General features: G+C 57.6%; 102 protein-coding genes, 1 tRNA gene, 2 pseudogenes and 1 riboswitch (2 of these 106 cut by a window edge). Of the genes and pseudogenes, 39 read left to right on the top strand and 66 right to left on the bottom strand.

What is annotated here, in order from left to right; all coding sequences use genetic code 11:
• Both katG and ACR3E7_RS13420 read right to left on the bottom strand, forming a co-directional pair.
• A protein-coding gene (gene katG, locus ACR3E7_RS13415) for a catalase/peroxidase HPI (protein ID WP_480506090.1) crosses the window boundary here: on the bottom strand, positions 1 to 1,744 show its 5' portion. Its footprint begins 458 nt before the window's first position; the window shows 1,744 of its 2,202 coding nt (coding positions 1–1,744); the start codon lies at positions 1,742 to 1,744; the stop codon falls past the left edge of the window.
• Between the two features lie 237 nt (positions 1,745 to 1,981).
• A complete protein-coding gene (locus tag ACR3E7_RS13420; RefSeq protein WP_480506088.1) occupies positions 1,982 to 2,827 on the bottom strand; it encodes an SDR family oxidoreductase in 846 nt (281 codons plus the stop codon).
• 90 nt (positions 2,828 to 2,917) lie between these two features.
• On the opposite strand from ACR3E7_RS13420, the gene ACR3E7_RS13425 reads away from it, so the two are divergent.
• The gene (locus ACR3E7_RS13425) at positions 2,918 to 3,550 is read left to right on the top strand and encodes a class I SAM-dependent DNA methyltransferase (RefSeq protein ID WP_480506086.1); all 633 of its coding nucleotides are present in this window, start codon (positions 2,918 to 2,920) and stop codon (positions 3,548 to 3,550) included.
• Here the strand turns inward: ACR3E7_RS13425 and ACR3E7_RS13430 are convergent.
• From ACR3E7_RS13430 to ACR3E7_RS13440, 3 genes are read right to left on the bottom strand one after another with little or no spacing between them, the layout of a single operon-like run.
• Complete coding sequence (locus ACR3E7_RS13430; protein ID WP_480506084.1) at positions 3,547 to 4,326, bottom strand: carnitinyl-CoA dehydratase; 780 nt, start codon at positions 4,324 to 4,326, stop codon at positions 3,547 to 3,549. The genes ACR3E7_RS13425 and ACR3E7_RS13430 overlap by 4 nt on opposite strands.
• Positions 4,323 to 6,335, bottom strand: a complete 2,013-nt coding sequence (locus ACR3E7_RS13435; RefSeq protein WP_480506082.1) for an acetate--CoA ligase family protein — start codon at positions 6,333 to 6,335, stop codon at positions 4,323 to 4,325. Before ACR3E7_RS13435 ends, ACR3E7_RS13430 begins: the two co-directional genes overlap by 4 nt.
• A complete protein-coding gene (locus tag ACR3E7_RS13440) occupies positions 6,332 to 7,492 on the bottom strand; it encodes an acyl-CoA dehydrogenase family protein (protein ID WP_480506080.1) in 1,161 nt (386 codons plus the stop codon). The genes ACR3E7_RS13435 and ACR3E7_RS13440 overlap by 4 nt, the downstream gene beginning before the upstream one ends.
• 77 nt (positions 7,493 to 7,569) lie before the next feature.
• On the opposite strand from ACR3E7_RS13440, the gene ACR3E7_RS13445 reads away from it, so the two are divergent.
• A complete protein-coding gene (locus tag ACR3E7_RS13445; RefSeq protein ID WP_480506078.1) occupies positions 7,570 to 8,511 on the top strand; it encodes a GlxA family transcriptional regulator in 942 nt (313 codons plus the stop codon).
• Here ACR3E7_RS13445 and ACR3E7_RS13450 read toward each other — a convergent pair.
• Both ACR3E7_RS13450 and ACR3E7_RS13455 read right to left on the bottom strand, forming a co-directional pair.
• Complete coding sequence (locus tag ACR3E7_RS13450) at positions 8,508 to 9,497, bottom strand: sterol desaturase family protein (protein ID WP_480506076.1); 990 nt, start codon at positions 9,495 to 9,497, stop codon at positions 8,508 to 8,510. The genes ACR3E7_RS13445 and ACR3E7_RS13450 overlap by 4 nt on opposite strands.
• Before the next feature lie 11 nt (positions 9,498 to 9,508).
• Positions 9,509 to 10,264, bottom strand: a complete 756-nt coding sequence (locus ACR3E7_RS13455; protein WP_480506074.1) for a class II aldolase and adducin N-terminal domain-containing protein — start codon at positions 10,262 to 10,264, stop codon at positions 9,509 to 9,511.
• Between the two features lie 109 nt (positions 10,265 to 10,373).
• Between ACR3E7_RS13455 and ACR3E7_RS13460 the strand changes: the two genes are divergently transcribed.
• The 4 genes from ACR3E7_RS13460 to ACR3E7_RS13475 all read left to right on the top strand — a co-directional run bounded on the left by ACR3E7_RS13460 (position 10,374) and on the right by ACR3E7_RS13475 (position 15,069).
• Positions 10,374 to 11,249 carry a LysR family transcriptional regulator gene (locus ACR3E7_RS13460; protein ID WP_480506072.1) on the top strand — a complete coding sequence of 292 codons (876 nt, stop codon included), beginning with the start codon at positions 10,374 to 10,376 and terminating at the stop codon, positions 11,247 to 11,249.
• Positions 11,250 to 11,388: 139 nt separating this feature from the next.
• Positions 11,389 to 13,191 (top strand): adenine deaminase, encoded by a 1,803-nt coding sequence (gene ade, locus ACR3E7_RS13465; RefSeq protein WP_480506070.1) that lies wholly within the window; start codon positions 11,389 to 11,391, stop codon positions 13,189 to 13,191.
• Entirely contained in the window at positions 13,188 to 14,651 is a 1,464-nt protein-coding gene (locus ACR3E7_RS13470; protein WP_480506068.1) for an AMP nucleosidase, read from the top strand. The genes ade and ACR3E7_RS13470 overlap by 4 nt, the downstream gene beginning before the upstream one ends.
• 130 nt (positions 14,652 to 14,781) lie before the next feature.
• The gene (locus ACR3E7_RS13475; RefSeq protein ID WP_039533371.1) at positions 14,782 to 15,069 is read left to right on the top strand and encodes an HU family DNA-binding protein; all 288 of its coding nucleotides are present in this window, start codon (positions 14,782 to 14,784) and stop codon (positions 15,067 to 15,069) included.
• A 60-nt stretch (positions 15,070 to 15,129) separates the two neighbouring features.
• On the opposite strand, the gene ACR3E7_RS13480 is transcribed toward ACR3E7_RS13475, so the two are convergent.
• Positions 15,130 to 15,363 (bottom strand): hypothetical protein, encoded by a 234-nt coding sequence (locus tag ACR3E7_RS13480; protein WP_170355542.1) that lies wholly within the window; start codon positions 15,361 to 15,363, stop codon positions 15,130 to 15,132.
• Positions 15,364 to 15,557: 194 nt separating this feature from the next.
• Here ACR3E7_RS13480 and ACR3E7_RS13485 point away from each other — a divergent pair, with 194 nt between their 5' ends.
• On the top strand, positions 15,558 to 16,445 hold the full coding sequence (locus ACR3E7_RS13485; RefSeq protein WP_170790278.1) for a DMT family transporter: 888 nt from the start codon (positions 15,558 to 15,560) through the stop codon (positions 16,443 to 16,445).
• Here ACR3E7_RS13485 and ACR3E7_RS13490 read toward each other — a convergent pair.
• Positions 16,421 to 16,942 (bottom strand): glutathione peroxidase, encoded by a 522-nt coding sequence (locus ACR3E7_RS13490; protein ID WP_170790277.1) that lies wholly within the window; start codon positions 16,940 to 16,942, stop codon positions 16,421 to 16,423. The two genes, ACR3E7_RS13485 and ACR3E7_RS13490, sit on opposite strands and share 25 nt — an antisense overlap.
• 140 nt (positions 16,943 to 17,082) lie before the next feature.
• Here ACR3E7_RS13490 and msrB point away from each other — a divergent pair, with 140 nt between their 5' ends.
• Both msrB and msrA (ACR3E7_RS13500) read left to right on the top strand, forming a co-directional pair.
• Positions 17,083 to 17,532: a peptide-methionine (R)-S-oxide reductase MsrB gene (msrB, locus tag ACR3E7_RS13495; RefSeq protein ID WP_170786053.1), complete on the top strand. Its 450-nt coding sequence runs from the start codon at positions 17,083 to 17,085 to the stop codon at positions 17,530 to 17,532.
• Positions 17,529 to 18,038: a peptide-methionine (S)-S-oxide reductase MsrA gene (gene msrA, locus ACR3E7_RS13500; protein ID WP_480506066.1), complete on the top strand. Its 510-nt coding sequence runs from the start codon at positions 17,529 to 17,531 to the stop codon at positions 18,036 to 18,038. The genes msrB and msrA (ACR3E7_RS13500) overlap by 4 nt, the downstream gene beginning before the upstream one ends.
• A 4-nt stretch (positions 18,039 to 18,042) precedes the next feature.
• Here the strand turns inward: msrA (ACR3E7_RS13500) and ACR3E7_RS13505 are convergent, their stop codons facing one another.
• From ACR3E7_RS13505 to ACR3E7_RS13535, 7 genes are all read right to left on the bottom strand, one after another.
• Positions 18,043 to 20,046 carry a hydantoinase/oxoprolinase family protein gene (locus ACR3E7_RS13505; RefSeq protein ID WP_480506064.1) on the bottom strand — a complete coding sequence of 668 codons (2,004 nt, stop codon included), beginning with the start codon at positions 20,044 to 20,046 and terminating at the stop codon, positions 18,043 to 18,045.
• Positions 20,047 to 20,117: 71 nt separating this feature from the next.
• Complete coding sequence (gene queG, locus ACR3E7_RS13510) at positions 20,118 to 21,155, bottom strand: tRNA epoxyqueuosine(34) reductase QueG (RefSeq protein ID WP_480506062.1); 1,038 nt, start codon at positions 21,153 to 21,155, stop codon at positions 20,118 to 20,120.
• Positions 21,156 to 21,226: 71 nt separating this feature from the next.
• Positions 21,227 to 21,892: an FtsZ-binding protein FzlA gene (fzlA, locus tag ACR3E7_RS13515; protein WP_480506060.1), complete on the bottom strand. Its 666-nt coding sequence runs from the start codon at positions 21,890 to 21,892 to the stop codon at positions 21,227 to 21,229.
• Between the two features lie 58 nt (positions 21,893 to 21,950).
• Complete coding sequence (gene mtgA / locus ACR3E7_RS13520) at positions 21,951 to 22,685, bottom strand: monofunctional biosynthetic peptidoglycan transglycosylase (RefSeq protein WP_170790274.1); 735 nt, start codon at positions 22,683 to 22,685, stop codon at positions 21,951 to 21,953.
• 116 nt (positions 22,686 to 22,801) lie between these two features.
• Positions 22,802 to 27,334 carry a glutamate synthase large subunit gene (gltB, locus tag ACR3E7_RS13525; protein WP_480506057.1) on the bottom strand — a complete coding sequence of 1,511 codons (4,533 nt, stop codon included), beginning with the start codon at positions 27,332 to 27,334 and terminating at the stop codon, positions 22,802 to 22,804.
• On the bottom strand, positions 27,331 to 27,765 hold the full coding sequence (locus ACR3E7_RS13530; protein WP_170771505.1) for a GFA family protein: 435 nt from the start codon (positions 27,763 to 27,765) through the stop codon (positions 27,331 to 27,333). Before ACR3E7_RS13530 ends, gltB begins: the two co-directional genes overlap by 4 nt.
• Before the next feature lie 23 nt (positions 27,766 to 27,788).
• Entirely contained in the window at positions 27,789 to 29,222 is a 1,434-nt protein-coding gene (locus ACR3E7_RS13535) for an NAD(P)-dependent oxidoreductase (protein ID WP_480506055.1), read from the bottom strand.
• Between the two features lie 230 nt (positions 29,223 to 29,452).
• On the opposite strand from ACR3E7_RS13535, the gene ACR3E7_RS13540 reads away from it, so the two are divergent.
• Entirely contained in the window at positions 29,453 to 30,256 is an 804-nt protein-coding gene (locus ACR3E7_RS13540) for an undecaprenyl-diphosphate phosphatase (RefSeq protein ID WP_480506053.1), read from the top strand.
• Here the strand turns inward: ACR3E7_RS13540 and ACR3E7_RS13545 are convergent, their stop codons facing one another.
• Positions 30,257 to 31,240 (bottom strand): complex I NDUFA9 subunit family protein, encoded by a 984-nt coding sequence (locus ACR3E7_RS13545; protein ID WP_480506051.1) that lies wholly within the window; start codon positions 31,238 to 31,240, stop codon positions 30,257 to 30,259. It abuts the gene before it with no gap.
• 199 nt (positions 31,241 to 31,439) lie between these two features.
• Between ACR3E7_RS13545 and ACR3E7_RS13550 the strand changes: the two genes are divergently transcribed.
• Positions 31,440 to 31,526: transfer RNA gene (locus ACR3E7_RS13550), tRNA-Leu, on the top strand.
• A 63-nt stretch (positions 31,527 to 31,589) separates the two neighbouring features.
• Positions 31,590 to 32,780, top strand: coding sequence for a DUF6538 domain-containing protein (locus ACR3E7_RS13555; protein ID WP_480506049.1), 1,191 nt, complete (start codon positions 31,590 to 31,592; stop codon positions 32,778 to 32,780).
• A 755-nt stretch (positions 32,781 to 33,535) separates the two neighbouring features.
• On the opposite strand, the gene ACR3E7_RS13560 is transcribed toward ACR3E7_RS13555, so the two are convergent.
• Both ACR3E7_RS13560 and ACR3E7_RS13565 read right to left on the bottom strand, forming a co-directional pair.
• The gene (locus ACR3E7_RS13560; RefSeq protein ID WP_480719410.1) at positions 33,536 to 34,819 is read right to left on the bottom strand and encodes a hypothetical protein; all 1,284 of its coding nucleotides are present in this window, start codon (positions 34,817 to 34,819) and stop codon (positions 33,536 to 33,538) included.
• 42 nt (positions 34,820 to 34,861) lie between these two features.
• Positions 34,862 to 35,224: a DEAD/DEAH box helicase family protein gene (locus ACR3E7_RS13565; RefSeq protein WP_480506152.1), complete on the bottom strand. Its 363-nt coding sequence runs from the start codon at positions 35,222 to 35,224 to the stop codon at positions 34,862 to 34,864.
• A 312-nt stretch (positions 35,225 to 35,536) separates the two neighbouring features.
• On the opposite strand from ACR3E7_RS13565, the gene ACR3E7_RS13570 reads away from it, so the two are divergent.
• The gene (locus ACR3E7_RS13570; protein WP_480506150.1) at positions 35,537 to 36,535 is read left to right on the top strand and encodes an Lnb N-terminal periplasmic domain-containing protein; all 999 of its coding nucleotides are present in this window, start codon (positions 35,537 to 35,539) and stop codon (positions 36,533 to 36,535) included.
• Between the two features lie 179 nt (positions 36,536 to 36,714).
• Positions 36,715 to 37,884 (top strand): alpha/beta hydrolase, encoded by a 1,170-nt coding sequence (locus ACR3E7_RS13575; RefSeq protein WP_480537342.1) that lies wholly within the window; start codon positions 36,715 to 36,717, stop codon positions 37,882 to 37,884.
• Between the two features lie 82 nt (positions 37,885 to 37,966).
• Here the strand turns inward: ACR3E7_RS13575 and ACR3E7_RS13580 are convergent, their stop codons facing one another.
• A complete protein-coding gene (locus ACR3E7_RS13580) occupies positions 37,967 to 38,926 on the bottom strand; it encodes an AraC family transcriptional regulator (RefSeq protein ID WP_480506146.1) in 960 nt (319 codons plus the stop codon).
• 190 nt (positions 38,927 to 39,116) lie between these two features.
• Between ACR3E7_RS13580 and ACR3E7_RS13585 the strand changes: the two genes are divergently transcribed.
• The 4 genes from ACR3E7_RS13585 (at position 39,117) to ACR3E7_RS13600 (ending at position 46,288) form a co-directional block, all read left to right on the top strand.
• The gene (locus ACR3E7_RS13585) at positions 39,117 to 39,935 is read left to right on the top strand and encodes a hypothetical protein (RefSeq protein ID WP_480506144.1); all 819 of its coding nucleotides are present in this window, start codon (positions 39,117 to 39,119) and stop codon (positions 39,933 to 39,935) included.
• Positions 39,936 to 40,263: 328 nt separating this feature from the next.
• Positions 40,264 to 41,385 (top strand): efflux RND transporter periplasmic adaptor subunit, encoded by a 1,122-nt coding sequence (locus tag ACR3E7_RS13590; protein WP_480506142.1) that lies wholly within the window; start codon positions 40,264 to 40,266, stop codon positions 41,383 to 41,385.
• 15 nt (positions 41,386 to 41,400) lie between these two features.
• Entirely contained in the window at positions 41,401 to 44,523 is a 3,123-nt protein-coding gene (locus tag ACR3E7_RS13595; RefSeq protein WP_480506140.1) for an efflux RND transporter permease subunit, read from the top strand.
• A gap of 76 nt (positions 44,524 to 44,599) precedes the next feature.
• Positions 44,600 to 46,288: an aspartate:alanine exchanger family transporter gene (locus ACR3E7_RS13600; RefSeq protein ID WP_480506138.1), complete on the top strand. Its 1,689-nt coding sequence runs from the start codon at positions 44,600 to 44,602 to the stop codon at positions 46,286 to 46,288.
• 12 nt (positions 46,289 to 46,300) lie between these two features.
• On the opposite strand, the gene ACR3E7_RS13605 is transcribed toward ACR3E7_RS13600, so the two are convergent.
• The 4 genes and pseudogenes from ACR3E7_RS13605 to ACR3E7_RS13620 form a co-directional block, all read right to left on the bottom strand.
• Complete coding sequence (locus ACR3E7_RS13605) at positions 46,301 to 46,819, bottom strand: ion channel (protein ID WP_480719412.1); 519 nt, start codon at positions 46,817 to 46,819, stop codon at positions 46,301 to 46,303.
• A gap of 34 nt (positions 46,820 to 46,853) precedes the next feature.
• Positions 46,854 to 47,977, bottom strand: a pseudogene (locus ACR3E7_RS13610) (IS3 family transposase).
• A gap of 1,269 nt (positions 47,978 to 49,246) precedes the next feature.
• The gene (locus tag ACR3E7_RS13615; RefSeq protein WP_480505477.1) at positions 49,247 to 50,227 is read right to left on the bottom strand and encodes a hypothetical protein; all 981 of its coding nucleotides are present in this window, start codon (positions 50,225 to 50,227) and stop codon (positions 49,247 to 49,249) included.
• A gap of 114 nt (positions 50,228 to 50,341) precedes the next feature.
• Positions 50,342 to 50,443, bottom strand: a pseudogene (locus tag ACR3E7_RS13620) (carbon monoxide dehydrogenase); the annotation flags it as partial.
• A gap of 82 nt (positions 50,444 to 50,525) precedes the next feature.
• On the opposite strand from ACR3E7_RS13620, the gene ACR3E7_RS13625 reads away from it, so the two are divergent.
• Positions 50,526 to 52,142 (top strand): DUF4139 domain-containing protein, encoded by a 1,617-nt coding sequence (locus ACR3E7_RS13625; protein WP_480537333.1) that lies wholly within the window; start codon positions 50,526 to 50,528, stop codon positions 52,140 to 52,142.
• Between the two features lie 64 nt (positions 52,143 to 52,206).
• On the opposite strand, the gene ACR3E7_RS13630 is transcribed toward ACR3E7_RS13625, so the two are convergent.
• On the bottom strand, positions 52,207 to 52,857 hold the full coding sequence (locus tag ACR3E7_RS13630) for a carbonic anhydrase (protein ID WP_170771492.1): 651 nt from the start codon (positions 52,855 to 52,857) through the stop codon (positions 52,207 to 52,209).
• A gap of 144 nt (positions 52,858 to 53,001) precedes the next feature.
• On the opposite strand from ACR3E7_RS13630, the gene ACR3E7_RS13635 reads away from it, so the two are divergent.
• The 3 genes from ACR3E7_RS13635 to ACR3E7_RS13645 all read left to right on the top strand — a co-directional run bounded on the left by ACR3E7_RS13635 (position 53,002) and on the right by ACR3E7_RS13645 (position 55,571).
• Positions 53,002 to 53,391 carry a hypothetical protein gene (locus ACR3E7_RS13635; protein ID WP_170771590.1) on the top strand — a complete coding sequence of 130 codons (390 nt, stop codon included), beginning with the start codon at positions 53,002 to 53,004 and terminating at the stop codon, positions 53,389 to 53,391.
• A gap of 63 nt (positions 53,392 to 53,454) precedes the next feature.
• Positions 53,455 to 54,837: a leucyl aminopeptidase family protein gene (locus tag ACR3E7_RS13640; RefSeq protein WP_480505473.1), complete on the top strand. Its 1,383-nt coding sequence runs from the start codon at positions 53,455 to 53,457 to the stop codon at positions 54,835 to 54,837.
• Complete coding sequence (locus ACR3E7_RS13645) at positions 54,834 to 55,571, top strand: C40 family peptidase (protein ID WP_480505471.1); 738 nt, start codon at positions 54,834 to 54,836, stop codon at positions 55,569 to 55,571. Before ACR3E7_RS13640 ends, ACR3E7_RS13645 begins: the two co-directional genes overlap by 4 nt.
• On the opposite strand, the gene ACR3E7_RS13650 is transcribed toward ACR3E7_RS13645, so the two are convergent.
• From ACR3E7_RS13650 to ACR3E7_RS13695, 10 genes are all read right to left on the bottom strand, one after another.
• Positions 55,568 to 55,918, bottom strand: a complete 351-nt coding sequence (locus ACR3E7_RS13650; protein ID WP_170771486.1) for a DUF2794 domain-containing protein — start codon at positions 55,916 to 55,918, stop codon at positions 55,568 to 55,570. The genes ACR3E7_RS13645 and ACR3E7_RS13650 overlap by 4 nt on opposite strands.
• A gap of 72 nt (positions 55,919 to 55,990) precedes the next feature.
• The gene (locus ACR3E7_RS13655) at positions 55,991 to 57,658 is read right to left on the bottom strand and encodes an ABC transporter permease (RefSeq protein WP_480505469.1); all 1,668 of its coding nucleotides are present in this window, start codon (positions 57,656 to 57,658) and stop codon (positions 55,991 to 55,993) included.
• A gap of 119 nt (positions 57,659 to 57,777) precedes the next feature.
• A complete protein-coding gene (locus ACR3E7_RS13660; protein WP_480505467.1) occupies positions 57,778 to 58,995 on the bottom strand; it encodes a phenylacetate--CoA ligase family protein in 1,218 nt (405 codons plus the stop codon).
• Positions 58,996 to 59,014: 19 nt separating this feature from the next.
• On the bottom strand, positions 59,015 to 59,848 hold the full coding sequence (locus ACR3E7_RS13665; RefSeq protein WP_170771463.1) for an ABC transporter ATP-binding protein: 834 nt from the start codon (positions 59,846 to 59,848) through the stop codon (positions 59,015 to 59,017).
• A gap of 74 nt (positions 59,849 to 59,922) precedes the next feature.
• Positions 59,923 to 61,203 (bottom strand): ABC transporter substrate-binding protein, encoded by a 1,281-nt coding sequence (locus ACR3E7_RS13670; RefSeq protein WP_170771461.1) that lies wholly within the window; start codon positions 61,201 to 61,203, stop codon positions 59,923 to 59,925.
• Positions 61,204 to 61,277: 74 nt separating this feature from the next.
• Positions 61,278 to 62,354, bottom strand: coding sequence for a branched-chain amino acid ABC transporter permease (locus ACR3E7_RS13675; RefSeq protein WP_170771459.1), 1,077 nt, complete (start codon positions 62,352 to 62,354; stop codon positions 61,278 to 61,280).
• Positions 62,355 to 62,357: 3 nt separating this feature from the next.
• A complete protein-coding gene (locus tag ACR3E7_RS13680; RefSeq protein WP_170771457.1) occupies positions 62,358 to 62,615 on the bottom strand; it encodes a hypothetical protein in 258 nt (85 codons plus the stop codon).
• Positions 62,616 to 62,617: 2 nt separating this feature from the next.
• Complete coding sequence (locus ACR3E7_RS13685; RefSeq protein ID WP_170771455.1) at positions 62,618 to 63,604, bottom strand: branched-chain amino acid ABC transporter permease; 987 nt, start codon at positions 63,602 to 63,604, stop codon at positions 62,618 to 62,620.
• Between the two features lie 29 nt (positions 63,605 to 63,633).
• A complete protein-coding gene (locus ACR3E7_RS13690) occupies positions 63,634 to 64,452 on the bottom strand; it encodes an ABC transporter ATP-binding protein (protein WP_170771453.1) in 819 nt (272 codons plus the stop codon).
• A 79-nt stretch (positions 64,453 to 64,531) separates the two neighbouring features.
• Positions 64,532 to 66,505, bottom strand: a complete 1,974-nt coding sequence (locus ACR3E7_RS13695; RefSeq protein WP_480505464.1) for an AMP-binding protein — start codon at positions 66,503 to 66,505, stop codon at positions 64,532 to 64,534.
• A 324-nt stretch (positions 66,506 to 66,829) separates the two neighbouring features.
• Here ACR3E7_RS13695 and ACR3E7_RS13700 point away from each other — a divergent pair, with 324 nt between their 5' ends.
• Complete coding sequence (locus tag ACR3E7_RS13700) at positions 66,830 to 67,240, top strand: ester cyclase (RefSeq protein ID WP_480505462.1); 411 nt, start codon at positions 66,830 to 66,832, stop codon at positions 67,238 to 67,240.
• A 94-nt stretch (positions 67,241 to 67,334) separates the two neighbouring features.
• Here ACR3E7_RS13700 and mutT read toward each other — a convergent pair whose 3' ends face one another.
• Genes mutT through ACR3E7_RS13715 form a run of 3 tightly spaced genes read right to left on the bottom strand, consistent with a single transcriptional unit; the run spans position 67,335 to position 69,811 of the window.
• The gene (mutT, locus tag ACR3E7_RS13705) at positions 67,335 to 67,733 is read right to left on the bottom strand and encodes an 8-oxo-dGTP diphosphatase MutT (protein WP_170755464.1); all 399 of its coding nucleotides are present in this window, start codon (positions 67,731 to 67,733) and stop codon (positions 67,335 to 67,337) included.
• Complete coding sequence (argJ, locus tag ACR3E7_RS13710) at positions 67,730 to 68,956, bottom strand: bifunctional glutamate N-acetyltransferase/amino-acid acetyltransferase ArgJ (protein ID WP_480505460.1); 1,227 nt, start codon at positions 68,954 to 68,956, stop codon at positions 67,730 to 67,732. Before argJ ends, mutT begins: the two co-directional genes overlap by 4 nt.
• A 6-nt stretch (positions 68,957 to 68,962) precedes the next feature.
• The gene (locus ACR3E7_RS13715; RefSeq protein WP_480505458.1) at positions 68,963 to 69,811 is read right to left on the bottom strand and encodes a peptidylprolyl isomerase; all 849 of its coding nucleotides are present in this window, start codon (positions 69,809 to 69,811) and stop codon (positions 68,963 to 68,965) included.
• A 176-nt stretch (positions 69,812 to 69,987) separates the two neighbouring features.
• Between ACR3E7_RS13715 and secA the strand changes: the two genes are divergently transcribed.
• From secA to ACR3E7_RS13730, 3 genes are all read left to right on the top strand, one after another.
• Positions 69,988 to 72,705, top strand: coding sequence for a preprotein translocase subunit SecA (gene secA / locus ACR3E7_RS13720; RefSeq protein WP_480505456.1), 2,718 nt, complete (start codon positions 69,988 to 69,990; stop codon positions 72,703 to 72,705).
• A 100-nt stretch (positions 72,706 to 72,805) separates the two neighbouring features.
• Positions 72,806 to 73,729 (top strand): hypothetical protein, encoded by a 924-nt coding sequence (locus ACR3E7_RS13725; RefSeq protein WP_480505454.1) that lies wholly within the window; start codon positions 72,806 to 72,808, stop codon positions 73,727 to 73,729.
• Between the two features lie 25 nt (positions 73,730 to 73,754).
• A complete protein-coding gene (locus ACR3E7_RS13730; RefSeq protein ID WP_480505452.1) occupies positions 73,755 to 75,305 on the top strand; it encodes a substrate-binding domain-containing protein in 1,551 nt (516 codons plus the stop codon).
• A gap of 70 nt (positions 75,306 to 75,375) precedes the next feature.
• On the opposite strand, the gene radC is transcribed toward ACR3E7_RS13730, so the two are convergent.
• The 13 genes from radC to dnaK all read right to left on the bottom strand — a co-directional run bounded on the left by radC (position 75,376) and on the right by dnaK (position 86,978).
• Entirely contained in the window at positions 75,376 to 76,131 is a 756-nt protein-coding gene (gene radC / locus ACR3E7_RS13735; RefSeq protein ID WP_480505450.1) for a RadC family protein, read from the bottom strand.
• A gap of 35 nt (positions 76,132 to 76,166) precedes the next feature.
• A complete protein-coding gene (locus ACR3E7_RS13740; protein ID WP_480505448.1) occupies positions 76,167 to 76,901 on the bottom strand; it encodes an ABC transporter permease in 735 nt (244 codons plus the stop codon).
• A complete protein-coding gene (locus tag ACR3E7_RS13745; protein ID WP_480505446.1) occupies positions 76,898 to 77,623 on the bottom strand; it encodes an ABC transporter ATP-binding protein in 726 nt (241 codons plus the stop codon). Before ACR3E7_RS13745 ends, ACR3E7_RS13740 begins: the two co-directional genes overlap by 4 nt.
• A complete protein-coding gene (tenA, locus tag ACR3E7_RS13750; RefSeq protein ID WP_480505444.1) occupies positions 77,620 to 78,294 on the bottom strand; it encodes a thiaminase II in 675 nt (224 codons plus the stop codon). Before tenA ends, ACR3E7_RS13745 begins: the two co-directional genes overlap by 4 nt.
• Entirely contained in the window at positions 78,291 to 79,226 is a 936-nt protein-coding gene (locus ACR3E7_RS13755; protein WP_480505442.1) for an ABC transporter substrate-binding protein, read from the bottom strand. Before ACR3E7_RS13755 ends, tenA begins: the two co-directional genes overlap by 4 nt.
• 20 nt (positions 79,227 to 79,246) lie before the next feature.
• Positions 79,247 to 80,212 (bottom strand): ThiF family adenylyltransferase, encoded by a 966-nt coding sequence (locus ACR3E7_RS13760; RefSeq protein WP_480505440.1) that lies wholly within the window; start codon positions 80,210 to 80,212, stop codon positions 79,247 to 79,249.
• Positions 80,209 to 80,805: a thiamine phosphate synthase gene (locus tag ACR3E7_RS13765; RefSeq protein ID WP_170786115.1), complete on the bottom strand. Its 597-nt coding sequence runs from the start codon at positions 80,803 to 80,805 to the stop codon at positions 80,209 to 80,211. The genes ACR3E7_RS13760 and ACR3E7_RS13765 overlap by 4 nt, the downstream gene beginning before the upstream one ends.
• Positions 80,802 to 81,566, bottom strand: coding sequence for a thiazole synthase (locus ACR3E7_RS13770; protein WP_480505438.1), 765 nt, complete (start codon positions 81,564 to 81,566; stop codon positions 80,802 to 80,804). The genes ACR3E7_RS13765 and ACR3E7_RS13770 overlap by 4 nt, the downstream gene beginning before the upstream one ends.
• A gap of 2 nt (positions 81,567 to 81,568) precedes the next feature.
• Entirely contained in the window at positions 81,569 to 81,763 is a 195-nt protein-coding gene (gene thiS, locus ACR3E7_RS13775; protein ID WP_480505437.1) for a sulfur carrier protein ThiS, read from the bottom strand.
• Positions 81,747 to 82,724 (bottom strand): glycine oxidase ThiO, encoded by a 978-nt coding sequence (gene thiO, locus ACR3E7_RS13780; protein WP_480505435.1) that lies wholly within the window; start codon positions 82,722 to 82,724, stop codon positions 81,747 to 81,749. The genes thiS and thiO overlap by 17 nt, the downstream gene beginning before the upstream one ends.
• The gene (gene thiD, locus ACR3E7_RS13785) at positions 82,721 to 83,524 is read right to left on the bottom strand and encodes a bifunctional hydroxymethylpyrimidine kinase/phosphomethylpyrimidine kinase (protein WP_480505433.1); all 804 of its coding nucleotides are present in this window, start codon (positions 83,522 to 83,524) and stop codon (positions 82,721 to 82,723) included. Before thiD ends, thiO begins: the two co-directional genes overlap by 4 nt.
• A 45-nt stretch (positions 83,525 to 83,569) precedes the next feature.
• A riboswitch (TPP riboswitch) is annotated at positions 83,570 to 83,676 on the bottom strand.
• Between the two features lie 171 nt (positions 83,677 to 83,847).
• On the bottom strand, positions 83,848 to 84,996 hold the full coding sequence (dnaJ, locus tag ACR3E7_RS13790) for a molecular chaperone DnaJ (RefSeq protein WP_170771415.1): 1,149 nt from the start codon (positions 84,994 to 84,996) through the stop codon (positions 83,848 to 83,850).
• Positions 84,997 to 85,070: 74 nt separating this feature from the next.
• Positions 85,071 to 86,978: a molecular chaperone DnaK gene (gene dnaK / locus ACR3E7_RS13795; RefSeq protein WP_170790228.1), complete on the bottom strand. Its 1,908-nt coding sequence runs from the start codon at positions 86,976 to 86,978 to the stop codon at positions 85,071 to 85,073.
• A gap of 213 nt (positions 86,979 to 87,191) precedes the next feature.
• On the opposite strand from dnaK, the gene ACR3E7_RS13800 reads away from it, so the two are divergent.
• A complete protein-coding gene (locus ACR3E7_RS13800) occupies positions 87,192 to 87,794 on the top strand; it encodes an alpha-ketoglutarate-dependent dioxygenase AlkB family protein (protein ID WP_170771411.1) in 603 nt (200 codons plus the stop codon).
• Here the strand turns inward: ACR3E7_RS13800 and ACR3E7_RS13805 are convergent.
• Positions 87,791 to 88,618 (bottom strand): ABC transporter permease, encoded by an 828-nt coding sequence (locus ACR3E7_RS13805; protein ID WP_480505430.1) that lies wholly within the window; start codon positions 88,616 to 88,618, stop codon positions 87,791 to 87,793. The genes ACR3E7_RS13800 and ACR3E7_RS13805 overlap by 4 nt on opposite strands.
• 122 nt (positions 88,619 to 88,740) lie before the next feature.
• On the opposite strand from ACR3E7_RS13805, the gene cysQ reads away from it, so the two are divergent.
• The 7 genes from cysQ to ACR3E7_RS13840 all read left to right on the top strand — a co-directional run bounded on the left by cysQ (position 88,741) and on the right by ACR3E7_RS13840 (position 96,716).
• Entirely contained in the window at positions 88,741 to 89,538 is a 798-nt protein-coding gene (gene cysQ / locus ACR3E7_RS13810) for a 3'(2'),5'-bisphosphate nucleotidase CysQ (RefSeq protein ID WP_170790226.1), read from the top strand.
• The gene (locus tag ACR3E7_RS13815) at positions 89,538 to 90,338 is read left to right on the top strand and encodes a 3-deoxy-manno-octulosonate cytidylyltransferase (RefSeq protein WP_480505428.1); all 801 of its coding nucleotides are present in this window, start codon (positions 89,538 to 89,540) and stop codon (positions 90,336 to 90,338) included. Before cysQ ends, ACR3E7_RS13815 begins: the two co-directional genes overlap by 1 nt.
• A gap of 56 nt (positions 90,339 to 90,394) precedes the next feature.
• A complete protein-coding gene (galE, locus tag ACR3E7_RS13820; protein WP_480505426.1) occupies positions 90,395 to 91,378 on the top strand; it encodes a UDP-glucose 4-epimerase GalE in 984 nt (327 codons plus the stop codon).
• 7 nt (positions 91,379 to 91,385) lie between these two features.
• Entirely contained in the window at positions 91,386 to 92,450 is a 1,065-nt protein-coding gene (locus ACR3E7_RS13825) for a glycosyltransferase family 2 protein (RefSeq protein WP_480505424.1), read from the top strand.
• Positions 92,451 to 92,586: 136 nt separating this feature from the next.
• Positions 92,587 to 93,573, top strand: coding sequence for a glycosyltransferase family 2 protein (locus ACR3E7_RS13830; RefSeq protein WP_170786542.1), 987 nt, complete (start codon positions 92,587 to 92,589; stop codon positions 93,571 to 93,573).
• Positions 93,570 to 95,267, top strand: a complete 1,698-nt coding sequence (locus ACR3E7_RS13835) for a DUF5927 domain-containing protein (RefSeq protein WP_480505422.1) — start codon at positions 93,570 to 93,572, stop codon at positions 95,265 to 95,267. The genes ACR3E7_RS13830 and ACR3E7_RS13835 overlap by 4 nt, the downstream gene beginning before the upstream one ends.
• 6 nt (positions 95,268 to 95,273) lie before the next feature.
• On the top strand, positions 95,274 to 96,716 hold the full coding sequence (locus tag ACR3E7_RS13840) for a nodulation protein NodH (RefSeq protein ID WP_480505420.1): 1,443 nt from the start codon (positions 95,274 to 95,276) through the stop codon (positions 96,714 to 96,716).
• On the opposite strand, the gene ACR3E7_RS13845 is transcribed toward ACR3E7_RS13840, so the two are convergent.
• The 8 genes from ACR3E7_RS13845 to hslO form a co-directional block, all read right to left on the bottom strand.
• Entirely contained in the window at positions 96,700 to 97,218 is a 519-nt protein-coding gene (locus ACR3E7_RS13845; RefSeq protein WP_170771395.1) for a L,D-transpeptidase family protein, read from the bottom strand. The genes ACR3E7_RS13840 and ACR3E7_RS13845 overlap by 17 nt on opposite strands.
• A 60-nt stretch (positions 97,219 to 97,278) precedes the next feature.
• Entirely contained in the window at positions 97,279 to 98,064 is a 786-nt protein-coding gene (locus tag ACR3E7_RS13850) for an ion transporter (RefSeq protein WP_480505418.1), read from the bottom strand.
• A gap of 18 nt (positions 98,065 to 98,082) precedes the next feature.
• Complete coding sequence (locus ACR3E7_RS13855; RefSeq protein WP_480505417.1) at positions 98,083 to 99,306, bottom strand: class I SAM-dependent RNA methyltransferase; 1,224 nt, start codon at positions 99,304 to 99,306, stop codon at positions 98,083 to 98,085.
• 47 nt (positions 99,307 to 99,353) lie between these two features.
• Positions 99,354 to 101,186, bottom strand: a complete 1,833-nt coding sequence (locus tag ACR3E7_RS13860) for an ABC transporter ATP-binding protein (RefSeq protein WP_480505415.1) — start codon at positions 101,184 to 101,186, stop codon at positions 99,354 to 99,356.
• Positions 101,183 to 103,021, bottom strand: coding sequence for an ABC transporter ATP-binding protein (locus ACR3E7_RS13865; protein ID WP_480505413.1), 1,839 nt, complete (start codon positions 103,019 to 103,021; stop codon positions 101,183 to 101,185). Before ACR3E7_RS13865 ends, ACR3E7_RS13860 begins: the two co-directional genes overlap by 4 nt.
• A gap of 192 nt (positions 103,022 to 103,213) precedes the next feature.
• On the bottom strand, positions 103,214 to 104,368 hold the full coding sequence (locus ACR3E7_RS13870; protein WP_480505412.1) for a CCA tRNA nucleotidyltransferase: 1,155 nt from the start codon (positions 104,366 to 104,368) through the stop codon (positions 103,214 to 103,216).
• On the bottom strand, positions 104,365 to 104,970 hold the full coding sequence (locus ACR3E7_RS13875) for a CoA pyrophosphatase (RefSeq protein WP_170790297.1): 606 nt from the start codon (positions 104,968 to 104,970) through the stop codon (positions 104,365 to 104,367). The genes ACR3E7_RS13870 and ACR3E7_RS13875 overlap by 4 nt, the downstream gene beginning before the upstream one ends.
• On the bottom strand, positions 104,954 to 105,931 hold the full coding sequence (hslO, locus tag ACR3E7_RS13880) for an Hsp33 family molecular chaperone HslO (protein ID WP_170786151.1): 978 nt from the start codon (positions 105,929 to 105,931) through the stop codon (positions 104,954 to 104,956). Before hslO ends, ACR3E7_RS13875 begins: the two co-directional genes overlap by 17 nt.
• A 76-nt stretch (positions 105,932 to 106,007) precedes the next feature.
• Between hslO and ACR3E7_RS13885 the strand changes: the two genes are divergently transcribed.
• Positions 106,008 to 106,451 (top strand): NUDIX hydrolase, encoded by a 444-nt coding sequence (locus tag ACR3E7_RS13885; protein WP_480505410.1) that lies wholly within the window; start codon positions 106,008 to 106,010, stop codon positions 106,449 to 106,451.
• Here the strand turns inward: ACR3E7_RS13885 and ACR3E7_RS13890 are convergent.
• Positions 106,448 to 107,719, bottom strand: a complete 1,272-nt coding sequence (locus tag ACR3E7_RS13890; RefSeq protein ID WP_480505408.1) for a PP2C family protein-serine/threonine phosphatase — start codon at positions 107,717 to 107,719, stop codon at positions 106,448 to 106,450. The genes ACR3E7_RS13885 and ACR3E7_RS13890 overlap by 4 nt on opposite strands.
• Positions 107,720 to 107,870: 151 nt before the next feature.
• Between ACR3E7_RS13890 and ACR3E7_RS13895 the strand changes: the two genes are divergently transcribed.
• Positions 107,871 to 108,203, top strand: a complete 333-nt coding sequence (locus tag ACR3E7_RS13895; protein ID WP_480505406.1) for an Hpt domain-containing protein — start codon at positions 107,871 to 107,873, stop codon at positions 108,201 to 108,203.
• Here ACR3E7_RS13895 and ACR3E7_RS13900 read toward each other — a convergent pair.
• From ACR3E7_RS13900 to ACR3E7_RS13910, 3 genes are all read right to left on the bottom strand, one after another.
• Positions 108,198 to 109,076, bottom strand: a complete 879-nt coding sequence (locus tag ACR3E7_RS13900) for a glycosyltransferase family 2 protein (protein WP_480505404.1) — start codon at positions 109,074 to 109,076, stop codon at positions 108,198 to 108,200. The genes ACR3E7_RS13895 and ACR3E7_RS13900 overlap by 6 nt on opposite strands.
• A gap of 81 nt (positions 109,077 to 109,157) precedes the next feature.
• Positions 109,158 to 110,384 carry a threonine ammonia-lyase IlvA gene (ilvA, locus tag ACR3E7_RS13905; RefSeq protein ID WP_480505402.1) on the bottom strand — a complete coding sequence of 409 codons (1,227 nt, stop codon included), beginning with the start codon at positions 110,382 to 110,384 and terminating at the stop codon, positions 109,158 to 109,160.
• 59 nt (positions 110,385 to 110,443) lie between these two features.
• On the bottom strand, positions 110,444 to 111,136 hold the full coding sequence (locus tag ACR3E7_RS13910) for a hypothetical protein (RefSeq protein WP_480505400.1): 693 nt from the start codon (positions 111,134 to 111,136) through the stop codon (positions 110,444 to 110,446).
• Between the two features lie 205 nt (positions 111,137 to 111,341).
• Here ACR3E7_RS13910 and ACR3E7_RS13915 point away from each other — a divergent pair, with 205 nt between their 5' ends.
• The 3 genes from ACR3E7_RS13915 (at position 111,342) to msrA (ACR3E7_RS13925) (ending at position 113,755) form a co-directional block, all read left to right on the top strand.
• Positions 111,342 to 112,568, top strand: a complete 1,227-nt coding sequence (locus ACR3E7_RS13915; RefSeq protein ID WP_170786164.1) for an argininosuccinate synthase — start codon at positions 111,342 to 111,344, stop codon at positions 112,566 to 112,568.
• A 144-nt stretch (positions 112,569 to 112,712) separates the two neighbouring features.
• Positions 112,713 to 112,994 carry an SCP2 sterol-binding domain-containing protein gene (locus ACR3E7_RS13920; RefSeq protein ID WP_170786166.1) on the top strand — a complete coding sequence of 94 codons (282 nt, stop codon included), beginning with the start codon at positions 112,713 to 112,715 and terminating at the stop codon, positions 112,992 to 112,994.
• Positions 112,995 to 113,083: 89 nt separating this feature from the next.
• Positions 113,084 to 113,755, top strand: a complete 672-nt coding sequence (msrA, locus tag ACR3E7_RS13925; protein WP_170786168.1) for a peptide-methionine (S)-S-oxide reductase MsrA — start codon at positions 113,084 to 113,086, stop codon at positions 113,753 to 113,755.
• Here the strand turns inward: msrA (ACR3E7_RS13925) and ACR3E7_RS13930 are convergent.
• Entirely contained in the window at positions 113,752 to 114,621 is an 870-nt protein-coding gene (locus ACR3E7_RS13930) for a ribokinase (RefSeq protein WP_480505398.1), read from the bottom strand. The two genes, msrA (ACR3E7_RS13925) and ACR3E7_RS13930, sit on opposite strands and share 4 nt — an antisense overlap.
• Positions 114,618 to 115,343, bottom strand: partial view of an NADP-dependent malic enzyme gene (locus ACR3E7_RS13935; protein ID WP_170786172.1) — the 3' end only. Its footprint extends 1,539 nt past the window's final position; only the last 726 of its 2,265 coding nucleotides appear in the window; the start codon falls outside the window, past its right edge; it ends in the stop codon at positions 114,618 to 114,620. The genes ACR3E7_RS13930 and ACR3E7_RS13935 overlap by 4 nt, the downstream gene beginning before the upstream one ends.

Genomic DNA, 115,343 nt, shown 5'->3' on the forward strand with positions numbered 1-115,343 from the left:
CCATCACCGCAAAGCTATCGACATCCGTCTGGTCCTGCGACGCATCAGTGCGGCCCGGAGTAAACGGAACCTCGACATCCTGACCGCCAGCCTTGGCCGCCTGTTCGATACCTACGGCGCCGGCCAGAACGATCACATCCGCCAGCGAGACCTTTTTGCCGCCCGACTGCGCATCGTTGAACGCGGCCTGAACACCCTCGAGCGCGGACAGCGCCTTGGACAATTTCATCGGCTCGTTCACATCCCAGTCTTTCTGCGGCGCAAGACGGATACGGGCACCATTGGCACCGCCACGCTTGTCCGACCCGCGGAAGGTCGAAGCCGAGGCCCAAGCGGTCGAAACCAGTTCCGACACCGACAGACCGGTTGCCGCGATCTTGGCTTTCAGGTCCGCCACATCCGCATCATCCACCAGATCATGATCTATGGCGGGGACGTTGTCCTGCCAGATCAGCTCCTCGGTCGGAGCTTCTTCACCGATATAGGCCGCGCGGGGGCCCATGTCGCGGTGGGTCAGCTTGAACCAGGCGCGGGCGAACGCATCTGCGAATTCTTCGGGGTTCTCATGGAAGCGCTTCGAGATCGGGCCATAGATCGGGTCCATGCGCATCGCCATGTCGGCGGTGGTCATCATGGTCTTGACCTTTTTCGACGGATCATGCGCCGCCGGGGCCATGTCTTCTTCTTTCACGCCGACCGGCTCCCAGATCCACGCGCCAGAGGGGCTTTTGGTCAGGTTCCAGTCATAGCCAAATAGAAGATCGAAATAGCCGTTGTCCCATTGGATCGGGTTCGCGGTCCACGCGCCTTCGATTCCCGAGGTTGTGGTGTCGTCACCTTTGCCCGAGCCAAACTTGTTGATCCAGCCAAAGCCCATTTCCTCGATCGCAGCAGCTTCGGGTTCGGGGCCAACCAGATCGGGATCGCCCGCGCCATGCGCTTTGCCAAAGGTATGACCACCCGCAACCAGAGCCACGGTTTCCTCGTCATTCATCGCCATCCGACCAAAGGTGTCGCGGATGTCACGGCCCGAGGCCAGCACGTTCGGCTCACCATCGGGGCCTTCTGGGTTCACATAGATCAGGCCCATCTGCACAGCGGCCAGCGGGTTTTCCAGATCGCGTTCACCGGAATAGCGGCTGTTCGGGTTGTCGGTGGGGGCCAGCCATTCGGTCTCAGTGCCCCAATAGATGTCTTCCTCGGGGGCCCAAATGTCTTCGCGGCCACCGGCAAAGCCAAAGGTCTTGCCGCCCATGGATTCGATGGCGCAGTTGCCCGCAAGGATCATCAGGTCAGCCCATGAAATCTGGTTGCCGTATTTCTGCTTGATCGGCCACAGAAGACGGCGCGCCTTATCGAGATTGCCGTTATCCGGCCAGCTGTTCAGCGGGGCAAACCGCTGGTTCCCGGTCGAAGCACCACCCCGGCCATCCGCCGTCCGGTATGTCCCGGCGCTGTGCCACGCCATACGAATGAACAATCCGCCGTAATGACCATAATCCGCTGGCCACCAGTCCTGCGAATCCGTCATCAGCGCATACAGGTCTTCTTTCAGCGCCTTCATGTCCAGTTTCTTGAACTCTTCAGCGTAGTTGAAATCGGCATCCATCGGGTTCGAGGCCGGTCCGTGCTGATGCAGGATCGACAGGTTCAGCTGGTTCGGCCACCAGTCCCGGTTAGACCGGGTTCCTGCGCCGTGCATGACAGGGCATCCGCCTGCTTTGGGGTTATCACTTCCGTCCATGTCGATCTCCATTCCTGGCAAAATTCCGGCGCAGGTGCGCCGCTAAAAACTCGGTCGATCAAGAGCACATATAGATGACACTTTTATCCATCCTAAAAGCATGACGAAAAATCGCGCAGTCGTGATGGGCAGTAGCGACTCGGTAGGTCTTGTCTAGAACCGTTCTAGCAAAGACAATCCATGCGAATAAGTTTTGTTTATGGATGATTATGATAACTAAAAGCTATCACAATTCAATCATTCCGCGCGCATCAGAGACGTCAGCCCGACCCGGTAGTCTGGATAAAGCAGCTTTACCCCCAACTCATCCTTGATCCGGTCGTTTCTGACCCGCTTGTTCTCGTTGTAAAAACTGCGGGCCATCGGGGTTAGGTCGGCCTTGTCAAAAGGAACGGCGGGGGGCAGAGGCAATCCCTGCAACTCAGCCGCATAGGCAATGACATCCTGTGGTGGAACCGGTTCATCATCGCAGACATTATATATGGCGCCGGGATTTGGCGCGGCCATCGACGCCGCCAGTACCTGCGCGATATCGGCCACGTGAATGCGCGAAAAGACCTGACCCGGCTTTATGATCCGCCGCATCCCAACGCGTTTCAGCTTGGAGAACGGACCGCGACCGGGGCCATAGATCCCCGCCAGCCGGAAAATATGCGTGGGCAGACCCGGAATGGTCAGCCATTGCTGTTCCGCCTGCACCCGCCATCTGCCCCTTTGGGCCGTGGGTGTTGCAGGGGTAGTCTCATCTACCCAATCACCCTGATGATCGCCGTAAACGGCTGTGGTCGACAAGTACCCGACCCATTCGAACTGCGCGGCGCGCTCGGTGATTTCGTCCTTCAAGGCCGCCAGAACCGGGTCACCTTCGGCATTGGGCGCCGTCGAGATCAGCAAATGCGTCACCCCGTCCAAATCAACCTGCTGTCCAGGCCAAACAACCGGCTCTGCCCCCGAAGCCCGCAGGGTTATTGATTGCGCGGGGTCACGGGTGGTTCCGATGATGCGCCAGCCCGCGGGTGCCAAAAGCCGCGACAATTCCTGCGCGGAATAGCCATGGCCGAATGAATAAAGAGTACCAGTCATGCCGCCATTGATGATCCCCAAATCAGCCGGATGCAAGCGCGGGCGACGGGATACTTGATTCGAATCCCACAATGGGCCTTTCTTTTAGGCATGAGCGATAAAACCCCTGATCTGCATGCGGCCTATGCGCTGGAAACGCCGGACGACAACCGGCGGCTTTATGCGGAATGGGCCGGGGATTATGACACAGGCTTTGCCACGCGTGAGGATTATCAGCTCCACATCCACACGGCGCGCGCCTTTGTAGGGGCGGGAGGACAGGGCCCGGTGCTGGATGTGGGCGCGGGGACCGGTCTGTGCGGTGATGTCCTGGTCGGGCTGGGCGTCGGTCCCATCGACGCCACCGATATCAGCGCCCAGATGCTGGATCAGGCCATGCGCAAAGACATCTACCGCGATGCAATCGAGGCCGACCTGAACGAGGGCATCCCTGTGCCGCGCGAAAGCTACTCGGGCATCGTGTCATCGGGCACCTTCACCCACGGCCACCTCGGCCCCGAGGCGCTGTTGCCCTTGCTGCGCGTCGCGCGCCACGGTGCGCAATTCGCCCTGTCGATCAACGCCCAACATTATGAGGCACTTGGCTTTGCCGAGGCGCTTCACAAGCTGGCTCAGGGTCAGATCAGAAACCTGTCTCTGCCCGAAGTACGTATCTATGGCGACCTCGCCATTGGTCCCAACAAGGACGACACGGCGCTCATCGCCTTGTTCGAGCGGATTTAGCGCCCTTTCCAGACCGGGTCGCGTTTCTCGGCAAAGGCGCGGGCGCCTTCCAGATTGTCCTCGGACCCATACAGAACATCCACGGTCGGCAATTGCCGCCGTGTGATCCGGTTCATAATGTCCTGAAACTTTGAATCCTCGGCCTCGCGCACAATCTCTTTGATCGCGGCATAGACCAGAGGCGGCCCGCTGGCCAGCAAACGCGCCAGTTCCCATGCGCGGTCCATCAGCTGATCGCCGGGCACGATCTCGTTGACGAGGCCCCAGGTCTTGGCCTCATCCGGAGTGAACCAGCGTCCGGTCAGCAGCAGTTCCATCGCGATATGATAGGGGATGCGTTTGGGCAGTTTGACACTGGCCGCATCCGCAACGGTGCCGGATCGGATTTCGGGCAGGGCAAAGCTGGCGTGATCTGCGGAGATGATCATGTCGGCGCTCAGCGCCAGTTCCAGCCCGCCACCACAGGCGATACCGTTCACGGCGGCAATCACCGGCTTGTTCATATCGCGCAGCTCTTGCAACCCGCCGAAGCCGCCCACCCCATAATCGCCATCCACCGCGTCGCCATCCGCCGCAGCCTTCAGATCCCAGCCGGGGCAAAAGAACTTGTCGCCGCCACCGGTGATGATTGCCACGCGCAGGTCCGGGTCATCGCGGAAATCCCGAAACACCTCGCCCATAACGCGGCTGGTGGCCAGATCAATCGCATTGGCTTTGGGACGGTCCAGAGTGACCTGCAATATCGCGCCGTCGCGCTGGGTTTTGACCGGGTTCATGTGCGTGCCTTTCGGATCAGTGCATCCACCGCCACGGCCCCTTTAGGCCCGCAGATAAGCGGATTGATTTCAACTTCGCTGACATGGGTTGCGTTGGCAATGACATAAGCCTGCACGGCCTCGACCGTATCCAGGATCGCGCCTATATCTGCGGCGGGCTTGCCGCGATAGCCAGCCAGCAACGGCGCACAGGCCAGCTCACCCAGCGCCTTTTCGACCACGTTCCGAGGCGACGGTATTAGCAGAGACACCGAGTCCCGCAGGATTTCCGTCAACACCCCGCCCGCACCCAATGTCAGAACATAGCCATGGGCCGGATCGCAAGTGACACCGATTAGCAACTCGGCAACGCCTTCGGGCGCCATTTCCTCGATCAGAACTTCATGGGTGCCGATATGGGCCGCGACGGCCGGCAGATCTCCCGCGCTTACCCCTAACTGAACCGCCCCGTGGTCCGACTTATGGGCCAGTCCAACGCCCTTGACGGCGAAAGGACCGGTCAGGTCACCCGCGCTGGCGGCATCGGCCTGAATCACCAACCTTTTCGGAGTGGACACACCGAAGGCTGCAAGCTGGTCCTTGGCCTCCGCCTCGGTCAGCGTAACGTTTGGATTGGCAGTACTGGGAAGGACCACCGGATCAGAGTCCTGACCTGCGGGTCGCGCCGCTGCTTCGACAGCCGACAGTGCCTCATGCAGCCCGGCGAAGGGAATAACGCCGCCATCCATCAGGCGCTGCGCGACGTCCTCGGGCATCAACTCGGGCAGAGTTGCGGTCACTGCAAAGGGCCGCCCGGTTTTTGCCACACAATTCAGCGCGGCCTGCGTCGCACAGGTCCAATCGGTTTGATCAGTGTGCGGATAGTCCACAATGGCCATAGTCAGAGCCTGTTCTGGCCCCATCATCGCCGACCAGGCACGCGTCATCGCCTGCGTGTCGCGCCAGATATAGGTGTGGTAGTCCAGCGGGTTCGCCAGCGCCACCATCGGCCCCAATGCCGCGCGCAGATCGGTGCGTTGCGTATCCGTCAACGGCGGAAAGTGCAGATCACGCCCCTCGGCCATATCCGCGGCCAGACTGGCCTCGCCCCCCGAGCAGCTGATCGTACCCAGCCCGTTGCTGTCCAGACGCCCAGCAACATGCAACAGCTTGAGGCATTCCAGAAAGCTGGGGATGTCATCCAAGCGGGCAATCCCCAACCGATCCAGAAACGCCTGAGCACCCGCGTCCTGCCCCGCCAGCGAGGCCGTATGCGAAATCGTTGCCGCCTGGGCATGGACCGACCGGCCCATCTTCAGCGCAACAATCGGGACACCGCGCTGACGAGCCTTTTTAGCCAGCGCCTCCCATTTGCGCAGATCGCCAAACCCTTCGATATGCACGCCGATGGCCGTAATGCGGTCGTCATCCAACAACGCCGAGGCAATCTGGGCCTGATGCGTCTGCGCCTGATTTCCACAGGTCAGCATGAAGGCCAACGGTAAAGCGCGGCGCTGCATGGTCATGTTGATGGCAATGTTCGAGCTTTGCGTCAGGATCGCAACCCCGCGATCCACAGGCCGCATGCCGTGCTGATCAGGCCAGACAGCCACTCGATGCAGGCCATTGACGAAACCGTAACAATTCGGCCCAAAAATCGGCATGTCCCCTGCGGCGGCGATCAACTGATCCTGAAGGCCCGCGCCTGAATGGTCTTCAGCCTGTGCCTCGGTATAGCCCGAAGCGAAACAGACCGCACCGCCCGTCCCCATCGCAGACAGAATCCTGACAGCCTCAATTGTGGCGTGGCGGTTGATGCCGACAAAGGCCATGTCGGGCACATCAGGCAACGACTCGAGTGTCGGGTAAGCACTTTCCCCCGCGACATCGGTTGCTTTGGGGTGCACAGGCCAAATTTCGCCCTCGAATCCAAACTTGCGTGCCTGCTCGATAACAGACGTACACCACGCGCCACCGCCGATCACGGCGATGGTCTTTGGGTTCAGCGCTCGGGCCAGCGCTGTCGTCATGCGCCCAGCGCCCGCAAGAGATCGCGGCTGATGATGTGGCGCTGAATCTCGCTGGTGCCGTCCCAGATGCGTTCGACACGCGCGTCACGCCAGAATCGCTCCAGCGGGTAGTCATCCATCAGACCCATCCCGCCATGCACCTGGATCGCCGCATCTGTCACCCGGGCCAGCATTTCCGAGGCGTACAGTTTGGCCGAGGCAATCTCGCGGTTGGCGGGCAGCCCCTTGTCCAGACGATCGGCGGCTGCAAGGGTCAGCAGATCGGCGGCATCAATCTCGGTGATCATGTCTGCAATCTGGAATGAGACGCCCTGAAACTTGCCGATCTTCTGGCCGAATTGCTCACGCGTGGCGGCATAGTCCAGCGCATAGTCGAACGCTCGGCGCGCACGCCCAACCGACATTGCGGCAACGGTGATCCGGGTGGCGTAAAGCCAGGTGTTCATCACCTCGAACCCGCCATCAACCTCGCCCAGAACCTGCGCATCCGGCAGGCGGCAATCGTCGAAATCCAGCACCATGTTCTTGTAGCCGCGATGACTGACCGACTTGTATCCATCCCGGATCGTGAAGCCGGGGGTCCCGCGATCGACCAGAAAGGCAGTGATGCGCTTCTTCGGGCCTTTCGGCGTCTGATCTTCACCGGTTGCGATGAAGACGATGATAAAGTCTGCATGTTCCGCGCCCGAGATGAAGTGCTTGGTGCCATTGACCACCCAGTCGCCCCCATCGCGCACGGCAGCGCATTTCATCCCCCGCACGTCCGAGCCCGCACCCGGTTCGGTCATCGCCAGCGCGTCCATCTTTTCACCCCTGACGGCCGGCATCAGGTAACGGTCGATCTGATCCTCCTCGCACGCCATCAGGATGTTTTGCGGCCGTCCGAAGAAATGGTTCAGCGCCATGGATCCCCGGCCCAACTCGCGCTCGACCAGCGCAAACTCCAGATGGTTTAGCCCGGCACAGCCGACGCTTTCGGGGAAGTTGCAGGCATAAAAGCCCAACTCGATCGTCTTGCGTTTGATCTCGGCGGCGATCTCGTGCGGAACCTCGCCAGTGCGCTCGACCAGCTCTTCATGCGGGTAGATTTCGTTTTCGACAAAGCTGCGAACGGTCGCGGCGATCATCTCTTGTTCGTCGGACAGGCCATATTGCATCTGGGGTCTCCACATCTGGGGTTGCGGGTATCCTGACGTGGCTTGCCAAGCTGAACATGCAGAAATAGACCTAAATCATGCAAAGATGGATCAAATTGCCCGCTGCGCCGCAGCAATTCGGAGTGCTTCTGTTCGACGGCTTTTCCAACCACTGCCTTGCGAATGCGGTCGAACCCTTGCGGGCGGCGAATTCCATCGCGGGGCGCAAGCTGTATGACTGGCAATTTCTGTCACTGGATCGCGCTCCCGTCACGTCATCTTCGGGGCTGCAAGTCGCACCGCACGACATCTTGCAGAATGCGCGCGGCGATACTTTACTGGTCATGCCCTCTTACGGGTATCGGGCCCATGGCGGGTGGCGGACGCTGGCGGGGTTGCGGTCCGCAGCGAGGCGCTACAGCATACTGGCCGGGCTGGATACCGGAAGCTGGTTGTTGGCGTTGGCCGGATTACTGGACGGGCACCGCGCCACAATCCATTGGGAGGAGCTGGACGGTTTCACCGAACGATTCCCCGAAATTGACGCACAGCGCGAACGCTACGTGATCGACGGCGACCGCATTACCTGTTCTGGTGCGATGGCGGCGTTTGATCTGGTGTTGCACCTGATTGGGCAAGATCACGGGCAGGCTTTAGCGCTGGAGGTCGCGCAGCTTTTCATGACTCGCGATTCCGCCAGGTCTCATTCCGGCGGGGCGGGTGCGACCAGCAGCTATGTGAACAAAGCGCTGGCCCTGATGCAGGAACATCTGGAAATGCCCTTGCCTATCCCCGAGATCGCCCGCCGGATTGGACGATCGCAAAAGGCGCTGTCCGTGCGAATGCAAACCGAACTGGGCGCAGGCCCCGCACAGGTCTATCGCCGCCTGCGCCTGAACCTGGCCCGGAAACTGGCAGCCGAGACCGACCTGACTATCGCCGAGATCGCCCTGCGCGCAGGCTATGACGACCCAAGCGCCCTGACCCGAGCCTTTCGGACCGAGTTCGGGACCACCCCGCGCGCAATGCGATCCGGCTAGGTATACATCTGCTTTTTGTAGGCCCGCGTCCGCGTCGTCGCCTCGGCAGACCCATCGTGATAGGTGCCAAACCACTTGTCGAAGGGGATTTCCGAGGTGCCGTAGTTGCACTCGAAATACCGGTGATGAAGCTGGTGGAAAAAGTCCCCCGCACGGGCCGCTTCAGTTTCTCCGGCTTTCAACTTTTCAAACCCTGAATGGGACAGAACCGGGCTGATCTGCTGAAAATACGTGTGAAACAGAAGATGCAGAGGGTGGGACGGCACGATCAGATGGATGAAATAGGTCGTGAAATACAGCAGGTTTTCATACCAATGGTTCGATATCCCCGACCACGGGCCGATATTGACGTTGCGATGATGCACGGCGTGGACGTGTTTATAGAGCTTGGGGTGATGCTCCAGCCGATGCACCCAATAGAAATGCAAGCCAGACCACATCGGGATGAACAACATCCAGACGATAAACCAAATCGGCGCGCTGGCCCAAGTGACTGTCGGCACATATCCGTTGGCCATCGCCCAATAGATCACCCATTGATACACGGTTGCCACGGTCATGGCGCTGCCCAGCGTCCACCAGATATTGTCCCAGACCTGATTGCGGAAGGTGAAATTGCCGTTGTCCCGGGTCAGGTCGCGACGGTCGAACTTTTTGTACATGCCCTGCCCCTTGCGCATGTAAAGCCACCAATGCAGCCCGCCCGCCACCAAGATCTGAGGCACCATGTTCAGCAGCCAAATGCGGAACATCCACCCCGGAGCAAAGCTCTTCATCGACTCTAACGCAGGGAAGAATATGGCATAGGCAATGATCGCCAGCCCCATACACAGGGTCAGCGAGGTAATCTGCAGCCAAGCTCCACTGTACCACTTCAGCACAGAGGCGGGGCGCGGAGGCCATGCGAACAGCGGGTTCAAGCCCACCGGACCTTCGGGGTGATAGTGCCAGCGGGCGGCTTCGGGGTCTTGGGCGGCGTCTGTCATGGCAATTCCCTTTAGCTGGCGTAATCCGAACCCTCTGCATCCAGCAGGGCTTTGATTTCCCGCAGATGCGCCTCGGCCTGATCAGGGTAGTCATCCAGTTCCTGCGCGGTCTTCTCGGCGATCTCATCGGACAAGACACGTAGGGGCTGGCCGGTCTGCAACGCGCGGATATATGTCTCGGCCGCACGCTCGAAATAATAGAGGCGGTTGAACGTATCCGCCGGATCGCTGCCCGTCACCAACACGCCATGGTTGCCCATGATCATGACCTTCTTCTTCGGGTCCGACAGCATTGCGGCGCAGCGTTCACCTTCGCTTTCAAAGGCTAGCCCGCCGAATTCCTGGTCCACCACATAGCGGTTGTAGAAGGTGGCAGTGTTCTGGTCGATCGGCGGTAGAGTGCTGTCGGCCAACGAGGCCAGAACGGTTGCAAAGATCGAATGCACATGCATCACACAGCGCGCATGCGGGCAATGGCGGTGGATCGAGCCATGCAGACCCCAAGCGGTCGGGTCGGGCGCGCCGGGCTGATCCATAACGTCAGGATCATTGGCATCCAGCAGCAGAAGGTTCGACGCCTTGATCCGTGCGAAATGCATCTGATTGGCGTTCATCAGGAACTGCGTTCCGCCCTCGTTGACCGCCAAACTGAAGTGGTTGGCCACGGCCTCGTGCATGTTCAGGCGTTCAGTCCAGCGGAAAGTAGCAGCCAGGTCGACCCGCTCGGGCCAGTGGTCGATATTGGGACGCAATTCGGTGACGGTCATGGCGGGCTCCTCCATCTGGTTTCTCAAGAAGGTGGCGACGCGAGGCGGATTTGACCAACGAAAAATTCTCGCCTATCTCATAAGCTCAGCTAATGGTGAGGTTATGCCAATGCAGACATCGCTTCCTCCGCTGGGCTGGCTGCGCACATTCGAGGCCGCCGCGCGACACTTGTCGTTCACCGGTGCGGCGCGTGATCTGAACATGACGCAAAGCGCGGTCAGTCAGCAGATTAAGTCGCTTGAGGGCTATCTGGGCCAACCGCTGTTCCTGCGTCGCCCCCGCGCGCTGGAACTGACCGAGGCCGGAATCACCTATCTGCCCGTGGTGCGTGAGGCGTTTCGTACGCTAGTGCGGGGCACACAGGCCGTCACCGGGGCGCAGCAAAACGCGGTGCAGGTTCAAAGTAACATCACCTTTGCCGTAAACTGGCTGGGACCGCGCCTGCCCCGGTTCCGCGCCGCGCACCCGGATGTGCATTTGAACATCTTCACCGAATTATGGGAACCGCGCGAAATGGCCGAGGGCGCGGCGGTCGAAATCCGCTATTCCCTGCGCCCGTCCGACACAGTACGCACCGAATTGCTGCGCACCGATCACTATTACCCGGTCTGCGCCCCGGGCTATGAAGTGCGGCTGGAAGACATTCAGGAACAGCCCCTGTTTGATTGTTCGAACCTGCTTTCGAACTGGCCGAACTGGATCACTGAACAGGGTCTAAATTGGAAAAATTCGCCCATTACCTATTCAACAACTTATCTGGTTAGCCTGTCTGTTGCGATGGCCGGGGGTGGGTATTGCCTAACCCATGACACCATAGCTCGCGACCTGATCGAGCGCGGACAACTGGTTTCTCCGTTTGAGTATCGTGCGGAGATGCCCGAGGCTTATTACCTGCTGCTGTCGCCTCAGGCCGAGGAAACGCCGGGTGCCGTCCTGTTCGCCGATTGGGTAAGGCGGGAAATTGCCCGCGATCTGGCGGGGTAGGCGCTCCCGCCCATCTTCAGGGGCGCTTGCGCGCGCCCTCCTTTGGTTGGGCCGGGCAGCGCTGACGCGCTGCGTGACGGTTTGATGATAGATGTTCGGCAGGGGTTGCACCTTCGGACACATTCAGAAAAGTTGAGCCATGGAATATACGCCTTTCCCAAGTTGGCCCGATACCGCCCCCCGATTGATCGCTGTTGCCGCTGGACGTGATCCAGCCGACATGGTCGTGTGCCGCGGGATCTGGGTGAACGTACACACGCGCGAAGCGCTGCCGGATCACGACATCGCAATCGCCAGCGGGCGCATCGCCTTTGTGGGACCGGATGCCTCGCATTGCATCGGCCCAAAGACGCAGATCATCGAGGCCAATGGGCGCTATATGCTGCCCGGTCTGTGCGACGCGCATATGCATATCGAATCGGGGATGCTGACCCCGGCGGAGTTTGCCCGCGCGGTCATTCCTCATGGCACGACGTCGATGTTCACCGACCCGCATGAGATTGCCAATGTGCTGGGACTGGACGGCGTGCGGATGATGCATGACGAGGCGTTGATGCAACCGGTCAACATCTTCACCCAGATGCCATCCTGCGCGCCATCGGCCCCAGGGCTTGAAACCACAGGCTATGAAATCACCCCTGAGGACGTGGCCGAGGCGATGAACTGGCCCGGCATCATCGGGTTGGGTGAGATGATGAATTTCCCCGGCGTGATCCACGGCGACCCCAAGATGCTGGCCGAGATCGCGGCGACTCAGAATGCGGGGAAAACCGTGGGTGGGCACTATGCTTCGCCTGATTTAGGGCCTGAATTCGCGGCTTATGTGGCCGGGGGCCCCGCTGACGACCACGAGGGAACTTGCGAAGCCGACGCCATAGCTCGGGTGCGGCAGGGGATGCGGTCGATGATGCGGCTGGGCTCGGCCTGGTATGACGTGGAAAGCCAGATCACAGCCGTGACCGAGAAAGGGTTAGACCCGCGCGGCTTTATTCTGTGCACGGATGATTGCCACTCGGGCACATTGGTGAATGAGGGGCATATGAACCGCGTGGTGCGCCACGCGATTGCCTGCGGTTGCGATCCGTTGATTGCGTTGCAGATGGCGACGATCAACACCGCCACCCATTTCGGGCTGGAACGCGAGATCGGGTCGATCACGCCAGGCCGGCGGGCGGATATTATCCTGAGTTCTGATCTGGCTGCGTTGCAGATTGAGGTGGTGATCGCCCGCGGCCAGATCGTTGCCGAAAATGGCGCGATTTCAGTAGACTGCCCGCATCTGAACTGGCCGGACAGTGCGCGCAATACGGTGCATCTGGGCCATACCCTGACCGATAAGGATTTTGAGATCAAAGCCCCAGAGGGCGCCAACCGCGTGCGGGCCAATGTGATCGGCGTGGTGGAGAATCAGGCACCGACCAAGGCGCTGAAGGAGGAATTGCCCATCATCGGCGGGTTGGTCGAGGGCGAAAGCGACGTCTGCCAGATCGCTTTGGTCGAACGCCACCGCGCGACCGGAGGAGTCACGAACGCATTTGTCTCGGGCTTTGGGTATCAGGGGCGCATGGCCATGGCCTCGACCGTGGCGCATGACAGCCATCATATGATCGTGGTGGGAACCGACCGCGAACAGATGGCACTGGCGGCGAACCGTCTGGCCGAGGTGGGCGGAGGTATCACCCTGTTCCGCGACGGCGAGGAACTGGCGCTGGTGGAACTGCCCATCGCTGGCCTGATGTCCGACAGTCCCGCCGCCGATGTGGCCGCCAAGGCGGACCGGATGGTTCAGGCGATGCAGGACTGTGGCTGTCAGTTGAACAACGCCTATATGCAGCACTCGCTGCTGGCCCTTGTCGTGATCCCCGAACTGCGGATTTCCGACCTTGGGCTGGTGGATGTGCGTACATTTGAAAAGATCGACCTTTTGGAACCCCTCGCATGACAATAATAAGAACACCCGACGTCCCAAACCCTGAGAAATTCACCGACCCTGCTGCAGCCGTGGCGCGCCTGGAAGAGCTCTACGAAAAGGCCACAAGTTTCCTGTGCGAAAACTTCGCCAAAGCGATGGAGGCAGGCACTCCGACTGAGCGTTTCAGAGCCTATTACCCAGAGATTCGCATCAAAACGACGTCATACGCGCATGTGGACAGCCGGCTGAGCTTTGGTCACGTCTCGGAACCCGGCACCCATGCCACGACGGTCACACGGCCCGATCTGTTCCGGGCCTATCTGACCCAACAAATTGCCCTGCTGATCAAAAACCACGACCAACCAGTGACGATTGGCGCCTCGGATACACCCATCCCGGTTCATTTCGCGGTGGCCAATAACCCCGACCTCGTGGTGCCGCATCAGGGCGCGGCGGGATTCACCTTGCGCGATGTGTTCGACGTGCCGGATCTGACGACCACCAATGATGATATCGTCAACGGGGTGCATGACCACGAAACCGAGATTGGCCCCTTGGCGCTGTTCACCGCCCAGCGTGTGGATTATTCGCTGGCCCGTCTGGCGCATTACACTGCCACCGATCCCAGCCACTTCCAAAACCATGTGCTGTTCACCAACTACCAGTTCTACGTGTCCGAGTTCGAGAACTATGCCCGCGAACAACTGGCCGACCCGGAAAGCGGCTATACCAGCTTTGTGTCGACCGGGAATGCGCAGATCACCTCGGCCGATGGCGTTTTGGAGCAGCCGCTGAAGCTGCCTCAGATGCCGACCTACCACCTGAAACGCGCCGATGGGTCGGGGATCACGTTGGTCAATATCGGGGTGGGGCCATCCAACGCAAAAACCGCGACCGACCATATCGCAGTTCTGCGACCACATGCGTGGCTGATGGTTGGCCATTGCGCCGGCTTGCGCAACACGCAGGCGCTGGGGGATTTCGTGCTGGCCCATGCCTATCTGCGCGAAGACAAGGTTCTGGACGATGACCTGCCCGTCTGGGTCCCGATCCCGCCCCTAGCCGAAGTGCAGGTAGCGTTGGAACGCGCCGTGGCCGAAGTGACAGAACTGGACGGCTACGAGCTAAAGCGCGTCATGCGCACCGGCACCGTCGCCTCGGTCGACAACCGCAACTGGGAACTGCGCGACCAGTCCGGCCCGGTGCAGCGCCTCAGCCAGTCTCGCGCGATTGCGCTGGATATGGAAAGCGCCACGATCGCCGCCAATGGATATCGGTTCCGGGTGCCCTATGGCACTTTGCTCTGTGTCTCGGACAAACCGCTGCACGGGGAATTGAAGCTTCCGGGCATGGCCTCGGACTTCTATACCACACAGGTCAGCCGCCATTTGGCGATCGGAATTCGCGCGATGGAACACCTGCGAGGCATGCCGCTTGAGCGTCTGCACAGCCGGAAATTGCGTTCTTTTGACGAAACAGCCTTTCTCTGAAGCAAAAAAGCAACGTTTTCCCCCTATTTTTGGGGTTTTTCGCGCTACTATTCGTTGTGTTCAGCCACAATATCCCGTTACAGTTACGCGGTGAGGCCCAAGACATCGGGCACGTTAAGGAGACCAAGAAATGGCAAAGCCTATGACAAAGACTCAGCTGGTTGCTGCTCTCGCTGAGGAAATGGGGACTGACAAGAAAGCCGCGAACGCCGCGCTGGAGGCCATGACCGGCCTGATCACACGCGAAGTTTCGGCCGGCGGCGCAGTGACCCTGCCCGGCGTTGGCAAAATCTACTGCCGCGAGCGCCCCGAGCGCATGGTGCGCAACCCCGCCACTGGCGAGCAGTTCAAGAAAGAGGCCGACAAGGTGGTTAAAATGACCATTGCGAAGGCACTGAAGGACAGCGTGAACGGCTGATCTCAGCTGTCGCAAAGATACGATCAAGGGCCGCCGTTTGGGGGCCCTTTTTCTTTGGGATCAGTGCAAACTTAACAGCACTTCCAGATCACGACGGCTGAGCCGGTTCATCAAGGCCCGATCGTCTGCAGACAGTTTTGCTTCCTTACGAATATACGTTTCAAGGTACGTCGCGATCTCACTGGTTGGGCGATAGTACAGATCAGGCGAAGATTGGCTGAGTTCATCCACAAGCCGAAACAGCAGCTTTTTCTGCCGCTCCGAATCCAGGTCTTTTCGCTTCTCTTGCAACATAACGGGCTTCGCCTTTGTTGTGGTCACTTATGATCTAGCGGGCCGAAAAGTAACTCCAACTCCGGTAAGAAATAAATTGTGCGCCGCGCGTGTGGTGCCCTTATGAGATTCCTAGTTACTACGGCCAGACGGTACATCTTGCGACCCTTACTGATTTAAGGAACAGTGCGCGAAACCAACAAAGAGGATGGGCGATGGATCTGCGCGCCATGGCGATGGGGCTGACATTTGCACTGATCTGGTCGTCGGCCTTTACTTCGGCGCGGATCATCGTGATGGACGCTTCACCGTTGTTTTCGCTGGCACTGCGCTTTTTGATTTCCGGGTTGATCGGCGTGGCCATTGCGCGCGCAATGGGACAGAGCTGGCGGCTGACACAGCAACAATGGTACGCGACCATCCTGTTTGGAATCTGCCAAAATGCCCTTTATTTGGGTCTGAATTTCTACGCAATGCAAACGATTGAGGCGTCGGTTGCCGCCATTATCGCCTCGACCATGCCGCTGCTAGTGGCGCTGGCAAGCTGGCTGTTTCTGGGTGATCGTCTGCGGCCCATGGGCGTGATCGGCCTGCTGGCAGGGTTTGCAGGCGTCGCCCTGATCATGAGCAGCCGCATCAGCGCGGGCGTTGATATGTTCGGCGTGATGCTCTGTGGTGTTGGAGCCTTGGCGCTGACCTTCGCCACCTTGGCGGTGCGCGGGGCGACCTCGGGCGGGAATTTCATGATGGTTGTGGGGTTGCAGATGCTGGTTGGTTCAGCCGTTCTGTTCGTCGCGGCTCCCGTATTCGAGACGATCTATATCCACCCCACGGTGCCGCTGGCGCTGGCTTTCACCTACACAACCCTGTTCCCCGGCTTGTTGGCCACGCTGATCTGGTTTCTGCTGCTGGATCGGATCGGAGCGACCCGCGCAGCCACCTTCCACTTCCTCAACCCTGTTTTCGGCGTGACGATTGCTGCGTTGCTACTGGGGGAGAAACTCGGCCCACTGGATGCCGTTGGCGTACTGATCACCACCGCCGGGATTTTGGCCGTGCAGTTATCGCGGCAACCTGCTCAGGGCAGCAAAGCCTCGACCTGAGACAAAACTTGCCGGGAATCGGGGCGCGTGGTTGCGCCATAGGTCGCTATAACTTCGCCTTCAGTGTTCAGAAGGATTTTGTTGAAGTTCCAACTGGGCTCAAATCCTGTCTGCTCCGCGACCTGTTGATAGAAAGGATGCGCTTTTGCGCCTCGAACCGAGGTAATGTCGGTCATTGGCAGGGTCAGGTTATAGTTGAAGTCGCAGAATTCCTTGACCTCTTCCGCCGAACCTAACTCCTGATTGAAGGAATCCGAGGGCACTGCCAGCACCACCAGCCCACGCGGGCCATAATCCTCATGCACCTGCTGCAGCGCGCTGTATTGCCCGGTAAAGCCGCAATGCGAGGCCGTGTTCACCACCAAAACCGGCTGCCCGCGCCAATCCGCAATCGACAGGGTACCGCCGTCGATGGACGGAAACTCTCCGCTCAACGGCGCAGCCTGCACGGTGCGCCCGGTCAGAATCAAAGCGGTCAACAGCAAGATGCGGAACATGGTGAACCCTCCTCTACCCAAGTATACGCGCCAAATCGTCCCCCGGATCAACGCACGAGGGCGCGAGGCGCATGAAACAGGCTTTGATTTCTGCGCCCCAACCCCCAAATAATGGTGCAACTCAACCGACCGGAGGATCCATGACCCAATACACCAAATCCCCCGAGGCCATCGCTGCCCTCTCGCCCGAAGAATACCATGTCACGCAGAACAGCGGGACCGAGCGTCCGGGCACCGGCAAGCTGCTGAACAACAAGGAACCGGGGATTTATGTGGATATCGTCTCGGGCGAGCCGCTGTTCGCTTCGACTCACAAATACGAATCCGGCTGCGGCTGGCCTAGTTTCACCAAGCCCATCGTGCATGAACATGTAGAAGAGTTCCGGGATACCACCCACGGCATGATTCGCACCGAGGTGCGTTCAAAACACGGCGACAGCCATCTGGGCCACGTCTTCCCCGACGGCCCGCGTGAACATGGCGGGCTGCGCTATTGCATCAACTCAGCCTCCTTGCGGTTTGTCCATCGCGATGACATGGAGGCCGAAGGCTATGCCGACTATCTGATCCATGTGGAGGAAATCCAATGACCGAAGAACGCGCTGTCCTAGCAGGAGGTTGTTTCTGGGGAATGCAGGACCTGATCCGCAAGCTACCGGGTGTGTCCCGCACCAGCGTCGGCTATACTGGCGGCGATGTCCCCAACGCCACCTATCGCAACCACGGAACCCATGCCGAAGGGATCGAGATTTTCTTTGATCCCGCGCAGATCAGCTATCGTGAGTTGCTGGAGTTCTTCTTCCAGATCCATGATCCGACCACGGTAAACCGTCAGGGCAATGACCGCGGGATGAGCTATCGCTCGGCTATTTACTATGTGGATGACGATCAGAAACAGGTGGCTTTGGACACGATTGCCGATGTGAACGCCAGCGGTATCTGGCCCGGCAAAGTCGTGACCGAGCTGGAGCCCGTCGGTGATTTCTGGGACGCCGAGCCCGAGCATCAGGACTATCTGGAGCGTATCCCCAACGGCTATACCTGCCACTTCCCGCGCCCCGACTGGGTTCTGCCCAAACGCGACGCGGCGGAATAAGCGATCAGCCGGCGGCAACCCTTGGGCGGCCGCTGGCTTCAACCGTGATCATGGCCTCGACAAAGACCTCCTGCGCCTCGACGCGGGCAGTGCGGATGTCGCGGTCAACGATCACGCGGATATCCTCAGCCCCGGCGTCGCGCACCGCGCCTTCGGCCTCGGATCTTAGCACGGATTCCAGCAGGGTTAGCGCCGCCTCTGAATCGTTGAAATCTTGCGGCCCGTCCTCAAGATGCACCCGGAACTTGCCCTCGGACGGCGACGTGACTGTCCCCGCCCGGCGCAAAGTCAGGCGACCGACGACCGCGCCGATGGCATTGGCCACGCCAGTGTGTTCGGGCAGGATCATCTTGCAATGCAAACGCTCCCCGACCGCCGGGTAATAGCTGGGGGCCGACGCACCCAACCCGATCACATCCACGTTCAACGCCGCATCCAAAGCCAACAGGCCCCGGTGTCGGGCCAAGCCCTTGCGCGTTAGAATGTGCCGAGCCAGATCCGTCGGGGGAATGCCAAAATCCTCGACTTCTTCGGCAAAAGCAGCCTCTAACAAAGTCAAAGACGTTTGTTCCGTCAACTGATCCACGATCATCTGCGCCAAAACCTCGGGGGTTTTCGCCAGCACATCGCCTGACCCAACCCGTTTGCGCGACACCAATTCCAGCGCCTTGCATGCTGCCTCAGCATCCCAGGCGTCCAGCCACCCCAGAACGTGGCTGGCATCCGATGGCGTCACGCCCGAGACCTGAACGATCCCGCGATCCACCAGCCGCGTCAGGGCGCCATTCTCCATCCGTGTGCGCAATAGGTCGCTCAGCGGCAAAACCTGATCGCCAAGACGGTCCAATAACACCTCTTCCCGTGCACCCAGCCCTTCGGCGTGGATACCGGGCACGCGGCGGGCAAACCGCGTGTCATGTTCACCTACCGTGGTCGCGCGCAGTTGTTTGTCCAACTCAGCATGCACCACATCCGGGGCCTCGGCCGCGATCAGCGACACTGGCAATACCCTACGCGGCCCTAGGACCACGCCGCCTCCCAGCCCCTCGGTCACCACATGGACCTGACTGTCGCCGCCCAGACCATGGGTGCGCATCGCCACCGCCTCGACCATGGTGCGAAAGCCACCGACGCGCGCACCATTGGGATCAATTGCGGGCTTACTGTCGCGGATCACGGCGATGTCCGTGGTCGTCCCGCCAATATCCGACACCAGCGCATTCTCGGCCCCCGTCAACCAACTGGCCCCTACGATCGAGGCCGCAGGCCCGCTGAGGATCGTCTCAATCGGGCGTTCTCGCGCTTGCTCGGCGCTCATCAACGCGCCGTCGCCGCGGACCACCATCATCGGCGCGGTAATTCCCAACGTCAGTAACTGATCCTGCGCCCGTCCGATCAGCCGATCAATCATCCCGATCAGCCGTGCATTTAATACCGCCGTCACAGCCCGTTTCGGCCCGTTTAACTTGGCCGACAGGTGATGAGAACACGTGACCGGAGCCCCTGTCCGCTCGGCTATAATCCGCGCCGCTTCCAGCTCATGCGCGGGGTTGCGCGTGGCAAACTGCGCGGCCACGGCAAAGCCGGATATGCCTTTATGAGAGTCTAAAAACGTTTCCAACGCGGCTACATCCAGCGGAGCAGCCTCACCCCCCGCATGGCTATGACCCCCGGCAATCACCAGCGCCGGATCACCCTTCAACGCGTCGCGCAACCCGTGCCGATCCAGATCGCCCTCTTTGAACCCGATATAGACCAACGCCACGCGCCCGCCCTGCCCCTCGACCAGAGCATTGGTGGCCAAAGTAGTCGACAAAGATGCCATCGAGATCTGCTCGGGGCCAACCGCCGCCTGTTCCAACACAGCCGAAATCGCTTTGCCCACGCCGATTGCCAAGTCTGCCCGCGTGGTCAGCGACTTGGCCGAGGCGATCACCTCAGCCTCATCCCGGATCAGCACCGCATCCGTATAGGTTCCGCCCGTATCAACCCCCAAAGCCAGCGCCATCGGGTTCTCCTTCCTGTTCGCTGAATTGGGTGTAGCGGTTTGGACCGACACGTCCAGCCTGTTTGCGGCACTTAGGGCAGTTGTTGCACCGCCCAGCGCGCGGCATCAGCCACAGATGCATCCGGATCTTCCACCAACCCCTGCGCCACCGGCTTCAGCGCGGGCAAACCGGAATTGCCAATCGCATACAGCACATTGCGCACAAACCGATCCCGTCCGATCCGCTTTATGGGCGAGCCCGAGAACTTGGCCCGAAACGCCGCATCATTCAACCCCGCCAATTCAGCCAGAGGCGGGGCCAACAAATCATCCCGCGCAGCATAGCGAATATCGCTGGCCGCAACGGCAAACTTGTTCCACGGACAGGCCGCCAGACAATCATCGCATCCGTAAATCCGATTGCCCAACTTGCCGCGCAGATCTTCTTCCACCGGCCCCTTATGTTCGATGGTCAGATAGGAAATACACCGCCGCGCATCCAACTTGTACGGCGCAGGAAACGCATCTGTCGGACAGGCATCCAAACAAGCGCGACACGACCCGCAATGATCCACCTCGGCCATATCCGCAGGCAGGTCCAATGTAGTAAAAACAGAGCCTATAAAAGCCCAATTTCCCCAATCACGGCTGACCAGATTCGTATGCTTCCCCTGCCATCCCAGCCCCGCCGCATGGCCTAGGGCCTTCTCAGGCACCGGCGCTGTATCAACAAACACCTTCACCTCGCCGCCACCTTCGGCAATCAACCACCGCGCCAACCGCTTGAGGCGTTTTTTCACCAGATCATGGTAGTCCTTGTTCTGCGCATAGACCGAAATCGCACCCCGATCAGGATGGCCCAAAACCTCGGTCGGATCATGTTCAGGCGTATAGCTCTCGGCCAGCATGATCACCGACCGCGCCTCGGGCCACAAAGCCGACGGATCGCCCCGCCAATGGGTCCGTTCGGCCATCCACCCCATCTGTCCGTGATACCCGGAATCCAAAAACGCCTGCAACCGCGCGGGCACTTCCGGCACATCCCACGGCCGACAAATCCGACAGGACACAAACCCCTCACTCAATGCCTGAGCGACCACCTTGTCCTTTAAATCCGATCCGCTCTTCATCTGGCTAAAATATCCTCGGGGGGAATCGCGCCCCGGCGCGATGGGGGGCAGACAGCCCCCCTGCCACCCTATCAGAAATCCAGATCCGCGTAATGCGGCGGAGGCCGAAACCCCGGCACCTGATCCGCCAGGATAGACCGAAACGCAGGCCGAGACTTGATCTTGGCGTACCAATCCTTGACCGCCGCCGAACGGTTCCAATCCACGTCCGAGATATAGTCCAGCGCCGACAAATGCGCCGCGGCCGCGAAATCGGCCAATGTCATCTGGTCGCCCGCCAACCAACGCCGGTGATCTAGAAGCCATGCCATGTAGTCCAGATGATACTTGATCGCCTTGGCACCCTCTTTGACATTCTTGCTGTCCGGGTAACCTTGCCCGGTCATCTTCTTGTTGACCCGCTCGTACAACAGTTTCGATGTCACCTCGTGATGAAACTTGTCGTCAAACCAGCCGACTAGCCGCCGGACTTCATACCGGGCTTCCGGTGTTTTCGGCATCAAAGCGGGCTCGGGGCGCGTTTCCTCGACATACTCGCAAATGGCGCTGCTTTCCGCCATGACATGCCCGTCCAATCGCAGGACCGGCACTTTACCCGCCGGATTGCGGCGCAGGAAATCCGGGTCCTGTTCCCAGTATTTCTCTTCGACCAGCTCGACCTCGATCTTCTTTTCCGCCAGTGACAGACGGACCTTGCGGCAGTACGGTGACAGGGGAACGTGAAACAGACGCGCCATGAGCTTCCAATCGAACCAGTGAATACCCCTCAGCTTTAGCCCCGAGTGGGTTCGGTTTTCAATCCTCGAAACAATCCGCGCGACCATCTGCGCGGATGGTGGCCGCCCCGTCCAGAATCGCAGCCGCACGTCTGCGGGTGCGCACCGACGGGTCGGTTACCGACCGATTTCGCGGGGATGGCAGGATCGCCGCAATCCGCGCCGCCTGAACCGAGGACAGTTTGGACGCCGGAACGTTGAAATTACGCTGTGCCGCTGCCTCAACCCCGAATACGCCATTTCCGGTCTCGGCTACGTTCAAATAGACTTCAAGAATACGTTGTTTGCTCCAGAAAATTTCGACGACCGGCGTCATCGAAGTTTCAAGCGCCTTGCGCACCCAGCTGCGCCCTTGCCACAAAAAAACATTCTTCACCACTTGCTGCGTAATCGTCGACGCACCTCGGGCACCACCCCCTTCAATCGCGTCACGAATAGCTTCGACATCAAAGCCCCAATGGCGGCAGAAATTGGCGTCCTCAGCCGCTACGACTGACCGCGCCATGATCGGCGAAATCTGTTCGATGGGAACCCAGTCACGCTCGACCTTGCCCAATCTGCGCCATTCGGACCAGATCGTATGGGTCACCGGAGGGTTGACTACCGAATAGAGCCCAATCAGCGCCACTACAAACACCGCAATCGCCAATAGCCCACGCGTGACCCAGCGGCGAATCCGCATCACGACGTTGGGTTTGGCTTTCGACGCCTTCTTTTTCTTACCGCTTGTCTTGCGGACTGCTTTCTTTGCCATGCCACAGCTATACGACGTGTAGGCCTTGTTTGAAATGTCTGTTGTAGAGGTCCATGAATAAGAAAACCCGCGTACCGGAGTGGTACGCGGGTTTTGCAATTTGACTGATTGGCGACTTATTCTGCCGGAACGGCTTCAACCTCATTGGTCAGAGGATGGCTGAGCTTGTTCAGCATCTCTTTCGGGCAGACCTGCAGGAAATTGGCCTTTTCCACATCCCAATGTTGCAGGATATCAGCGGCCTTGCGGCTGAAGGTCTCAGACTGATGAGTTTCGATCAGCGTTTTCAGCTGGTCTTCCCAATGGTCCACCGTAACCGGGCAGGTCACCAGCGTTTCCATGTTCATCAGAGCCTGTGCCTTGCCTTCGGGATCGTACAGGTACGCCATGCCGCCGGTCATGCCCGCGCCAAAGTTGGCACCAATGTCGCCCAGAATCACGGCGACACCGCCGGTCATGTATTCGCACCCGTTCGAGCCACAGCCCTCGATCACCACTTTGGCGCCCGAGTTCCGAACCGCGAACCGTTCGCCTGCGCGGCCTGCTGCGAACAGGTGGCCATCGGTGGCGCCGTACAGAACAGTATTGCCGATGATCGTGTTGTCATCTGCCTTAAGCGGGCTGACCTGCGGTGGGCGCACAACGATCATGCCACCGGAAAGGCCCTTGCCAACATAGTCGTTAGCATCGCCAGACACTTCCAGCTTGAGCCCCGGAGCCGCAAACGCCCCCAGCGACTGACCGGCCGAGCCCTGCAATTTCACATGCAGGTGGTCGTCCTGGAACGTGTTCCGCATCCCGAAATTCTGCACGATATGGCTGGATACCCGAGTACCAACAGTCCGGTGCGTGTTCTGGATCGCGTAGGACAGCTGCATCTTCTCGCCGTCTTTCAGGAACCGCGCCGCATCGCGCACGATCTCGGCATCCAGCGTATCCGGCACTGCGTTGCGGTCCTTGTCGCGGTTATAGACGATGTCATGTGCGCCATCGACGGTGATCAGCAGCGGGTTCAGGTCCAGATCGTCCAGATGCGCCGAGCCACGGCTTACCTGCGCCAGCAGATCGGCCCGGCCGATGATTTCGTCAATCGAGCGCGCACCAAGGCTGGCCAGCAGCTCGCGCACTTCCTGAGCGTAGAAGGTGATCAGGTTGACGACCTTGTCGGCATTGCCGGTGAATTTGGCGCGCAGGGATTCGTCCTGCGTACAGACGCCGACCGGGCAGGTGTTCGACTGACACTGACGTACCATGATACAGCCCATCGCGATCAGGGCAGCGGTGCCGATACCGTATTCCTCGGCTCCCATCATTGCAGCCATGACGATGTCGCGCCCGGTGCGCAGACCACCATCTGTCCGCAGAGTCACGCGGTCGCGCAGGTTGTTCATCGCCAGAACCTGATGCGCCTCGGTCAGGCCCATCTCCCACGGCAGACCGGCGTATTTGATCGACGTCGCAGGCGACGCACCCGTGCCGCCATTGTGACCCGAAATAAGGATGATATCCGCTTTCGCCTTGGCCACACCGGCTGCAATCGTGCCAACGCCCGAGGACGCAACCAGCTTCACTGTCACCTTACAGCGCGGGTTGATCTGTTTCAGGTCATAGATCAGCTGCGCCAGATCCTCGATCGAATAGATGTCGTGGTGCGGTGGCGGTGAGATCAGCGTCACGCCTTTGGTCGAGTGGCGCAGACGCGCAATCAGGTCGGTCACTTTCATGCCCGGCAACTGGCCGCCCTCACCGGGTTTCGCACCCTGGGCGACCTTGATCTCAAGCTCCTCACACTGGTTCAGGTATTCGGCTGTCACACCAAACCGGCCCGAGGCCACCTGTTTGATCTTGGCAGACGGGTTGTCGCCATTGGGCTCGGGCACGAAATGCGCCGGATCTTCGCCACCTTCACCCGAGTCAGATTTCGCGCCAATCCGGTTCATCGCCACATTCAGCGTTTTGTGCGCCTCGGGGCTCAGCGCACCCAGCGACATGCCCGGCGTGACAAAGCGCTTGCGGATCGAGGTGATCGACTCGACCTCTTCAATCGGCACCGGTTTGCCCAGCGGTTTGAAATCCATCAGGTCGCGCAGATGAATCGGCGGGTTCGATTGCATCTTGGCCGAGTATTGCTTCCACAGCTCGTAAGATGCGCGGTTACAGGCCATCTGCATCATGTGCATCGAGGTCGCTTCCCACGCGTGGGTCTCACCCGATTTGCGCGCCTTGTAGAAACCACCGATGGGAAGCACGTCCAGACCGCTGTCCCAGCCCTTGGCATGGATTTCCTCGGCCTTGGTCTGAATACCGGTCACACCGATACCGGAAATCCGGCTGGTCATGCCGGGGAAATACTCAGCCACCATGGCACGGCTAAGGCCCACGGCCTCAAAGTTCAGACCACCGCGATAAGAGGAGATCACCGAAATGCCCATCTTGGCCATGATCTTCAGCAGACCTTGGTCGATTGCCTCTCGATAGCGTGCGACGTTTTCGGTCAGCGTGCCATCCAGCAAGCCGCGATCAATGCGGTCAGCCAGCGAGTCTTCGGCCAGATAAGCGTTCACCACGGTCGCGCCGCAGCCGATCAGAACGGCAAAGTAGTGCGGATCAACGCATTCGGCCGAACGCACGTTCAGCGAACAGAAGGTCCGCAGCCCCTGACGGGTCAGATGCGAGTGCACCGCGCTGGTCGCGAGAATCATCGGCATCGCCACGCGACCTGCGCCCGAATCCATGTCGGACAGCACCAGATGCCCCGCGCCCGAGCGCACGGCCTCTTCTGCTTCGGCTCTAACACGAGTCAAAGCGGCGTTTAACGCGCCCCGACCGGGTTCAAAGCTACAATCTATTTCCGCCAGCGGCGAACCGAGATTTTCTACCAGCTTGTCCCATTGGGTGTTGCCGACAAAGGGGCTGTCCAGCGTGATGATCTCGGTCTGGCTGCTGTCTTCGTCCAGCACGTTTTTCAGGTTACCGAACCGGGTTTTCAACGACATGACGCGGTATTCGCGCAGACTGTCGATCGGCGGGTTGGTCACCTGACTAAAGTTCTGGCGGAAGAAATGGCTGAGCGGGCGGTATTGCTTGGACAAAACCGCCGATGGCGTGTCATCGCCCATCGAGGCCAGGGACTCTTTGCCGTCTTCAGCCATGGGGGCAAGGATTTGCTCCAGCTCTTCAACAGAATAACCGGCCGCGATCTGTCGCTTGCGCAGTTCCTCTCCGCTGAACTTCGCGGTTTCGGTCACGCCTGACAGGCTTTCATTCAGATCGTTGATCTTGCCAACCCATTCGCCAAAGGGCAGGGCACGGGCCAGTTTGTCCTTGATCTGCGTGTCGCGGTACAGCTTGCCACGCTTCATATCCACGGCCAGCATCTGACCCGGACCCAGCGCGCCTTTTTCCGTCACCGATGCCTCATCAATCGGCACCATCCCGGCCTCCGACCCGGCGATAACCAATCCATCACCCGTCACAACGTAGCGCATCGGGCGCAAACCATTCCGGTCGAGCCCGGCGCAGACCCAGCGACCATCGGTCATGGCCAGGGCGGCGGGGCCATCCCATGGCTCCATCACCGAGTTGCAGTAGGAATACATGTCGCGCCACGCCTGCGGCAGCTCGACCGCCTGTTTGGACCAGCTTTCCGGCACCAGCATGGTTTTCGCCATTGGAGCAGACCGGCCCGCACGCACCAGAACCTCGAAAACCGAGTCTAATGCGGCGGAATCCGACGATCCGCCCGCGATGATCGGTTTGATGTCCTCGGCGTAGTCCCCAAAGGTCGAGGATGCCATGCGGATCTCATGGCTTTTCATCCAGTTGACGTTGCCTTTCAGCGTGTTGATCTCGCCGTTATGGGCCAACATGCGGAAGGGCTGGGCCAGCCACCATTGCGGGAAGGTGTTGGTCGAATAACGCTGGTGATAGATCGCAAAGGCCGATTCAAAGCGTTCGTCCATCAGGTCGGGATAGAAAACCGCAACCTGTTCGGCCAGCATCATTCCTTTATAGATGATCGAACGGCAGGACAGCGACGCCAAATACAGGCCGGAAATTCCTGCCGCCAATGCTGCCTTTTCGATCCTACGACGGATCACGTAGAGCTCGCGCTCAAAGGTGTCTTCGTCCACACCTTTGGAGTTCGAGATCAGGATCTGCTCAATCTCGGGCCGGGTCGCATTGGCCTTTTCACCCAGGCAGGTCACATCGACCGGCACGTGACGCCAGCCATAGATGTAGTAACCCATGCGCAGCACTTCGGTTTCCACGATGGTTCGGCACTGTTCCTGCGCACCAAAGTCCGTACGGGGCAAGAAGACCTGACCGACCGCGATCAGCTCATCCAGATTGGGTTCGTGGCCGGTGCGGCGGATCTGATCATAGAAGAAAGGAACAGGGATCTGCACATGGATACCCGCGCCATCGCCGGTCTTGCCATCGGCATCCACAGCGCCCCGGTGCCAGATCGCCTTGAGCGCATCAATCCCCGCGTCGACCACCTTACGCGACGGCCTACCGTCGACAGACACGACAAGGCCGACACCGCAGGATGAATGTTCTTCCTCCTCGGAATAGAGACCGTTTTCAGCCATCCACTGACGTTTGGCTTCTTCGGCGCGCACCCAATCGGCATCATATTTGGTCATTGGCTGTCTCCTTCTTCCGAGGGGGCGTACATGGCCTCGACCTCGGCTTTGGTCATTTGCTTGCGTTCACCTGCGAACGCGTATCCTTCGGGCTTTTTGTCGAAGTAAAGTTCAAGTTTCAGCGTGTGGCCTGTATCCTGAAACAGGCCTGCCGCGATTTGCGTGTGTCCGTGCATTTCACCTGGAAGCGTGATCCGGTACCACAGCGCCGAGCCGCAGTCAGCGCAGAAGGCGCGCTCGGCCCAATCGGACGAGGTGAAGGTCTTGACCGGCCCAAGCGCGGCGTAGCCTTCTTCGGCCTGAAAAGTAACCAGCATCGAACTTGTCCAGCGTCGGCATTGGTCGCAATGGCACGCGCCCAGCGCATCGCGCGCGGGCGTAGCGGTCACCGTGACCGCGCCACACATGCATTGGCCTTGCAACTCGGGCATTTCGAGGCTCCTGATCGCTGGGTTTATTCGGCTGCAACCGCAGCCTTGGTGTTGAACCGGTCAATGATTGCATCGGCGCAATCGCGCCCGTCGCGGATCGCCCACACGACCAGAGAGGCCCCACGCACGATGTCACCGATGGCATAGACGCCGTCCATCTCGGTCTCGCCGGTCTGGAAGGCCGCCTTGACGGTACCCCAGCGTGTCACGGGCAGGTCGGGCTGGCCGAACAGGCTGGGCAGGTCTTCGGGCTCAAATCCCAGCGCCTTGATCACCAGATCGGCGTCTTCGACATAGTCCGCGCCTTCGATCACCTCGGGGGCCTGACGGCCGGTTGCGTCGGGCTGGCCCAAGCGCATCTTCTGCACCATCACACCTGTGACGTTGTCGTCGCCGGTAAAGCCCTTGGGCGCGCTGAGCCACTCAAACACCACGCCTTCTTCTTCGGCGTTCTGAGTCTCGCGCTGCGAACCAGGCATGTTCGCGCGGTCGCGGCGATACAGGCATTTGACCGATGTCGCCCCTTGACGGATCGAGGTTCGCACACAGTCCATCGCGGTGTCGCCGCCGCCGATTACGACAACCTTTTTGCCAGCCGCGTTCAGGCGACCATTGTCGAAGTCTTCAACCGCGTCGCCGAAGCTTTTGCGGTTCGAGGCCGTCAGGAAGTCAATCGCCTTCTCGATCCCGGCCAAACCGCTGCCCGGCATGGACAGGTCGCGCGACTTGTAAACGCCAGTGGCGATGATCACTGCGTCGTGCTTCCCACGAATTTCTTCGAATTTCGTGGCGTCGACGTCGCAGTTCAGTTCAAATGTCACGCCACCATCTGCCAGCAGATCGTTGCGACGCTGCACGATGTCCTTTTCCAGTTTGAAACCCGGAATACCATACATCAACAAACCACCGGCGCGGTCATAGCGGTCATAGACCGTTACCTGAATACCGGCGCGGCGCAGCATGTCGGCAGCCGCCAGACCACCAGGACCCGCACCGATGATGCCGACGCTTTCGCTGCGCTCGGTGCCCGGAACAACGGGCTTAACCCAACCTTTGTCCCATGCGGTATCGGTGATGTATTTCTCGATCGTACCAATGGTCACGGTGCCATGGCCGGACTGTTCAATCACGCAATTGCCTTCACACAGACGGTCCTGCGGGCAGATACGGCCACAGATCTCGGGGAAGGTGTTGGTAGCCTGACTGGTCTGATAGGCCTCTTCCAGACGGCCAGTGGCGGTCAGGTGCAACCAGTCGGGGATATTGTTGTGCAACGGGCAATGCGACTGACAATAGGGCACACCACATTGGCTGCAGCGGCTGGCTTGCTCTTCTGCTTTGGCCGAGGCGAATTCGGCGTAAATCTCGTCAAAGTCTTCCTTGCGCGTGTCTGCGGCACGCTTTTCGGGCATGGCGCGATCGACTTGCACAAATTTCAGCATCGGTTGCTTGGCCACGGGTCAGACTCCATGAATTGGCTTGGTCGAGCTTCCTTAAAAGATGCAGGATCAGATGAAAAGTCATAAACACTGACCTATTTAGCGATTTCCGAAGCAAATTTTCCCATGATGCCCAAAAACTCTGAAAAAATAGATCCGATTCGGACCTATAAGTGTCCTTTCCTTTTCAACGCAGCACTTATACCCATGAATCGCATAAAACACGTGGCAATGGCACGGGCAGGTTCATGAGTCTTTTTCAGCTGATTCTTGTGGCAATCATTCAGGGCGTCACCGAATTCCTGCCGATCTCATCCTCGGGCCACCTGATTCTTCTGCCCAGCCTGACCGGCCTGCAAGATCAGGGTTTGGCTATAGACGTAGCGGTTCATGTGGGAACTTTGGGTGCCGTGGTCCTGTATTTCTGGCCCGACGTAAAGTCCGCGGCGGCGGGGCTGCCCCGCGCGCTGCGCGGTAAAACGGACACTGAACAAGCGCGACTGGCCTTGGGGCTGATCGTTTCGACCATCCCGACGGTAATCCTTGGGGCGGTCCTGTTTCAAAGCGGACTCAGCCAATCCCTGCGCTCGATGGCGATAATCGGATGGACCATGCTGGGCTTTGGGCTGTTGCTTTATTGGATGGATCAGAAAGGCCCGCAGACAAAAGAAGCCAAGGACTGGGGACTGAAAGATGCAGCCATCATGGGGCTGTGGCAGATGCTGGCGCTGATCCCCGGCACGTCGCGGTCCGGCATCACAATCACCGGCGCACGGCATCTTGGGTATACGCGAGAAGAAGGCGCACGGATCGCAATGCTGATGTCGATCCCGACGATCCTGGCATCGGGCATCCTGCTGTCGGTCGATGTGATCAAAGAGGCCGACCTGAGGCTGGCCATCGACGGCGCCATCGCCGCCCTTTTTGCCTTTGCCGCCGCCTTGCTAGCGCTATCCCTGATGATGCGCCTGCTGCGCAGTGTCAGCTTTACGCCTTACGTGATCTACCGCGTTTGTCTGGGCGTGATCCTGCTGATCATCGCCTACAGCTAATCAGGTGCGCAGATTGTCGGCCGATCTCTGGATCTCGTCATACTGACCCGAGGGGCGGAACTTCCACAGATAGTCCGGAAGAACCGATTCCAGCGTGGCGGGTTCAATCCCCAGATCGGCAAAACCCTTGGCACCGTCCGACACGACATTGTCGCGCCGCAGGTTCTTTAGCTGATCGCGAGTCAGGATGTTGTTCGGGAACAACTGGAAACTTACGAACTTCACAATATCAAGGACGCCGGCCATGATCCGGGCCAAAAAGAACGGCATCCCGAGAATGATGCGGCGGCGATGGATCACATCAAGCATCTGCTGCATGAGCGCGCGGAAGGATTTCACCTCGGGCCCGCCCAGCTCATAAGTGCCAGCCTTGGCTTGTCCCAAAACGCCCTGCACAGCGGCTTTGGCTACATCATCCACATACACAGGCTGGAATTTCGTCTCAGCGCCCACCAGCGGCAGGAATGGCCCCATGCGGGTCATCCCGGCAAAGCGGTTGAAGAACTGATCCTCGGTCCCGAAAATGACCGAGGGGCGCAAGATCACGGCACCGGGCATATGTTCCAGTACGCCGGCTTCACCCTGTGCCTTTGTCTGCGCATATTCGCTGTCCGAGTCCGCATCCGCGCCGATGGCCGAGATATGGACCATCGTCGCGATCCCCTGCTTGGCCGCAATCCGTGCGATCCGTTCGGCACCTTCGGCCTGAACGGCGTCAAACGCGTTCTTGCCCAGCTCGTTCAGCACACCCACGCAGTTCACCACCGCATCCGCGCCCTGCATAGCCGCTGCGACCGAGGCATCGTCGCGGATATTGCAAAGAATAGGTTCGACCTGCCCGACCACGCCATAGGGTTTGACAAACATCGCCTCGTTCGGACGGCGCACCGCTACCCGAACACGCCACCCTTCGCCTGCCATGCGCCGCGCGACATACCGGCCGACAAACCCAGATCCGCCATAAATCGTGACCAGTTTTGACATAGAAGGGCTCCTGTTTTTAGGTCCAGATCCGATCTACCGCCCAAAAGGTCGCGGAACAAGGCGCAATAACGCCGCGTGCAAGGGAAAAACCCCACCATTCTCAGGGGTGTTCCGTATGCGGTCAAAAAACTTTCAAAAAACTTCCCGAATCCGGTTGACGCCCCTCGCCAGTGGGCTTAAACGCCCCTCCACGACACCTGCCCAGGTGGCGGAATTGGTAGACGCGCTAGCTTCAGGTGCTAGTGTCCGTATGGACGTGGAGGTTCGAGTCCTCTCCTGGGCACCAAATCCCCCCGATAACATATTGATTGTCCTCAGTTTACTTGTGGTAACTGCGCGGGTGTAGGACATGGCGTATGACATTTCGGTCCCCTTTTCGTTCACTAAGAACGGCATCTACTATTTCGAACGGCGAGTCCCACGAGACCTTCTGAGGCACTACTCAGCCAGTAAGATATCGTTCTCTCTCAGGACGCGGTCATCAACGGTCGCAGCTTCAAGGGCGACAAAAGCCGCACAACAACTCGACGAGTACTGGTATCATCTTCGAATTCGTGACGTTGCCCTTCCCGGTAAACACTTGTTACGCATGACGCACAACGGACATACCGCGCTTGGTGGAGCCAAAGCCGCTACGCCTGATGTGGCCGGTACAATGCTCTCAGAGGCAGTATCGATCTACCTTAAGCTCAAAGGACAAGGGCGCCCTGTCACCTTCCACAGAGCAGCGGAGCGGTCCTGCGGCTACGTCATTGATGTGTGCGGGGATATGGACATCACGTCCTACACAAAGGCCAATGCAAATGCGTTCCGCGATGAACTAATCAAGCGCGGTCTCGCGGGTAGCAGCATTACACGTGTTTTCGGAACTGTCCGGTCGGTAATCAATTTCGCAGCCAGTGAAGTTGGCATCGACTTATCCAACCCGTTTGGGAAGGTCTATTTCGACCGGAACGCTGGAGTAGAAGGTCGAGAACCGCTGCCGCTAGATGCTATCCACACGGTTCAGGCGGAGTGCCGCAAACTGGACGACGATCTGCGCTGGCTGGTCGCGTTAGTGTCCGACACAGGGATGCGTCTTGCAGAAGCAACCGGACTTCTGAAAGAAGACATCAGGCTTGATGACCCGATCCCACATTTGGTTATTAGGGAGCATCCATGGCGGAGACTAAAGACATCTGGCAGCATCCGCGAGGTTCCTTTAGTCGGAGAAGCGCTTTGGGCCGCCAATAGGGTTCGTGAGAACACCGCAGACAGTCCATTCGCCTTTCCTAGATACAACAGGGGCGAACAGACCAATGCAAACTCAGCGAGCGCTGCGTTGAATAAGTGGCTGAAAGCACTCACGTCGTCGAAGGGGACGATGCATAGCTTTCGCCATTCCATGCGGGACCGGCTTAGGGCAGTTGAATGCCCTTCGGATGTCGTGGATCAGATTGGCGGTTGGCAGACTGAAGGCGTCGGACAGGCGTATGGTAGAGGCTATCCGATATCGGTCCTAGCCAATTGGTTGCTTCAGATCACACTGGAGCAGAGCTAGTTGCTTCTTTCGAAGATGAGCTTAGCCTTCTTTTTCAGCAGTTCAATTTGATCGGCAGTACTCAGTTAGGCCAAGAGTAACTCGCCATGTCCTACACCCGCGCAGTTACCACAAGTAAACTGAGGACAATCAATATGTTATCGGGGGGATTTGGCGCCCAGGAGAAGCTGTGTCTCTTGGTTCCGTTCCCGTTACAGGCATCGTGACCTATGATTGTCTCAGTAAAAGAAGGGGTATCATTGAGGACGAATCCCGGTCAACAGGCACGTTCTGTCCTACGGTTTGTCCTACGCCTCAGGACACCCTCAATATGGCCACCCATGACACGTTGAGCTCCATCCTCTCGCCCGAAATGCTGCACTAAGACCGCTACTGAATTCGCACCCCCCCCACGGGGGGAGTATCAGAACTGGGGTGAGTGGTATTGGCTGCGTAGATCCCCAGCCATTTTTTTGAATGCACACTACCAGACACTGAAGTCCGCTTATGACCGGGCCAGGCGGACGCCCCTGTTTTTTGTTTGTCCCTAAGGGCTTCTTCGGCCCCTAGGATGTTCTTAGAGCACTATGAGCTATTGGCGCAGTCAAAAGCCAAGACCTATAACTGTTAATAGGTTTAGGCTGCTAAACTAGACGGCCTTTCGGTCCTGACAAAGCGGGCCTTAGTTCCTCCGCGACCTTTGGTGCCGTGCACAAAGGACCAACCAAGCATTGTCCAAGCTGCATTGCTCTTTGCCAGCCTAGTTCCCCTTGTCTTCAGATTTGAATCGCCAATAAGCTCCCCAGCTGCTCTACCTCAATTTCGTGCGTGGTCAGCGGAAGGGACTTAAGGCCATTCAAGACCTTCGTTTTGAAAGTCTCCTGACCTTTTCGAACCCCACGCCGACTGTTGTAGGCTGAGGGATCAATGTCGATGTTCGCACCCGGAAAGAGACTTTGGATCTCGTCTGGTGACACCCTGTCCTGATAAACCCATAGGCGCATTGGACCGCAACTTCCGTCCTTATTTGCGACTCGAACGCGACCACGGGCACCAAGCTGCTTGATCTGGGCCTTGTATTCGCCAGCTCTGACTTCTGCAAAGATGTCTTGGAGCGACCCCATCTGCTGATCTAGCAAAGGTTGTGTCACACGGATCTGACTGAACTGAAACGCTTTTTGCATGTGTGCGGTTTTAGGAGCGTGATGAAGACCCACAAGAATAACATCAGAACAGTCCGCATACTCATTTGAGCCAACATCAACCTTGAAGTGTGTTACTCTCACGTTTTCGACAGATCGCAAGTGGGTGATTTCGAAGGCATTAAGAGCAGACTTTGTGTGCCCCATCAGTGCGTTTGGTACCACGATTAAGACATTTGCATCTCGCGGTGTTTTGTCCAGAACCTCCGCGACAAAACACTTGTAGCGGCTAAGGTACTCTGGTGAACGTGTTAGATCATTGAATTTACTGGGCAAAGTACATGGCCAACCAGCGGCAAAGATCTCAAGATTGCAATAGTCAAGTGTATTCCCTCGATACATTCTTAGGTTTTCCTTGTACGGAGACACCTGCCACCCTTCGAGATGGACGGTAGCTGACAAGTGGATAGCGCGAGGCACATACGGAAGTTTCATTTCCGTCGTGCAAAACACCGTCCTCACTTGCCCAGCCCCATCTCTCAGTTGCACGAAAGCGCGGCCTTCGAAAGACGCAAGAACGAAGCCGACCACCTCGCGGATTATGAGTTTCGCCTCTGACGAAATTTCCATCGCTTCTATCTTTTGCAGCATTTTCGCCCAGTCTACCTTAGCTTCAGCAAGTTCCACTGAAAGGTGCTGCTTTCCGAACTCGGCCCTTTCTGCCACATCCTCTGCCCAGTCGCGTAAACGACGCAGGGGTTCGCTGAGTTTCGAGTCAATCGCGTTTGCCTCTTCCCAGGCCGTGCAAAAATCTGTCAGGCCAAGTTGTGATGCTCCTTCGAAGACAAACGGCACTTCGTCGATAATCAGCAGATCCCTGGGTCCCAACCATTCTTTAATCTCTGATCGTCCACTCAATACAAACTGGTGGGTAGCGATAACGATTCTGAAGTTCTTTAGTTAACTACGCTCGAAGTAATCGCTCGGTTCAAAGTCGACCTTGTCTCGTTTGTATTTGTCGTGTGCTCCAGTCCAAACCGCCACGTCTGCCGTCCAGCTGCTTAACTGAGCAAAGACTTGTTCAGCGGCCAATCGTGTTGGGACTGCAACAACCACTCTGATCGTGGTGTATCTAGACAAGTGCCACATCATGGCCGTCGTCTTCCCGGTGCCGGTATCACTGGCGAAGAACCAATTGCCACGATCGTCTGGGTTTGAAAAATCTACGACTTCCTCAAGAAGGTCGCCAAATTGCTTTACTGTCGCCTGAACAACTGGAGAAAAGGAATCTAGTGACGGGATTGGACGTTCAGAATTGATCACGAAGAATCTTACCTCGGATGGGTCCTCGGGAAGGCGGTTTGCCTTACTGCCGGTTGGACAATTGTGGGGGGAGTGCATTGCATGTGCAGAGACAATGAATGCGCGATGTGGGGAACACGTTGGCTAAAACACAGGTAAGTCTTAGCCGATTCTGTTCTCTATAACGTCCCTTTAATCGGCTTTACGTCCGGGAGCCTTGAGTCACACAGCGCATTAGGTTAACGCCCGCCGGCATCAGAAACCATTGTTCCGATGGACCAGAGACCAGTCATGCAATAACAATCAATCCTGACCAGTCAAATCGGGCCAACCATGCGTACAGTGCTGAATGCTCTTTGCTGTCTTTTATTGTTGTTAGTCGTCGCTTACTCAACAGTATGGGGCACTTTGGCCCTATGGTTCAAATTCTCAGGCCCAGAATTGATCCGGTTAACTGCGATCGTTTCCTTTTTCGTCGTTGGCCTCGGAACACTAGTTTCAATTTTTCTAAGAAGTAGATGGCGATGGTTGTCTGGATTCGCAGTATTTTTCGCAGCGATACTAATATGGTGGAACTCACTGACCCCACCTTCGGACGGAAATTGGTCGCCTGATGTTGTGCGGACAGTCACAGGCGAAATAAGCGGCGACACACTAACACTGAGAGACGTTCGTGCATTTGAATGGCAGTCGGCTGATACTTTCGAAGAGAAGTGGGTTACTAGAGAATACGATCTGTCTCAAATTGAAAGTGTGGACCTCTTCATGTCGTATTGGAGTGGACCGGAAATGGCGCACCTTATGCTAAGCTTCGGCTTTTCTGATGGCCGGTATTTGACGTGGTCGATCGAAGTACGTCGACAGATCGGAGAGTCTTTTTCTCCTGTGGCCGACTTTTTCAAAGCACATCCGATTGTAATGATAGCGGCGGAGGAGCGTGATGTCGTCGGGCTTCGCTCTAATGTTCGAAAAGAAAAAGTACATCTGTTCAGGCTGCGTGGTGAACTAGAGGAGCGTATCAAACTGATCAGCGCCTATGTAGAAGCTGCAAATGAAATCGCCGTGCGACCCCGCTGGTTTAACTCAGTTTTTACCAATTGTTCCCGATCAGCAATTTTAATCGCACGGCACGTTGGTATTAGGATTCCTGTCGACTACCGCGTTGTAATTAATGGATATTTTCCTGATTACCTGTATGAGCAAGGACTAACTAATACTGAGATTGATATTCAGCAGTTGTATAGTCTTGGAGATATCACAGCTAACGCACTGGCAAACGGACTGGACGAGGGTTACTCGGCGGCAATCCGCAAAGATGTTCCGGTTCCTTAGCCCTTTGTCTTGGAGAAGTCATTTTATCTTTGAGATAGTGAGTGGATAGTGCTGCTAGAGCAGAAATGACTTTTTGGCTTTTGCGGTGGAAGCCTTGAGATATAACGATAATTGTGGCCCGCTTATTTGTCCGATATTTATATTCCACTTATGTGTAATGTGCTCTGGCTACGATGCCTTTGACGGCGATATTCGTGGAAAAAGGGTTTGTGAAGTTGAGCGTCAAAAAGACCATAGATCAGTCGCGGCGGCACTTCGTATTTTCAGGGAGCGTTTTTGTCGCGACTGGGTGCAGTTCCAAAAGGAACTTAGTCGGCCTCAAACCAACAAGAGCTTTATCCAAAGCAGAAATCGATGAAAGAGGTCATAGGATCTTTATTGCTACTGTTCGCGAACCCTCAACGGTGGCGACTGAGTTTTTTTCAGGTCGTCGCGCCAATCGTCTTAACTTTGCGGCTGTAGATGTTGTAATCCCGCCAAACCACAAGACGGGCAATATCGAAAGGCCGAGAGGCAGCTCGCCAGATCCCGATAAGCATTTCGTTATCACGAACCCGCAGATATTTGACAACGATAGCAAGTTTGTAGGCACGGTAGAGAACAGTGTTTTGGCTTTGCCAAAGGGAGAACGTGCCTCTCTGCTATGGATACATGGTTACAACACAAATCTGACTGATGCAGTATTGCGGTTTGCTCAGTTTCTGGAAGACACCGGGTATAGCGGAGTGCCCATCTTATACTCTTGGGCCTCTCAGGCTCGTTTGGGTGCCTACGTCTACGACATCAACAGTGCACTCATTGCACGGGATCAGCTTGAGGAGGTTCCTGGGCTACTCAAAGACAGTCCTGTAGAAACAATAGATATCGTAGCCCACTCGATGGGTAACCTTGTTGCCATGGAAGCCGCTCGCGGCATAGCAAATCGCGGGCTTTTCAATGTCAGCGGTAAACTCAGAAGTGTTATTCTTGCGTCGCCCGACATAGACATAGACTTATTCATTGCTCAGTTATCAGCGATCCCCAAGGACAAACGGAGGTTCTATGTGCTGACATCCGAAAATGACCAAGCTCTTGCGGTTTCAAGCTTGATTGCAAGAAACCCGCGAGTGGGACAGCTAGATGCAACACTAATTTCCGAGCTAGGTTTGAACGTGATTGACCTGTCCCAGGTGCAAGACACGACCACTGTACACCATTCAAAGTTTGCTGACGCTCCCGAGGTTGTTCGGCTGATAGGGGACAGAATACTAGCAGGCGATAAAGGCGCTAAGGTTTCAGGTCGCGCTGAAGCCGTGGTTATTACCGCCAGTGGTACCATCGCTGTCGTTGACGAGGCGATATCCAACTGAATTTGGGAACATGACGCGCTTTCGGCCGGCTAGAGCCACCGATCTCTATTCTTGGGCTGCGAGTATTGTGCCACAAAACATGTTAGTGTCGGCCAAGTGTTTCTTCCGGCAGACATCCGAACACCCGTTTGTATTGTTGAGCAAAATGACCTTGATGAAAAAAACCGTTTTCAATCGCAACACCTTTGATTTGAACTTCCCCAACACTGGCGGCACTAAGTGTTTTGTGGACTTTGTTAAGGCGTATGCGTCGTAACCAGGTTGCGGGGGATATACCGATGCAATCTCGAAACGCGTAGTGTAGAGTCCGAAGGCTTACTCCGATTTCACTGCATAACTCGACCAGACCCACGGAGCAGACATCGTCCGAATAGGCGATATCGCACGCGCGACTAACGATTGCCGCGGAACGGCACGATTGTGGGGAAGCAGATTTCGAAGCCCGCGAGCTAATCAATTCCCACAAGAATAACTTTGTAAACTGGTCAAGCAGGTGTTCGATCTCAAATTCATTTGCTTGCTTCGAACGGTGCAATAAATCTTGAGCCGCGAGTCCCAGTCTTTTGCTCGCCTGCTGAGTTAGACTACTGACTGGAGGTATGTCTTCAAAGTCGAGCTCATCCCCAGTGAGTTTAAGCGCCAGAGACCGCGCTTCCGAAAAGGGAACGGCCAGATTTACCCCATCCCAGTTTGTACTGCCAATTAGCTCGGCTTCTCGACTGGGAGGTTGAACAATAATCGAACCTGTTTCGATTTTTTCACCAAAAAAAGCTGCGGGTTCAGCTTGTTCCAAAACGAGCGCTGCCGAGAAACAATCGGGCACAACTGTGCCGCGGTACACTATTTTTTGATTCCATTTCTCCCGAGCAATCTGTTTTTGACCAACTTGAAGTAAATCAAGACTGCTCTCCAAAGGACCAGCAGTCATTTGGTAGTACTCTTGATCCCAACCGACGGAGGCGTCCTGCAACTGCCCGACGTCAGACGTGGTTGTGAATGTCCGTTCAACCGACAAGTTTTTGAATAGTTCTTTGTCCCCCATCTATTCCGAATATCACATTCAGAAAATATGACATAACAATATTTCTTTGACACGTAACAGTCAGTTATTGAGGCAAATTCTTTGGTCTGTGACACGTATTTTGCACTTTTGGGATGTCGAAATTCCCCCCAACGATCGCCTTTCAATGCAAGCATGTTTTCCTAAACACGGGGCTTGGTAGGCGGACCGAATGCAAATTGGCGAGGGAAGATTGCGGCGTGTGCTCGGTGTCTTAGCAATATTGGCGGCTAAGGTTACTCTTTTCAGTAGCCAAGTTTATGCACAAGACAGCGCAGACGCTGCGGCGCAGGCCAATAACCCTCTGGCAAATTTCACGGCTTTCAACTTGCAGAACTATTATGTCGATGAGTTGACTGGCCCTAGCGAAAACGATGCAAATTCGTTCATTCTTCGCTACGCCCAACCGGTTCAGCTAGGGGAAACAAACTGGCTGATCCGCGCGTCTTTGCCGTTCAACAGCTTTCCTGTCGGCGATGGTGGGTCAACGGTGGATGGGGTAGGGGACTTTGACATCTTCGCCGCCTATCAGATCGACTTACAAAGACCAGGAGTAAGCTTTGCAATTGGCCCTTCTATTGTGGCTCCAACCGCCTCCGATGACCGCTTGGGCAGCGACCAATGGCAGTTGGGTTTGGCTAATGTCTACTTCAATGCGAAATCGACACTTTGGCAGTATGGGTACTTGCTAATTTGGCGAAGCGGCGTGGGTAGCACGAACGACAGGGAACGCGTAAACACCGCCGCATTGCAACCTATTCTGTTCCGCCAACTTGGCGACGGCTGGTACACAGGCGGGGCTCCAATTTGGACAGCAAATCTGGAAAACGGTGATTATTCTGTACCGTTAGGCCTCCGGGTCGGAAAGGTCTGGGTAAACGGAAAAACTGTATTCAACGTGTTCGTTGAACCTCAATGGTCAGTTGCCGATAGCGGGCCAGGACAACCAAAACGACAAGTGTTTTTTGCACTAAATATGCAGTTCCAATGATCGAAACGAGCGTCTGACAAAAGGACTTACTACAACGCAAAAAAGAGAGGGCCCAAGTGAAAAGCCTTAGAATCCGCCTCCCTGTTCCGTCGGGTGTTCAGGAAAGTTCTTCTGCGCCGACCAAAAAATGAGACTGCTGACACTAGTTACGTAGCTGCCTGTTAGATGACCGATTCGGTAGGGCGTTCACTAAAAGCACTTTTTATTCAAAGGTTTGAATGAGTGTTTTGTGTAGAAAAGTTAAGCGCCTACGATGAAGTCTGAGTAACGAACGGAAAGCCAAACAGCGCGGTCATCCAACCTGTCCAATTCAGTGAGAGTAAAACAAATGGAAAAAACTTGCTTTAAACAACACGCCAAGTTTTGGATGACGATTTGTTTTGTAGGTGCACTTGCAGGGTGCTTTGAAGAGGATAGTGCCGAAGCGACAGAAAAACCTGCTCGACCGGTTTTGTCGATGATCGTGGGTGACACAGAAAGGTTTCGGACTGACAGCTATCCTGGTCGAGCCGAAGCTGTACGGGAAGTGAACCTGTCTTTCGAAGTATCGGGGCGAATGATTACCAGACCGGTCGATGTGGGATCGACTGTCAGATCAGGGGAAATTCTCGGTTCTTTGGACCCGGAGCCTTATGTAGCTCGGATTCGCACAATTGAAGGGGAACAAGCTTCTCTTCAAGCGGCATTGTCCAACGCAACCACAGAATTGGAGCGCAGAGAAAAACTGCTCGAAAATGATTTTGTTTCTCAGGCCAACGTCGACGACCAAATTATGGTTGTCGATGCAGCCAAGGCAAAAATTGAAGCGACTGAAGGTTTGCTGGACGCTGCTCGTCTCAACCTAAACTATACGGAACTGAAAGCACCTTTCGATGGGATTGTGTCGGAGGTTTTTGCGGACAACTTTCAGAACGTTGTCGCGAATCAACCGGTAATGCGCATCCTGGATACTTCCCAGATCGAAATGGAAATCGGCGTTCCAGAAGCTCTTATAGGGCTGGCTCCTTTCGTGGAAGAAATCAGCGTTACTTTTTCAAGCCTACCGAATTTAGAAGTTCCTGCAGAAATTTCCAGGATAGGTTCTGAGGCGTCGCTCAGCACTCGTACGTATCCAGTTACAATTGTAATGGATCAACCTGACGAAGCCAAAATCCAACCCGGGATGGCCGGTAAAGCGACTGCTCGTGTACGACTGCCCGAGAACTGGGCGAAGACCGGTGTTGAGATTCCCAGCGCAGCTGTGTTTTCGCCTGACGGGGAAAACGCGGGAAACACTTTCGTTTGGCTTATTGATGAAGCGTCAAACACAGTTTCTCCAAAATCTGTTGAAGTAATTTCTATCGGGGGGAGGGGATTAGTTGTTCAAGGGCTTGATGCGGGGGATCGTATCGTCACTGCAGGTGTCAATGTCATAGCCGAGGGCCAAAAGGTCCGGGTCGAAGCGCCTTAAATTCTGGAGGCAGCCATGTCACTTCCGCAGATATCCATTGAGAACCGAGTTGTAACGTATTTTACGCTGTTCCTTATCTTGGTCATCGGAACTTTTAGTTATTTCCGTCTTGGCCAACTCGAAGATCCCGATTTTACAGTCAAAACCGCGATCGTGATTACTCAATATCCTGGTGCAAGCCCTGAAGAAGTTGAGCTAGAGGTTACTGACCTCATAGAATCTGCGATTCAAGAACTCCCCGAACTTCGTTTTCTTACGTCTTACTCAAAAGCTGGACTTTCAATTGTAAAGGTCGAAATCAAACAGGAGTATTGGGCGGACCGCTTGCCCCAAGTTTGGGACAAGATGCGTAGCAAGGTCCGGGATGTCCATGGTCAGCTTCCGCCAGGAGCCATGACCCCAAACGTTATCGACGACTTCAGTTTTGTGTATGGGTTCGTTCTTGCGATAACGGGCGACGGTTTCTCCTACGCGCAACTGGAAGAATACGTAAAGGCGATCCGCAAAGAGCTGGCGCTTGTTCAAGGAGTTGCACGTGTCGAAACTTGGGGAGTGCAGCCAAAGGTTATTTACCTTGATGCTTCGGAACAAAAGCTTCTGGATCTCGGGGTAACGACGGAAGACTTTGTTGCAACGCTGGCACTGCAGAACCAGGTCGTTAATGCGGGGCAACTAGAGCTTGGCGATATGCGCCTTCGAATTGCGCCGACTGGAGAATTTAAAAGCCCGGAAGATATCGGGAACTTACGAGTCCGTACAAGCTTGCTGGACAAAGCTCTGGATATTCCCGCGGATTTTGCTGATGAGGCAACTCGCCCCAGAGACCGCAGTGCTGAAACAATCGCAATCAAGGACGTTGTAGATGTCAGACAAGGTTACCTGGAACCACCCATCAATGTCATGCGATTCAATGGCCAATCCGCAATTGGGATATCAATAGCCAATGTGACTGGCGGCAATATTGTAGACACGGGACGAAATTTGGATGCGGCTTTGGCCATTGTCGAGGCCAACCTTCCCTTGGGAATTGAAATGCACAAAATCGCTTGGCAGAGCGATCTCGTGACGGAAGCCATAAACGCCTTCATGATAAACTTGGGCGAAGCGGTTCTTATCGTCCTAGTCGTTGTTGCTCTGGCCATGGGTTGGCGTATGGGGCTGGTAATAGGCGGTGCGCTTATCCTGACGATCCTCGGCACTTTCATTGTTATGTCTATACTGCAAATTGATCTTCAAAGGGTTTCTCTAGGCGCGCTGGTTATTGCTCTGGGAATGATGGTCGATAACGCCATTGTGGTCGCAGATGGTATGGCTGTCCGTTTGAAGAAGGGAATGGATCGCAAGGCGGCTGCTATTGAAGCCGCTGCCCAACCGAGTTGGGCTCTTCTGGGAGCGACAGTTATCGCAATGATGGCTTTCTACCCAATCTTCGCAGCAACCGCAGATGCAGGTGAGTATGCTGGTTCACTATTTGTGGTGGTAGGGGTTTCGCTGCTACTAAGTTGGCTTATTGCCATGACAATCACACCATTGATGTGTGTTGATCTTATCAAGATCTCGGAAGCCGATCGCGACTCATCAAGAGATCCATATACAGGCGTTGTTTTCACGATGTTCCGCGCGGTCTTGTCTACGTGCATCAGAGTGCGCTGGCTTACCGTCCTCGTTATGCTGGCAGTGTTTGGATCCGCGCTTTACGGCTTCCAATTCGTAGATCGACTCTTCTTCACTGATGCGACGCGGCAGCAGTTTATGGTCGATATCTGGGCACCCGAAGGTACGCGCATTCAACAAACTTCGGCTCTGGCGAAAAGGGTGGAAAATCACCTGGACGGAGATGAGCGTGTTTCCGGTGTTTCCACGTTTGTAGGCTCCGGAGGCCCTAGATTCTATCTGCCCGTTGATCCAGAGTTTCCTTACGAAAGCTATGCGCAAGTCATTATTAACACGACCGATCTAGACAGTGTTTATAGCCTTGTCGAAGAACTAGAGCCTTGGGTTGTGGATAACCTGCCTGAGGCAATGGTCCGAGTTCGAAAGTTCACAGCAGGTCCCGGTTTTACCTGGCCGTTCGAAGCAAGATTCTCGGGCCCGGCAAATGCAGACCCGGAAGTGTTGAGGGATCTTGCGCGGCAGGGGGTAGAGATAATTCAAAAGTCGCCCTACGCCAAAGACATCCGGACCGACATGCGCAATCGAGTCCCAAAGATCGTCCCTGAGTTTGATCAGGTTACGGGTGTTTGGACAGCAACTTCCAGAGCGGATATCGCGAATGCGTCTCGCGCGGCATTTGACGGTTTGCCCGTCGGTCTCTATCGCCAAAACGAAGATCTTTTGCCAATTATTGTCCGACGTGTCGATGATGAAAGGCAACAAACTGCCGAAGACTTTGAGCTTCTGCAGGTCGTTCCTGCCCTGTCTGTAAAAAACTTGCCGCTCTCTGCGGTAACAGAAGATATCAAAGTTGAGCTGGAAGACCCAATCATTGTGCGCTGGAATCGCAAGCGCGCTGTAACGATTCAGGCCAGCCCTAACGAAGTTACATTTCCAACGTTGTTCGAAAGTGTCCGTGAGGAGTTCGAGGCTATACCCTTGCCTCCCGGTTATCAGTTGGAATGGCGAGGGGAATACTTCGGGACAGTAGACAGTCAAACTTCGCTTCAGCCCGGTGCGGCGCCAGCTATCATAATTATCGTGTTTTTGATTGTGGTGCTTTTCAACGCTATTCGACCAGTTTTTGTGATCTTCTCGGTCGTCCCGCTGGCGATAATCGGCATTACCGTTGGCTTGCTAACATTCCTGCAACCCTTTTCTTTTATGGCGTTGCTTGGGGCCATGAGCCTCATCGGGTTGATGATAAAAAATGCGATTGTGTTATTGGACGAAATCAATCTGAATCAATCGCAGGGTATGAAACAGTATGACTCGGTAATGAACGCTGCTGTTTCTCGACTAAGTCCCGTTTTGCTTGGCGCAGGTACAACGATTCTTGGTGTTCTTCCATTGATGCAGGATATCTTCTGGGTCGCCATGGCAACGACGATGGCCGTCGGATTGGCCTTTGGGACGGTGTTCACGATGATAATGATTCCGGTCTTCTATTCGATTTACTATCGTGTGAAGGAGCCAGCAACGTAACCAATTGGGGTTATCTTTTCAGCCGGTAAAGCGACCAAAGGCGAGAACAACAATACCCTCTACAGCGGGGCAGAAGATGACTATCGATTTCTTTCAGCTTTTCTCAGCCAACTCGGTGTTGGTCGTTTTTACGATCATTGCCATCGGTTACGTGATAGGCAACGTCAAAATTGGTCAATTCGAGATAGGGATCACCGGCGGCGTATTGTTGTGCGCTCTGGTTTTCGGCCATTTTGGTTTTCAAATTGATCCGATCGTCCAGTCAATCGGATTTACTTTGTTCATCTACTCAGTTGGATGGCAAGCGGGTCCTCAAATTATCAACGTGTTACGCCAAGATGGCCTAAGCTATTTGACCATTGCGCTATTTATGTCACTGGGCTCTTTTGCATTAGTGGTTGGACTGGCGCTTGTGGTTGATTTGGAAAACGCGCTTGCCGCTGGTTTGATGGCAGGGGCATTGACGAGCACTCCTACGCTTGTAGGTGCGCAGAACGCTGTAGAAGCCGGATTGGTTCCAATACCGGCCGGTTCGACTTCTGAAGCGATAATCGAAAGCATCAGTGTTGGATACGCGATTACATATATCTTTGGTACAGTGGGTCTCTTGCTGCTTGTTAAGCTTTTGCCAAGCTTGCTCAAAATTGATCTGGTTGAAAAGGCGCAAGACTTTGCGAGGGAACGCGGCTTTGTTGCTGAGGATTCAGCGAAGGAGGCCGAGCGCCCAATTTTACGGGCTTATGAAGTTCCATCTGTCGATTACGAAAAGAAAACCGTAGCTCAAGCATCATCCGATTTTTTGTCTCAATATCAAGACTATGGCGCGATCTATAAGTTAAAGCGCGGCAACGACATAATCGACGTATCGCCAGACACAACTCTTGAACCTGGCGACAAGCTCGCATTTTTTTGCTCGCCGAAACTACATGAGAAAATTCGGGAGGAAATGAAGCTCGGCCGCGAAGTGCTAGACGAAGACTTGGTAGACGCTGTGGTCGACGTTGTTGAAGTGGTTGTCAATTCCAGCTTCGCAGTCGGTCAAACGATCGGGCAGCTTGCAATCCAACAAGAGCATGGGTGCCGACTGACGCGATTGACACGCTCGCAAATAGAAATGCCGCTGTCACCTTCGACAAGGGTCCAACGTGGCGACGTGATGTATTTGACCGGCGAGCGTGCCGCTTTGCAGCAGTTAGTTTCGATATTGGGGGTAGAAGAGCGGGCCGCAGTGGAAACCGACTTGTTGACATTTGCAGCCGGAATAGTCGTAGGGCTGTTTATTGGTCAGATAACAGTAAGAATTGGTGGAATTGACGTAGGAATAGGTAATGCCGGCGGTCTACTTGTTTCAGGGATCGCAGTTGGCTTTCTCAGGGCTAACCGCCCAACGTTTGGTCGTATGCCAGCTGCGGCGCGCTTTATTCTTATGGAGCTAGGGTTGCTGTTTTTTATGGTTGGCGTTGGCCTAAATGCCGGCGGTGGCATAATCGAAGCTCTTGGTGCAGTCGGGCCGAAACTATTTCTTTGTGGTGTTGTCGTGACGTGCATCCCACTATTGGCTGGATATGCATTTGGGCGGATCGTTCTGAACATGAATCCAGCCTTACTTTTAGGGGCTCTCACTGGTGCAATGACAAGCACACCAGCTCTCGGGATTGTTCAACAAGCGGCGAAGAGTTCCGTTCCATCCCTTGGCTATGCAGGAACTTACGCGCTTGCCAATGTACTTTTAACGGCTCTTGGAACACTAATCATGCTGCTTTGATAGTTATTCGAGCTACTTAGTGTGAGTCCCATATAGGCTGACAAGTCTCGCGATTAGTATTGCTTGGAAAAGAACTCCTACAACCGCTTCTAAGATTGACCAGATTTGAACAACCGCGTTGCTGGAGGTTATGTCTCCATAACCTAGGGTTGTGAGTGTCATAAAGCTTAAATATATGTAACTACTCCACTTTTCAGATCCGTTAGGCTCTCCAAAATCTAGAGCATGTGGCAAAACTGTATATATTATTGAAAAAATCAGTGCCCAAGCAATACCGATCAATAGATAGCAGGACACAGCATCGGCAATGACTTTCAGGTTAATATAGTCGGCTGCAATAATGGCTTTCATCAAACTGATGAACGCAAGTACCAACAATAATAGGGACAAAATATACCCTACTATGAACCAAGCGTCTCCGAAATCTAATGCGCCAGTTAAACGAACGAGTAGAGTTGCCAAAGCTGCCGCTATTGCTGCCATTTGTACTGTGGGACGAACTGCCAAAGAAAGAACAGCGCTCGTTAGCACTGGATGGCCTGATTTGACTGGTCCGACTTGATTGTTAGTGCATGACTGGCCTCGGGTCCATCTGGACGATGGTTTCAGGAGCTGGTGGCCGATAGCCGAGAGCGCTGTGGGGCCGCTTAGTGTTGTAGTGTTTCCGCCAGCCTTCGATGATAATCTGAGCCTCCCTCAGCGAGTAGAAGATCTCTCGGTTCAGAAGTTCATCGCGGAACCTGGCATTGAAGCTCTCCACATAGCCGTTCTCCCAAGGGCTGCCCGGTTCGATGAAGGCCGTCCTGGCTCCCACGGCTTCGATCCATGCTCGGACGTCTTTGGCAACGAACTCGGGGCCATTGTCGCTGCGCACAAATGCCGGCGGCCCTCTCAGGATGAAGAGATCGGTGAGAGCGTCGATCACGTCGGTCGAGTTTAGCTTCCGCTTCACTGTGATTGACAGGCATTCCCGGCTGAACTCATCGAGGATGTTCAAGGTACGGAACGCCTTGCCGTCGTCAGTGCGGCAATGCACGAAGTCGTAGCTCCAGACATGGTTGCGGTGCTCAGGCTTCAGGCGGATGCATGATCCGTCGTTCAGCCAGAGACGGCTCTTCTTTGGTTGCTTGCGTGGCACCTTCAGCCCCTCCCGCTTCCATAGCCGCTCAACACGGCCGACGCTGACCTGCCAGCCCGCATCTCTCAGCAGAACGGCGACGCGGCGGTAACCGTAGCTGCCGTATTGCCGGGCCAGTTCAATCATGTCCGCGACAAGCCGGTCTTCGTTTTCCCGGCCTCGGGAGAGTACCTTTGCGTCGATCGATGCTGCCCCAGCACCCGGCGATCCTGCGTTCTGAAACCTTCATCCTACTTCGGATCAGGTCGATGCAGGCACGCCGGCGGGCGGGGCTCAGAAGTTTCCCGGGCTGCTTCCTTAAGGATTAGCTTGTCCAGGGTCAGATCCGACACGGCTTTCCGAAGCCGTTCATTCTCTTTCTGGAGCCGTTTGAGTTCCTTAAGTTGGTCGGTTCCCATACCGCCATACTGCTTGCGCCATCGGTAATAGGTCTGCTCGGTAATGCGCACTTCGCGGATCGCATCCACGCGCTGCATACCCTGGCCGACAAGCACATCAACCTGCCGTAACTTCTGAACTATCTCCTCGGGCTTGTGCCGCTTGTTTGCCATTCTCTGTCCTCCGTTCACTATACATAACGGTGGACCTAGTCAGATGAGGCATTCCAGTATCGTTAGGACGTCAATTTTGCGGATGTTCGGCAAAGGCCAAATCCTACTCCCGCAACCAAAACTCTCAAACGGATATCAAACACTTAGCGCCACAAGAGGCGCTTTTTGCGTGTAGGGCGGATTCGCCCGGTGCTACAATGGTTGGCCCGATTTGACCGGTCCGTGTGACACAACCTTTGCTAGATCAGCAGATGGGGTCGCTCCAAGACATCTTTGCAGAAGTCAGAGCTGGCGAATACAAGGCCCAGATCAAGCAGCTTGGTGCCCGTGGTCGCGTTCGAGTCGCAAATAAGGACGGAAGTTGCGGTCCAATGCGCCTATGGGTTTATCAGGACAGGGTGTCACCAGACGAGATCCAAAGTCTCTTTCCGGGTGCGAACATCGACATTGATCCCTCAGCCTACAACAGTCGGCGTGGGGTTCGAAAAGGTCAGGAGACTTTCAAAACGAAGGTCTTGAATGGCCTTAAGTCCCTTCCGCTGACCACGCACGAAATTGAGGTAGAGCAGCTGGGGGAGCTTATTGGCGATTCAAATCTGAAGACAAGGGGAACTAGGCTGGCAAAGAGCAATGCAGCTTGGACAATGCTTGGTTGGTCCTTTGTGCACGGCACCAAAGGTCGCGGAGGAACTAAGGCCCGCTTTGTCAGGACCGAAAGGCCGTCTAGTTTAGCAGCCTAAACCTATTAACAGTTATAGGTCTTGGCTTTTGACTGCGCCAATAGCTCATAGTGCTCTAAGAACATCCTAGGGGCCGAAGAAGCCCTTAGGGACAAACAAAAAAACAGGGGCGTCCGCCTGGCCCGGTCATAAGCGGACTTCAGTGTCTGGTAGTGTGCATTCAAAAAAATGGCTGGGGATCTACGCAGCCAATACCACTCACCCCAGTTCTGATACTCCCCCCGTGGGGGGGGTGCGAATTCAGTAGCGGTCTTAGTGCAGCATTTCGGGCGAGAGGATGGAGCTCAACGTGTCATGGGTGGCCATATTGAGGGTGTCCTGAGGCGTAGGACAAACCGTAGGACAGAACGTGCCTGTTGACCGGGATTCGTCCTCAATGATACCCCTTCTTTTACTGAGACAATCATAGCTCACGATGCCTGTAACGGGAACGGAACCAAGAGACACAGCTTCTCCTGGGCACCATCTCTTCCGAAAACTCGCTGTTTTGTCCGGACGCAAATGTCCGTTCTTGCAACATGCTGTACCATCAGTCTGTTTCGACGAGCGCTTTCATTTCGCTGTTCCGCTTTTTTGCTTGCTTCTGAACGCGTTGAATAAACGTTGGTAACAGGTTCGGACCTTGTTGCGATCTGTATGACTCACTTGCTTCGTCGCCAATTAGTTCAGCGTATTTTACCCATGTGCGAAAACTGAAAACATCCCTCAGACTGAGAAACGTTTTCGAGTTCGTCTTCCGCAAGGATGTCGGGAGCTTCAAGTTTTTGAAATAGCGCGTCTCTTTCGCAACCCAATCATCTGGTACCTTGAACTCACTGAATGCTTCAGCTTCGTTGAATTTAAAATCCGGGTATTCCTGCACGAACTCGGAGCATCCGTGCGAAATTTTTGTACGAATCCCCTTTACCCCGTTCCGAATTTTGAGGCTTTCGAAAGCTACCATGCAGTCCTTGGCTTCTTCGATGCTCTGGCAGTAAATATACCCTTTATAGGGGTATTTGATGCCATCTCTCAGCTCAATCATGCACTTCCTTGCATTGTCGTTCGGCAGATTGAGCAAAAGCAAAAGGAAATAGGTCTGGAACATCTCGTCTAGATTTGAAGGCAAGATTTGCACTTTGTAGCAATCGTGACAAAGCCGCGATATCACCTTGGTTTCTTTGAAGAACTTGATCCTCGTATCGCAGTGCGTTTGTTGACCTTTGATTGTCATGACCCGGCCCGAAAACGCCTGAGCAATCGGGACGGCAGTAGCCATGCCTGCAGAAGACAAGACAGACATCCAATGATGATAACTTTCGCAAATTTGCGAGCGATCCAGCATGTCCTGACGCCAATCTGGACCTAGGTCTTCATTTATCCGGGCCTGCGTCGCGCCAAAGGTACCGCTTGCATTCTCGGAATTTTCCCAAAGGTCCAAAAGAGTAACGAGACGCCTGATGGCAGGACCGTCTTTGGGATTAATCAAAACCCTGTCTTCAGGCTTCCTGACCTGAGGGCCAATCGACATCCCACACCTCCTGCCTGCGGAAATCTCCTACAGGCATGGTGATCGCCTTGATCCGCATTGCGGTCAACTCATTTGCTCACGGACGCAAACAATAGATCCCCCAAGCTTAAAAGGTCAGGACACCTCCTGTTCCGCCACGACCTCGGCAAATCCGGTGAAGAACTTGCCCCACAGTTTTTTGGCTGTCCCTGCAATCAAACGGCTGCCCAATCTGGCGGCTCATTTTCTTTTGACTTGGTGCAGCGCAGCACTCCTGCAACCTATACGGTATGGTGCCACTGATTTGTTGCGAGTTGTTATGAAATCTTTGATCTATTTTTTGGCCTTGTTGCCGACACTTCTACATGCTGAAACTTTTACCATTGAAACCAATGTTAGCGCCGTGACTGTGTACTCGGAAGGGGCTCAGATCACCCGAACAGGCGCATTCGATGTGCCAGCGGGCCGTCATCGACTGGTTCTGTTGGGCACACCGAAAAGCGACGATGTAGGCTACCAAATCGCGACAATGCAGTTTCGCGCAGATGGATTAAGTCAGACGGCTCTGATCTCACGCTACGCAGACGTGCCCTGGCGCGACTATGTCGGCGAGGCCGTCAAAAAGGTAGAAGAACGTATCGAAGACATAGAATCTCGAATCCAAGCGGTCGAGGATCAGGCTGACACCGCCCGATTGAAGGCCCAAGCTGCCGGTCACACGATTGCGTTCCTCACCAATCTGGGGCGTAACGTAGGTTCGGCCGAGTCGGATCCCGAAAACCTGCGCAGCATTGCCCGCATGGTTGGCGACGAAACCCTTGATGCTGAAAACACCGCGCAGGCAGCAGAACTTGAGGCGCGAGAAACTGAAACCCAACTGGCAGAGCTTGAGGCCGAGTTGGAAACGGCGCACGCTGATCTGGCCGCGCTTGTGCCGGAAGCGGATGAACGTATCTTTATCGCCGTAGATGTTATTGCCGAAGAAGATACAAACGGAACACTATCGCTGTCATATCTCACTTATGAAACTGCATCATGGCAACCGGCTTATGTCTTTGATCTGAAAACCGGAAATACCCCGAAGGTGCAGATCAAACGCAGCGTCTTTGTGGCTCAAACGACTGATGAAGACTGGAACGACATCGCCCTGAGCGTTTCCACACTGCAACCCGACGATCAAAGCACTGCGTCTAGGATTCGAACCAAACGCCGCTCTATCCGTGAAAAGCCCAATACGCTGGAAGAACCGGTCGTAGAGGCGCCGGTTGTGGTCGAAGAAACCGCGAGAAGTTGGAACCCGAGCGCCGCGTCAGTTCAAGGAACGGGCACGACCTATACGCTGCCAGTACCGATCTCGATTTCCAGTGGATACGGGGCCGCCGAACTGGAACTGGATAGCATGTCTCAACCGGCAGAGCTTTTTGCCTTGGCCAATCCCAGCCGAGACGACACGGCTTATCGCACTGCGCGTTTCACGAATCCGTATGCACAAAACCTAATCTCTTCGGAATATGCCAGATGGCATGTCGATGGCGTTCTGGTCGCAATCGATGCCAGCCCCGAAATCGGACCTCGTGAAGAGGTGGAATTGGGATTTGGTCCTCTTTATGCTCTGACTTTGAAGCACCAAATCCTGGGACGGCGCAGCGGTGACGTCGGGTTGATATCACGCTCGAACGAAAGAGTTGAACGCGCTCAAATTCACATCGAGAATCTCTCGGACCAAACTTGGCCCCTACGGCTGCTCGAGAGCGTCCCCTTTTCCGAACAGGATGATCTGAATATCACCTGGAGCGCAAATCCCAGCCCTGCCGAAGAAAATGTCGATAACCGACGGGGAGTTCTGGCGTGGGAAATGGAGTTGGCCCCCGGACAGGCAGAAACAATTCAAATCGAGACAGAACTAAACTGGCCCGAGGGTATGATCCTACGGTGATTCAATTGCACAAAAAAGAGAAGGGCCTGACCGGCCCTTCACATCGCATTGCGCCTATCGAAAATCAAACAACCACGAACTTCTTTTCATGCGGGTCATAGCATTGCAGCCCGCCCTCTCCGATATCGGTCCACAGACCGTGCAGGCTCAGTGATCCGTCCTCGACTGCTGACGCAATGAACGGAAAAGTCAGCAGGTTTTCCAGCGAGGCAACAACCGCATGCCGCTCGAATTGGCGTGCCTGGTCCGTGCTGTCCTCGATATCGGCCACCAGATCGTATTTCGGCTTGAGGATATCCATCCAGCGCCCGACAAAACTGTCCTTGGCTTCAAGCTGAGGGGCCTGACCCTTGCACATGTCGATACAGCCCTGAACGCCGCCACATTGCGAATGGCCCAACACGATCAGATGCGCCACTTTCAGCGCGGTCACGGCGTATTCGATGGCGGCGCTGGTGCCGTGGTGATCTCCGTCCGGGGCGTATGGGGGGACGAGGTTGGCGATGTTACGGTGAATGAAGAAATCGCCCTGATCCGCGCCGAACATCGACGTCACGTGCACCCGGCTGTCGCAACACGAAATAACCATCGCGCGCGGGCGCTGACCCTCGGTTGCGAGGCGCCGGTACCAGACCTGATTTTCGGAATAGGTGGTGGCTTTCCAGCCGTGATACCGTTTGACCAGATAGCTCGGCAGAGGTTTGGCGCGTTCCATTCTTACGTCCTTAGTCTTGTGTCTGAGGAGTGCTGTAACCCGAATTCACCGAAAATTCGAGCCATTATCCCGCAGCACTGCAAGGTTTTGCAAAGGAATTTCGCGCCACAGTAGGGCCACACCGTGGGGGTGCAAGGAATTGGGGTGAATGTGGTGGAAAAGATAATCACGCTTGAACACAAGGAATCCGTCCGCTTAGACCCGGAGCGTCTGAACGGATTGTGCGGACAGTTGGGGGATCAGAATGCATTGGACGTGTTGTGTCGCACGGTCGAGGAACTGGCCGTGCGCCTGTCAAATTGCGAACGCTACTGGCGGCGGCGCGACTGGGTGAGCTTGCGCAAATGCGCGCGTTCTCTGGTTGCGATTTCCGAACAGGTTGGGATGACCGCTTTGGCGCGCGTAGCAGGGGACGTGGCGCATAATGTTGATGTCGGCGATGCCGTGGCCACGGGGTCAACGCTGTCGCGCCTGATCCGCGTGGGTGAAAAATCGCTGACCGTCATCTGGGACCAGCAGGACCTTTCGGTCTGACGGGGCTTGCGAACGGATCGTGGGTGACTAGGCTGGGCGCAATTCGAACCAGTTGAGATCGCCATGACCCTGTCTTTTGCCCCTGCCTCTGACCCGTCCCTGCCATTGCACGTGATCGCGCAGCCCGATCTGGAAAGCTGGCTTTCGGATCAGCCTGGTTTTGTGGCGGCTTGGGTGGAACACAGCGGGTTCACGGCCGGTTTGGGTCAAACGCTGTTGATACCCGATGCAGACGGTGCGCCGTCCATGGCGCTGGCGGGCTTTGGCAAACCAGCAGGCCGGGCGCGCAAACGGTTCCCACTGGCCGCAGCGGCCGAAGCGTTGCCCAAAGGCACGTATCGCATAGCCTCGGGCCTATCGGATGATGTGCTTGAGACTGAATGCCTGGGATGGTTGCTGACCGGATACAGTTTCGACCGCTATGCCAGCCAATCTACCGCCAAAGCGCGCCTCGTCGCACCGGCTGGTGTGAATCCCACCCGATTGGAGGTTCTTGCCAAGGCCGAGGCGTTGATCCGCGATTTGGTCAACACCCCCGCCTCGGATATGGGGCCGGATCAGTTGCAGGCCGCATCTGAAGCGCTGGCGCAGGAATTCGGTGCATCCTGTTCGGTGATTGCAGGCGATGATCTGTTGGAACAGAATTTTCCCATGATCCACACGGTGGGCCGTGCCGCCGCGCAGGCTCCTCGCCTGATCGAGATGAACTGGGGCAACGCCGGGCCAAAACTGACTCTGGTCGGTAAGGGTGTCTGTTTCGATACTGGCGGGTTGAACCTGAAGCCCGGTGCCTCGATGGGGTTGATGAAAAAGGATATGGGCGGGGCAGCCAACGTGCTAGGGCTGGCGCGGATGATCATGGCGCTGAACCTGCCGCTGCAACTGCGTGTTCTGATCCCAGCGGTTGAGAATTCGGTGGCTGGGAACGCTTTTCGACCCGGCGATATCCTGACCTCGCGCAAGGGTCTGACGGTCGAGATCAATAATACCGATGCCGAAGGGCGTCTTGTTCTGGCGGACGCGCTGGCGCTGGCGGATGAGGGGAAACCAGACCTTGTTATTTCGATGGCGACGCTGACCGGGGCGGCGCGTGTGGCTGTTGGTGCTGATCTGGCGCCCTTCTACACCGACAGCGACAAGGCTGCCGACGCCTTGACCCACGCGGCGCGCGCAGCAGCCGACCCAGTCTGGCGGATGCCCTTCCATGAGCCTTACGAAGGCATCATCGAACCCGGCATCGCCGATCTGGACAACGCCCCTGCGGGTGGATTTGCCGGGTCGATCACTGCCGCCCTGTTCCTGCGCCGTTTTGCGGTCGACAGTCCCTATATACACTTCGACATCTATTCGTGGCAGCGCAGCAAAGAACCCGGACGCAGCAAGGGCGGGCTGGGTCAAGGCCCACGTGCCCTTTTGACCGCCCTGCCCGAGATGCTGGGCCTATGACCCAACACCGCATCATACAGCCGGTCGTCGATCTGATGCGCAGCCCAGATGGGCCCCGGGATCGGCAACTTTTGTATGGGGATACGGTCGCAGTCACTGATACAGTAGAGGGTTGGAGCCGGATCACATCAGACAAGGACGGTTATCCGGGCTGGATCCGGTCGGGCCAGCTTGGCCCGGACACCCCCGCAACCCATTGGATTACCGCCCCAGCCACCCATGCTTATACCCAAGCGGATATGAAAAGCCCGGACATCGCGTCACTGAGCTTCGGCGGCAGGATAGCCGCCCGGTCCGAAGTGAACGGGTTTCTGGAAACCGAACTTGGTTTCATTCCCGCCGTTCACGCCAAACCCATCGGCGTCACCCTGACCGACCCAGTCGCAGTGGCCGAGCTGTTTCTGGGCACACCGTATCTGTGGGGCGGCAACAGCCGAAGCGGGCTGGATTGCTCGGGCCTTGTGCAGGCCGGATTGCTGGCCTGCGGGATGCCTTGCCCGGGTGATAGCGGAGATCAAGAGCGCGCGGTCGGGCAAACTCTGCCAGACGGCACCCCGCCTCAACGTGGTGATCTATTGTTCTGGAAGGGCCATGTTGCATGGGTCTATGCCGAGGACATGCTTCTGCACGCCAATGCCTTCCACATGGATGTGACCTTTGAGCCGATGGTGCAGGCCGTTGCGCGGATCAAAGATCAGGGTGACGGACCGGTGACCAGTCACAAAAGGCTCTAATCAAGGTCAACCGAGCGGATCAGCTTGCGTTCTAGAACCCGCAGCACGGTACGCAAATCCTGACCGCGCTTCAGGATGCGGCCATCCATGCCGACCACCGAATACATCCCCTGTTTCTGCCGCAAACGCGGGTGCTTTTCTACCCGGTATATCGGGTGTTCGGCCGTGCGGCGAAAGATCGAAAACACGGCCATATCGCGGAGGTTGGAAATGCCGTAGTCCCGCCATTCTCCGGCGGCGACCATCCGACCATAGACGGACAGGATATGAGACATCTCGTGGCGGTTGAAAGCGACGGGCATCTGGGCCGAGTTACCAGAGAACCGGCTGGGAGGCTGCATGTTCATACTCCAAGCCTTGCCGGAAAACGCGCCTGAATCAAGCCCACGCACGACAGGGTGTGGCAATTTTGAAGCGCCCTAGCGTCTGCGACCCACTTGCCGGCAAATCAAAATGACCGGTAGCAGTCCCACAGCCAGAATGACTAGCGACGGCACCGCAGCCCCCTCAAGCCGTTCGTCCGAGGCCAGCCGATAGGCCTGCACCGCCAGTGTGTCGAAGTTGAACGGTCGCATGATCAGGGTCGCGGGCAGCTCTTTCATCACGTCCACAAACACGATCAGCAGCGCGGTCAGCAGCGATGGTGTCAGAATCGGCAAGTGCACGCGGCGCAACGTGCCCAGCGGGCTTTGCCCCAAGGACCGAGAGGCCGCGTCCATATTGGCGTGGACTGTGCTTTGACCGCCCTCATAGGCACTTAGCGCAGCGGCCAGGAACCGCACCATATAGGCCGCAACCAGCAGCCAGATTGACCCAGTTACCAGCAGCCCGGTGGAGATATCGAAGGTCTGTCGCATCCATGCGTCCAGCGCATTGTCGAAACTGGCAAAGGGCACGATCAGGCCGACTGCAATAACTCCGCCCGGCACCGCATAGCCCAGCCGCGCCATATACCCCGCGCCCGAGGACACCCGACCAGGCCGAAGCCGTTGAAAGAACCCAACGCAGATCGCAGCAAAAACCGTCACGACCGCAGCCGTCCCTGCCAAAATCAGCGAGTTTTGAATGAACCCGATATAGCGTCGCGACAGCAGGTTTTGTTCCGATTCCGTCCCCATCTGCACCAGAATGAACACAGGCAGCAGGAACCCCAGCAACACCGGGATGATGCACAGCGTGAACGCCGCTGCCGCCTGCCATCCCTTTAATTGGGCCGAGGGCAGCGCGGCGTGGTTTTTGCCCGCCTGATAGTATTTCGCTTTGCCGCGTTGCATCCGTTCAGCCACGGCCATGACCAGCGCAAAACCCAGCAGGCACAAAGCCAGTTGCGCGGCGGCAGCGCGGTCTCCGATAGAAAACCAGCTGGTATAGATGCCGGTGGCAAAGGTCTGCACGCCAAAATAGGCGACGGTGCCGAAATCTGCGATGGTCTCCATGATCGCCAGCAACACGCCCCCTGCAATCGCCGGGCGCGCCATTGGCAACGACACGCGCCAGAATGCGCCCCAAGGGCTGTTACCCAGCGCGCGGGCCGCCAGAAAGGCAGTGGCGCTTTGCTGCAAAAAAGCCGCGCGAGCCAGCAGATAGACATACGGGTACAGCACGAGGATCAGCATAACCGCCGCGCCTTCGGTCGAGCGGATCTCGGGGAACCAATAGTCGCGCGGACCCCAGCCGGTCATGTCGCGCAGGGTGGTCTGAACGATACCGGGGTGGTCCAAAATAAACGTATAGGCATAGGCCAGAACATAGGCCGGAAAGGCCAGCGGCAGCACCAGAGCGATTTCCAGAAACCGAACTCCGGGAAAGCGCGTCATCGTTACCAGCCACGCCGCACCGACACCGATGGCAAACGTCCCCATCGCCACCAAAACAACCAGCACCGCAGTGGTCAGCGCATAGCCCGGCAAGACCGTGTCCATCAGGTGCGAGATCGTGTCCGTCCCGCCCGTCACCGCCGCCAGAACAACTGCGAGCATAGGCAGCAGACAGGCCGCCGCCACCAGACAGGCTACTGTCGCCACCAACCGGGTGCCCAACGCGCCGCGATTGCGCGTTCCATGTTCTGAGAATTCGACGTCGGCCATGATCCCGGCTTGTTACTGGCTAAGGCGCAGGTTTCGTCATTAATCGACCAAAACGGTCAGAAACACCAGTGGGCAGGGATACAAATCTGCGGCACATACTGCCGCAGACCTGCTTGGCCTCATTCGTAAACGCGCTGATCCTCGATCACCAACCCGTCCTTGGGCAGCGATCCCGGCGCGACGACCTCGATCGCGCCCTTCAGTTTCAGCAGCTCGACAACCGATTTAGCGTAGGCCATGTCATCGCCACCGGGGCTTTCGATCTGAACGGTCATCATGTCCATCTCACCCTGGCGGGCGGCAATGACGCGGGCTTTGACGATCTCGGCATGTTTATCGACCAGCGCGGCCACCTGTTCGGGGCGCACAAACATACCCTTGATCTTGGTGGTCTGATCGGCGCGGCCCATCCAGCCCTTGATCCGCGCATTCGTGCGTCCGCAAGATGAATGGCCGGGCATGATCGCCGATAGATCGCCCGTCGCGAAACGGATCAGCGGATAGTCGGGGTTCAAAGAGGTCACAACGACCTCACCCACTTCACCCTCTGCCACTGGGGTACCGGTGCCGGGGGTCACGATCTCGACAATGACATGTTCGTCGATGATCATCCCCTCCATGGCGGGGCTTTCGTAGGCGATGTTACCCAGATCGGCGGTCGCATAGCATTGCAGGCACGAGATTCCACGATCCGCGTATTCCTGCCGCAGTGACGGGAACAAGGCCCCGCCCCCTACGACGGCGGTGGTGAAATGAAGCTGGACGCCCATCTCATCCGCCTTGTCCAGTATGACCTTCAGGTAATCCGGTGTCCCGGCATAGGCGGTGCAGCCTACATCGCGCGCCGCCGTCACCTGCAGCTCGGTCTGGCCGGTGCCTGCGGGCAAAACAGCCGCCCCGACCGCGCGCGCGCCGCTTTCAAAGATCATACCCGCGGGCGTCAGGTGATAGCCAAAGCAATTCTGAACGATATCGCCCGGCCCTACACCAGCAGCGTGCAGGAACCTGCCCATACGCCACCAGTCGGGATCGGTGCTACCCGGTTCATAGATCGGACCCGGAGACTGAAACACATGGTGAAAATGCCGCGCAGGTTTGACCGTGAACCCCCCGAACGGTGGACGCGCAGCCTGCGCCTGCGCCAGATGGGATTTGCGCAGAACCGGTAGTTTGGGCAAGTCCTCAACCGATGTGACACCATCTGTCTCCACATCCGCCAGATGCGTTTGAAAACCGGGGGCAGACAGGGCCCGTGCAAGTTGTTTTTGTAGCGCCTCGGCCTGATCGGCGGCGCGTTTGTCGGCTGATCGGGTTTCGAGTGCGTCGAAATAGGTCATCGCCAGATCCTCCATCCGCTTACAGCCACCTCTTGCGGCGGCGATAGGACCGCACATCGCGGAAGCTTTTGCGACCCTCATCCGACATACCGAGGTAGAATTCCTTCACGTCCGGGTTTTCGCGCAGTTCCGCCGCCGGACCGTCCATCACCACACGACCCGATTCCAAGATGTAGCCGTAATGCGCAAACCGCAGCGCCACGTTGGTGTTCTGTTCGGCCAGCAGGAAGGACACACCCTCTTTTTCATTGAGGTCCTTCACGATGCCAAAAATCTCTTCGACAAGCTGCGGGGCCAGACCCATCGAGGGTTCGTCCAGCAGGATCGTCTCGGGCCGCGACATCAATGCGCGCCCCATGGCGACCATCTGTTGCTCACCACCCGAAGTATATCCGGCTTGGGATTTGCGGCGTTCGGCCAGCCGTGGGAAATAGGAATAGACAAGCTCAAGGTCTTTCTGGATCGCCGCCGCACCGTCCTTGCGGGTATAGGCACCGGTCAGCAGGTTTTCCTCAACCGTCAGGTGTTCGAAGCAATGGCGGCCTTCCATCACCTGGATGACACCCTTTTCAACCAAATCCGCCGGATCGCTTTCATGCACGCTGGTGCCGCGATACTTGATCGTGCCTTTCGTCACCTCGCCGCGTTCGGAATGCAGCAGGTTCGACACCGCCTTGAGCGTCGTCGTCTTGCCAGCCCCGTTTCCACCCAGCAGCGCGGTAATACCGCCCTTGGGCACGGTCAGGCTGACGCCTTTGAGGACGAGGATCACGTGATTGTAGATCACCTCGATATTGTTGACCTCAAGCAGGGTTTCGGTCTGCACTTCGGTGTTTTGAGCCGCATCCAGCATCAGCGCGTGTCCTCAAGCCTTGTGTTTACGTCGGGACGGCGAGAGCCCGCCGCCCCGTGTTTCAGATCACCGGATCAGCAGCGCGAACCGATGTTGTTTTCCGACGCATATGCACCCGAATCCTCGTTGATCAGCGGACCGATCACGTCGCCATCGGTGGCTTTGAACTCGGAAATCAGGCTCCAGGTCTTGTTGGTCGCATCCCACTGGGTCACACCGACCAGAGCGTCGCCGCCGTGGTTTTCACACGAAACCGAGAAGGTCGGGCCAAAGTTTGGCAGGCCCAGTTCGGTCATTTTGGCTTCGGTGATTTCCAGCGCTTCCATGCCGTCGCGCATCATCGCAGGGGTGATGTCGGCGGTGCCGTGGATTTCCTGCGCTTTTTTGGCAGCTTCGGCGGCCAGCATTGCGGCATAGAGGCCACGGTTGTACAGAACCGTACCCACCTGATCGCCCGCGCCAGCGGCTTTACCGGCATCGACGACATATTTCTGCAGGTCATCAAAGACCGGGAAATCGGTGCCCACATTGTGGAAGGTCAGCGCCTTGTAGCCATTCGCAGCTTCACCCGCTGGCAGCACGTCGTTTTCCGAGCCCGACCACCAGATGCCGATGAAGTTTTCCATCGGGTAACGGATGTTGGCAGCTTCCTGCACCGCCACCTGGTTCATCACGCCCCAGCCCCACATCAGGACGAAATCGGGACGATCACGGCGGATTTGCAGCCACTGCGACTTCTGCTCCTGACCAGGATGATCCACCGGCAGGGCAACCAGCTCGAACCCGTGCTTGGCAGACAGCTCTTCCAGCGTGCGGATCGGTTCCTTGCCATAGGCCGAGTTGTGGTAGACCAGCGCGATTTTCTTGCCGCTCAGGTCGCCGTTGTTGGTATCCAGCAGGTAGTTGATCGCGCCCGAGGCTCCATCCCAGTAGTTCGCAGGATAGTTGAACGTATGGCTGAACACATCGCCGTTTTTGGCCGAGGTGCGTCCATATCCCATCGTGTGCATCGGAATGCCATCTGCGGTGGTTTTGGGGATCAGCTGATAGGTGATACCAGTCGACAGCGGCTGATACACCAGCGAACCTTCGCCCTTGGTGGATTCATAGCATTCCACACCTTTTTCGGTGTTATAGCCGGTTTCGCATTCGATCACCTTGGTCGCCACGCCACCAATACCGCCATCGCGTTCATTCAGCAGGGTAAAGTAATCAGCATAGCCATCCGCGAACGGGATACCGCCCGCCGCATAAGGCCCGGTCCGATAGCTGAGCGACGGGAATACGAGGTCGGCCATAACCGGACCTGCCGCCATTGCGGCGCCGAGCGCCATGGTTGCCAGTTTCAATTTCATCGGGTGTCTCCTCCCTTGGTTGGTCCGATGGTGAGTTCGGGCTTTGCACCCGTTATCTGATTGGGCCGAACCGCTTAGTGCGGGAACGGCCAGAGTCTGAGTTTTTCTTTGGCCACGCGCCACAGCTGCGCCAGCCCGTGCGGTTCAAGGATCAGGAACATGATGATCAGCGCGCCAACGATGACGAGATTCAAATGAGCCACGATATCGGTGGGCCAGCCTAGCATGTCCGCGCCGACAACCTTCAGGACAACGGGCAAAAGCACAAGGAACGCAGCCCCGGCAAAAGATCCAAAGATGGATCCCAGTCCACCGATAATGATCATGAACAGCACCAGGAACGATTTCTGAATACCGAAGACTTCGCCGACCTCGACCGCGCCCAGATAAACCGCAAAGAACAACGCACCCGAAATACCCACAAAGAACGAGCTGACAGCAAAAGCCGTCAGCTTAGCCCGAAGTGGATTCACACCAATGATCTCTGCCGCGATGTCCATGTCCCGGATCGCCATCCATTTACGTCCTGTGGTACCACGCGTCAGGTTGCGAGCGACGACGGCGCAGACTGCTAGGAAGATCAGGCAAAACAGATAGGTTGCCCATGCAGGCGCATTCGGGCCGGTAATGATGATACCAAACACATCGCGTTCCGGCGCATTAATCTGCCCCGAGGCCGAATAGTTGTAGAACCACGGCACCCTGTTGAACAGCCAGACAAGGAAGAACTGCGCTGCCAAAGTCGCCACGGCCAGATAGAACCCTTTGATCCTAAGGCTTGGAAGGCCAAACAGCACACCGACCAACGCGGTGATACCTCCGGCAAGGATGACATGGATGAACATGCTGACATCCGGGAAGGCCGTCATCAGCTTATAGCAAGCATAGGCCCCTACAGCCATGAACCCGCCGGTGCCCAGCGAAACCTGCCCGCAATAGCCCACCAGAATGTTCAGTCCGATCGCCGCAATCGCATAGATCAGAAACGGCAGCAGCAGCGCATTTGCCCAATAGTCGTTGATGATGAACGGGATGATCCCAAACGCCACGGCAAGCACCACATAGTACCGATACCGGTCGAACTTGATCGGGAAGGTCTGGCTGTCATCCACGTAAGAGACTTTGAAATCTCCGGCCTCACGATAGAACATGTCTTACTTTCCCCATTCTTCCTGCGCCCGGTTGCGGGCTGCGGCATCCAGTTGGTTCGATCCTTTGGCATATCCCGTCGCCTCGGACGCACGGACCAGCTTGAGGTAGGCCAGGATGCCCATGACCAGTCCGGCAAAAGCCAGGATCGCTGCGATTGTCACCTGCCCGTCCGTCAGATCATCCGACGTCAGAGCGATATATCCAAAGGCCCAGAACCCGGCCCATGCGATCACGTTGGTGATGGCGAGGAACTTTTGCATCGCTACACCCTCTCGATGATCTTCTCACCGAACAGACCCTGCGGCCGGAACACGAGGAAGATCAGCGCCAGCACATAGGCAAACCAGTTCTCGGTCGCACCGCCCACAAGCGGGCCGATGGCAAATTCGAACAGTTTCTCGCCCACACCGATGATCAACCCTCCGACAATCGCTCCGGGGATCGAGGTGAACCCGCCCAGCATCAGCACCGGCAGCGCCTTGAGCGCGATCAGCGATAGCGAGAACTGCACACCCGATTTCGTACCCCACATGATGCCTGCGACAAGGGCCACGAACCCGGCGACCGACCAAACCATCACCCAGATGAAATTCAGCGAAATCCCCACGGACAGCGCCGCCTGGTGGTCATCGGCCACCGCACGCATCGCCCGGCCCTGCTTGGTGTACTGGCTGAACGCCACCAGCGCCGCCACCAGCAATGCCGCGATAACCGTTGCAACAATGTCCAGATTGTCGATGAAGAAGCCGTAGCCGAAGATGTTGAATGTGCTCTCATCAATCCACAGGTTGATGCCCTGCGGCAGGCCCACATCCAGCGTCTTGATTTCAGAGCCCCACATCAGATCGGCCACACCTTCCAGCAGATAAGCCAGGCCGATCGTCGCCATGAACAGGATGATCGGCTCCTGACCCACCAGATGGCGCATCACAAAGCGCTGCACCGCCCAGGCCAGCAACACCATCACCGCCATGGTCAGAATAATCGCCAGCAGCGCAGGCACGTTCCAGCCAAAATAGTGGATATGCGTGCCGAACATGGCATTGATCAGATGCGCAAACGGCACCTGACCTTTCATGATCCCCACCAGAGTCATTGCCGCAAACAGTGCCATAACCCCTTGGGCATAGTTAAAAATCCCCGATGCCTTGTAAATCAGCACAAAGCCCAGCGCGACCAGCGCATAAAGGACCCCGGCCATCAGGCCATTCAGAATGACCTCCATCGCAAATACCAACTGATCAGGCATGTCCGCCCCCTCTCATGTCTGTCAGATGTCTAGTCATGGCTCACCCCCAGATAGGCGTCGATGACCTCTTGATTGTTGCGCACCTCATCGGGGGTGCCGTCACCGATCTTGCGGCCATAATCCATCACCACCACGCGGTCGCTCAGGTCCATCACAACGCCCATGTCGTGTTCGATCAGCGCGATGGTGGTGCCAAACTCGTCATTCACGTCCAGGATAAAGCGGCTCATGTCCTCTTTTTCCTCGACATTCATGCCCGCCATCGGCTCATCCAGCAGCAGCAGCTTTGGCTCCGCCGCCAAGGCTCGCGCCAGTTCGACCCGTTTCTTCAGCCCGTAGGGCAGGCGAGACACAGGTGTTTTGCGGATGTGCTGGATTTCCAAGAAATCGATGATCTTCTCGACCGCCTCGCGATTTTCCGTCTCTTCCGCCTCGGCTTTGCCCTTCCACCAAGCCTGCTGAAAAATATTGGTCTTCATGAAGCCCAAACGCCCGGTCATCACATTGTCCAAAACGCTCATCCCCTCGAAAAGAGCGATATTCTGGAACGTCCGCGCGATGCCCTGCTGCGCCACCTCAAAGGGTCGCATCTGTGGGCGTTTTGATCCGTGAAACCAAACCTCACCCTCCTGCGGGACATAGAACCCTGAAATCACGTTCAGCATCGAGGACTTGCCCGCCCCATTCGGTCCGATAATGGCCCGGATCTCACCCTCGCGAATGTCGAACGAGATATCCTTGATTGCCACCACACCGCCAAAACGCAGGGTGATGTTCTTCATCTCCATCACCACACCGCCGATCTTGCGGCCGTCTTCGGTGACATATCCTTCGGAACTATCCAGCATCAGATCCTCCCTGAGCTGCGAAAAAACGGGACGGCGGACGGGGCGATGACCGCAAGGTCGAGCGGCGCTCGAACGGCCTTCATTCCGCCGCCACCTTGTGCGAGGTCGCAGCAACAACCGGCGCGTCCACAATTTCCAGCGTGGCCGAGATCGACCCCTTACGCCCGTCCTCATAGGTTACTTCAGTCGTAGTCGAAACGCTGGATGATCCGTCATAAAGCGCATCAATGATGTCGTGGAACTTCTCCTCGACAAACCCGCGGCGCACCTTGCGGGTCCGGGTCATCTCACCATCATCCGCATCCAACTCTTTGTGCAGGACCACAAAGCGATGCACCTGGCAGCCCGACAGCATCTCATCTGCCGCAACCGACTTGTTGACCTCTTCCACATGCGACTTGATCGTCTCTAACACACGCGGATGACTAGTCAGTTCCTGATAGGACCCATAAGCCACATTGTTCCGCTCGGCCCAGTTACCCACCGCCGTCAGGTCGATATTGATGAAGGCCACGCAGCGATCCTTGCCATTACCAAACAGAACAACCTCAAGAATATCGGGATAGAACTTCAGTTTGTTCTCGACATATTTCGGCGCAAACATCGACCCGTCGGCCATTTTGCCCACGTCCTTGGCACGGTCGATGATCCGCAAATGGCCGGACCCTTCCTCGATGAATCCTGCATCGCCCGTGGCCACCCAACCCTCGGCATCCTTGGTCGAGGCGGTCGAGTCCGGGTTATTGTAATACTCGACAAACACGCCGGGCGAGCGATAGTGAATCTCGCCCTTGTCGTCGATCTTCAACTCAACATCCGGCGCAGGAACACCAACCGTATCCGCGCGCACCTCGCCATCAGGCTGCACCGTGATAAAAACGGTCGCCTCGGTCTGACCATATAGCTGCTTCAGATTGATACCCAGTGAGCGGTAGAAATCAAAAATCTCAGGCCCAATGGCTTCACCCGCTGTATAGCCGACGCGGAACCGGCCATAACCCAACGTATCCTTGAGCGGACCGTAAACCAGCATATTGCCGAGCGCGTATTTCACCTTGTCGCCAAACCCGACCGGCTTGCCATCCAGCAACAGACCGCCCACCTTCTTGGCGTGATCCATGAAGTGACGGAACATACGCTTTTTCAGCTTGCCCGCATCCTCCATCCGGATCATCACGTTGGTCAGCTGCGTCTCAAACACGCGCGGAGGGGCAAAGAAATAGGTCGGCCCTATCTCGCGCAGGTCGGTCATCATCGTGTCGGCGCTTTCGGGGCAGTTCACGCAGAAGCCGCACCAATAGGCCTGACCGATCGAGAAGATGAAATCGCCCACCCACGCCATCGGCAGGTAGGACAGAATATCTTCGTTCCGGGTCAGATGATCGAACTCGGCCGAGTTCTTGGCGCTTTCGATCACATTACGGTTCGACAGCACCACGCCCTTGGGCTTGCCCGTAGTGCCCGAGGTATAGAGCATCACACAGGTATCGTCATAGGTGATCGCCGCGATACGCTTGTCCAGTTCCGCGTCGAACCGTGCGTGACCGGCGCTGCCCTCGGCCATGATGTCGTCCAGCGCGTTCATCTGACTGTGGTCGTATTTCCGCATCCCGCGCTTGTCGGTGTAGAGGATATGCTTGACCTGATGCAGCCCCTGCTGAATCTCGATGACCTTATCGACCTGCTCCTGATCGCCACAGACAACGAACTTCGCACCGCAGTGTTCCAGAACATAGGCCATCTCTTCCGCGACCGAGTCCTGATACAGCGGCACCGGCACCGCCCCCACCATCTGCGCGGCGACCATCGACCAGTAATGCGCCGGGCGGTTGCGGCCAATGACGGCGATATGGTCGCCCTTCTCAACGCCGATCTCCAGAAATCCCAACGCCAGTTTGCGCACCTCGGCGGCGGTTTCAGCCCAGGACCAGCATTGCCAGATCCCGAATTCCTTTTCCCGGTAGGCCGGGGCATCCCCGAACTGCGTCGCATTGCGATGTAACAGCGCCGGAAGGGAAACCAACCCTTCAGCGCCCGATTGCGTCTGAGCCAATCTTTCTCTCCTCCCCACCCGACCCCTCCCTTGGGTCGGAAATGGCGGGTTCGGGATGGTGCCCGAACGCCAATGCCCCACGAAGGGACAGGGGGAGGATCAGCGGCAAGTTTTGCCTGATGTTTTCTCAATTATTACGAATTGTAACAGGGGTGGAAGGGTGATGGATTGGATGGATCGCCGGAGCACATCAGTCAAAATGTCGTCTCCAAGCCACGATATTTCCGCGCATTTTGATAATGAGCTATTTCAGCGTACCCTGTTTCTTACTGCTTCAGTTGACGGCCAACACGGTTGGCCACAGTTTCGTAGGGGGGGAAACACATGTCTATCCGAAAAGCCGCAAGAGAATTCTTTGAGGCCTGCGATACAGGCAAAGGCTGGGACGCCTGCAAAAACTTTTGCCATGAGGGCGCGACGTTTTCAGCACAAGCCGACGCATTGGCCGACGTCACTACCCTGGAAGGTTACGCAGACTGGATGAAAAACCTGCTGACTCCGATCCCGGATGGTCATTATGAGCTCAAATCATTTTCTGTTGATGAAGAGCGTGGAATTGCAAGCATATTTGCCGTGTTCCATGGAACTCATTCCGTGGATGGCCCAGTGCCTGCTACGGGAAAAACTCTGGCCGCGGAATACGTCTATGCCATTGAGTTTGACGGTGACAAAATCAAACACATGACCAAGATATGGAATGATGCGCATTCCTTGAAACAGCTCGGCTGGGCCTAATACTTTAGGATCAGGGGTACAGGTCACAAATCACGCAATTCCGACCACCGCGTGCTCTCTTTTGGCCACAGGGGGCATGCGCCCTGCCGCGACACTACAACCAATCCCGCAGAATCGGGATCAACGGCACATCAGCTGCGGGCATAGGATAGTTCCGCAGATCATTAGCGCGGACCCATTTCAGCGCCTGACCTTCTTTTGATTGTGGTATCCCCTCCCATTTCCGGCAAGCGAACAGCGGCATCAACAGGTGGAAATCGTCATAGCTGTGGCTGGCAAAGGTCAACGGTGCTAGGCAGGAGGCCCAGGTGTTGATGCCCAGTTCTTCCTCCAACTCGCGGATCAGGGCGACTTCGGGAGTTTCGCCGGGTTCGACCTTGCCGCCGGGGAATTCCCACAGACCGGCCATGGATTTACCCTCGGGGCGCTGCGCCAGCAGCACCCGGCCTTCGACGTCGATCAGGGCGACGGCCGACACCAAAACGGTCTTCATGAACGATAATCCGCGTTGATCTCGATATAGCCGTGGGTCAGATCACAGGTCCAAACGGTGGATGCGCCCTTACCCAGTCCCAGATCGACCGCGATCACCAGATCCTGACCTTTCATGTAAGCGGCGGCACCTTCCTCGCGGTAGTCGGGGCTGACCCAGCCTTTCTCGGCCACCAGAATGTCGCCGAAAGAGATACTCAGCAGGTCGCGGTCGGCGGCGGCACCGGACTTGCCGATGGCCATGACTACGCGGCCCCAATTCGGATCTTCGCCCGCAATCGCCGTTTTCACCAGCGGTGAGTTGGCAATTGCCAACCCATGCACCTTGGCATCCGCGTCCGTGGCTGCTCCGGTCACACGAATTTCTACGAATTTCGTGGCGCCTTCACCGTCGCGCACCACCTGCTGCGCAAGGTCCAGCATCACCGTTTCAAGCGCCTGCGCAAACGCTGCATTGCCTGTGGCATCCACGCCCGAGGCCCCGGTGGCGCAAAGCAGCAGCGTGTCCGAGGTCGAGGTATCGCTGTCCACCGTAATGCAGTTGAAGGTGCGGTCGGTCTGCGCGCCCAGCATCGCTTGTAGCGCCGATTGTTCGACTTGCGCATCGGTGAAGATGTAGACCAGCATTGTCGCCATATCCGGCGCGATCATGCCCGAACCCTTGGCGATCCCAGCAATAGAGACGATTTGTCCATCAATCTCGACCTGTGCGCTTGCCCCCTTGGGGAAGGTGTCGGTCGTCATGATCGCCCGCGCGGCGTCTTCAATGGCGTGGCGGCTGAGACCCATTTTAAGCGTCTCAAGCTGCGATACGATGCGACCATGGGGCAGCGGCTCGCCGATCACGCCGGTGGACGATGTAAATACCCGCTCGACCCCGACGCCGGTGGCTTTGGACACGGCCTGCGTCACTTCGGCCACAGAGGTCTGGCCGTAGTGCCCGGTGAATGCATTGGCATTGCCCGAGTTCACCAAAATAGCCGCCGGACCATCGCTGGCCCCACCGATCTTGTCCTGACAATCCAGCACCGGGGCCGCGCGGGTGGCGGAACGCGTGAACACCCCCGCCACCGAGGTACCGGGATCCAGCACCGCCAGCATCACATCGGTGCGGCCCTGGTAGCGCACACCCGCCTCAACAGTGGCAAAGCGCACGCCGTCAATTGCGGGCAGGTCGGGGAATGCCGCCGGAGCCAGAGGCGAAACTTTGGTAATCGTTGCCACGGACGGTTACTCCTGAAGCAGTTCGATCTGACGCAGTGCCTCGGGTCCGACACCCTCGGTCGTGGGGCGCTCGATCTCGGCCTGCTGGGTCAGCTCGTCGATGCGCGCCTGAATGATCTCCTGCTGAAGACCTTGGGACAGTTCGGCGCGGACAGCCTCAATATCCGGGGCTTCGGTTTTGCGCTTGTCGTTCAGGGTGACAACGTGCCAGCCGAACTGAGTTTTCACAGGGTCCGAAACCTGACCCTTTTCCAGACTGACAACGGCAGCCTCGAAGGCAGGCACCATGCGACCCGGGCCGAACCAACCCAACTCACCCCCATTCGGGCCGGACGGGCCGGTGGATTTCTCGCGCGCCAGTTGCGCGAAATCAGCACCGTCATCAAGCTGAGACTTGATTTCATTCGCTTCTTCTTCGGTTTCGACCAGAATGTGGCTGGCGTTATATTCATCCGCGCCCTGGAAATCAGCATATTGCGCATCATAGGCGGCCTGGATCGCCTCATCCGTCAGATTTTCCTCGATCAACGCATTCACAGTCTGCACCGCACGCAAAGATCGGGTTTCATTCTCGACGCCCAATGCGTTCAGCCGGGTCAGCGCGTCCTGCTGTTGGCCCAGCAATTGCTGCTGGATCAACTGATCGACAATCAGATCATAGAGAACATCGTCTTCGATCTGCTGATATTGCTCGGGCAAGGCTGCGGCAGTAGCGATGATGTGACCCAATGTGATCTCTTCCCCGTTCACACGGGCCACGACCGCGCTGGGATCGGGCTGGGTTTCGGCGGCCAGTGGCAGGGCCAGCACGGCAGTCAGGGCCAGCGATGGCAGAAAAGTGAGGCCTTTGGGCATGGATTCATCCTATTTTCTAGCCGCGACGGGGCGCAGCGTTGACACTGTGGAACCTGCCGCTTACATCGCTTTGAAGCCTTGGACAGGGCCGCCTTTCACCCCCCGTATCTATGGGTTGCGCGCAAGGTGGGCAAGCCTGTCGCAACCAAGACAAGAACAGATCCGCTGGAGTGAACATGCTGGGACTCGGAACGCTCGCCAAAAAGGTGTTCGGAACACCGAACGACCGCAAGATCAAGGCGACCCGCCCCCTGATCGACCAGATCAACGCGCTGGAACCCGAGTTCGAGAAATTGTCGGATGACGGTCTGAAGGAAAAGACCGAGGAATTGCGTAAACGGGCGTTGGACGGCGAGAGCCTGGATGACCTGCTGCCCGAAGCCTTTGCCAACGTACGCGAAGGCGCCAAGCGCGCGCTGGGTCTGCGCGCCTTTGACGTGCAGTTGATGGGCGGCGCGTTCCTGCATCAGGGCAACATTTCGGAAATGAAAACAGGTGAGGGCAAAACGCTGGTCGCCACGTTCCCGGCCTATCTGAACGCTCTGACCGGCAAGGGCGTGCATGTGGTCACCGTGAACGAATACCTGGCCAAGCGCGACTCGGACTGGATGGGCAAGGTTTTTGGCGCTTTGGGCATGACCACGGGTGTGATCTGGTCTGGTCAGCCAGATGCGGAAAAGAAAGCCGCCTACGCCTGCGACATCACCTATGCCACCAATAACGAGCTGGGCTTCGACTATCTGCGCGACAACATGAAGTCCGATCTGGCCGAGATTTATCAAAAATACCACAATTTCGCGATTGTGGACGAGGTCGACTCGATCCTGATTGACGAGGCGCGCACGCCGCTGATCATCTCGGGCCCGTCGCAGGACCGGTCTGACATGTATACTACGATCGACGGGCTGATCCCTTCGTTGCAGGACGACCACTATTCGCTGGACGAGAAATCGCGGAACGTGACCTTCACCGATGAAGGCAACGAGTTTCTTGAAGAACAACTGATCGCAGCCGGACTGATCCCCGAGGGCCATTCGCTGTATGATCCCGAAAGCACCACGGTCGTTCACCACGTGAACCAAGGTCTGCGGGCGCATAAGCTGTTCCAGCGCGACAAGGACTATATCGTGCGCGACGGCAATGTCGTTCTGATCGACGAATTCACCGGGCGCATGATGCCGGGTCGCCGTCTGTCGGAAGGTCTGCACCAGGCCATCGAGGCCAAGGAAGGTGTTCCGATCCAGCCTGAGAACGTGACGCTGGCCAGCGTGACCTTCCAGAACTATTTCCGCCTTTATGACAAGTTGGGCGGCATGACCGGCACTGCCCTGACCGAGGCCGAAGAATTCCAAGAAATCTATGGCCTGGGCGTGGTTGAGGTTCCGACCAACAAGCCAATTGCACGTGTAGACGAAGATGATCAGGTCTATCGCACTGGTGCCGAGAAATACGGCGCGATGATCGAAGAAACCAAAGAAGCGCAGGAAAAGGGCCAACCAGTTCTGCTGGGCACCACCTCGATCGAGAAATCCGAACTGCTCAGCCAGATGCTGACCAAAGAAGGCATCCAGCACAACGTTCTCAACGCCCGCCAGCACGAGCAAGAGGCGCAGATCGTCGCCGATGCGGGGCGTCTGGGCGCAGTCACCATCGCCACCAACATGGCCGGTCGCGGAACCGACATCCAGTTGGGCGGCAATGTGGAAATGAAAGTGCTGAAGGCGCTGGCCGAAAACCCCGAGGCCGACCCCGCCGAACTGCGCGCGGCCGAAGAAGCAACTCACGCCGAGGAAAAAGAAAAGGTTCTGGCCGCTGGTGGTCTGTTTGTTATGGCATCAGAACGCCACGAAAGCCGCCGCATCGATAACCAGCTGCGTGGCCGTTCGGGCCGTCAGGGTGATCCGGGCCGCACAGTATTTTACCTCAGCCTCGAAGACGACCTGATGCGCATCTTTGGCTCGGAACGTCTGGACAAAGTTCTACACACCCTGGGCATGCAAGAGGGCGAGGCCATCGTTCATCCCTGGGTCAACAAATCGCTGGAGCGGGCGCAATCCAAGGTCGAAGGCCGCAACTTTGACATGCGCAAGAACGTTCTGAAATTTGATGACGTGATGAACGACCAACGGAAAGTGGTGTTCAGCCAACGGCGCGAGATCATGTCTGCCGATGACCTCTCAGATGTGGTCTCGGACATGCGCGAACAGGTCATCGACGATCTGATCGACGAATACATGCCGCCGAAATCCTATGCTGATCAGTGGGACACCGATGGATTGCACGAGGCGATCAAGGACAAGCTGACCATCGACGCGCCCGTACAGGATTGGGCCGCCGAAGAAGGCGTGGATGACGAACAGGTGCGCGAGCGTTTGGTCAAGGCCGCCGACGAGATGATGGCGCAAAAGGCGACCGCTTTTGGCCCCGAGAACATGCGCAACATCGAAAAGCAGGTTCTGCTGAACACCATCGACAGCAAATGGCGTGAACACCTGCTGACACTGGAGCATCTGCGCTCGGTCGTTGGGTTCCGGGGCTATGCCCAGCGCGATCCGCTGAACGAGTATAAGAACGAAAGCTTCCAGCTGTTTGAAAGCATGTTGGACAGTTTGCGCGAAACCGTGACTCAGCAATTGTCGCGCGTGCGCCCTCTGACCGAGGAAGAACAGCGCGAGATGTTGGCGCAGATGCAGGCGCAACAGGCCCAAGCGCAGCAGGCGGTCGATCAGGCCGCAGGTCAGGCCGAAGCTGTGGCCGAGGCCGAAGCCTCGGGTGATGCGCGACCCGGTTTCGATGAAAACGATCCAAGCACATGGGGCAATCCGTCACGCAACGACAGATGCCCCTGCGGTTCGGGCAAGAAGTTCAAACATTGCCACGGACGCCTGACCTGACATCACCTTAGTTCAGACACAATTAACCCGCGTCACGGCCACATATTGGCCGTGATTGACCCGCAGGGTGCGACTCGCTCCTTCAACTGGGGAGGGTGTTTTGTTTGTAATTAAGAACTACGTGACCACTGGGGGTACCGTTGCCTGTGCCCTGGCCATTGGTTACCTGATGCAGAATGGAACGCCTGCGGAACCTGACGCCCCGCAGACGCAGATCAGTTCTGTCATGGATCACACGGCGATCATCGCAGGGCTGGAGGATATCGTTCTGACCTCCTCGACTCCGGCCCACGAAACGCCGGACGACACCACAACCGGACATCGCAAGCTGCACGCCAACGGGTCTGCCCCCTCGGGCCCGACGGACTGCGCTATCGGCGCACGGGCGCGGGCTGTACCCGGTGCTGCAGCGCAACTGACCGTCCTTGCCCCTTGCCACGCGGGCGAACGGATTGATGTGCATCACAGCGGCCTGACCGTCACGCAACAAACAGACGCGACCGGTCGTCTGGAAGTGACAATCCCGGCGCTCAGCGAATATGCGATCTTCCTGATCTCGGTCGGGGATCAGGCGGGCACTGTTGCGACCACACATATCCCCGATATCACCCATTTCGATCGCGTGGCCCTGCACTGGCAAGGCAATACGGACCTGCAAATCCATGCGCTGGAGTTTGGCGCAAGCTATGGCAGCACCGGCCATGTCTCGGTTGACGCCAAAACACAGGGCGCCGGGCAAGTTGTCCATCTGGGTCAACCCGACCTGAACGACGCGCAGAACGTTCAGGTCTATTCCTACCCTGCAGGGCAATCCGATCAGACCGGCTCGATCACCCTGTCGGTCGAGGCCGAAGTGACCCGGGCAAATTGCGGCCAGGAACTGCACCTGCAATCGCTGGAACTGCGCGGCGATCAGCGCCTCAGCGCGCGCGACCTGTCCGTCACTCTGCCGGAATGTTCGAAAGCGGGTGAGTTTCTGGTGTTGAATAATCTGCTCGAAGACCTGAAAATCGCGGCAAAGTAAAACCGCAGGCAGGCTCGGGCATCTTATGACATTTCTTCGTGTGGCGACCGCCGCACTCTTCTCCTTGGCATCTGCGTCGCAGGCGGCTGCGCAAGACATCACCCTGACCTCGCATGACGGCAAGGTCGAGGTAATCGGCAATCTGCTAGGCTATGACGGCGAGTTCTATCGCATCGACACCCGGTTCGGCGCGCTTACCGTTGACGGCTCGGGTGTGACCTGCACGGGTCCCGCTTGCCCCAGCCTGACAGATTTTGTGGCCGAGGTTCGCCTGTCCGGCGCGTCAGTTATGGCCGAGAACATCTTGCCCGCGCTTTTGGTGGCCTTTGCCCGACACGAAGGGTGGGCCGCGACCCCACGACATCTGGAGGGCGGGCAATTTGCCTATGAGCTGACTAAAACCGACCGCGCGGCACCGCTGGGTCGGTTCGTATTCACCCCCACAACCACCGACCAGGGGTTTGCCGATCAAGTGTCAGGTTCGGCCGACATCGTCATGGCCCTGCGCGAGGTTCGACCAACCGAGCAAGACAGCGCCATCAAGGCCGGTTTGGGCGATCTGTCCCTGGCCCGACGGTCCCGCATCGTGGCACTGGACGCGTTGGTGCCGGTGGTGTCACCGGACAATCCGATCCGACAGATATCACCCGCTGATCTGGTCCGCATCTTCACCGGAGAGATCACGAACTGGACCAGCCTGGGCGGACCCGACGCGCCAATTGCCGTGCATCTGCCGGACACCGACCCGTCGCAAGCCTTGCAGGACAGTTTGCTGACACCGGTAAACGCCTCCCTGCCCGCAAGGATCAACCAGCATAACCGCAGCAGCGCTCTGGTTCAGGCAGTTGCACGGGATCCGTTCGCCATCGGCATCGCCAGCCAGGCGGCGGTCGACACGGTCCGCGCGTTGCCCCTGACCGGCGGCTGCGGTCACGCGCTGGCGGCGACCCGACAATCCATCAAGACCGAGGACTACCCCCTGACCTCGCCCATGTTCCTTTACTTGCCCAACCGTCGCCTGCCCCGGATCGCAAGGCAGTTTCTGTCTTTCGCCCAAAGCCCCGAGGCGCAAGTCGCAATCCGAGATGCAGGTTTCGTCGATCAAGCCCCCGAGCTGTTGTCCATCGACCAGCAGGGACATCGCCTGGCCAACGCCGTCGCCTCGGGCGGGGCTGAAATTGGGCTGGACGAGCTACAACGCATAGTAGGTACATTGCGCGCCCAATCTCGGCTGTCGCTGTCCTTCCGGTTCGAGACAGGTTCCTCCCGCCCCGACGCGCAATCGCGCGCCAACATCCAGCTTTTGGCTCAGCTGGTGGAATCCGGCCAATTCGACACCCGGCGCCTCACATTTATCGGCTTCAGCGACGGCGACGGATCTGCACAAGCTAACGCCCAGATCGCCCTGCTGCGCGCCAAAACCGTGCGCAACGCCGTTCTGGCCGCAATTGAAGCTTCGATCTCCGAAAAGGTGGAACTGAATGTCGACGGTTTTGGCGAAGCCATGCCCATGGCCTGCGACGACACCGAATGGGGGCGAAAGGTCAATCGTAGGGTCGAGGTTTGGGTCCAATAGCCCGGCCCTTCTTCTCGTTCCAAATACGGCGGGGGTGAATCGTCCCCAAAGGCCAAGAAGAGCAAAGCCCCTACAAATATCCTTCCGACCGGAAACTCAGTTCTGTCGATTTCCCGATGATCAGGTGGTCATGCAAGGTCAGACCCAACGCGACACAGGCATCCTGAATCCGGGTGGTCATATCGATATCCGACTGCGAGGGCGTTGGGTCACCTGACGGATGGTTATGCACCAGAATAAGCGCCGAGGCATTCAACTCCAGCGCCCGTTTCGCCACCTCCCGCGGGTAGACCGGCACATGATCGACGGTGCCTTTAGCCTGCTCTTCATCCGCGATCAGCACGTTCTTACGGTCCAGATAGAACACCCGGAACTGCTCGGTCTCGCGATGGGCCATGGTCGTGTGGCAGTAATCCAGCAGCGCGTCCCAGCCCGAGATCACATGCCGCTGCATTACTCGCGCACGGGCCATACGATGGGCGCAAGCCTCAAGAATCTTCAGGTCGGTGATGACCGTCTCACCCACACCTTTGATCTGACGCAGCCGTTCTTCGGGCGCGGTCAGCACGCGGTTGAAATCCCCAAACGTATCCATCAGCGCCCGCGCCAGCGGTTTCACATCCTGCCGGGGGATGGACCGGAACAGCACCAGCTCCAACAACTCATAATCCGGCATTGCAGCGGACCCGCCCGACATGAACCTTTCGCGCAGCCGCTTGCGATGGTCTTTGATATAGGAGGGCAATCGACCACTTGGCAGCGGCTGCGCGGGCGCTTCGTCCGTTTCAAACAGCATTGGGGCTTCGGCAAAGGCGTCCTTGGTCATGTTCTCACCCTGACGCCGAATCGGTTTCCAAACCGTTAACGCACTTCACCTGCCATGCGCGCCGTCGCGCGGCGGATGATCAGATGCAGCAGAATCGAAAACACGCCCAAGGTCAGCATCGCGGCAAACATCAGGTCGGTCTTGGCACGCCCATTGGCCAGCAGCATCAGATAGCCCAAGCCTTGAGACGAGCCCACCCACTCGCCAATCACGGCCCCGATGGGCGCATAAACCGCCGCCAGCCGCATCCCCGACGCCAGCGAGGGCAGCGCAGCCGGAATGCGGATATGCCACAACACTGCACGCGGGCTGGCCTGCATGGTGCGTGCAAGGTCCAGATAGCCGGGGGGCGTGCGCATCAATCCGTCAAAAAAGGACGAGGTGATCGGGAAATAGATGATCAGCACCGCCATCGCGACCTTGGACCACAGCCCATAACCCAGCCACAGGGTCAACAACGGGGCCAGAGCAAACACCGGCAGCGCCTGTGTGAAGACTAGCATCGGCTGCACCAACACCCGCGCCGCTCGCGAATTCGCCAGTTGCAGCGCGGTGATCACGCCCAGAACCGTGCCGAGGGCGAGCCCGATCACTACCTCTACCGCTGTAATCCACGTATGTTCGGCAATCACCCAGCGGTTCTGCCACCATGTCTCAGCCACCAGTGCCGGACCGGGCAGGATGAATTTCGGCAGGCCCGTTAGGCTGACAATCGCCTGCCAGACGGCCAGCGCGAATACAGTTGCGGCAAGGGCGGACAGGATCTTCATGCAGCCTCTCTCAGCAACCGCAGCAACGCGCCCTGCGTCTCCAGTGTTTCCAGATCATCCACATGGCGCGGGGCCGGGGCCGAGGGCGGATCGCAGGGCGTCAACCCCTGCGCCGTCATCACCATGATGGATTGACCCAGGCGCGCGGCCTCAGCCGGATCGTGCGTCACCAGCAATACGGTGCGCCCCGCCAGCGACTCGGCCGCCAGATCCTGCATATCGGCGCGGGTGCGGGCGTCGAGGGCCGAGAACGGCTCATCCAATAACACGATGGGCCGGTCCTCCATCAACGTACGCGCCAAGGCCACGCGCTGACGCTGACCGCCAGACAATTCTCCGGGTTTTTTGTTCAGATGATCCTGCAATCGCATCCGCTCGATCAGACGGTCCCGGCGGGCCAGGTCGGGCTTCTCACCCCTCAACCGCGCGCCCAGCGACACATTCTGCGCCACCGTCGCCCAGGGCAGCAACAGGTCGTCCTGCGCCATATAGGCGACGCGGTTCGCCACAGGCTGCGTGTCGCTTGCGTTGATCTGGCCCTTGAATTCTGCGCCAGTCTCAAGCCCGGCAATCAGGCGCAGGACAGTGGTTTTCCCCACACCCGATCCACCCAGCAGACACGTCCACTGCCCAGCCCCAAGGGTCAGGGCCAACGGCGCGAACAAGGGCGCGCCGTCGATTGTGGCCGTGCCGCTGATGGTCAGATCAGGCGCTTGGGTCACAGGGTCAGGCCCATTTGCCAGAAATTGACCTCAAGCTCGGTCGCGGTGCGGAAGGTCTGACACAGACGGTTCCAACGCGGTGAGGCTTCGAAATCTACCCCAATGCGTCGAGTTAGAGCCTGGTACAACAATTCTCCGACCGCATTGCACGCGCCCTGATAGTCCTCACCGGCATAGGTGTTGATCCAATCACGATAGGTCTCGGATGTAGCCTCGGCAGCCAGCCGCGCGCCGATCTCACCATAACCCATGACACAGGGCGCAAGGGCCGCCAGCAGGTCCAGCAGATCTCCACTATACCCGGCCTCTAACACGAACCGCGTATAGGCCAGATTCTCGGCCCGCTCGGGAGTCGCGAACAGCTCCTCCTGCGAAATCCCGGCAGCCTCGCAGATGCCGATATGCAGCTGCATTTCTTCAGCGACCAGAGCGTTCACTGTTCCCACAGCAGTCAACATCTCGGAATGCGTTTCCGATTTCACCACCGCCAAAGCCCAGGCGCGGCAAAAATGGATCAAGAACACGTAATCCTGCCGCAGATAGTGCAGGAACGCCTCACGCGGCAGCGTGCCGTCCTTTATGCCTTCGACGAAGGCGTGGCGGGTATAATCCCGCCACGGCCCTTGCGCCGCGTCACGCATCAGCGCGAAGGCTTTGCCGTAGCCGCTCATTGCGCGGTCACGTCAATAGTGATGTCACTGACCGGGTTGATGCTGTCGATCATGCCGCTGTCTTTCAGGAACGCCTCGAACCGTGCGTACCGACCAGCGTCAAAACCAGCCGGACGCAAGGCAAAACGGGGCAGCGTGTCGACCCATGCACGGGCGTTCAGCTCATCCTGCAGCTCGGGCGAGGTGGCCGCGAAAATCTCCCAGCTTTTTTCGGGGTTGTTGACGATATACTGCGTGGCTTTCTCGGTCGCGGCCAGAAAACGCGCGATCATGTCGGCATCCATGGTTTCGGGGTTGGCCACATAGATCAGCTCATCATAGGGCGGTACGCCTTCTTCCTCGATGTAAAAGCAGCGGCCCGCGACACCTTCGATATCCATCTGGTTCAGTTCGAAATTGCGGAACGCACCGATCACCGCATCCACCTGCCCGGTCATCAGCGACGGCGAAAGCGAGAAGTTCACATTGATCATTTCGATATCGTCCAGCGCCACACCATGGGCATTCAGCATGGCGGTCAGAATGGCCTCTTCCACGCCCGCGACCGAGAAGCCGATCTTTTTCCCCTTCAGGTCGGCCAAAGATTTAATCGGACCGTCTTCCAACACCAGAAGGCAGTTCAGCGGGGTCGCAACCAGCGTGCCCACGCGTTTCAGCGGCAGCCCTTCGTGGATTTGCAGGTGCAGCTGCGGCTGGTAGGACACCGCCAGTTCAGCTTGACCTGCTGCCACCAGACGCGGCGGGGCAGAAGGATCGGCGGGCGGGACGATTTCAACCTCAAGCCCCTGCTCGGCGAAATAGCCATTTTCCTGTGCCACGATGATCGGGCCGTGATCAGGGTTGATGAACCAGTCCAGCAGGACGGTCATCTTGTCCTCGGCCCAGGCTGGCGCAGCGGCCACCAGAGCGATGGCGGTGATCAGCTTTTTCATGTCTCGCGTTTCCTTTTCGCTTACGAGGTCGAGGCCGCGACGAGGACAATCTCGCCCGGCCAATCCGGTTGAATCTGTTCGGCAGCACGCCATGCGCGCAGACCGGTTGTACAGCACAAGGCTAGTCTTTTACCTTTATTAGGGTCTAATTCTTGCAATTTATCAGGCGCAATGCGCTGCGCGTTCGGATGCGCTGGGATCGCCGCCTCAGCCTCATCGCGCAACTCAATGATTTGATCTTCAGCACCGAGTTGACCGACTGAGACGAACCGAAAACAGCTATTGGGTTCGGGCGCGTTGTCGAACCGGAAGGTGCTGGTACGCAGGGTACGGGCGTCGTATTGAACCATCTGCCCCAAAGGCGAGGGCGCAATCCCAAGGATCAGGTTCAGCGCCATCTGCGCCTGCATCGCGCCAATTGTTCCAACGACCGGACCCAAAACGCCCGCCGTGGCGCAGCTCGCTCCGCTATCGGGCGCGTCAGGGAACACCGCGCGCAGCGAGGGCGCCCCTCCGCAGAACCCACCAACATAGCCCGACAGCCCCAGCACCGAGGCGCTGATCAACGGTTTCCCCTGCGCTAAACAAGTATCGGACAGAATATAGCTGGCCGCATAGCTGTCAGCACAATCCAGGATCACATCCGCCTGCGCGGCCATATTGGGCGCATTTGCACTTGTTAAAGCATGTTCTAGCGCCTCAACTTCGATCTCATCGTTTAAGGCCCGACACCTCTCGGCGGCCACTTTGGCCTTGAGTCGCCCACAATCCGCCTGCGCGAACAGAGTCTGGCGATGCAGGTTGGACAGATCAACTGTATCCCTATCCATCACCGTGATCCGCCCTACCCCAGCCCCAGCCAACAATGGCAAGACCGGCGCAGCCAGCCCTCCGGCCCCCACAACCAGCACATGCGCCGGGGACAGACGCGCCTGCCCTTCTGCGCCTACCTCGGTCAGGATGGTTTGGCGGGCATAACGGCTCATCGGGTGGCCTCGATCCATTCGCGCACGCGCGCTTCGGGGTCAGTGTTCAGGGTGATATCTGTGACGACCGAGACGATATCAGCCCCCGCCTGCAGAACACCCGACGCGCGCTCGACGCTCATCCCGCCGATCCCGACCAGAGGGATATCGCCCACCCGCGCCTTCCATTCGGTGACGCGCGGCAGACCCTGCTGATGCCATTTCATCTTTTTCAGGATGGTCGGATAGACCGGCCCAAGCGCTACATAATCCGGGTCCATCGCCAGAACGCGTTCCAGTTCGTCGTCATCATGGGTCGACACGCCCAGCTTCAGCCCAGCCTTGCGGATAGCTTTCAGATCGGCATCGTCCAGATCCTCCTGCCCCAGGTGAATCCAATTACATCCGGCCTCAATCGCGGCCTGCCAATAGTCGTTCACCACCAGAACCGCGCCATGCTGGCGGCACAGATCGCGTGACTGGGCAATCTGTTCACGCACCACCGCATCGGGCTGATCCTTGACGCGCAGCTGCACCAGTTTCACGCCCAGCGGCAGCATCCGCCGCAGCCAGTCCGAGTGATCAAAGATCGGGTAAAAGCGGTCGAGGCTCATGACAGAAACGCCTTTCCGATCACGGGGGTCGAGGCTTCGGCCATATCGCGCGCCTCGATCGGGTCGGCTTGATGGGCCAGTTGCCCGGCAAGGGTCGCCTGCATCATGGCCCGCGCCATCGCCGGCGGATCACCCGCGCGCGCCACGGCGGTGTTCAGCAGTACCGCGTCATAGCCCAGCTCCATCGCGCGCGAGGCGTGGCTGGGCAGGCCAATGCCCGCATCAATCACCAACGGCACATCCGGGAATTCTGCCCGCATCGCCCGCAACGCGTGTTCGTTGTTCAGCCCGCGCCCCGACCCAATCGGCGCGCCCCAGGGCATCAGCACCTCGCACCCTGCAGCCAGCAGGCGTTCACCCACGATCAGATCGTCGGTGGTGTAGGGGAAGACCTGAAACCCTTCCTCGGTCAGGATGCGGGCAGCCTCGACCAGTTGGAACACATCCGGCTGCAGACTATCCGTGTGCCCGATCAGTTCCAGCTTGATCCATTTGGTGTCGAACACCTCACGCGCCATCTGCGCAGTAGTCACAGCCTCTTTAACCGTATGGCACCCGGCAGTGTTTGGCAGGATCAGCACGCCGAGGTCCTGGATCATCTGCCAAAAGGTCTGACCCGCCCCGGATTCGCGCCGCAGCGACACAGTGGCCACTCCGGCCCCACTTTCCCGAAACGCCTGCTCCAGAATGGCCGGGCTTGGATATTGTGCTGTGCCCAACATCAAGGGGTTGGGCAATTCGGTACTGTAGAACGTCTTCATCCTCAGCCCCCCTGCATCGGTGCGACGACCTCGACCCGGTCGCCATCCACCAATTTGTGCGAGATGCGCAGGCTCGAAGGAACGAATTCCTCGTTCACCGCCGTTGCGACCCGGCCCGAGAATCCGCACTCAACCAGCATATCGGCCAGTGTCAGAGCCGCAATTTCGCGGGATTCGCCATTAAGCACGATCTTCATCGACCATCTCCGAATGTTTGTTCTCAAGTGCCAGATCGGCCACACCCCGCGCCAAAGCCGGGGCCAGCAGATAGCCGTGGCGATACAGGCCGTTGGCGTAGATCGTGTGGCCCAAGCGCCGGATACGCGGCAGGTTGTCGGGAAAAGCAGGACGTAGATCGACACCAATCTCCAGAACCTCGGCCTCACCGAAGGCCGGGTTCAGCGCATAGGCTGCACTGAGCAACTCCAGAATGGAGCGCGCGGTGATCCGACTGCTGTCCTCAGACTCGATCATCGTTGCGCCCAGCATGTAAACGCCATCTCCGCGCGGTACGATGTAGAGCGGCATCCGCGGATGCAACAGCCGCACCGGGCGGGTCAGGTGGATATCCGGGCAGCGGATCACCAGCATCTCACCCTTCACGCCGCGCAGATCATGCAAAACCTCGCGTGCATGTAACCCTCGGCAGTCTATCGCGTTTTCCAGACGGGGCGGGGCGAGTTTCTGGTGAAATTCAACCCCTTGACCCTGCAACTGCCGATAGAGGTCCTGCAGCGCTTGCCGAGGGTCCAGATGCGCCTCATCCGGGAAGAACAAAGCTTTGGAGAAGCCATGCAGATCAGACTCTAATTCTCGAATTTGGGTCTGATCAACATCTGCGAATGCCTGGGTCCTGCGCGCAAACCGCCGCAAATCCGGCAGATCGCGCGGATTGGCCACGACCAGAGTTCCGCGCCGCTGCACCTGTGTACGCGCGGCCCACCAGTCCAACGCGGTCTTTCCCAATCGCAGCACCGGCTCTTCGGCATTTTCATATTCGCACCATGGGGCCAGCATCCCGCCAGCCCACCACGAACACCCATGCGCACCGGGCGGGCCACCGGGATCAAAGACCTGCACCTTGGCGCCGCGCGACACTATCTCGCTAGCCACAGCCAACCCTGCGACACCGGCGCCTATGACCGACCAGATCGTCACGCAGGCCAAACCTCATGAAAATGATGAACCGGGCCGTGGCCCTGCCCAATATCCAATGCATCCGCCTTGGCAATCGCACCTTGCAAATAGTCATGAGCCTGCGCAACCGCGTCCGGGATCGTCAGGCCCTTGGCCAATCCGGCCGCAATAGACGAAGACAAGGTGCACCCGGTGCCATGCGTGTTTCTGGTTTGGCGGCGCGGTGCGGTGAACTCGGCGATCAGCCCTGCCGAACTGACCAGAAGATCATGGCAAATCTCGCCTTGCCCATGCCCCCCTTTCATCAGAACAGTTTGCGCCCCATACCCACATAGGGCGCGACCTTGTTCAACCATCTCATTGGGGCTTTGTGCATCAGAAGACCCCAGCAAACACGCAGCCTCGGGCAAATTCGGAGTCAAGACCGAGGCGCGAGGCACCAACACATCCCTAAGCGTTTGAACAGCATCCTCGGCAAGCAAAGCGTCGCCGGATTTGGCGATCATCACAGGGTCTAACACAATAGGGCCGTCGAATTCGGCGATGCTGCCGGCCACAGTGTGGATAATGTCTGGCGTTGCGAGCATTCCGATCTTGATGGCACCCACGTCCAAGTCCGTCAGAACCGCTTCGATCTGCGCCGCAATCACATCCAGCGGGATGCCATGAACCGCCGTAACCGCCCTGGTATTTTGCGCCGTCACTGCCGTTATCACACTGGCGCCGTATACGCCAAGCGCCGACATGGCCTTGAGGTCAGCTTGAATTCCAGCCCCACCGCCGCTGTCCGAACCGGCAATCGTCAATGCAATAGCGGCCATATCGTTGCTCCAAATTCTTGGGGCAATCGCGGCGTAGAAACCGTCTATAGTTTGACGACCGTTCCCTCCGCCGGAATTGCCCGGATCAGGTTCGATGGGTTGATGCGAAAGCACCTCTCAGCCCCTTCTAGGAGGCACCCCAACGGTTGGCGCGGAACATCTCAGGCGCGCAAGAAATAATCAAGAGGATTCTGCGAGGCTCTGCCTCGCGCTCCGGGATATTTACGGCCAGATGAAGAGCGGATCCCACTTTACCTGGCCAAAAGTATACCGGGGGAGTCGCCTGGAACAGGCGGCGGGGGCAGGGCCCCCTATTCGACTTTTCAGCCCTTCATTCCGTCCCAGAAAGACTTGACGGATGAGAAAAAGCTTTTGGACTCTGGGTGGTTATCTTCACCCAAGTCGTCGAACTCCTTCAACAGTTCTTTCTGACGGCTAGTCAGGTTCACTGGCGTTTCCACTGCAAGTTCAATAAACATGTCGCCTACACCGCCGCCGCGCAAAGCCGGCATACCCTTACCGCGCAAGCGCATCTGACGACCTGACTGACTGCCCGCCGGGATTTGCACGCGACCGCGGCCACCGTCGATGGTGGGAACTTCGATCGAACCGCCCAACGCTGCTTTGGCCATGCTGACTGGCACGCGGCAATAGAGGTTTACGCTGTCTCGTTCGAACAGTTTATGGTCCGACACTTCGACGAAGATGTACAGATCACCCGGAGGGCCGCCGCGCATTCCGGCCTCACCCTCGCCCGCCAGACGTATACGGGTACCCGTTTCCACCCCGGCGGGGATGTTGACGGATAGCGCGCGCTCTTTTTCCACGCGACCCGCACCGCCACAGGATTTACAGGGGTTCTTGATGATCTGGCCCAGACCCGAGCAAGTCGGGCAGGTGCGTTCCACAGTAAAGAAACCCTGCTGTGCCCGAACTTTGCCCATACCCGAGCAGGTCGGGCAGGTTGTCGGTTCTACACCACCTTCGGCACCCGAACCGTCACAGGCTGAACAGGCCACAGCGGCCGGCACGTTGATGGTTTTTTGCAGACCTGAGAACGCCTCTTCTAGCGTGACGCGCAGGTTGTAGCGCAGGTCCGAGCCGCGGGCGGCGCGACGTCCACCGCCTCCGCCACGTTGGCCACCCATGAAATCGCCGAACAGATCGTCGAACACGTCCGAGAAGGCGCTGGAAAAATCGCCCTGACCGAAGCCGCCGCCAGGACGGCCACCACCGCCCATGCCATTTTCAAACGCGGCGTGGCCAAAGCGATCATAGGCCGCTTTTTTGTCAGCATCGCGCAGGACGTCATAGGCCTCATTTGCTTCTTTGAACTGCGCTTCGGCATCCGGGTTGTCTTTGTTGCGGTCTGGATGAAGCTCTTTTGCTTTCTTGCGAAAACCTTTTTTGATCTCATCAGCCGATGCGCCCTTGGCTACGCCGAGCACATCGTAATAGTCGCGTTTTGACATCAGTATGTCCTTCTGCCTCAACGTAAATAGGCCGGCCCGGGGAACGGACCGGCCCGCATTGGCCCGGTGAGCCGTTAGTTACGTTTGTCGTCGTCCAGATCTTCGAACTCGGCGTCGACAATGTCATCATCGCCCGGCGCTGCATCGGCTGCGGCCGGTTCTTCTTCGCCTTCCTCGGACTGCGCCTTGTAGATGGCTTCGCCCAACTTCATCGCGGCTTCGGTGACGTTCTGGATGCCAGACTTGATCTTGTCGGCATTCTCGGTTTCCAGCTCGTCCTTCAGCGCGGCAATCGCCAGCTCGATCGCTTCGATAGTGGTCGGGTCGACCTTGTCGGCATGCTCTTCCATCGACTTTTCGGTCGAGTGGATGAGGCTTTCTGCTTGGTTCTTGGCGTCGACCAGCTCGCGGCGTTCCTTGTCGGCCTCGGCGTTTTCCTCGGCGTCCTTGACCATCTTCTCGATATCCGCGTCGGACAGACCGCCCGAGGCTTGGATGGTGATCTTCTGCTCTTTGCCGGTACCTTTGTCCTTGGCCGAAACCGAGACAATGCCGTTTGCGTCGATGTCAAACGTCACCTCGATCTGAGGCATACCGCGCGGTGCGGGCGGGATATCCTCGAGGTTGAACTGACCCAGGATCTTGTTGTCCGCAGCCATTTCACGCTCACCCTGGAACACGCGGATGGTCACGGCGTTCTGGTTGTCCTCGGCGGTCGAGAAGACCTGAGACTTTTTGGTCGGGATCGTGGTGTTGCGGTCGATCAGACGGGTGAACACGCCACCCAGCGTTTCAATACCCAGCGACAGCGGGGTCACGTCCAGCAGAACCACGTCCTTGACGTCGCCTTGCAGAACACCGGCTTGGATAGCGGCGCCCATGGCAACAACTTCGTCCGGGTTCACGCCTTTGTGCGGCTCTTTACCGAAGAATTTGGTGACCTCTTCGATCACTTTCGGCATCCGGGTCATACCACCGACCAGAACAACCTCGTCCACATCGCTGGCCGACAGACCGGCGTCTTTCAGAGCGGCCGCACAGGGCTTCATCGACTTTTTGATCAGGTCGCCCACCAGCGATTCAAGCTTGGCGCGGGTCAGTTTCATGACCATGTGCAGCGGTTGACCGTTGGCACCCATCGAGATGAAAGGCTGGTTGATTTCGGTCTGCGAGGTCGAGGACAGCTCGATCTTGGCTTTTTCGGCGGCTTCTTTCAGACGCTGCAGGGCCATCTTGTCTTGCGACAGGTCGACACCGTGTTCCTTTTTGAACTCATCCGCCAGGTAGTTGACGATGCGCATGTCAAAGTCTTCACCACCCAGGAAGGTGTCACCGTTGGTCGATTTAACCTCGAACAGGCCGTCGTCGATTTCCAGAATGGTCACGTCGAAGGTACCACCACCAAGGTCATAAACCGCGATGGTTTGCGTTTCTTCCTTGTCCAGACCATAGGCCAGAGCAGCCGCTGTCGGTTCGTTGATGATCCGCAGCACTTCCAGACCGGCGATTTTGCCGGCGTCTTTGGTGGCCTGACGCTGAGCATCGTTGAAGTATGCCGGAACAGTGATAACCGCTTGCGTGACTTCCTCACCCAGATAGCTTTCTGCGGTTTCCTTCATCTTGCCCAGAGTGAAGGCCGAGATCTGGCTTGGGGAGTACTTTTCGCCGCGAGCTTCAACCCACGCGTCGCCGTTGCCACCGTTCACGATAGCATACGGCACCATTTTCTTATCTTTTTCGACTTCGGCATCATCCACACGACGACCGATCAGACGCTTGACGCCAAAGATCGTGTTGTCGGGGTTGGTGACCGCCTGACGTTTTGCAGGCTGTCCGACCAGTCGCTCATCTTCAGTGAAGGCGACAATCGAGGGCGTGGTCCGCGCCCCTTCGGCGTTTTCGATGACCTTCGGCTGCGAGCCGTCCATGATAGCCACGCACGAGTTGGTGGTTCCGAGGTCAATCCCGATTACTTTGCTCATATGTTCGATCCCTTTCTCTTCAAGGCGATGTCCCGAGGCCGGGACCCGTTATGGCATCCCTGCCTCGATCTCAATTGCGCAATGGCAATACACCATCACGCGTCCCGGCGTATATAAGGGCGAGACCAAAAGCCTGCAAGCGGTGTAAATCGCAGGTTTTCGGGAATCTGGGGCCTTTTTTGCAACGTTTCGGCAAGGATTGAGGAATCTTCGATGACGCGGCTGCTTTTGCGCGATTTCGATATCAGAAAAGCCTATCTGGATGTGGCGGCGCAGACCGCGCTGATCGACCTGTTGCGCCCGATTCTGAAATCCGCACCCCTGTTCCGCCCGACGACGCCATCAGGCAAAGAGATGTCGGTCCGAATGACCTCGGCCGGGGCGCTGGGATGGGTGTCGGACCGGGCGGGGTACCGGTATCAGGATCACCATCCCAAGGGGGTGGCATGGCCCGCGATCCCCGATCCGATCCTTGAAATCTGGCACGCCCTCGCCAGCGTCGAGCGCGACCCAGATTGCTGCCTGATCAACTATTATGGCGAGGGCACCCGCATGGGCCTGCATCAGGACAAGGATGAAGCTGACTTTTCCTGGCCAGTCCTGTCAATCTCGCTGGGCGATGATGCTTTGTTTCGCATCGGCAACACCACCCGTGGCGGCAAGACCGAGTCGATCTGGCTGAACTCGGGCGATGTGGTGATCATGGGCGGCCCCGCGCGCCTGACCTATCACGGGGTGGACCGTATCCGGTTCGGATCATCCAAACTGTTGCCCAAGGGTGGTCGGATCAATCTGACGTTGCGCGTGGCGACCTAGCTGCGCGCCCCCCAGCTTTTCGACACGTGCTGACGGGTGAAGAAAATGCCCAGCAAACCGATCAAAAGCAGGATAATGCCTACCCAAAGCGCGTATTCCCAGCTGGTCTGGCGCGGGAAATAGTTGCGAAACACGAACCCGCGGCATTGGTCAATGACGTGAAACAGCGGGTTCCAGATAAACATGGTCAAAGTGAACCCACCCAGACTGTTGGCCACAAACATCTTGCCAGAAAAGATCATATTGATCCGACGGTAGACGACGGACGAAATGGACACAAATGTCGGAAGCCAGGGCTTGAGCGCCATAAACAGGACGCCAACTGCGCTGCCGGTAAACCAGGCCAGCACAAGCATATAGAACGCGCCACCCGGATCCTGTATTTCAAGCGGTTCGATGGCGACGTGATACATGAACAGGATGACCAGGATCGAAACCAGTTGCGTGTAGAACGTCCCGAACGCCGCCGCAAGAAGCGACACCATCATGTTCATCGGCGAATGCAGCATCATCGGGTTGTTTCCGGTCGCAACCCCAGACACTCCGCTGACGGATTTCACGTGGGTTAGAAACAGAAACACTCCTGACAGCAGAAACAGGATGGGATTGCCGCGAATCTTGGACAAGCCGGTTATCTTTCCAACCAACGTCATGATCAGATAGAACACCGTTACCAGCGCAAGGATCTGGACAATGTTCATGATCACCGCCAGCACCGCGTTCGACCGTTGCGAACGGATGCTGCGCACCACCGAATGAAACACCAGTTCCGAGGTGGTGAAGGCACCACCCAAAAGCGTCCGGTTTCGCTTAAAGTAATACACCTGCGCGGTCTTTCCTGCTTTATTGCCAGCAATCTGGCACGAAATTCTTGCTGTTCCGTAACCGGGACATCATAAGGCCGTCAGGATTTTCAATCAACAAATCACAGGAACGGAGCCTTTTTGTGACCTACGACGCCCTCATCCCCGTCATTCGACGTTTGGCCCTGGAAGCCGGTGACAAGATCATGGAGATCTATAACTCGGATGATTTCGACGTGAAGGTCAAATCTGATGCCAGCCCTGTAACCGAAGCGGATGAGGCTGCGGACGCTCTTATCTCGGCCGGCCTACGTGCAGCCTTCCCCGATATCCTGCTGGTGACCGAGGAACAGGCGGCCTCGCACTCTGAGAAAGGCGACACGTTCCTGATCGTGGACCCGCTGGACGGCACCAAAGAGTTCATCAACCGTCGCGGAGATTTCACAGTGAACATTGCGCTGGTGGAAAATGGCGTACCGACGCGCGGGGTGGTTTACGCCCCGGCCAAGGGACGCATGTTTTATACCCAGCCCGATGGACAATCAGTTGAGGAAACCGGCGCTCTGGACAAGGATGTTGTGGGCAACGTGACGCCGATACTCGTCTCTAAACCAAACAATTCGGCGCTTTTGATCGTGGCCTCCAAGTCGCACCGAGACCAAGCCACCGAGGATTACATCAACAAGTATCAAGTGCGCGACAGCAAGAGCGCGGGCTCGTCGCTCAAATTCTGTCTGGTCGCAACCGGTGAGGCCGATCTGTACCCACGCGTTGGCCGCACAATGGAATGGGACACAGCCGCAGGCCACGCAGTTCTGGCCGGTGCCGGCGGCAAGGTGGTTCGCTTCGACAACCACGAACCGCTGACCTATGGCAAGGACGGCTATGCAAACCCGTTCTTCATCGCCTACGCTCCGGGTGTTGAGTTGAAGGAAGCCTGATGTCCGTTCTGATCGCCATTCCCGCCCGCTATGCCTCGTCCCGCTATCCGGGCAAACCGCTGGTGCCTCTGACCGGGGCAAGCGGCAAGGCGATGACGCTGATTGAACGGTCGTGGCGTGCGGCCTGTTCAGTGTCGGGCGTGGACAAGGTAGTTGTCGCCACCGATGACGACCGTATCCGCGAGGCGGCCGAAGGGTTTAGCGCCGAGGTGGTGATGACTTCAGACACCTGCCAGAATGGCACCGAACGCTGCGCTGAAACCCATGCCAATCTGGGCGCGGGCTATGATATCGTGGTGAACCTTCAGGGCGACGCGCCACTGACACCGCATTGGTTTGTGGAAGACCTGATCGCGGGCCTGCGCGCCGCACCCGAGGCCGGTGTGGCCACACCTGTTCTTCGCTGCGATGGCGATGCGCTCAACAGCCTGCTGAACGACCGCAAACATGGCCGGGTCGGCGGCACTACGGCGGTTTTTGCGTCCGATCACAGCGCCATGTATTTCTCGAAAGAGGTGGTGCCTTTCACAGCGCAGACCTATGCGGGCACCGAGGATACCCCGGTGTTTCACCACGTAGGCGTCTATGCCTATCGCCCTGACGCGCTGGCCGCCTATCCCACATGGCCGGTGGGCCCGCTGGAACAGCTGGAAGGTCTGGAACAGCTGCGCTTCATGGAAAATGGTCGCAAAGTTCTGTGCGTCGAGGTCGAGGCCAAAGGTCGCCAGTTCTGGGAACTGAACAACCCCCAAGACGTGCCCAAGCTAGAGCAGATGATGGCCGAAATGGGCTTGGAATAAACCATGAGCCTTGATGCAGAACTGCATCCTTCCAAAACGCGGGAAAAGACTGTCCGATGACGAATATTCTTGTAACCGGCGGCGCCGGATATATCGGGTCCCATGCTTGCAAAGCGTTGAAACTGGCCGGATACACGCCCGTCACCTATGACAACCTGATCACCGGCTGGCAGGATGCAGTGAAATTCGGCCCGTTCGAACAGGGCGACCTGCTGGACCGAGCCAGGCTGGATGAGGTCTTTGACAAATACAAACCCGCCGCCGTCATGCATTTCGCAGCCCTCAGCCAGGTGGGTGAAGCGATGTCGGAGCCCGGAAAATACTGGACCAATAACGTCACCGGCTCGCTCAATCTGATCGAGGCCACGGTCGCTGCGGGCTGCAAAAATTTCGTATTCTCATCGACCTGCGCCACCTATGGCGAGCATGACAATGTGGTTCTGGACGAAGATACGCCGCAATTGCCACTGAACGCCTACGGGGCTTCGAAACGCGCGATCGAGGATATCCTGCGCGATTTTGATGCCGCGCATGTACTGAACCATGTGATCTTTCGCTATTTCAACGTAGCTGGCGCGGACCCCGACGGTGAAGTGGGCGAATTCCACCGTCCCGAGACTCATCTGATCCCCCTGATGCTGGACGCCATAGACGGCAAGCGCGACGGGTTGACCGTGTTCGGCACCGACTACGACACGCCTGACGGCACCTGCATCCGCGACTATGTACATGTCTGCGATCTGGTCGATGCGCATGTGCTGGGCCTGAACTGGCTGGAGCACGGCAAGGGCAGCCGCGTGTTCAATCTGGGCACCGGGACGGGTTTTTCAGTGATGGAGGTCATCGGTCATTCCAAAGCGATCACCAACCGTGATGTGCCCTATTCCATCGGTCCGCGTCGGGCGGGGGATTGCACCAAGCTTGTTTCCGGCTCGATTCGGGCCGAATCTGAACTGGGCTGGACGCCAAAAAGCTCAACGTTAGAGACGATGATTGCAGATGCATGGCGCTGGCATCAAAACGGGCATTACGAGAAATGAGGGCGCGGTGACCGCTGCCACCAACCCTCTCCCGCCGATTTCATGGGCGCAGAAATACCGGTTGCGCCTGAAACGTCGGCGGCTTTTGTGGCGTGCGTTCCGCAGCCGACATGACCTGACATGCCTGATAGACCGGACCAGCGACATTCGTCCCGGTGCCATTCTGGCCTTCACCACCCTGCGCAATGAACGCAATCGGTTGCCGTGGTTTTTCAACCATTACCGCGCATTGGGCGTCGGTCATTTTCTGATCGTCGACAATGACAGCGGCGATGGCTCAACCGAGTATCTCGAATGCCAACCCGACGTTTCGCTTTGGCAAACCACGGCCAGCTATCGTGCGTCACGTTTTGGTCTGGATTGGCTTACATGGTTGCAGATGCGATACGGTCACGGCCACTGGACCCTGATGGTCGATGCAGATGAGCTGTTAGTTTATCCCGACCACGACACCCATCCTTTGCCAGACCTCACCGGATGGCTGAACCGCACCGGGCGAAACGCATTTGGCGCATTGATGCTGGATCTCTACCCCGACACGTCACTGGGGATGCAGGACAATGACCCCAGCGCCGACCCAACCGAAGTTCTGAACTGGTTCGACACTGGGCCATACCGGATGCAGAGGCAGGCTCCGCTGGGGAACCTATGGGTTCAAGGGGGCTCGCGGGAACGGATGTTCTTTGCCGAAACGCCGCAAAAGTCACCCACATTGAACAAAATCCCGCTGATCCACTGGTCGCGGCGCTATGCATATGTGAATTCGTGTCATTCTGCCCTGCCGCGCAGGCTGAACGCAGCCTATAACGGACCGGGCGACAACGCGCCCTCTGGGGTTTTGCTGCATACGAAATTCCTGCCCGAAGTGGTTGAGAAATCAGGTGTCGAAAAGACCCGCCGACAACATTTCCACGACCCCGATCAATTCAACACGTATTACGACAGCATTCTTAATCGCCCCACCATGTGGACGCCCAACTCGGCCCGTTACAAAGGCTGGAGACAGCTTCAGCAGCTTGGCCTGATGGGAAAAATTGAGTGGAAATCCGCCGCGCGGGCTAACGACTTGTAAATGCGTTGCTTTGATAGATGGAAAGATGGCATAACGCGGCAATGCTCCGGCACCACTCTGGTTGATCCAGGCCCCGGAGATGCTCGCGTAAAGTAAAAGGTTGGGCCGTCACGTGAGCCTGTTGGATTCGTATCGCATGAGATTGCGGCGCAAGCGCCGCCTTTTGCGTTGCCTGCGCAAGCGGCGCGAACTGACGCCTGTCTTGGACCAGACTAACAAGATCAGCCGCCGCGATATTCTGCTGGTCAGCGTCGTGCGGAACGAGAAAATTCGCCTGCCGTATTTCCTGGACTATTACCGAAAGCTGGGGGTCGATCACTTTCTGTTCGTCGACAATGACAGCGAGGACGGAACCGGTGCGTTTCTGGCCAATCAACCCGATGTCTCGCTTTGGTCAACTGATGCCAGCTATCGGCGGGCAACCTTTGGCATCGACTGGTCCAACTACCTGCTGCGGAAATACGCCCACGGTCATTGGGTACTGACAGTCGACCCGGACGAGTTCTTTATCTACCCGTTCTGCGACACGCGCCCCATCCGCGCTTTAACCGATTGGTTGAACGGATGTGCCGTGCGCAGTTTCGGCACCATGCTGGTCGATATGTACCCACGCGGACCCGTGGATGATGAACCTTACCGCGAGGGTCAGGACCCGTTCGAAATCGCCCGTTGGTTCGACGCGGGCAATTACATGATCACCAAGAACCCCGAGTATGGGAACCTGTGGATACAGGGCGGCCCCCGCGCACGCACGTTTTTTCGCGACACACCGGAAAAAGCCCCCGCGCTTAACAAGATCCCGCTTGTGAAATGGGACCGGCGCTATGTCTATGTCAGCTCGACCCATTCCCTGCTGCCGCGCGGGTTGAATCAAGTCTATGACGAATGGGGCGGCGAAAAAGCCAGCGGTGCCCTACTGCACGCCAAGCTGATCGACACGCTGGGCGCCAAGGCGTTGGAAGAAATGCAACGCGGCCAGCACTACCGCAAATCCGGTGAATACCGCGCCTATGCCGAAGGGTTGGAGGATCAGACGGTGTTCTGGTGTGACTGGTCCGAGAAATACATCAACTGGCGGCAGCTTGAGATTCTCGGCCTGATGTCCAAGGGGAACTGGGCATGAGCCTTGGGGTTGTCATGCTGGTCCACACTGCCTTCAACCGGGCCGAACAGGTTGCCCGCCATTGGGCCGCCGCCGGATGCCCTGTTGTCATTCACGTGGATCGCAAAGTGCCCGACCCCACATGCGCTGCGTTCAGAGCCGCTTGTAAAGATGAACCCCTGATCCGCTTTTCAGACCGGTTCACCTGCCACTGGGGTGGCTGGGGAATTGTGCGAGCCACGCAATCAGCGTCCGAGATGATGTTGAACGCTTTTCCCGATGTGCATCACGTTTTTCTGTCCTCCGGCGCGTGTCTGCCTCTGCGCCCAGTTGCCGAACTCATCGACTACCTTGCACAGCGGCCCCGCGTCGATTTCATCGAAAGCGCCACGACCGCAGATGTCAGTTGGACAATTGGCGGGCTGGATCAGGAACGGTTCACCCTGCGGTTTCCGTTTTCCTGGCGCAAGCATCGCAAATTGTTTGATGTCCATGTGAAGCTCCAACGCGCGCTCGGTCTGCGCCGACGAATTCCAGACGGTCTTGTACCACATATGGGCAGCCAATGGTGGTGCCTGACCCGTCAGACTCTGTCCGCCATTCTGCAAGACCCCAAACGCAAGACCTATGACCGCTATTTCAGTCGGGTCTGGATACCGGATGAAAGCTATTTCCAGACGCTGGCCCGAATGTATTCGACACATATTGAAAGCCGGTCTCTGACTCTGTCGAAATTCGATTTTCAGGGTCGTCCGCATATTTTCTATGACGACCATCTACAATTGCTGCGCCGGTCCGACTGTTTTGTTGCCCGCAAAATCTGGTGCGAGGCTGATCGTCTGTACCAAAGTTTTCTGAAGGATCAATCCGGCGCGTTGGAACGGGCAGAGCCCAACCCCGGCAAGATTGACCGAGTCTTTTCCAAAGCGGTCGAACGTCGGACCCGCGGCCGGGACGGGCTGTACATGCAAAGCCGCTTCCCCCGCCATGGCAGCGAAAATGGCCTGACCTGTTTCCCCTATTCTGTGTTTCAGGGCTTTGCCGAGTTGTTCGATGATTTTGCACCCTGGCTGACGGATTGTACCGGAACGCGTGTTCACGGACATCTGTTCGACCCTGAGCGGGCCGAATTTGTGGATGGGGCATCTGTCATCAACGGTGCCTTAAGCGATTGCGCCACTTTGCGCGACTATAATCCCACTGCATTCGTTTCAAACCTGATCTGGAACACGCGGGGTGAACGACAGTGTTTTCAGTTCAGCCCGCGCGACACGCAAAAGATCAACTGGTTCTTTGCCCGCGACCGAAATGCCCAAATCTCGGTCATCACGGGGGCCTGGGCGATCCCCTTGTTCCGGTCCAACCGGGATTTCGCCGACATCCGGGCCGAGGCGGCGCGACTTCAGCAAATCGAGACCAAACAGCTAGAGGTTCTGAACTCGGTCTGGACCAAGGCACGGGTCAGGACCTGGACCTTGGCCGAGTTCGTGGAATCGCCGATGGAAGCTCTGCAAACCGTGATTGATGAGATTGGTACACAACCCCACGGCCACTTGACCAAAGCCCCCACCATGGTGGATCTCAGCGGATTTGGCCAATTCCTGCAAAATCTGAAAAACCAGGGCATGCACCCCTATTTGATGGGCGATTTTCCGGCGGATGACGTGTTTGGCACCAAACTCCGCACGTTTCCGAAACCCTATCTGGTGCAATAGCACGCAATGGCCAAGACCTTCGACTATTTCGTTATTCTCGCAGCCATGCGCACCGGTTCGAACCTTTTGGAAGCAAACCTGAATGCGCTGGACGGCGTGACCAGCCATGGAGAGGCGTTCAACCCGCATTTCATCGGGCGCATCAAAAAGGACGATCTGCTGGGGATCACGTTGGATGAGCGCGATGCGGACCCGCTGTCCCTGCTGGACGCCATCCGGTCGGGCGACGGTCTGAACGGGTTTCGGTTTTTCGACGGTCACGACAATCGTGTGTTAGAGCCTGTTTTGACCGATCCGCGCTGCGCCAAGATTATTCTGACGCGCAATCCTTTGGACAGCTATGTTTCGCTTAAGATCGCGCGGGAAACCAAGCAATGGCAGCTCAAGAACATAAAGCGGCGGCGCGAAGCGCAGGTTGGTTTTGACGCGGCCGAGTTCGAACGGTTTCTGGATCAACACCACGCCTTCCAAACCTCGATCCTGCACCAGATGCAAGCCACCGGTCAGACCCCCTTCTACCTTGCCTATGAGGATCTGCAGCGGCTGGACAGTTTGAACGGCCTGGCCGCATGGTTGGGGGTTGAGGCGCGGTTGGATGCATTGGACGACACGCTCAAACCGCAAAACCCGGAACCGGCGCGCTCCAAAGTGACAAACCCTGATGAGATGGAGCGCGCGCTGCCCACTCTGGACCGGTTCAACCTGCATCGCACGCCGAATTTCGAGCCCCGGCGCGGTCCGGCTGTTGCGACCTATGTGGCCGCCCCGCAAACGCCGCTGATGTATCTGCCTGTGCGCGGCGGGCTGGAAGGGCCGATTACGCAATGGCTGGCGGATCTGGATGGCGTGCCGCAGGATAATCTGACCACGGGCCAGAACAGGCGACAAGCACGGAACTGGCTGCAATCACATCCCGGACACCGCAAATTCACGGTGCTGCGCCACCCTTTGGCGCGGGCTCATACGGCCTATTGCCGCTATATCCTCAGCACCGAACCGGGCGCTTATCTGAAAATTCGCAACATGCTGCGCAATCGGTTCAAACTGCCAATCCCCGGTCAATTGCGCGACGGCAATTATCCGATCGAGCAGCACCATCAGGCTTTTTGCGAATTCCTGACCTTTCTCCGCCAGAATCTGGCCGGTCAGACTCCGGTGCGCGTTGACGGGGTCTGGTGCAGCCAGGCACAAGTGCTGGAGGGGATGGCGGGTTTCACGCCCCCTGATCTGATCCTACGCGAAGAAGACGTCACCACTGCCCTGCCCGAGTTGGCGCGCCGTTTCGGCCATGAGGCCCCCCCGACTCCAACGGCCGTAGTGCGCGATGCGCCTTACGACCTGTCAGACATTTGTGACGAAAAAATCGAGGCGCTGGCGGCCGAAACCTACCAGCGCGACTATATGCAATTCGGATTTGATCGGTGGAAACCGGTTACGCGCGCAAGGTGATGATCGTGCCGCGGTTTACCATCGCGTAGATCTCTTCAATCTCTTCATTCTTGACGGCGATGCAGCCTGCCGTCCAATCGGGCGTTTTCTTGGCGCGTTTGCGTTCAGCCCGTCTGTTCGGTTGGCCGTGGATAAAGATATCCCCACCCGGATCAACCCCGGCGGCTTTGGCCTGCGCAACATCGTTGGAATTGGGATACGAGATTCCCAACGACAAGTGATATCGGCTGTTGGGGTTGCGGCGGTCAATCAGATAGGTGCCCTCGGGGGTGCGCCCATCGCCGCGCTTGGTCTTGGTCCCTTCGGGGGCGAATCCAAGATCTACATTATATTCCTTGAGGACGTGTTCGTTGTGCAGAAGATACAACTTCCGCGCGCCCTTGTTGATGACCAAAGATGTTACTTCGGGTCCATCATAAGTTAGAAAACGTGGGCTGGCCGAGGCACAGGCCGAAAGGCCTACCGCTGCCACAGCACCCAATCCAAATGCTCGACGATCCATATTTCACTGCCTGCTACTTATTTTTTTCCGAATTTATGCCATAAAACACAAAAACTGAAATCACTTTTTGCTGTTCGCCCGCTCGGCCAGGCGTCGTTCGATATTTTCCAGCCGTTCCAGCACCTCGTCCCGATAGGCATCGGTTTTCACTTCATCCTCGGCATGGTGCGCGTCCTGCATCGAGTTCACGATCAGACCAACCAGCAGGTTCACCACTGCAAAGGTCGTGACCATGATGAAGGGAACAAAGAACAGCCATGCATAGGGATAAACCTGCATCACTGGGCGGACGATCCCCATAGACCAACTTTCCAGCGTCATGATCTGAAACAGTGTATAGGCCGACAGACCCAGATCGCCGAACCAGTCGGGAAAGCTGCCCGAGAACAGCTTGGTCGAGATCACAGCCCCGATATAGAACAGTATCGCCATCAGCAAAAATACGCTGGCCATGCCCGGCAGCGCCGAGATAAAGCCTTCGACCACCCGACGCAGGCGCGGCGCGACCGAGATCACGCGTAACACTCGCAGAATTCGCAATGCGCGCAACACAGACAATGCGCCGGCACTGGGGACAAGAGCTATGCCCACAATGATAAAATCAAAGATATTCCAGCCGCTTGTGAAGAACCGACGCCCGGTCGCGACCAGTTTCATCGCGATCTCGGCCACAAAAATCGCAAGACAAAGCTTATCCAGAGTCACGATCAAAGGGCCCGCAGCCTCCATCAAGGTCTCGGCGGTTTCCATGCCCAAGAGAGCGGCGTTAAACAGGATGACACCGGTGATGAATTTGCCGAAAATCGGCGCTTCTATAATGGTCAGCAGACGCTGATTGATGCCCATTCGGGATCTCCAGTGCGATTAGGGGTTCAGAGCGAACCGGGCGGCAAGTTCGGTGTGGGACGACCACCGAAATTGGTCAACCACCTGTACCCATTCAAGGGTGTAGCCTGCGTTAACCAGCGTCTTTGCGTCGCGGGCAAAGGTGACCGGGTTGCACGAAACATAGGCAATCACCGGCGGTTTGGCCTGCGCCAGCTCGGCAGTTTGTGCCTCTGCCCCGGCGCGGGGCGGGTCCAGCACCACGGCGTCATAGGGTTTCAGCTCGTCCGGCATCAGCGGGCGGCGGAACAGATCGCGCGCCTCGGTCGTGACTTTTTTCAACCCCTGTGCCCGGCGCCACCCCTGATCCAACGCGTCGGTCATCGCAGACTCGCCCTCAACTGCATAAACTTCGGCAGTTTGCGCCAGAGGCAGCGAGAAGGTTCCGCATCCTGCAAACAGATCGACAACCCGCTTTGCCCCCTGCGTGGCCTGCAATACTGCCTGTAACAGAGCCTGTTCGCCCTCTTTCGTCGCCTGCAAAAACGCACCGGGCGGCGGTACAACCGCAGCTCCGTCGAAGCGCTGAACCGGGGCGTGGCGCATCGCGATAACCTCGCCCTCCCAACTGAGGCGGGCAAGCCCGTGTTTCTCGGTCGCTTGCGCAAGGGCCAGTTCCAACGGGCCATCCAGCGGCTTGCCGCCTTTGACCGCAACGTCCAGTCCGCCTTCGGACAAGGTGAGCGTCACCGCCAGCACGCCTTTACGACTGCCACCCAACAGAGCCAGCGCCTCGGCCACGGGAATGGCAGCGATCAGGGCCGGGTCCAGCAGGTGACAATCGGGGATCTCGGTGATGGTATCAGACGCGCGTCCGTGGAACCCGGCAAGCGTGCCTTTCTTCGTCCGCCGAACGGCAATCGTTGCACGGCGACGCGAACGTTCCGGCGAGGTGTGAATGGGCCGCATCAGGGCATCGAGCCCCTGCGCGGCCAGCGCGTAGCGCACCACCGCCACTTTCCAGTCAGCGACAAAATCATCCGCCGCGTGCTGCAATTGACAGCCACCGCAGGCCTTATAGTGGCGACACGGTGCCTTCACCCGTTGGTCCGAGGGGGATTCGACCCGGATATCAGTCAAAACCTGCCCGTTAAGCGTGCCGCTGACCACCTCACCCGGAAGGGTTCGGGTGGCATAAACGGGACCGTCGGCTATCCCGTCGCCCTGATGGCCAAGGCGGTTTATGGTGAATGTCTGAGTCATGCGGGCCTGATACCGGTGCTTTGCACACAACAAAAGCCCTTTGGGCGCTATTCCGCCGCCTCGGCCTGAATGAATCCGCCTGACTGGCGGTGCCAGAACCGCGCATAAAGCCCGCCTTGATCCAGCAGCGCGTCATGCGAGCCGGATTCGACGACGCGGCCCTGATCCAGAACCACGATCCGGTCCATCTCGCTGAGGGTGGACAGGCGGTGGGCAATGGCCAGAACGGTTTTGCCTTCCATCACGCGGTGCAGGGCTGTCTGGATCGACGCCTCAACCTCGGAATCCAGCGCCGAGGTCGCCTCATCCAGCACCAGAATTGGGGCGTCTTTGAGGATTGCGCGGGCCAAAGCGATGCGCTGACGCTGTCCACCCGACAGCTTTACGCCCCGCTCACCCAGATGCGCGTCATAGCCGGTGCGACCGTGAGCATCTTGCAGGGACAGGATGAATTCATGCGCCTCGGCCTTTTTTGCGGCGGCAATCATCTGATCCTCAGAAGCATCGGGGCGGCCGTACAGAATATTGTCACGCGCCGAGCGATTGAACATCGCGGTTTCCTGCGTGACCATGCCGATCTGACGGCGCAGGCTGTCCTGCGTCACCTGTGACACGTCCTGCCCATCAATGCGAATAGCGCCTTTTTCCCCGTCATAGAGCCGCAATAGCAGCGAGACGAGCGTCGATTTACCTGCGCCAGAGGCCCCAACGATCCCCAGTTTTTCGCCGGGGTGAATGACCAAATCCACATCCGATACGCCGCCGATATCACGACCATAGGCAAAGCTAACGTGGTCGAAGGCGATCTGACCCTGACCCACTTTCAGTTCCTTTGCGGCAGGTGCATCCTCGACCCGGTCACGTTTGGCCAGGGTTTTCATGCCATTTTCGACCTCGCCGATATTGGCGTAAAGACCCATCAGGGTGAAACTGACCCAGCCGGTCATCTGCGAAATGCGGATCGAGACTGCGCCCGCCGCAACGATATCACCCGCCGTCGCAATGTCGCTGCGCCACAGCAACAAGGTCGCGCCCATCAGCAAGACCGGCAGAACACCTGCCAGCACCATCAGGATGAACCGGAAAGCGGCGGACAGGCTGCCGAACTCCAGAGATCTTTCGCGTAGATCGACCATAGCTGTACGCGCGGCCTGATCTTCGAACGCGGAATGAGCGAACAGCTTGACCGTCTTGATATTGGTGATCGTATCCACCACCTGCCCCGACACCATCGCCCGCGCCCCGGCCCGCGCGGCCGAGCGCAACCGGATTCGCGGCAGGTACCAGCGGATCAAAAGGAAGTAGACGATGAGCCAGCCGATAAAAGGCATCATCACCAGTGGATGAATCGATCCTAACAAAAGCAAAGAACCCACAAGCGAGGCCAGCGCAAAGACAATCGCACTGATTGTCTCGGACACGACCGAGGCCATCGCGTTCGAGGTCTGCATCTGTTTCTGCGCAATCCGTCCGGCGAAATCATCATCGAAATAGGTGACGGATTGGCCCAGAGTCCAGCGGTTCAGCTTCGCCAACACCAAGGGCGTGATATTGGGCATCACGACATAGTTGTTCGACAGGGCCGACATGCCGAAAAACACAGGGCGCAGCAGCATGAAGAACGCGGCACCGCCAAGGATGACCCACAGGTTGCTGCCGCTCAGAAAACCCTCGGGACCGCCTTGGGTCGCCACGTCTATGACGCGTCCCAAGATCCAGGCAGTTCCGGCTTCCATCGCACCTGCCGACGCCGAGAAGAACGCGGCAACAAAGATCATCGGCCAGGCGCCCGACAGGCTCCAGCGAATGAACGCCCCCAGCGTTTGCGGCGGGGGCGTTTCGGTGGATTTGAACGGGTTTATGAGGTCAGCAACCCTCATTCCGCGGCCTCCGGGTTCAGAAAGCCGCCGGATTGCCGCGCCCAGAACTGAGCATATAGTCCGCCCTGCGACAGTAGCTCTGCATGGCCACCTTGCTCGACGATCTTGCCGCCATCCATGACCAGAATACGGTCCATGCGGGCGATCGTGCTAAGACGGTGAGCAATGGCGATCACGGTTTTTCCCTGCATCATGCCGTAGAGCGTTTCCTGGATTGAGGCTTCGACCTCGGAATCTAGGGCAGACGTCGCCTCATCCAACAGCAAAATCGGCGCATCTTTCAGAATGACTCGCGCCAACGTCACCCGTTGCCGTTGGCCACCAGACAGTTTCACGCCACGCTCACCCACATGCGCGTCATAACCCGTGCGCCCCTGCGGGTCTTGCAGATCAAGGATGAACTCATGCGCTTCGGCTTGCTTGGCGGCGGCGATCATTTGCTCCTCTGTCGCTCCGGGGCGGCCATAGAGGATGTTGTCCCGGACCGAGCGGTGCAGCAACGCGCTGTCCTGCTGCACCATGCCGATATGGCTGCGCAAACTGTTCTGCGTGACCTGTGCGATGTTCTGATCGTCAATCAGGATCGCGCCCTGTTCGACATCATAAAACCGCAAAAGCAACTTGACCAAGGTCGACTTACCGGCTCCGGACCGCCCGATCAGACCGATCTTTTCACCAGGCTGAATTGTCAGGTTGATGTGATCCAGCCCTCCGGTCTCGCGCCCATAGTGATGCGACAGATCGCGGATGTCGATCTGACCGTGGGTCAGCTGCAAAGGCTGTGCGTCCGGTGCATCGAGCAGGTCGATGGGTTGAGCTATCGTCTCCATCCCTTCGGCCACAACACCCAGCTCCCGAAAGAAGCTGGTCAACGCCCACATGATCCAGCCGGTCATCGCATTCAGCCGCAAGGTCAGCGCCGTCGCCGCCGCGACCACCCCGACCGAGGCGCTGCCCTGCATCCAAAGCGCAATGGCCCAGCCGACCACGCTGACGATCAGCAACCCGTTCAGCGCAACCAGGACAGCATCCATGATGGTGAAAATCCGCATCTCGATCTGGAACGTGCGACGCGTTTCCTCGATCGCTTCGCGGGCATAGCCCAGCTCTTGCGCGTCATGGGCAAACATTTTGACCGAATGGATGTTGGTATAGCTGTCCACCACCCGCCCTGTCACTTCGGACCGCGCATCCGAGGCCGCCTTGGACGCGGGCCCCACCCGCGCAACCGTCCATCGTACTAGCAGCGCATAGAGCGCAAACCAGATCAGCAACGGCAATAACAGGCGCGGATCGGCGGCCATCAACAGGATCGCCGCACCCACCAGATACGCAAGCGAGAAAGAGATCGCGTCAAACACCTGAAACACCGCCTCACCCGCGGCGGGAGGCGTCTGCATGATGCGGTTGGCGATACGGCCGGCGAAATCATTTTCGAACCATTTCACCGACTGGCGCAGCACATGATTATGGGCACGCCATCTAAAAATAGTCCCTACATTGGGCAAAATTGCATTGTTCAGCAGCAATACATCCACCACATGCAACAGCGGACGCAGCAGCAGAACGAAGATGGCCATCAGAATCAACTCGGTGCCATGGGCTTTCCAGACTTCGGCCGGAGAGCCGGACAACAGGTCCACAACGCGGCCCATGTAGTAGATCAGCCCAACTTCGACCGCGGCCACAATGATCGAGATCAGCGCCGCCCAGACAAACAGCCCATAGAAGGGCCGGGTATATTCCAGCATGAACGGCCACAGCCGCGTGGGCGGCGTGTTGGTTTCCGTGTAAGCGGCAAAAGGGTCAACAAGGTTTTCGAAATAGCGAAACATGAAGCGTGCTCCAGATTGAGCAGATAATAGGTCGTGCGAAGAAAGATGGTGCCAGAACACCACCCTTACGGGTCAACGTGTCCCGGCTTTAGCCGAACCAGATCCCGTAATACATTCGCATCCCTCCATTCATGTGACAGGCGCACGTAAGCACAAAGAATCCAAATTGTCATCCCTTTTTGAGGCTTTGGCTCAGCTTCCCAGCAGTTCTTCACGGGTGAGGGCAAACCCGGACGCAATCCACCGCGTCTCAAGCTCTGCCAGTTTTTTGCCCAGCGCGGGGCCGGTGAAATCCGGGATCAGATCGGTCGCTTGAACTGGGAAATCGGCGGCAGCCCCTTTGCGCAGATCAGCGCGCATGTCTTCTGACCAAGGCTGTTCCAGAAGAGCGCAGCGCAGCAAAGCTTCGTGCAGACCATCCTCTTCGCCGTCGCGAAAGCCCAACTCGGCAATGGATGCGGTGCCGCTGGCCTCATCCCGCATCCGGGTCAAGCGTTGAAGCTGGGTTTTGCTCAGGCGCAGGGTCTTGGCGATCTCAGGCGGGGCAATGGCGGCCAGACGGCGGATCGGTTCGGGATCAACCCCCGCCTGTTCTTCTAATGCAATCAAAGGAGCAAGCGCGCGGTCATCCGCCCCTGGCAGGATTTGAGACAGAGCCCCCGCCTGCCGCATCGCCGCGACCGAAGGCGCAGGATCCTGCGCACCCAATAGTTTCAACAGTTCAGCGCCAACGCGTTCGCGAGACAGGGCGACAAGCCCGTCCAGATTGGACGCAATCGCGGCCAGTGCATCGGGGTCAAACCCCGCCTCAGCGTCGCCATACCACGCATGAAACCGGAAATAGCGCAGCGACCGCAGGTAGTCTTCGCGAATGCGGTGTTCTGCCGTGCCTATGAACCGCACCCGTCGCGCCTGCAAATCGCCCAACCCGTTCAACGGGTCCAAAACCGAGCCGTCAGGCTGGGCGTAAAGCGCGTTCATGGTGAAATCGCGGCGGGCCGCGTCCTCTTCCACGTGATCGGAAAAGGCCACTACGGCCCGGCGACCGTCGGTTTCCACGTCACGGCGAAAGGTCGTGATCTCATGCGGGATGCCATCGCTGACGACAGTGATGGTGCCATGATCAATCCCGGTGGGGATCGCTTTCAGACCAGCACCTTGCGCCAGTTCCATTACGCGTTCAGGCCGCGCATCCGTGGCGATGTCGATATCCGAGACCGGAGCCCCCAGCAGCGCATTGCGCACGCAACCACCGACAAACAAGGATTGCGCGCCCGCATTCACCAGCGCCGCGCAAACTGTTTGCGTCGCCGGGTTTGACACCCAATCTTCGGTGATCACCGTCATTCGCTCATCCGTGCAGCCAAACCTCGCAGCATTCGGGCCGTCGCGCCCCAGATGTAGTAGGGACCATAGGGCACCGTAAAATAATACCGTTTCTGACCCCGCCACCGGCGCGATTCAACGAGATAGTTTTCAGGGTTCAGCACATGCGCAAGCGGGACCGAGAAAACCTCGTCCACCTCACCAGGTTCAGATACAAACCGGACCCTGTCATGCAAGATTGCCACGACCGGCGTGACCGTGAAGGACGTCACCGTCTCATGCGTGGGCAGATGACCCAGAATTTCCGGCAGATCCTCGGGCAAGCCAATTTCTTCACGGGCCTCGCGCAGGGCGGTGGCGGTGGCATCCACATCCCCCTCATCCTGCTTACCGCCTGGAAAAGCGATCTGCCCCGGATGATGTTTCAGGGCCGAGGAACGTTTCGTCAGGATCAGGCGCGGCGTGCCATCGGCGATGGAAATCGGAACCAGAACTCCGGCCGGTCGCAGCTTGCGCCCTTCGGGCAGAACCGTGTCGGGGTTCAGGTCAAAATCGCTTGACCCGTTGCCGGGGCGGCGCAGGGCCACCCGCAGCTGGTCTGTCAGTTCAGGCGTTGTCAGCATCGAAACCAACAGTGCTGGGGTCTAGCACATAATGCGCACCGCAGAACTGGCAATCCGCGGTCACGTCACCCTCGGGCGTGGTCATCTTTTCGATGTCCTTGGCCGAATAGATCGACAGGCTTTGCCGCACACGGTCTTCGGAGCAGGTGCAGCCGAACTGCACCGGCTGCGCATCGTATACACGCGGCTGTTCCTCGTGAAACAGGCGGATCAGCAGGTCGGTCGGCGCTATGGACGGTCCTATTAGTTCAAGATCGTCCACCGTATCCAACAGGATGTTGACGCGGCCCCAATTTTCGCCCTCTTCCCCGTCCACCAGATCATTGGCGGTCAGAATCTCGCCCGCGCCCTGACCCGAAGCCGCAAAAGGCGAGGCTTTGGGCATGTGCTGCAACATCACCCCGCCCGCGCGCCAATGCTCACCGACGCCCGGTTCGGTCGATTTCCCAAAACTCAGCGAGAACCGCGTCGGCAACTGTTCGGACTGTGCGAAATAAGCTTCGGCACAGGCGCTGAGTGAGCCACCGGCCAGCGGCGTAATGCCCTGATAGGGCTGCGTACCCTCGCCCTGGTCGATGAGGATGGCGAAATACCCCTCGCCAACCTGATCAAACGGCGCGGCATCGGTCAGCTTATCATGGTCGAAACTGGCATAGGCGCGGATGCGGGCCGGTTCACCCTCGGCCTGCGGGGCATAGTAATCGGTTGCAATCATGCGCACCGCCCCCTTGGATTGCACCTGCAAAGACAGCTTCCAGCGCAGCGAAACCGTCTGACCGATCAATGCGGTTAGCAGGGCCATCTCGGCCACCAAAGCCTCGACCTTTTCAGGGTAGTCATGCTGCTTCAGGATGCCGTCCAGCACCCCGTCCAACCGCGCTACGCGGCCACGCATATCGGATACATCGAGTTGAAAGGGCAGGACGGTGTCGTCCCACGCGATTTTGGTTCCAAGAGACATGGGGTTTCCTTACACGCCACAGATTGGCATACCGCCAGCATATAGGTCGAAGATTTCGGGTTGTAAGGGGCCATACATGATCAGACGGTTCGGTGAAACCCCGCAAGCAGGGCGCAAATACACGCAGCGGGTAGGAGTTTACGCCTTATTGCCGCGCGGGCAGCAGCTTTTGCTGACCTGTCAGTTGGAACCCGGCCCCGATCTGCAACTTCCGGGCGGCGGTATCGATCCCGGCGAATCACCCATCACCGCGCTGCATCGCGAAGTGGCCGAGGAAACCGGCTGGCTGATCGCCGCGCCCCGGCGCGTCGGTGCCTTCCGGCGCTTTACTTATATGCCGGAATACGACCTGTGGGCCGAAAAGGTCTGCCTGATCTACCGCGCCCGTCCGGTGCGGTGCATCGGCCTCCCGACCGAGCCGTTTCACGAAGCGCTTTGGATGGAGGCCACAGATGCAGCCCAAATGTTGGGAAATGACGGGGATCGTCACTTTGCCACGCAATATCTGCTGGATCTCTAGTTCCCGTTATATTCGAAGAATACGGCCGAGACGTCATCATCCATGCCCTTCCCCGGTGCCATGGATTGCGTCAACCGCCAATACATGTCGTCCAGAAACTCGGTCCCGCTGCGACCCGGCGCGCAGTCGGTTGCCAGGCGCCGCAGCCCGTCTTCGTCTAGCAGAGAGCCATCGGCCAAGCTGCATTCGGTGAACCCATCTGAATAGAGCAGCAGCTTGTCGCCCGGTTCCATATAGATTTCGGTCCGCTGAAAAGACACGTCTGACAGCAATCCGATCGGTAAACCGCCTTCGCCCAGAAACTCGGTCCCACCGTTCCGGCGCAACAACAGTGGATGCGGATGGCCAGCCTGCACCATTTTGACATGCCCGTTGCGCAAATCGACAATGGCATAGACCATGGTGAAATATTCTTCGACCCCTGCATCCGCCATTAAACGGGAATTGAGCGTTTCGGCCACGTCTTCAGGCGGTAAAAGCGCAAAGAACTTTTCAAAGCGCCGCTCCATCGCGACGTTTTGGTCAAAATGCTGACTGGAGAGATATCCACCCAGACGCGCGGTCATCATCGCCGAAGTGATCCCGTGGCCCGAGACATCTATGCTATAAAATCCCACGCGATTCACGCCCGGTGAGAACATGCCGACAAGGTCGCCCCCGATGTGACCGCAGGGCTTCAACAACATGCTGACACGCGACTTACCGAATTCCCGCGACAATTCGGGCACCAGAGATTCCTGGATCTTGCGCGCCTGCATCAGGTCCTTGTCGATTGCATCATGGGCCACCCGCAATTCGCTGAGCGCCGTTTCGATCAACCGGTTCTTTTCCGAAAGCTCGTGCTGCATGTCCAAGATGCGCGCCCCGGCCGAGATGCGCGCGCGCAGCTCATCCGCCTCAAGCGGTTTGATCAGAAAGTCATCCGCGCCGGCATCCAGACCCCGTGCCACCTCTTGCTTTTCACTTTTAGCGGTCAGCAGGATAAAATAGCTGTATTGATCCGTTTCCAACGCCCGAAACGCCCGGCAAAATTCCGGCCCGCTCATCCCCGGCATAACCCAATCGCTGAGCACTAGATCGGGCAGGTCCTGCGCACAAATCTCAATTGCGGCATCGCCACTGTCAGCTTCGAGAACATCGAAGCCCCATTTTTTCAGCGACGCCACCAGGATTCGGCGCTGCAGGCGACTGTCGTCAACGACAAGCACCGTTCGGATACCGCCGAACCCCAGTTCTGCCCTGGTTTCTGTCTGACTGACCTCTGCCACCTGAATGCCCTGCGGTTCCCGTCTTTGCAGGCAGACCCTAGCGCAGAGCTGTTTAATATCCGGTGAAGGGTGAAGCAGTTTGAGATTTAACCGGGTTTTTACCGCTTTCACGTTACCAATCCTCCGTCACCGAAAATACGGAGGTTTGGGTATGATCGACTGGCCCAGGGTCAGACAACTAAGGGATGAGGTCGGCGCCAGCGAATTTGATGAGGTGGTCACAATTTTCCTGGACGAGGTGCAAGAGGCACTAGCCCGCCTGCGCGCCGACACAAACCGCGACGGGTTCGAACGAACCCTGCACTTTCTGAAAGGCGGCGCGCTGAGCCTTGGTTTCAAAACCCTTGCAACGCTCTGCCAGGATGGTGAAAGGCAATCGGCGCAGGGGCAAAGTCAAATGGTGAATGTCGCGCAGATATTCAAGGCGTTCGAAACCTCATGCGCCGAGTTCAAGTCCGGTTTGAGCAACTTGAAAGGGCTATAGCTTTATGGGGAATTTCTCGGGAAACCGGAACTTTCGCAAGGTGACGTCCATTTTCCGATCATGGGTGAAATAGCCATCATTCATGGCCATCAATGATTTCAAGGCATCCTGACGGCACAGCTCGACACTTTCCGTCATTGGGAATTCTGCGCAGCGTAACAATTCCCGTATCAACCGCCGGTGTCGCCGTGATCGTCTGCGCCAGCCTACGATCCCCACGGATTGTCCCGGCGTACTGGCAATCTCAACCCCACCCGCCATCGAGTCATCCACCAACGGAGACCTCTCCTGTTCCCGTCGGTGCAACTCGTCCAGGTTGCCATAGTGAAAATGCATGTTGAACAGGCCCGGAAGCAGGTCGAAACTGTCATTCATCACCCCATGCCCGCCGGTTCCGAAGGACACGCGCCGCTGGACAAGGCAAGGTTTGGAATAGGGGACCTCGAACAGGCAGAATTTATCGGGTGAAAACAGCGTTTCCTGATCACTGCCCTGCGTTGCCACCAGATTGAACCCCACCGCCCCGGCCGCGTTTTCATCGAAGTCGAACTTGTAGTCCAACAGTGCAGATCCGTCCGCCGTTACCAGCAATTCGTCGCAATCTGCCACGATCACCCGGTCATAGAACTGCGTCAGCATAGCCGAAAAATCCGACAACATGCGCCAGCGGGCGTAGTCAAAGCTTTGATGCAGCCCGTCGCGCAGAATGGCGATGACGTTGCAGCCCTGCCCGATCCGGTCAATCTCGGGATCAGCACCGTGGGACAGGATATACACATTCTCGGGGCCAAGCTGAGTTGTGTAGTAGGCGACCCATTTCTCAAGGTACCAATAATCGCGCCATACCATGGTCACTGCTGCAAGCGGCTTCATCTGTGCACTTTCCGGTCCTGTTCACCTGAACGTGCCTAGGCGAAAACCAGAAGGCAAACAAGGCGGTCGGCGCGCTTGCAATCAGATCACGAACTGCGCCAGCGTTTCGTCCTCGGTGATATCGGTATAGGTGAACCCAGCCTCGTCCAGATGCGCAAACAAGCGGGCGAAATTCTCGGGTTTGCGCGTTTCAATCCCTATCAGGACCGAGCCGAAATTGCGGGCCGATTTCTTCATATATTCGAACCGGGCGATGTCATCCTCAGGGCCGAGGATATTGAGAAACTCTTTCAGCGCACCCGGACGTTGCGGCAGGCGCAGGATGAAGTATTTCTTGACCCCCGAATAACGCTGCGCTCTCTCTTTCACTTCCGGCAATCGCTCGAAATCGAAGTTGCCACCCGAGGTCACGCATACGACCGTTTTGTCTCGGATAAAGCTTTGAATGTCGCCCAGCGCCTCGATCGCCAATGCACCTGCGGGTTCCAGCACGATGCCTTCGACATTCAGCATTTCGATCATGGTGGTACAGATACGGTCCTCGGACAAGACATGCACGTCAGACAAGTGGCGCGATTTCAACAGCTCGAACGGTTTCGCGCCGATTTTTCCGACGGCCGCTCCATCAACAAAATTGTCTACGTGATCCAATGCAACCGGATGCCCGGCCACCATAGCTGCGTGCAGGCAAGCCCCACCCTTGGGTTCGACAAACAGGCAATGGGTGCGGTCCCCGAACCACGTTGCCACGCCCGAGGACATCCCGCCCCCGCCCACCGGCAGGATCACGTGATCTGGTATTTGGCCCAGCTGTTCTTCGATCTCAACCGCCAGAGAGGCCTGCCCTTCGATCACGTCCTCATCGTCGAAGGGCGACAGGAAATGTCCACCCTCCTGCGCACACCACGCTTGTGCCGAGGACAGAGTATCGTCGAAATAGTCGCCGGTCAGGTGGATCTCGATATTGTCGCCACCAAAGATTCGGGTTTTCTGGATTTTCTGCTGCGGAGTCGTCACTGGCATGAAGATCACACCGCGCACGTTCAGATGTTTGCACATGAAGGCCACGCCCTGCGCGTGATTGCCCGCGCTGGCACAGACGAACAGGTCCTGTCCTTGCTGCTTGCGCATCGCATTGAACGCGCCCCGGATTTTGTACGACCGCACGGGGCTGAGGTCTTCACGCTTCAGCCAGATATCTGCACCGTAACGGTCAGACAGATGGGCGTTGCGCTGCAGTGGCGTTGCCGGAAAAACGGAGCGCATCGCCTGTTCGGCAGCGCGGGCGCGGGTCATGAAATCACTCATGACCCGTTCAGTGGCCGATCCTGACTAAAAGAGCAAGGAATACATATGTGTACGCAGCTTCACCGCAGCTCGCGTTTCTCCACAAACACGCCGAACATAGTGGTCAGGATGCTGACATTAACCATCGGCAACACCAGTGTTCCGAAAAACAGCGCCAGCAAGGCACCCAAAATCGGAACGAAAGCCAGTGCCGATATTACAAACTGAATAAGCATATGAAAAATTGCTCCCACGATCACCAACACAATGATCGCCCCACTGGACCCAACAGTGCCAGCCCACGCTTGGCCAAGCGTCAAAGGCCGCCCAATGGCCGTCGCAGGAAGAATGATCGACAAGCGATAAAATGCGATGAACACGAAGATTGAAAAGCCCACCATAGCGATCAGGGCCAACACGCGCCCTCCGGTAGCCGTTGCAAGAAAACTAAGGGGCACAAAGGCAAGCGCAACGAGCGCAACAAGCAGGCCAATCAAAATCAACCGTCCCAGATAGGCAAGGATTCTGTCGAACCGGAATGTCGGGAAAAGACCCCGAGGGTATTCCTCAAGCAGTATGAACCGGTGCCACGACACAGCGATCCAGAACATCGTCACGATGAAAATAACCGCCAAGCAAAGGAAAAACAGAACAACCGAGCCAGAAGGTTCAGTCGAGTTGGCATCAAGTTGGTCCAATGGGACATCCAGCACAAAAAACAAGCCGATCAAAAGCGCTGTCGCCACGATGGCCGGACCAAGTGTGATCTGCAAAACCTGTTTGAGATTTCCAAAAACCATTCGCACCGAGTGCATAAAAATCTGCCAACCCAACATCGTAAAATCTGTCCCTTCAACCAATTCGTGTTTTATGTGCGAATGTTTCACCCGAAATCAGGCAGCCCGTCAACGCAGATAACTTGCCCCGCGCGGCAAAACCCGTTAGGGGCCAGTCGTTCTACGCATAAAGGGAAGTCAGATGTCCGCGCCCAAGAAAGTTGTTCTGGCCTATTCCGGTGGCCTTGATACCTCGATCATTCTGAAATGGTTGCAGACCGAATATGGTTGTGAGGTCGTCACCTTCACCGCCGATCTGGGTCAGGGTGAAGAGTTGGAACCAGCTCGCCAAAAGGCCGAGATGCTGGGGATCAGCCCCGAGAACATCTTTATTGAGGATATTCGCGAAGAGTTCGTCCGTGATTTCGTCTTCCCCATGTTCCGCGCCAATGCCCAGTATGAGGGTCTGTACCTGCTGGGCACGTCGATTGCGCGGCCTCTGATCTCGAAGCGTCTGGTTGAGATCGCTGCCGAAACCGGGGCCGACGCCGTGGCGCATGGCGCGACCGGCAAGGGCAACGATCAGGTGCGGTTCGAATTGGCTGCTTACGCTCTGAACCCAGAAATCAAGGTGATCGCACCTTGGCGTGAATGGGATCTGACCAGCCGGACCCGTCTGATCGAATGGGCCGAAGCGCATCAAATTCCGATCGCCAAGGACAAACGCGGCGAGGCCCCGTTCTCGGTCGATGCGAACCTGCTGCACACCTCGTCCGAGGGCAAGGTTCTGGAAGACCCCGCCGATATGGCACCCGACTATGTCTATCAGCGCACAGTCCATCCCGAAGACGCCCCGAACGAGCCCGAGTTCATCGAAATCGGCTTTGAAAAAGGCGACGCGGTCAGCATCAATGGCGAGGCGATGAGCCCGGCTACCATCCTGACCAAGCTAAACGAATATGGAGGCAAGCACGGCATTGGCCGTCTGGATCTGGTCGAAGGCCGGTTCGTTGGTATGAAATCGCGCGGCATCTACGAAACGCCAGGCGGCACAATCCTGCTGGAAGCGCACCGTGGTATCGAATCCATCACCATGGACCGCGGCGCGATGCACCTGAAAGACCAGCTGATGCCGCAATATGCCGAGCTGATCTATAACGGCTTCTGGTACTCACCCGAGCGTGAGATGCTGCAGGCCGCCATCGACAAGAGCCAGGAACATGTCACCGGCACCGTCCGCGTGAAACTGTACAAAGGTCTTGCCTCGACCGTAGGCCGCTGGTCGGATCACTCGCTGTATTCCGAAGCGCATGTGACCTTTGAGGAAGATGCCGGTGCCTATGACCAAACCGACGCGGCGGGCTTCATCCAGTTGAACGCGCTGCGCCTGAAGCTGCTGGCCGCGCGTGAAAAGCGTCTGTCGAAGTAATCAAAACTGATCTTTGATGGAACCCGGCGCCCGAAACGGCGCCGGGTTTTCTTGTGCCATCACTGCCACGTCAGTTCCCGTTGGGTCACCCTTGCCTGACGTCGCGCTTTACCCGTACGCAAAGGTCAACCGAGGAGGAACACCATGTTGCAAGAGATCGCGGACGGCATTCAAAAAGGTCTGACCGGCAAGAATTTTGACGGCTCGCTGAAGTTCGATTGCGGAGAGGACGGTGTCATCGTTCTGGCCGATAATCAAGCCACGACGCAGGATCAGGATACCGACTGTACGATCCGCATTTCCAGGGACAATCTGACCAAGCTGCTAACCGGGAAACTGAACCCGATGACAGGCGTCGCGTTGGGCAAGCTCAAGATTTCGGGAAATATGGGCGTGGCGATGAAGCTGGGGCAGTTGCTGGGATAAACTCGTCTCACCACCGCGTGACGAACCATGTCAGCGGATTGCATGAGACGAAAAGAGAGGGCAGCTTTGATGTCAGAAGGAGACCTGCCATGACTCGCATCGCTTATCTCGACTACGTCAAACCGACGCTTCTTTTTGCTTTGATTACGATCGCAGCCTTGCTGCGTGCAGCCCCTGCGCCCGCCGCCGGGACCGAAACCCTAACCGTTGCCGGAGGGTGTTTCTGGTGCGTCGAATCCGATTTCGAATCTGTCCCCGGCGTGATCGGAGCGGTTTCGGGCTTTACAGGCGGTCAGGTGGCCAACCCCACTTATGATCAGGTGTCCAAAGGTGGCTCGGGCCATTATGAGGCCGTGCAGATCACGTTCGATCCGGCTCGCGTTTCCCGTGAAACCCTGCTGAACATGTTCTTCCGCTCGGTCGACCCCACGGATGCTGGCGGTCAATTCTGTGACCGAGGTGACAGCTATCGCACCGCGATTTTCGTCTCTAACGCAGGCGAAAAAGCCAAGGCCGAAGCAGCCAAAGCCGACGCCCAACGCGCCTTGGGCCAGACGGTCGTAACGCCGATCCTGCAAGAAGGCGCGTTTTATCCGGCAGAGGAATACCATCAGGACTACTACAAGGGCGACAAGCTGGTCTTTACCCGGTTCGGCCCAAAGCGTCAGAAGAACGCCTATAAGGCTTACCGCAAAGCCTGCGGCCGCGATGCCCGCGTCAAACAGCTTTGGGGCGGCGACGCACCCTTTGCCGGGTCTTAATCGAACCGCGCCTCCCGGACGTCTTTGAGGTCCGGTATTACATCCGCCGTACCGTGCCGCGTGACCATCAGGGCCGCGGCACGATTTGCTTGGGTGATCGCCTGCGCCATTGGCATCCCGCGATCCATCCCGGCCAGAACATACCCCGTAAATGTATCGCCCGCACCCGTAGTATCCACGGCATGTACCTTGTGGGCCGGAAAATCCGAGACCTCTCCACGGTGATAGTACCGCGCGCCCTCGGCACCCAACGTGACAATCACATGCTCAATCTGAAGGTCCGTTACAGATTGACCGGTGGCCTCGCGCAGCTGCTCGGCCTCGACCGCGTTGAGGATCAAAAAATCCAGATATGGCAGCACGGCCTGAACGGACTCTGCCTGAAACGGAGCAGCAGCATAACAGACCGTCAGGCCCAGCTCGCGTCCCATCTTCGCCGCCTCAACCTGCAGATTGGTTTCGTTCTGCATCACCAACAGATCGCCTCGCGACGCAGATGACAGCGCTTGCCCCAGCTGATCCTGAGAGATCGCGTGGTTCGAACCCTGGAACAGGATGATATTGTTCTCACCTTCGGAATCCACAGCGATGATCGCATGGCCCGTGGGCACATCCACCTGCGCGATATAACGGGTATCAACGCCATATTCCGTCAGCCGATCCCGTGCCCAGCGCCCGTCGAAACCGACGGCCCCGATATGCGCAATCCGCGCCCCTGCTCGGGCCGAAGCCACGGACATGTTTGCGCCCTTGCCGCCCAGAAACCGGTCCAGCCGATTGGCCGACAGCGTTTCCCCCGGTCCGGGTAGGTGCGGCACATCATAGATCATGTCCGCATTGATCGAGCCGAGGTTCCAGATCGTCATGGTTTGCCCGAAATGTCACACGAGGCCAGAATGGCCATGTTCAGGATGTCATTCGCCGTCGAGACGGTCGAACAGATTTGAATCGGCTTGTCGATCCCAGACAGGATCGGGCCAATCACGGTCGCGCCGCCCATCTCCTGCATCAGCTTGGTCGAGATCGAGGCCGAGTGCCGCGCGGGCACGATCAGGATATTGGCTGGGCCGGTCAAACGCTGGAACGGATAGCCCGCCTGTTGATCCACATTCAGGGCCACATCCACGGTCATCTCGCCTTCGTATTCGAAATCGACACCGCGCTGATCCAGAACCGCAGGTGCACGGTGCATCTTTTCGGCGCGTTCCGACACCGGATAGCCAAAGGTCGAGAAACTGACGAAGGCAACGCGTGGTTCAAGCCCCATATGGCGCGCAACGGCGGCTGAGCGTTCGGCAATATTTGCCAGATCATTCTCATCCGGCCATTCATGGACCAGCGTATCGCCGATCAGAACAATCCGCCCCTTGTGCAAAAGGGCCGTCACACCCGCTGCTCCGTGCGCGGCGTCGGCGTCAAACACATGGTTGATCCGGTCCAGCACATGCGCCGACTTGCGCGTCGCCCCCGTGACCAGACCATCGCCATGGCCATGGGCCAGCATCAACGAAGAAAACACATGCCGGTCGCGCGCGGCCAAACGGTGAATATCCTTGCGGTCGAACCCTTTGCGTTGCAGACGCTGATA

This window comes from Ruegeria sp. BK1 (assembly GCF_056535645.1).

What these genes read in the sequence shown, in the direction of transcription:
- ACR3E7_RS13420 (WP_480506088.1), bottom strand. Translation starts at nt 2,827, where the DNA reads ATGACTGGTACTCTTTATTCATTCGGCCATGGCTATTCCGCGCAGGAA.
- ACR3E7_RS13425 (WP_480506086.1), top strand. Translation starts at nt 2,918, where the DNA reads ATGAGCGATAAAACCCCTGATCTGCATGCGGCCTATGCGCTGGAAACG.
- ACR3E7_RS13430 (WP_480506084.1), bottom strand. Translation starts at nt 4,326, where the DNA reads ATGAACCCGGTCAAAACCCAGCGCGACGGCGCGATATTGCAGGTCACT.
- ACR3E7_RS13435 (WP_480506082.1), bottom strand. Translation starts at nt 6,335, where the DNA reads ATGACGACAGCGCTGGCCCGAGCGCTGAACCCAAAGACCATCGCCGTG.
- ACR3E7_RS13440 (WP_480506080.1), bottom strand. Translation starts at nt 7,492, where the DNA reads ATGCAATATGGCCTGTCCGACGAACAAGAGATGATCGCCGCGACCGTT.
- ACR3E7_RS13445 (WP_480506078.1), top strand. Translation starts at nt 7,570, where the DNA reads ATGCAAAGATGGATCAAATTGCCCGCTGCGCCGCAGCAATTCGGAGTG.
- ACR3E7_RS13450 (WP_480506076.1), bottom strand. Translation starts at nt 9,497, where the DNA reads ATGACAGACGCCGCCCAAGACCCCGAAGCCGCCCGCTGGCACTATCAC.
- ACR3E7_RS13455 (WP_480506074.1), bottom strand. Translation starts at nt 10,264, where the DNA reads ATGACCGTCACCGAATTGCGTCCCAATATCGACCACTGGCCCGAGCGG.
- ACR3E7_RS13460 (WP_480506072.1), top strand. Translation starts at nt 10,374, where the DNA reads ATGCAGACATCGCTTCCTCCGCTGGGCTGGCTGCGCACATTCGAGGCC.
- ade (WP_480506070.1), top strand. Translation starts at nt 11,389, where the DNA reads ATGGAATATACGCCTTTCCCAAGTTGGCCCGATACCGCCCCCCGATTG.
- ACR3E7_RS13470 (WP_480506068.1), top strand. Translation starts at nt 13,188, where the DNA reads ATGACAATAATAAGAACACCCGACGTCCCAAACCCTGAGAAATTCACC.
- ACR3E7_RS13475 (WP_039533371.1), top strand. Translation starts at nt 14,782, where the DNA reads ATGGCAAAGCCTATGACAAAGACTCAGCTGGTTGCTGCTCTCGCTGAG.
- ACR3E7_RS13480 (WP_170355542.1), bottom strand. Translation starts at nt 15,363, where the DNA reads ATGTTGCAAGAGAAGCGAAAAGACCTGGATTCGGAGCGGCAGAAAAAG.
- ACR3E7_RS13485 (WP_170790278.1), top strand. Translation starts at nt 15,558, where the DNA reads ATGGATCTGCGCGCCATGGCGATGGGGCTGACATTTGCACTGATCTGG.
- ACR3E7_RS13490 (WP_170790277.1), bottom strand. Translation starts at nt 16,942, where the DNA reads ATGTTCCGCATCTTGCTGTTGACCGCTTTGATTCTGACCGGGCGCACC.
- msrB (WP_170786053.1), top strand. Translation starts at nt 17,083, where the DNA reads ATGACCCAATACACCAAATCCCCCGAGGCCATCGCTGCCCTCTCGCCC.
- msrA (WP_480506066.1), top strand. Translation starts at nt 17,529, where the DNA reads ATGACCGAAGAACGCGCTGTCCTAGCAGGAGGTTGTTTCTGGGGAATG.
- ACR3E7_RS13505 (WP_480506064.1), bottom strand. Translation starts at nt 20,046, where the DNA reads ATGGCGCTGGCTTTGGGGGTTGATACGGGCGGAACCTATACGGATGCG.
- queG (WP_480506062.1), bottom strand. Translation starts at nt 21,155, where the DNA reads ATGAAGAGCGGATCGGATTTAAAGGACAAGGTGGTCGCTCAGGCATTG.
- fzlA (WP_480506060.1), bottom strand. Translation starts at nt 21,892, where the DNA reads ATGGCGCGTCTGTTTCACGTTCCCCTGTCACCGTACTGCCGCAAGGTC.
- mtgA (WP_170790274.1), bottom strand. Translation starts at nt 22,685, where the DNA reads ATGGCAAAGAAAGCAGTCCGCAAGACAAGCGGTAAGAAAAAGAAGGCG.
- gltB (WP_480506057.1), bottom strand. Translation starts at nt 27,334, where the DNA reads ATGACCAAATATGATGCCGATTGGGTGCGCGCCGAAGAAGCCAAACGT.
- ACR3E7_RS13530 (WP_170771505.1), bottom strand. Translation starts at nt 27,765, where the DNA reads ATGCCCGAGTTGCAAGGCCAATGCATGTGTGGCGCGGTCACGGTGACC.
- ACR3E7_RS13540 (WP_480506053.1), top strand. Translation starts at nt 29,453, where the DNA reads ATGAGTCTTTTTCAGCTGATTCTTGTGGCAATCATTCAGGGCGTCACC.
- ACR3E7_RS13545 (WP_480506051.1), bottom strand. Translation starts at nt 31,240, where the DNA reads ATGTCAAAACTGGTCACGATTTATGGCGGATCTGGGTTTGTCGGCCGG.
- ACR3E7_RS13555 (WP_480506049.1), top strand. Translation starts at nt 31,590, where the DNA reads ATGGCGTATGACATTTCGGTCCCCTTTTCGTTCACTAAGAACGGCATC.
- ACR3E7_RS13570 (WP_480506150.1), top strand. Translation starts at nt 35,537, where the DNA reads ATGCGTACAGTGCTGAATGCTCTTTGCTGTCTTTTATTGTTGTTAGTC.
- ACR3E7_RS13580 (WP_480506146.1), bottom strand. Translation starts at nt 38,926, where the DNA reads ATGGGGGACAAAGAACTATTCAAAAACTTGTCGGTTGAACGGACATTC.
- ACR3E7_RS13585 (WP_480506144.1), top strand. Translation starts at nt 39,117, where the DNA reads ATGCAAATTGGCGAGGGAAGATTGCGGCGTGTGCTCGGTGTCTTAGCA.
- ACR3E7_RS13590 (WP_480506142.1), top strand. Translation starts at nt 40,264, where the DNA reads ATGGAAAAAACTTGCTTTAAACAACACGCCAAGTTTTGGATGACGATT.
- ACR3E7_RS13595 (WP_480506140.1), top strand. Translation starts at nt 41,401, where the DNA reads ATGTCACTTCCGCAGATATCCATTGAGAACCGAGTTGTAACGTATTTT.
- ACR3E7_RS13600 (WP_480506138.1), top strand. Translation starts at nt 44,600, where the DNA reads ATGACTATCGATTTCTTTCAGCTTTTCTCAGCCAACTCGGTGTTGGTC.
- ACR3E7_RS13615 (WP_480505477.1), bottom strand. Translation starts at nt 50,227, where the DNA reads ATGTCGATTGGCCCTCAGGTCAGGAAGCCTGAAGACAGGGTTTTGATT.
- ACR3E7_RS13625 (WP_480537333.1), top strand. Translation starts at nt 50,526, where the DNA reads ATGAAATCTTTGATCTATTTTTTGGCCTTGTTGCCGACACTTCTACAT.
- ACR3E7_RS13630 (WP_170771492.1), bottom strand. Translation starts at nt 52,857, where the DNA reads ATGGAACGCGCCAAACCTCTGCCGAGCTATCTGGTCAAACGGTATCAC.
- ACR3E7_RS13640 (WP_480505473.1), top strand. Translation starts at nt 53,455, where the DNA reads ATGACCCTGTCTTTTGCCCCTGCCTCTGACCCGTCCCTGCCATTGCAC.
- ACR3E7_RS13645 (WP_480505471.1), top strand. Translation starts at nt 54,834, where the DNA reads ATGACCCAACACCGCATCATACAGCCGGTCGTCGATCTGATGCGCAGC.
- ACR3E7_RS13650 (WP_170771486.1), bottom strand. Translation starts at nt 55,918, where the DNA reads ATGAACATGCAGCCTCCCAGCCGGTTCTCTGGTAACTCGGCCCAGATG.
- ACR3E7_RS13655 (WP_480505469.1), bottom strand. Translation starts at nt 57,658, where the DNA reads ATGGCCGACGTCGAATTCTCAGAACATGGAACGCGCAATCGCGGCGCG.
- ACR3E7_RS13660 (WP_480505467.1), bottom strand. Translation starts at nt 58,995, where the DNA reads ATGACCTATTTCGACGCACTCGAAACCCGATCAGCCGACAAACGCGCC.
- ACR3E7_RS13665 (WP_170771463.1), bottom strand. Translation starts at nt 59,848, where the DNA reads ATGCTGGATGCGGCTCAAAACACCGAAGTGCAGACCGAAACCCTGCTT.
- ACR3E7_RS13670 (WP_170771461.1), bottom strand. Translation starts at nt 61,203, where the DNA reads ATGAAATTGAAACTGGCAACCATGGCGCTCGGCGCCGCAATGGCGGCA.
- ACR3E7_RS13675 (WP_170771459.1), bottom strand. Translation starts at nt 62,354, where the DNA reads ATGTTCTATCGTGAGGCCGGAGATTTCAAAGTCTCTTACGTGGATGAC.
- ACR3E7_RS13680 (WP_170771457.1), bottom strand. Translation starts at nt 62,615, where the DNA reads ATGCAAAAGTTCCTCGCCATCACCAACGTGATCGCATGGGCCGGGTTC.
- ACR3E7_RS13685 (WP_170771455.1), bottom strand. Translation starts at nt 63,604, where the DNA reads ATGCCTGATCAGTTGGTATTTGCGATGGAGGTCATTCTGAATGGCCTG.
- ACR3E7_RS13690 (WP_170771453.1), bottom strand. Translation starts at nt 64,452, where the DNA reads ATGCTGGATAGTTCCGAAGGATATGTCACCGAAGACGGCCGCAAGATC.
- ACR3E7_RS13700 (WP_480505462.1), top strand. Translation starts at nt 66,830, where the DNA reads ATGTCTATCCGAAAAGCCGCAAGAGAATTCTTTGAGGCCTGCGATACA.
- mutT (WP_170755464.1), bottom strand. Translation starts at nt 67,733, where the DNA reads ATGAAGACCGTTTTGGTGTCGGCCGTCGCCCTGATCGACGTCGAAGGC.
- ACR3E7_RS13715 (WP_480505458.1), bottom strand. Translation starts at nt 69,811, where the DNA reads ATGCCCAAAGGCCTCACTTTTCTGCCATCGCTGGCCCTGACTGCCGTG.
- secA (WP_480505456.1), top strand. Translation starts at nt 69,988, where the DNA reads ATGCTGGGACTCGGAACGCTCGCCAAAAAGGTGTTCGGAACACCGAAC.
- ACR3E7_RS13730 (WP_480505452.1), top strand. Translation starts at nt 73,755, where the DNA reads ATGACATTTCTTCGTGTGGCGACCGCCGCACTCTTCTCCTTGGCATCT.
- radC (WP_480505450.1), bottom strand. Translation starts at nt 76,131, where the DNA reads ATGACCAAGGACGCCTTTGCCGAAGCCCCAATGCTGTTTGAAACGGAC.
- ACR3E7_RS13740 (WP_480505448.1), bottom strand. Translation starts at nt 76,901, where the DNA reads ATGAAGATCCTGTCCGCCCTTGCCGCAACTGTATTCGCGCTGGCCGTC.
- tenA (WP_480505444.1), bottom strand. Translation starts at nt 78,294, where the DNA reads ATGAGCGGCTACGGCAAAGCCTTCGCGCTGATGCGTGACGCGGCGCAA.
- ACR3E7_RS13755 (WP_480505442.1), bottom strand. Translation starts at nt 79,226, where the DNA reads ATGAAAAAGCTGATCACCGCCATCGCTCTGGTGGCCGCTGCGCCAGCC.
- ACR3E7_RS13760 (WP_480505440.1), bottom strand. Translation starts at nt 80,212, where the DNA reads ATGAGCCGTTATGCCCGCCAAACCATCCTGACCGAGGTAGGCGCAGAA.
- ACR3E7_RS13765 (WP_170786115.1), bottom strand. Translation starts at nt 80,805, where the DNA reads ATGAGCCTCGACCGCTTTTACCCGATCTTTGATCACTCGGACTGGCTG.
- ACR3E7_RS13770 (WP_480505438.1), bottom strand. Translation starts at nt 81,566, where the DNA reads ATGAAGACGTTCTACAGTACCGAATTGCCCAACCCCTTGATGTTGGGC.
- thiS (WP_480505437.1), bottom strand. Translation starts at nt 81,763, where the DNA reads ATGAAGATCGTGCTTAATGGCGAATCCCGCGAAATTGCGGCTCTGACA.
- thiD (WP_480505433.1), bottom strand. Translation starts at nt 83,524, where the DNA reads ATGGCCGCTATTGCATTGACGATTGCCGGTTCGGACAGCGGCGGTGGG.
- dnaJ (WP_170771415.1), bottom strand. Translation starts at nt 84,996, where the DNA reads ATGTCAAAACGCGACTATTACGATGTGCTCGGCGTAGCCAAGGGCGCA.
- dnaK (WP_170790228.1), bottom strand. Translation starts at nt 86,978, where the DNA reads ATGAGCAAAGTAATCGGGATTGACCTCGGAACCACCAACTCGTGCGTG.
- ACR3E7_RS13800 (WP_170771411.1), top strand. Translation starts at nt 87,192, where the DNA reads ATGACGCGGCTGCTTTTGCGCGATTTCGATATCAGAAAAGCCTATCTG.
- ACR3E7_RS13815 (WP_480505428.1), top strand. Translation starts at nt 89,538, where the DNA reads ATGTCCGTTCTGATCGCCATTCCCGCCCGCTATGCCTCGTCCCGCTAT.
- galE (WP_480505426.1), top strand. Translation starts at nt 90,395, where the DNA reads ATGACGAATATTCTTGTAACCGGCGGCGCCGGATATATCGGGTCCCAT.
- ACR3E7_RS13830 (WP_170786542.1), top strand. Translation starts at nt 92,587, where the DNA reads ATGAGATTGCGGCGCAAGCGCCGCCTTTTGCGTTGCCTGCGCAAGCGG.
- ACR3E7_RS13835 (WP_480505422.1), top strand. Translation starts at nt 93,570, where the DNA reads ATGAGCCTTGGGGTTGTCATGCTGGTCCACACTGCCTTCAACCGGGCC.
- ACR3E7_RS13840 (WP_480505420.1), top strand. Translation starts at nt 95,274, where the DNA reads ATGGCCAAGACCTTCGACTATTTCGTTATTCTCGCAGCCATGCGCACC.
- ACR3E7_RS13845 (WP_170771395.1), bottom strand. Translation starts at nt 97,218, where the DNA reads ATGGATCGTCGAGCATTTGGATTGGGTGCTGTGGCAGCGGTAGGCCTT.
- ACR3E7_RS13850 (WP_480505418.1), bottom strand. Translation starts at nt 98,064, where the DNA reads ATGGGCATCAATCAGCGTCTGCTGACCATTATAGAAGCGCCGATTTTC.
- ACR3E7_RS13855 (WP_480505417.1), bottom strand. Translation starts at nt 99,306, where the DNA reads ATGACTCAGACATTCACCATAAACCGCCTTGGCCATCAGGGCGACGGG.
- ACR3E7_RS13860 (WP_480505415.1), bottom strand. Translation starts at nt 101,186, where the DNA reads ATGAGGGTTGCTGACCTCATAAACCCGTTCAAATCCACCGAAACGCCC.
- ACR3E7_RS13865 (WP_480505413.1), bottom strand. Translation starts at nt 103,021, where the DNA reads ATGTTTCGCTATTTCGAAAACCTTGTTGACCCTTTTGCCGCTTACACG.
- ACR3E7_RS13870 (WP_480505412.1), bottom strand. Translation starts at nt 104,368, where the DNA reads ATGACGGTGATCACCGAAGATTGGGTGTCAAACCCGGCGACGCAAACA.
- ACR3E7_RS13875 (WP_170790297.1), bottom strand. Translation starts at nt 104,970, where the DNA reads ATGCTGACAACGCCTGAACTGACAGACCAGCTGCGGGTGGCCCTGCGC.
- hslO (WP_170786151.1), bottom strand. Translation starts at nt 105,931, where the DNA reads ATGTCTCTTGGAACCAAAATCGCGTGGGACGACACCGTCCTGCCCTTT.
- ACR3E7_RS13885 (WP_480505410.1), top strand. Translation starts at nt 106,008, where the DNA reads ATGATCAGACGGTTCGGTGAAACCCCGCAAGCAGGGCGCAAATACACG.
- ACR3E7_RS13895 (WP_480505406.1), top strand. Translation starts at nt 107,871, where the DNA reads ATGATCGACTGGCCCAGGGTCAGACAACTAAGGGATGAGGTCGGCGCC.
- ACR3E7_RS13900 (WP_480505404.1), bottom strand. Translation starts at nt 109,076, where the DNA reads ATGAAGCCGCTTGCAGCAGTGACCATGGTATGGCGCGATTATTGGTAC.
- ilvA (WP_480505402.1), bottom strand. Translation starts at nt 110,384, where the DNA reads ATGAGTGATTTCATGACCCGCGCCCGCGCTGCCGAACAGGCGATGCGC.
- ACR3E7_RS13915 (WP_170786164.1), top strand. Translation starts at nt 111,342, where the DNA reads ATGTCCGCGCCCAAGAAAGTTGTTCTGGCCTATTCCGGTGGCCTTGAT.
- ACR3E7_RS13920 (WP_170786166.1), top strand. Translation starts at nt 112,713, where the DNA reads ATGTTGCAAGAGATCGCGGACGGCATTCAAAAAGGTCTGACCGGCAAG.
- msrA (WP_170786168.1), top strand. Translation starts at nt 113,084, where the DNA reads ATGACTCGCATCGCTTATCTCGACTACGTCAAACCGACGCTTCTTTTT.
- ACR3E7_RS13930 (WP_480505398.1), bottom strand. Translation starts at nt 114,621, where the DNA reads ATGACGATCTGGAACCTCGGCTCGATCAATGCGGACATGATCTATGAT.